The organism is Pseudonocardia sp. P1 (genome assembly GCF_000178675.2).
Taxonomy (GTDB): Bacteria; Actinomycetota; Actinomycetes; order Mycobacteriales; family Pseudonocardiaceae; genus Pseudonocardia.
Map to the genome: position 1 here is coordinate 2636664 of NZ_ADUJ02000001.1, position 114252 is coordinate 2750915.

Genomic DNA, 114252 nt, shown 5'->3' on the forward strand with positions numbered 1-114252 from the left:
GTGTTCTTCTCGTTCGTCAACGACGCCGGGTTCTGGCTGGTCAAGGAGTACTTCGGGCTGACGGTCGGGCAGAACGTCAAGACCTGGTCGGTCATGGAGACGGTGCTGTCGGTCGCCGGCCTGGTGCTCGTCCTGCTGCTGGACCTGGTCCTCTAGCCCCTCAGACGAGGACGTCGGCGCGGGCCCCCGGCAGGGGGTCCGCGCCGTTCGCGTTCCCCGCCACCTCGTCCGCCGCCCGGCGCAGCCTGCGCACCGCCTCGGCGAGCACCGGCTCGGGGTGCGTGAAGGGCAGCCGGAGCCGCTCGGTGAACGCGTGGCCCGCGCCGAACCGGGGGCCCGGTGCCAGCACCAGCCCGTGCCGTGGGGCCACCGCCGCCAGTGCGGTCGAGCGGGGCGCCCCGAGATCGCACCAGACCGCGAGCCCGCCGCCGGGCAGGTCGAACCGCCACTCCGGCAGGACGGCGGCCAGCTCGGCGGCGAGCCGGTCCCGGCGGGCCCGCAGCTGCCCGGTCCGCTCGGCCCGCACCACACCCAGCGCGTCCAGCACCTCCACCCCGACCAGCTGCTCCAGCACCGGCGGCGCGATCTGGGAGCGGGCGAGCCGGCGGCGCATCCGGGCGGCCTGCTCGCGGCCCGCCCGGATCCAGCCGAGCCGGAGCCCGCCCCAGGCGATCTTGCTGGTGCTGCCGACGGTGACGACGTCGTCGGGCCGCGGTGCGTGCGCGGCGCACGGCAGCGGGACGGCCGCGCCCGCCCCGCGCAGGTCCAGCTCGGCGAACGACTCGTCGACGATCGCGACCGTGCCGTGCCGGGCGAGGCGCTGCAGCAGGCGGGCCCGCGCGTCGTCGTCGAGGAGGCGGCCGGTCGGGTTCTGGAAGTCCGCCATCAGGTACGCGGCCCGCGCCGCCGTCTGCCGGGCGGCCCGCGGCAGCGCGGTCTCGGCCGGGTCCTCCCCGACGGCGACCGGCACCGGGCGGACACCGGCGTCGGCGAGCACGTCCAGCGCCGACGGGTACGTGGGGTGCTCGACGAGCACCCGGTCCCCGGGCCCGGCGATCTCGGCGACCGCCAGGTGCAGCGCGTGCAGCGCACCGCCGGTCACGACGATCGCGTCCGGGCCGGTCGGGACACCCCGCTCGGTGAACCGGGCGGCGATCCGCTCCCGCAGCCCGGCCAGGCCGTCGGGGCCGTAGCCGTGCCCGGCGAGCTCGGCCTCCAGCCGCTCGGTGGCCCGCCGCACCAGCGACGGCATCGCGGACGGCGCCGCCGGCGCGGCGTGCGCGAGGTCGATCACGCCACCACGGACCGGGCCGGGCGCCCAGACGCCGTCGACGCGCAGCTCGTCGTCGGGCAGCCGGACCCAGGTGCCCGATCCCTGCCGGGCCTCGGCCCAGCCGTCCTCGCGCAGGTCGCGGTACGCCCGGGTGACGGTCACCCGGCTCACGGCGAGCTGTCCGGCCAGCGCCCGCTCGGCGGGGAGCCGGGTGCCCGACGCGAGCCGCCCGTCCCCCACCAGCACCCGGATCGCGTCGGTCAGCGCCCGGTACGCCGGCCCGCGCCCACCGCGCACGTCACCGCAGAGCTCGGCCAGCCGGGCCGCGCCGATTCCGTCCATTTCCAGTCCACTTCCGCCGGATTGGCCTGATGACCGCGGGCCGGTCCGTCGTGGAGCATGCCATTTCGTGACGATCGACAGGAGGCGCAGCCGGTGGACGGTCGCCGGGATGCCCCGGCGCGGACGGCGGCTCACCCAGCTGGTGCTCGGGCTGTTGGCCTACGCGTTCTCGATGGCGCTGATGATGCGCGCCGGGCTCGGCTCGATGCCGTGGGACGTGCTGCACCAGGGCCTCGCGGTGCACACCGGGCTCCCGATCGGGGCGCTGACGGCGCTGGTGGCGGTCGTCGTCCTGCTGCTGTGGATCCCGCTGCGGGAGCGGCCGGGGATCGGGACGGTGGCGAACGTCGTCGTCATCGGGCTGTCGGTCGACGCCGCGCTCGCGGTGGTCCCCGCGGTGGAGGCGCTGCCCGGCCGGATCGGGCTCGCGGTGGCCGGGATCGTGCTCAACGCGGCGGCGACGGCGGCCTACATCGGGGTCGGGCTGGGCCCGGGCCCGCGGGACGGGCTGATGACCGGGCTCGCGGCCCGCACCGGCCGGTCGGTGCGGCTGGTGCGGACCGCGATCGAGGTGACGGTCGTGCTCACCGGCTGGCTGCTCGGCGGCACCTTCGGGGTGGTGACGGTGCTCTACGCGTTCGGGGTCGGGCCGCTGATCCAGTGGTTCCTGCCGCGGCTCACCGTCCGGACGCCCGGGGCCGCGACCTAACCGGTCACCTGCGTCAGCCAGGCCCCGTTCGAGAGGTCGGCCTTGGTGCCCTGCACGAGGACGGTCGGGGTGCCGAACCCGCCCCCGGGGGCGGCCTTCGGGTCGGCGGCGGCCGCGCGGGTGGCGTCGGCGATCGCCTGCGAGCTCTCCTGGCGGGTGACGCAGCCGCCGAAGTCGCCGGTCGCGCCGAGCTCGGTGCCCAGCGCGGTCAGCTGCTGCACGGTGAGCCCGGCGCCGCCCTCGCTCGGCTGGTCGGTGTAGAGCCGGGAGTGGTAGGCCGGGAAGATCCCGGCGTCGGCGGCACAGAGCGCCGCGTTTCCGGCCCGGGTGGAGTACCCGGGCGGGGTCGTGCGGTCGTCGAGGATGGCGACGTGGTGATAGTTGATCTTCGCCTTGCCCTCGTTGAGCGCTGCGGTGAGGTCGCCGCCGTAGTACCGCTCGAGCTCCTTGCAGTTCGGGCAGAGGTAGTCCTCGTAGATGTCCACGGTGACCGGCGCGGCCGGGTCCCCGGCCGTCACGACGACGCCGTCACGCGCGACCGCATAGGCGGGGACGGCCGACGAGTTGTAGTTCTGCCAGGCCACGTACACCCCGGCGAGCACGGCGACGGCGAGCACGACGCCCGCGATCACCAGCCCCCGGCCGGCACCGCCCGACTTCTTCGGCGTGATCCCGGCCGCCTGCAACCGGGCGTGCCCGGCCTGCCGCCGCTCCCGCTCTGTCCGTCCCATCCTGCGTCTCCTCCGTTGCTCCCCGGCACCCGCCGGGCCTGGTCACCGCTCGCGCCCACCGGCCGTGCCCGCCGCGGGCGCCGGCGTCTCCCCGATCCGGTCGACCGCGAACAGCGTGCGCGGCCGCACGACCAGCCACAGCGCGAGCGCCAGGAACCCGAGGTCGCGCAGCAGGGTCAGCGGGTACTGCTCCTCGCCGGGCGGCACCGGGCCGCCACCGCCGAAGCATCCACAGTCGATCGACAGTCCGCGCGCCCAGGCCTGCACCAGCCCGGCCACGAACCCGGCCAGCAGCACCGCACTGACGACGGCGACCAGCCGGGTACCGGCACCGGCGAGGAGCAGCGCGCCCAGCGCCAGCTCCAGGAGCGGCAGGACCGTCGCGACGACGGGCACGGCCGCGTCGGGCAGCACCTGGTAGGCGCCCACCGCGACGGCCGTCCCGACGGGGTCGACCAGCTTCGGCACGCCCGACACCAGCCAGACGGCCGCGAGCGCGAGCCGGACGACGGTGCCCACGAGGTCCGTCGGCCGGGCGGTGGTCACGGCCGGAGAGCCTAGCGAGGTCGCCCGCGGCGCCGGATCACACGTCCGTGTCGCGCATTCCCCCGGCCGTCAGAACTCCTCGCGGGCCGACTCCTGCTCCAGCAGCGCGTCCAGGTCCGTCAGCCGGTCCATCGTCGCGACCGCCCGCTTCGTCCGGTGGTTCGACGCGTGCAGCTCGCGGTGCCGGTGCACGAACTGCCAGTACCCGGCGGTGAAGGGGCACGCCTTCTCCCCCACGCGGACCTTCGGGTCGAACGCGCAGGCCTTGCAGAAGTCGGTCATGCGGTCGATGTAGGCGCCACCGGAGGCGTAGGGCTTGGTCGTCATCCGGCCGCCGTCGGCGTGCTGGCTCATGCCGATCACGTTCGGCGGCATGACCCACGCGAACCCGTCGACGAACGCCGTCGCGAACCAGTCGTTGACCTCGTCCGGGCGGTAGCCGCGCTGCATCGCGTGGTTGCCGAGGATCATCAGCCGGGGGATGTGGTGGGTCCAGCCGCGGTCCCGGACGTCGGACAGCGCCGAGGACAGGCACGACGCGGTGACGGCGCCGGCGTCGAGCCCGGCCCACCAGTCCGGCAGCGGGGTGCGGGCCCGCAGGTGGTTGCTGCGGGTGTAGCCGCGGCCGAACCGCCAGTAGAGCTGCCACACGAACTCGCGCCAGCCGAGCACCTGCCGGACGAAGCCCTCGACGCTCTCCAGCCGGGCCGTCCCGTCGTGGTACGCCTGCTCGGCCGCGCGGACGGCCTCCAGCGGGTGCAGCGCACCGAGGTTCAGCGGGACCGACAGCAACGAGTGCGCCATGGCCCAGTCCCGGGCCAGGACGGCGTCCTCGTACGGGCCGAACGTGTCGAGCCGGTGGTCCACGAAGTGCCGCAGGGCGCGGACGGCCTCGTCGTGCGTGACCGCGAAGCGGCGCGGGCCGTCCTCCCCGACCGTCGGCAGGCCTGCGGCGTCGAGGTCGGCGCGGACCTGCTCGTCGATCTCGTCCTCGGACGGCTGCCACGGCGGCTCCACACCGAGCGTCCCGGCGCCCTTGGGCGGGGACTCGCGGTTGTCGTGGTCGTAGTTCCACTTCCCGCCGACGGGCTCGGTGCCCTCCATCAGCACGTCGAAGCGTTCCCGCTGGGAGCGGTAGAAGTCCTCCATCCGGAACGTCTCGCGGTCGCCGGCCCAGTCGTCGAACTCGTCCTTCGGCAGCGCGAAGGTCGGCGTCGGCCGCACCTCCGCGACGAGGCCCTCCTTCCGGAAGCGGCGCACCATGTCCGACGCCGGGAACGACGTCGGCTGGTGCACCACGACCGGCCGGCCCACCGTCTCCAGCGCCTCCCGGTAGGTGCCGGTCCGCAGGTAGGTGGCCCGGTCGCCGAGTGCGTCGGCGAGGTGCCGCATCCCGGACAGCACCAGGTGCAGCTTCTGCCGGTGGTAGGGCTTGCGGCCGAGCGCCCGCGACGACTCGACGAGCACGATCTCGCGGTCCGCGAACTCGTCGGTGTCCCACACGTGCGGGCCGAGCTGGTCGGCGAAGAGCCAGAGCGGCGGACGGTCCCGGGAGGCCATGGCCCCAGTGTCGGGGCGGCGCGGACACCCCGCGCGGCGAGCCCGCGCACCTATCGTTGCACGTATGAACGATCCCGAGCTGGACGCCGAGCTCGCCGCCCACGACCACGACCACGCGCACCGGGACGTGTCCGGCGGCTGGCTGCGGGCGGCCACGTTCGGCGCGATGGACGGCCTGGTCACGACGATCGCGCTCGTCGCGGGCGTCGGCGGGGGCGGCGCCGGTCGGGACGTGATCGTGCTGACCGGGCTCGCCGGTGTGGTCGCCGGGGCCTTCTCGATGGCGCTCGGCGAGTTCGCCTCGGTCGGCACGCAGAACGACGCCGTCGACGCCGAGGCGGCCGTCGAGCGGCGCGAGATCGCGGAGCACCCGCGCGCCGAGCAGCACGAGCTGGCGGAGATGTACCGCGGGATGGGGCTGCCGGCGGGGACCGCCGACGCCGTCGCCCGGGAGGTGCACGCCGACCCGGACCTCGCGCTGCGGGTACACCTGAGCCAGGAGCTGGGTGTCAGCCTGGACGACCAGCCGTCCCCGTGGGTCGCCGCGGTGTCGTCGTTCGCCGCGTTCGTCGTCGGCGGGATCGTGCCGCTGGTGACGTTCCTGCTCGGGTACGGCTCGCTGGCGCTCGGGCTGGCCGTCGGTGGGCTGGGACTCCTGGGCGCCGGGGCGCTGACGTCCCGGTTCACCTCGAGGTCGTGGTGGGTGGCCGCGTTGCGGCAGCTCGCGTTCGGTGCGATCGCGGCGGGCGCGACCTACCTGGTCGGGATGCTCATCGGGGTGGGCGTCGCCTGAGCGGCGGCACCCGGCTCAGTCCTCGACGGCGATCACCCGGGCCGGGCACACGTGCTCGGCCTCCTTGACCGCGTCGCGGTCGCTCTCGCCGGGGTCGTCGGTGAGGAGCTCGACGATGCCGTCGTCGTCCTGGTCGAACACGTCGGGTGCGGTGACGACGCACTGGCCGGCACCGATGCAGAGTTCCTTGTCCACGGTCACGCGCATGCACCCAGGATGCCACCCGGCGCAGCGGGAAAACCGTGGGAACGACGGCGGCCCCGTCCCGGAGGTCCGGGACGGGGCCGCTGTGGCTGGTGGAGGTGCCGGGAATCGAACCCGGGTCCTCCGTCGGTTCACGAGGGCTTCTCCGTGCGCAGTCCGCTCTGTCTCTACTCGGATCCACCGGTCACGCGGACGAGCCGGTGTGACGATCCCAGCCGCTGTTGGATGTCCCCTGCGCTTCCGCGGCCGAACCGCAGGGTGAGTCCCCTAGCTGATGCCGGGTACCGGAGCGGGGACGCCTCCGGCCCGACAGCCCCTTACTGGATCAGGCAGCGAGCGCGAAGGCGCTCTGAGCCTGAACCGGGGCAGTGCGACTGTTGTCGGCACTTATTTTTTTGCGACGCATGGTTAACGAGATCATCGTCGCCTTCCTCGGCACGCTTCACCTCGATCGACGATCGGAGTCGAAACCGTTCACCCCCTGGTCAGGTCGTGATCCACCTGCTGTCCGCCCGGGTCTCCCCGCGCGGACACCCAGCATAACGCCCGGCGCCACCGGGATCATTCCGGTTCCGGGTGTGTCACGGCTGCGTCAGTCCGCCGAGACCTCGTAGGTGTGCCCGGCCGCCCGCAGGCGGTCGACGAGCACGTCCCCCATCGCCGTCGCCGGGGTCAGGGAGCCCGCCCGGTCCGGCAGCGCGGACCCGCCCAGCGCCAGCGCGAGCCCGCTCTCCCCGAGCATGACGGCGGTCGCGGCGTACCCCGGGTCGCCCGGCCCGGACACCCGGGCGCGGTAGCGGCGCCCCGACTCCGTCGTCGCGCGGACGTCCATCCGGAACCAGCCCGAGGCCCGGGTCCGCTCCGACGGCCCGCTCCCGGGGGCGGGCAGCACGCGGTCCAGCAGCGGGCGGACCGGTCCGATCGCGAACGCACCCACCAGCGCACCGAGCCCGCCGGTCACGACGCCCGCCGCGACGGCACCGGCGATCCCGCGGCCGCAGCCCTGGAGCTCGCCGTACCGCAGGCCGCGGCCGTAGGCGTGGCCGAGCAGCGCGTTGGAGCGGCGCACGATCCGGGTGTTGTAGGACGCCATGACGAACGGCGCGGTCCACGTGCCGTCGTCGAGCCGGCTCGGCGGGCCCGCGTCGGCGGGCTGCGACGGCGTCGGCTCGGTCGCCCGGTCCGGGCTCAGCGCGTGCGGGTCGGCCGCCAGCCGGCGCAGCGACCGGTCGGCGCGGACGGCGTCGATCTGGCCGCGCAGCGAGTCGACCGTCCCGCCGGAGACACCGCCCCGCATCGTCGCGACCGTCCGGACCTCGGTGAGGCCGCCGGCGTCGTCGGCCTCGGCGGCGGTGTGCGCGAGCCACACCCCGAGGTCGGACGGGACGGAGTCGTAGCCGCAGGAGTGCACGATCCGGGCGCCGGTGGACTCGGCGATGCCGTGGCACCGGTCGACGGCGTCCCGGACGAACAGCACCTCCCCGGTGAGGTCGGCGTAGTGCGTCCCGGCCCGGGCGCAGGACTCGACGAGCTGCCGGCCGTACTTCGCGTACGGCCCGACCGTCGTCAGGACGACGCGTGCGGCACCCGCGAGCCGGTCGGTGGCCGCCCGGTCCGACGCGTCGGCGACGATCAGCGGCCACTCCCGGGCCCGCTCCGGCAGTGCCGCCCGGGCCGCGGCGAGCTTCGCCTCGGACCGGCCGGCGAGCGCGATCCGGACGCCGGCCGGGGCGTGTTCGGCCAGGTAGCGAGCCGTCAGGGCGCCGACGAACCCGGTCGCGCCGTAGAGCGCGATGTCCACGGGCTCGTCGGGCGCGGCGCCGCCGGTCGGGTCGTGCTGCGGGTTCACCACGGGGTCTCCTCCTCGGTCCTGCGCGGGGTCAGGCCGGCAGCTCGTCACGGACGCCCAGCACCTCAGCGGGCGCGTCGTACAGCACCGAGCGCAGGAAGCCGTGCCCGAGACGCGGCTCCGCCGCCGCCCAGGCGTGGATCGCCTGCAGCTGCTCGGCGTAGGGGTACGGGATGTTCGGGAAGTCGGTGCCGAGCACGATGCGGCCCGGGTGGTCGGCCAGGCGGGCCGGCCAGTCCGCAGGCAGCGGCGCCATCCGCTCGCTGAACGCGGTGCCGACCATCGTGGTGTCCAGCACCAGGTTCGGGAACCGGTCCAGCAGCTCCAGTGCGCCCCGGAAGTCCGGCATGCCCGCGTGCGCGAGGACGATCCGCAGCGACGGGTGCGCCTCGAGCACCTCGGCGAAGATCCCGAGGCCGGTGTGGTCCCCGGGGATCGGCCCGTCCCCGCAGTGCACGACGGCCGGCACCCCGGCCTCGGCGAGCAGCCCCCACGCGTCGCGCAGCTGCGGGTCGCGCGGATCGAACGCACCGACCTGGACGTGCACCTTCACCATCCGCGCGCCGTCGTCGACGGCCCGGCCGAGGTAGTCGGCGACCGACGGCTCCGGGTACAGCGTCGCGGTGCGCACCGCACGCGGGTGGGCGTCGGCGAACTCGCCGGCCCAGCCGGTCAGCCACTCCCCCATCCCCGGCTTGTGCGGGTAGGTCAGCGGCGCGAACCGCAGGACGCCGAGCTGCTCCAGCAGCGCGTACCGCTCGGACTCGGGGAGCTTGTACTGCACCGGCCACGGGACGCCGTAGTGCGTCTCGGCCTGCTCGAAGTAGTCCCACACCTTGCGCAGCATGCGCTCGGGCAGGAAGTGCACGTGCACGTCGACCAGGCCGGGCAGTCCGAGCTCGGCGGTCCAGCGCGGGACGTCGGCGTCGTCGCGGGGTGGCGGGGGAAGATCCACGCCGCCCACCCTAGGCGCGACCCCGCCACCCGGCCGGGCCACCTGCGGCCCGTCCGGCCCTGGCGATCATCGTTCGCACGGGATCCTGTCGTTCGCACGGGATCCGATCCCGTGCGAGGCACCCGGACCCGTGCGACGCCGGTGGCACGGCCGGCTCAGCGCATCTCGCGGGCGCGTCCCTTCGCGGCGCGGCCGACGGCGCGGGCCATCTCCCGCTGCGCGTCCTTCTTGGCCAGGTCCCGGCGCTTGTCGTAGTCCTTCTTGCCGCGCGCCAGCGCGATCTCGCACTTGACCTTGCCGTCGTTGAAGTACAGCGACAGCGGCACGAGGGTCAGACCGCCCTCGCGGGTCTTGCCCATCAGCCGGTCGATCTCCTCGCGGTGCAGCAGCAGCTTGCGGGTGCGCCGCGGCTCGTGGTTGGTCCAGCTGCCGCGGACGTACTCGGGGATGTGCAGCCCGCGCAGGAAGATCTCGCCGTCGTCGATGGTGGCGAACGCGTCCGCCATCGAGGCCCGGCCGAGACGGAGGCTCTTCACCTCGGTCCCCTTCAGCGCGACCCCGGCCTCGAAGACGTCCAGGATCGAGTAGTCGTGCCGGGCCCGGCGGTTCTGCGCGATCACCTTCCGGCCCTGTTCCTTCACGCGTCCAGCCTACCCGCGGCGCGCCACCGGTATCCGTGGCGACGTCCGCCCCGGCCCGTCACGTGGTCAGACCTTCACGTAGGCGCGCAGCGTCACGTAGCCGGTGACACCGGCGACGACCGCGCCCGTCGGGACCAGCAGCACCGCCACGAGCGCGACGTCGGTGAGCCGGACCGGCGGGATCACCCCGGCCTGCCCGATGGCGGCCAGCAGGTCGTCGACGACGGCGAACTTCGCCGCGACCAGACCGGCCCCGGCCAGCGCGCCGCCGGCCGCGCCGGCGATCGCCGCCTCCACGAGGAACGGCAGCTGGGTGGTCCACCGGGTGGCTCCGACGAGCCGCATCACCCCGACCTCGGTGCGGCGGGTGAAGGCCGAGACCTGGACCGTGTTGGAGATCAGCAGCACCGCGGCGATCGCCTGCACGATCGCCAGCGCGAACGCCACGTTGCGGACGCCGTCGAGGAAGTCGAACAGCGTCCCGACGACGTCGCGCTGATCGATCACGCCCCGCACGCCGGGTCGGCCCTCCACCGCGGCGGTCGCTGCGGCGGCGCCGCCCTGCTGGTCGGTCAGCGACACCCGCAGCGTGGCGGGCAGCGACTGCGGCCGGGCGACGTCGGCGACCGACTGCCCGGCGAACAGCTCGCGGAACCGCTCGTAGGCCTGCTGCTGCGACTCGAAGGCCACCCCGCCGACGCCCGGCGCGGACTCCAGCGCCGCCCGCAGCGACGCGCAGGTCGGGCCGGAGCAGTCGGCGTCGGTGCCGGACACGTCCGGGGTCAGCGCGACCTGGATCTCGAGGCGGTCGGCGTAGAGCGCGGAGATGTCGTCGATGGTGCGCAGCACGAGCAGCCCGGCCCCGACCGACATCAGGGTCACGGCGGTGGTCAGCACCATCGCCAGCGTCATCGTCACGTTCCGGCGGAGGCCTCCGGAGACCTCGCGGGTGAGCAGAGCGGGCCGCATCTACCGGCCCGCCCCGTACACCGCGCGGGCCTCGTCGCGCAGGACGCGGCCGTCGGACAGCTCGATCACCCGGCGTCGCATCGCGTCGACGATGGTGTCGTCGTGCGTGGCCATCAGCACCGTCGTGCCGCCACGGTTGATCCGTTCCAGCACCTGCATGATCTCCCGGCTGGTCTCGGGGTCGAGGTTCCCGGTCGGCTCGTCGGCCAGCAGCAGCGGCGGCCGGTTCACCGACGCCCGCGCGATCGCGACCCGCTGCTGCTCCCCGCCGGAGAGCTCGTGCGGCATGCGCTCCGCCTTGCCCTGCAGGCCGACCATCTCCAGCAGCTCCGGCACCGCGACCGCGATGTCGGACCGCTTGCGGCCCAGTACCTCGAGGGCGAACGCCACGTTCCCGGCGACGCTGCGTCCGGGCAGCAGCCGGAAGTCCTGGAAGACGCAGCCGATCCGCTGGCGCAGACCCGGCACCTTCCGGCGGGGCAGCCGGGCGACGTCCCGGCCGTCCACCAGGATCGCACCGGAGGTGGGGACGTCCTCGCGCAGCAGCAGCCGCAGCAGCGTCGACTTGCCCGACCCGGACGGTCCGATGAGGAACACGAACTCGCCGCGATCGACCGTCGCGGAGATCCGGTCCAGCGCCGGACGTCCGGACGCCGGGTAGCGCATGGTCACGTCCCGCAGCTCGATCACGGAGCGGGACGGTACCGCCGCTCCGCGTATACGGGCCGTGACGACACGCGCGACGGGCGCACCGTCCGCCGGGCGGTAGCGCCGCGGCAGCGATCATGCCGGGAGCGGAGCGACACACGACGACGGGGTGACGATGAGCGGTGCCGGCGACGGCGGCGGGCGGGTCCCGGCCGCGTTCCTGCTCGGGCGTCCCGGGCGGTGGCCGGGCGGACGCACGGTGGACCGGGTCCTGCGGGCGTGCACCGGCACCGGCCTGCACCCGGCGGCGGACCAGGTGCGCGCGGTGACCGACGGCCTGTTCGCCGCCGATCCCCTCGCCGAGCGGTTCGCCGACGAGGTCCTCGACCGTCCCGGCGGGCGGGCGATGCTCGACGCCGCGCTCGGCCCCGGCGGGGTCGCCGCCGTCCCGGACGCGCCCGAGGCGATGCGCGCACTGTTCGCCGGGTTCGAGCGGACACCGGACTGGGTGCGTCCCGAGCTCGTCGAGCGGGGCGCCGCGGTGTGGCGGCGCTGGGGCACGATGCTGTTCGCCGTCGCCGGGAGCACCACCCTCGAGATGTACACCGAGGCGGCCGTCGCCACCCCCCTCTCGCTGGCAGGCGGGTACGCCGGGGACAACGCCCGGCGGCGTTTCTTCGAGACCGTCCGGTTCTGGATCGACGTCTCCGAGCCCGGTGCGCTGTTCACGCCCGGCTCGGCGGGCCGGTCGACGGCCCTGCGGGTCCGGGTCATGCACGTCGCGGTGCGGCGCCGGGTCGCGGGCCACCCCGAGTGGGACGAGGACCGGTGGGGCGTCCCGATCAGCCGGACCTGGCAGATGATGACGCTGCTCGGCGGCAGCGTCGCCCCCGCGCTCGCGCTGTGGCCGCTGGGCCATCTGACGAGCCCGGCCGAGATGCGCGCGCTGCTGCACTTCCAGCGCTACCTCGGGCACCTGCTCGGCGTGGAGCCGCGCTGGTACCCGGAGACGGTCGCCGACGCCGTCCGGTTGCTGCTGCTCGTGCTCGACGCCCGCTCCCGCGACTCCGGCGCGCACGGCGCCGAGCTGATCGAGTCGTTCCCCGCCGGGTTCGCACCGGCCCCGGGCCGGACGGGGGCCGACCGGCTGCGCGGCGTCTACACGCACGGTGTGCACGCGGGGTACGCCTGGCTGTGGACGGCGCGCCGGACCTGGCGGGCGCACCGCATGCCCTCGCCGCTGCTGTGGATCGCCGTCCCGCTGCTCCGGGCGCCGTTCGTCGCCGCCGCGGAGCTCGCGGGGCACCTGCTCCCACCGGTGCGGCGGGCGCTGGAGCGGCGCGGTGCGCGGCACCGGGAGCGCTGGTACGCGCGTTACGCCCGCGGTCACGTCGCGGCCTACGAGGCGACCTCCGGCCTGCGCCGCTGACGGGGACGGTCGCCCGGGTCAGCGCGGGTCGAGCGCGGCGACGAGCCGGTCCAGCACGGGTGCCGCTGCCCGGAGAGCCTCGGCGTCGCCCGCGGGGAGCCCGGCGAGGGCCCGCTCGATCCGGTCCGACCACGCCGCGTCCAGCAGCTCGCGGTGCCGGAGCGCCCGCGCCGTGGGGTGCAGCAGGGCACGCCGCCCGTCCGCCGGGTCCGGACGGCGTTCGACGAGATCGCGCCCGAGCAGCGACCGCACCGTGGTGCTGACGTTGCTGGCCTGCAGCCCGAGGGTCCGGGACACCGCGGAGACCGTGCTCCCCGGACGGGCGCAGACCGTGCGCAGGACCTCGTGCTCGGATCCGGTGATCGCGTCCAGCCCGACGGCCCGCTCCCCCACGCTGCGCAGCACCCGGGACAGGTCGTGCACCGCGGTGGCGAGCCCCGGCCAGTCACCGGTCACCGCTTGCGCGTCGACATCCGTCACATCCGCCAGTGTATCGCAGAATTCATATCTATATTCATAGGTACCTGACGGAAGGAGAGCCGATGCCCGGCCACACCGACGCCGTGACCTCCCCGGCACCCGAGCGGGGCCGGCACGTCCCGGACGGTGTCTGGATCTGCGTGCTCGCCCTGCTCACCGCCGTGGCCCCGCTGGCCACCGACATGTACCTGCCGGTCCTGCCGGACGTCGCGGCCGACCTCGGTGCGTCGGCGTCGGCCGCCCAGCTGACGCTGACGGCGTTCCTCGTCGGCCTCGCGTCCGGCCAGCTGGTCATCGGCCCGCTGTCCGACGGCTGGGGCCGGCGGCGGCTGGTGCTGGCGGGCACCGTCCTGCTGTTCCTGGCGAGCGTCGCCGCGGCGTTCGCGCCCTCGGTCCCGGTGCTCGTCGCCGCCCGGTTCCTGCAGGGCTTCGGCGGTGCGGCGGGCGTGGTGCTCAGCCGGGCGATGATCTCCGACCGGACCTCCGGCGACCGCACCGCACGGCTGTTCTCGCTGATGATGGCGATCAACGGCATCGCCCCGGTGGTGGCGCCGGTGCTCGGGAGCTCGCTCGGCGGCCCGATCGGCTGGCGCGGCATCTTCGGGGTGCTCGCCGCGCTGGCGCTGGTGATGCTGGCGTCCTCGGCGCTCGCCGTGCGCGAGACGCTGCCGGTCACGGCGCGCAGCGCAGGCGGGCTGCGGCGCACCCTCTCCGACGTCCGCGCCCTGCTGCGCCGCCGCCGCTACGTCGGCTACGTCCTCGCGTTCGCGACCGCCTTCGCGATGATGTTCGCCTACATCTCCGGCTCGCCGTTCGTGCTGCAGCAGACGCTCGGCCTCTCGACCACCCAGTACGCGATCGCCTTCGGGGTCAACGCGATGGGCCTGGTCACCGGCAGCATCGTCAGCGGACGGCTGTCGTCGCGGATCGCCCCGCGCCGCCAGCTGGTCACCGCCGTCGGCCTGCTCGTGGTGCTCTGCGCCGCCCTCACCGTGACGGTGCTGCTGGGCGCGGCCCGCTGGCCGGTCCTGGTGCTGCTGTTCGGGATCCTCACCACCCAGGGCTTCGTGCTGGGCAACAGCTCGGCACTGGCGTCCGGAGAGGTCCGCGACCGGGCGGGCACCGGGTCGGCGCTGCTCGGCGCCACCCAGTTCGGACTGGGCGCCCTGGTGTCCCCACTGGTCGGCTCCAGCGCGACGGTGATGGCGGTGGCCATGCTCGTCGCCGCAGCCCTGTCGGCCTCGGCGCTGGCGACGCTGACCCGCGGCGCCCCCGTCAGGGCGCGGTGACCTCGACCGGGAGTCCCGGCTCGGTGAAACCGAGCGTGACGGCGCCGGGTACGGCGGCGTTCGCGCTCTGCTCGCCGGACGCCGGGCCGGCCGGCTCCAGGCGCAGCTGCACCAGGCGTCCGCGGTCCGGCTGCGCCGCGTCGGGTGCCCCGAGCCACGCGGTGAACCGCGGGGTCGGCGAGACCAGCCCGGACAGCTCGTCGACCCGGGTCGCCGCCGCCGGGTCGGGAGCGGCGGCACGGGCGGCGGCCAGGTCGACGGTCCCGGTGTAGCGCACCGCGGGCACGCCCTCGACGTCCTCGGTGCCGGGCTGCGCGACGACGTCACGCAGGCCCGCGGTCGCGTGCAGCGCCCCGGTCACGGCACCGACCGGGAGCAGGCCGGTGGACAGCGCCTGCCAGCCCGGCGATCCGCCGAAGCGCACCCAGGCGTCGTCACCGAGGACCCGCACCTGCGCCCCGCGGGTGCCGAGATCGACGGTGAGGTCGGCCGCGAAGGGCTCGAAGCGAGCGGGCCCGGTGGCCCGCAACGGCCCGGTCGGCCCGTCCAGCCCGACGGTGGCCCGGGCCGAGCCGGCGTCGGCGAGCGCCCGCGCCGCCGCCGTCACGGTGTCCTGCGGGGACGGCGCGGGTGCCGCGGACGGTCCGGGCGCGGTGGGACCGCCACCGGTGCACGCGGTCAGTGCCAGTGACAGTGCCAGGACGAACCCGAGCAGGGCGGCGAGCGGCCGTCCACGGCCGCGCCGCGCGGTCACGCCCGTCACGCCTCGTCGGCCTGCTGGCGGCGCCAGCGGATCCCGGCCTCGATGAAGTCGTCGATCTCGCCGTCGAGCACCTGGGAGGGGTTGCCCTCCTCGTGCTCGGTGCGGAGGTCCTTCACCAGCTGGTACGGGTGCAGGACGTAGTTGCGCATCTGGTTGCCCCAGGACGAGCCGGAGTCCTTGAAGGAGTCCATGAGCTCGCGCTCCTCCTGCCGCCGCCGGTCCAGCAGCTTGGCCTGCAGCACGACCATCGCGGACGCCTTGTTCTGCAGCTGCGAGCGCTCGTTCTGGCAGGCCACCACGATCCCGGTGGGGATGTGGGTCAGCCGGACCGCCGAGTCCGTCGTGTTGACGCCCTGGCCGCCCGGCCCCGACGCGCGGAACACGTCGACGCGCAGGTCCTTCTCGTCGATCTCGACGTGGTCGGACGACTCCACGACGGGCGCCACCTCGACCCCGGCGAACGACGTCTGGCGGCGGCCCTGGTTGTCGAACGGCGAGATCCGCACGAGCCGGTGGGTGCCCGCCTCGACCGAGAGCGTGCCGAACGCGTACGGCGCGTGGACGGCGAAGGTGGCCGACTTGATGCCGGCCTCCTCGGCGTAGGACGTCTCGAAGACGTCGGTGCCGTAGCCGTGCCGCTCGGCCCAGCGCAGGTACATGCGCAGCAGCATCTCGGCGAAGTCGGCGGCGTCGATGCCCCCGGCCTCCGAGCGGATGGTCACCAGCGCCTCGCGCTCGTCGTACTCGCCGGACAGCAGGGTCCGGACCTCGAGCGACGCGATCTCGCTGCGCAGCCGGGCGCGGTCGGCGTCGGCGTCGGCGACGGCGGCCTGGTCGCCCTCGTCCTCGGCGAGCTCGTAGAGCACCGGGAGGTCGTCGAGCCTGCGGCGCAGGTCGTCGAGCCGGCGCAGGTCACCCTGCGCGTACGCGAGCCGGCTGGTGATCTTCTGGGCCGCCTCGACGTCGTCCCAGAGGTCCGGCCGGCCCGCCTGCTCGGAGAGCTCCTCGATCTCCTGGCGCAGCCGGGGCACGTCGGCGACGGCCTCGATGCTGGACAGCGTGGTGTCGAGGTCCTTCAGGTCGGCCTGGACGTCGGGGTTCACGTCGACCGAGGGTACGCGGGGTGTGACGCGCACCCGGCGGCTCCCCCGCCGACCCGCACCGGGGCCTCAGTCCACCGGGACGGCGTCGATCAGCTTGATCATCGCCCGGGTGTGCGCGACGGCGAAGTCGGCGACCGGACGTTCGTAGGGGTCGTCGGTCGCGCGGGCGGCGGCGCGCGCCTCGGCCAGGCGCTCGGTGTAGGCCTCCCGGGCCGACCGCAGGAGCTCGGTGCGCTGCTTCACCGTCAGCGACCCGGCGTGCAGCAGGCGCAGCACCATCGGGCTGCGCACCGCGTCGGCCTCGCCGCCGGACGCGAGCCAGCCCTTGAACGCCCGCTTGCCCGCCGCCGTGATGACGTACTGCTGGCTGGCCCGCGGCCCCTGCTTGCCCAGCCGGAGCAGGCCCTCCTCGGTGAGCACGGGGAGCTCCCGGTAGACCTGGCTGCGGGTGACCGAGAAGTACAGCCCGAAACGCTCGCCGGCGGCCGCGACGAGCTGCCCGCCGGTCATCGGGCCACCGTGGAGGAGGCCGAGCAGGGCGGCGGCGGTCGCGTTGACCGCTGTGACGGGGGCCATCGTGCGACGGTCCCACGCGCGGGCCCCGCGCGCGAGTCCACTCAGCACATCTGTGCAGGGCACGCGGCGTCCGGGGGATCCACTGTGCGCAGTTCGGACCCCCCGGGCCGCGCCGCCGGACGCCGCCTGCGCTCAGACCGTCAGCGTCGCGATCCGCTCGCGGTGGACGGCGACGTCGCCGTACTGCCCGGCGAGCCGCTTGGCGCGCTTGTAGAAGAAGTGCGCCTCGTGCTCCCAGGTGTAGCCGATGCCGCCGTGGTACTGGATCATCGCCGCGGTCGCCTGCAGCGCCACCTCGCTCGTCTTCGCCTTCGCGACGGAGACCGCGAGATCGGCCTCGGCGGGGTCCAGCACGCCCGCCGCGGCGCTGTCGGCCGCGTGTGCCGCGTAGAGCGACGCGTGCTCGGCCATCGTCACGCCGACGTGCAGGTCGGCCAGCGCGTGCTTGATCGCCTGGAACGACCCGACCGGCACGCCGAACTGCTCGCGGTCGCGGTCGTAGGCGACCGTGCGGGTCAGCGCCTCCCGGGCGATCCCGACGAGATCGGCGGCGACCAGCACGGTGGCCCGGTCGGTCAGCTGCTTCTGCAGCTCGACCGTCGCGCCGGGCAGCGCCTCGGCGGTCCCGCCGGACAACGACGCGAGCCGGGTGGTGCCGTCGTAGCTGCCCACCGGCGTCGCGGTCGCGCCGGTCAGCAGGGACAGGCCGGCCAGGTCCGGATCGGACGGCCCGACGACGACGTCGGCCTCGGCCCCGTACTCGACGGCGGGCAGCCCGCCGGCGACGTCCCCGCGGTGGGAGACGGCGCCGACCGCCTCGCCCGCCGCGAGCTTCGGTAGCCAGGCGCGGCGCTGCTCGTCGGACCCGGCGAGCCGGATCGCCTCGGCGGCGAGCACGGTGCCCCGCCACGGCCCCGGCGCGACGCCTGCGCCGAGCGCACGGGCGATGACCTGGGCCTCGACCAGGCCGAGCCCGAGCCCGTCGTGCTCCTCGCCGACGGTGACGGCGAGCCAGCCCTGCTCGCCGGCGGCCGCCCACAGCGACGCCGGGTTGCCGTCGGCCACGCCGCCCTCGACGACCTCCCGGACGGCGGCCAGGTCGAACCGCTCGGCCAGGTAGTCGCGGACGGCCTTGCCGAACTCCTGCTGGTCCTCGGTGAGTGCGAAGAACATGCCGGTGCCCCCTACCGCGGCAGGCCGAGCACGCGCTCGGCGGTGATGTTGCGCTGGACCTGGGACGAGCCGCCCCAGATGGTGACCGACCGGGACCACATCGCCTGGCCGTGCAGCGGCCGCAGGTCGGTGCCGTCCGGCAGGGTGTCGAGCGTCGCGTGCTCGCCGAGGATCCGGTCGTAGACCTCCCAGAGGTCCTGGAACGCCTCCGACCACTGCAACTTGGTCATCGACGCCTCGAACCCGAGGTCACGGCCCTGCTCGACCTGCGTGAGCACGTGCATCGAGTGGAGCTTCAGGCACTCCAGCTCGGTGAGGACGCGTGCGAGGTCGTCGCGGACGACCGGGTCCGTGTCGCGGCCGAGCGTGCGGGCGACGGCGGCGATCTCGTCGTACTGCCTGCGGAACTCGGTGTACTGCGAGATGCCCGACGCCCCGCGCTCGAACGACAGCAGCAGCATCGCCGTGCGCCAGCCGTCGCCGATCTCGCCGAGACAGTCGGCGGCCGCCACCCGGGCGTCGTCGAAGAACACCTCGCCGAACTCGCTGGCGCCGCTCATCTGGCGCAGCGGGCGGGCGGTCACGCCCGGCTGGTCCATGTCGATCAGCAGCATCGAGATGCCGCGGTGCTTCTCCGAGCCGGCCTCGGTGCGCACCATGGTGAAGATCTTGTCGCCGTGCACGGCGTTGGTCGTCCACACCTTCTGCCCGTTGACGACGAAGTCGTCGCCGTCGCGGACGCCCTTGGTGGACAGCGCCGCGAGGTCGGACCCGGCGCCGGGCTCGGAGAAGCCCTGGCACCACACGACCTCGTTGCGCAGCAGCGGGCCGATGATCTCCTTCTTCTGCGCGTCGGTGCCGATCGCCATGACGGTCGGCGCGAGGAAGGTCAGGCCCAGCGGGTTGACGGTGCGCGGTGCGTGGGCGCGGACCATCTCCTCGTCGTAGATGGCCTTCATGCCGGGCGTCCCGCCGCGGCCGCCGTACTCGGTGGGCCACTGGATGCCGGCGAAGCCCGCGTCGGCCTTGTCGCGTTCCCAGTCACGGCGCAGCCGGAAGCTCTCGTCGTCGTCGAGGGACTCCCAGAACCCGGACCGGGTCCATTCCTGCGGGATGTTCGCCGAGAGCCAGGAGCGCAGCTCCGAACGGAACTCCTCCTCGGCCGCGGTGAAGGTCAGGTCCATGCGTTGCACCCGTTCTGCGTGAGGTCGGCACTGTCCCTCTCCGCAGCCTTGCATACTGGCCGGTAACCTGCCTACCCGGCGTGGCGCGTGGCCGGACCGGTATGCAGGGAGTAGCATTCGGGTATGCGCAGCGAGCGAGTCACGGTGACGCTGCCGGCCGAGCTGGTAGCGGAAGCACGGGACGCGGTGTCCCGCGGATCGGCGGCGAGCCTGTCCGCCTATGTGGCGGAGGCCGTCCAGGCCAGACAGGACAGGGACCGTTCCCTGTCCGCACTGGCCGACCTCTACGGCGGCCCACCCCCGGCCGACGAGCTGGACGCGGCCCGGCGCTCCCTGCGCCCGGGCACGCCCGTGGCCGTCGGCGCACGATGATCGGCGGGCGGGTCCTCGACTCCTCGGCCCTGGCGGCGTTCGCCACCGGCCGCCCCGTCTACATGCGCGCCCTGGTCTGGGCCGCGGTGGAGGAGCACATCGTGCTCGCGGTGCCCAGCGCCGCCCTCGGCCGCGCCTGGTCGATGGTCGAGCCCGAGCACCACGCAGCACTCCAGGTGCTGCTCGGCCTGCCGAACACGGTCATCCAGGAACTGTCGCCCGAGGGCGCCCAGGAGGCCGGGCTGCTGCTCGCCTCGCAGGGTCTCGACGACATCGTCACCGGCCAGGTCGTCACGACCGCACGGCGCCGGGGCTGGCCCGCGGTGACCGGCGACCCGGGCACCCTGCGCAAGCTCGACCCGATGGTGCCGATCGAGGAACTTCCCTGATCAAGCCCCGTTCTCGTCACGCAGGCGGGAACGAAGGCGGGTCAGCTCGCCGTCGGTGAGACCGTGCGCCTGCAGCCAGGCGACGGGGCCGCCGTGGCGCTCGTCGAGCATCCGCAGGAACGTCTCCATCACCTCGGGCCGGGGCCGGTGCCGGTCCAGCTCGTCGGCCGGCGGCATCTCCTCACCACTGACGGAGGTCCAGCGCCGGAACAGGGCGTCGATCCGGGTCGCCGAGAGCACGTAGTCGGCCACCACGTCGGCGCGGGCGACCCCGACCGCCGAGGCGATCAGCGCGACCAGCACCCCGGTGCGGTCCTTGCCCGCCGCGCAGTGCACGACGGTCGCGCCGGCCTCCCGCTCGGCGACCCGGCGGACCCCCGACACCACGTTGGCCGCGCGGTCGCCCAGGTACGCGAGGTAGTTGGCGACCATCGGGTCGGCGTCGTCGCCGAGCTCGGGGAGCCCGCGGCCGGTCTCGGGGATGAAACTCAGCCGGTGCACCTCCACCCCCGCACCCGCGAGCGCGCCCGCCCCGAAGACGAGGAGCTCCTCGTCCTTGCGCAGGTCCAGTACCTGGACGACGCCGTACTCGCCGGTGAGGCGGGCGACGTCGGCCTCGCTGAGTCCTTCCAGGGACTCGGTCCGGAGCAGGACCCCGGACCGCACCCGGCCACCGCCGTCCAGCGGGAGCCCACCCACGTCCCGGGCATTGGCGAGGCCGTCGAAGGTCAACCAGCGGTCCGGCACGAGATCCGTCACGCCCGTCAGCCTAGGTCGCTCCGCCCGGTGACCGGACCGGCCGCGACGAGATTCACCGGGTGTGCACCGGAGGTCTGCGCAGGGCCGGGGGCAGGCGACGGGCGCCGTCGCCCTGGACCGAGGCCGCGTCGCCGGGGTTGACCAGCCGGCACGACGTCATGGACAGGCAGCCGCAGCCGATGCAGCCGTCGAGCCCGTCGCGCAGCGCCGTCAGGGCCTCGATCTGCTCATCGAGGCGACTGCGCCAGGCCCGGGACAACCGCGACCAGTCGTGCTTGGTGGGCGTCCGCTCGGCGGGCAGCGCGTCGAGCGCCGACCGCACCTCGTCGAGCCCGACGCCGATCGACCGGGCCGCCCGGACGAACGCCAGCCTGCGGAGCACGCTGCGCCGGTAGCGGCGCTGCCCGCCGGAGGTCCGGCTCGCCGAGATCAGGCCCTCGCGTTCGTAGTAGCGCAGCGCGGAGTGCGGGAACCCGCTCCGCTCGACGATCTCGCCGATCGTCAGGAGATCGCTCGACTCCATCCCCTCCGCCACCTCTCCGGCCCCGTCGCGGCGCCGCCGGACGTCCCGGCGGCCGTCCTCCGACACTGAAGCTCGCTTCAGTATCAGCCGTTCGTCGCGGGTCCGCCACCTGCGGCGACCGCCGTCCGCCGTTGTGGATCAGCCGTTGATCGGGTTGCCTCCCCGGCCCTTCAAGATCGATTTCTCGGTGAGCGGTGCCTGCCGCGCGCCGACCGACACCCCCGGGGCTGGACCCGTCCGGTGGGGCCCTCTACGGTGCTTCACAAGTCATCACGGCCCGATCACGAGCGGGCCAGGAGCCGGAATCCCCGACCGGCTCGCCCGGGACCCCCGACCCGGCCGCTCGTACCGGAGCCGTCCGTTGATCGCGAAAGGGCCATACCCTTGTCAGGACACCGCTCCCCCGGTGGCCGCCGCGTGTTCCCCCGACCCGTGGCGACCGCACCCGCAGCGAAGGCCGCTGCCCGAACCACCCGTCCGACGGCGCACGCCGTGGACGGCGCCCGCGGCAGTGCCGCGCGGCGCGCCGGAACCCGCACCGCGGCGGCCGGCGCGACCTTCGGCGTCCTCGCCTCCGGCGCATTCGCCGCCGTCGTCCCGACCACGCTGGACGGGACGAACACCGCGGCCGACGCCGAGGAGACCACCCAGCCGACCACACTGGCCGCCTTCGAGACCGGCATCCCGTCGTCGGCCCCCGCGGTCGACGGCAGCCCGTCGGGCTACTTCAGCCCGGTGTCCTTCGAGCACTCCGGTGCCGCCACGGGCGCCCTCCAGGCCGCGGCCCCCGCCGACGACGCCGACCTGGCCTCGCTGGGCAAGGCCCACGAGATCGCCGGGAAGATCGCCGAGGAGCACCGCAAGGCGGCCGAGGCCGAGGCGAAGAAGAAGGCCGAGCGCGCCGAGATCGAGAAGCTCATCTCGAAGGGCGGCCTCGACAGCTGGATCGCCGAGGCCCTCGACCACATGGGGATGTCCCAGTCGTACGCGACGGGGCTGAAGCAGATCATCCTCAAGGAGTCCAACGGCAACCCCGACGCCATCAACAACTGGGACTCGAACGCGCTGGCGGGCAACCCGTCCGAGGGCCTGATGCAGGTCATCCCCTCGACCTTCGAGGCGTACGTGCACCCCGACTTCGCCGACCGCTCGGTCACCGACCCGGTCGCGAACATCACCGCGGGCGTCCGCTACATGATCGACCGCTACGGCCTGGACACCCTCGACGCCGGGGGCCGGACCGGCTCGCACGGCGGCTACATCGGATACTGACTCCGGTCATCCACGACACGGCGACGGCGGTCGGCAGGTGAACCTGCCGGCCGCCGTCGTCGTGGTACAGCCGGGAAAGTAATATCGGCCTTTACTTTCCTGCCCGAGAGGAGCGCGTAGCTCGTGACGTCCCCCGGTGGAGCCGGTCCCGCCCGTACCGAGACGGCCACGCGGTCCCGCTTCCGGCCCGAACTGCAGGGCCTGCGGGCACTCGCGGTGGTGCTGGTGGTCGTCTACCACGTGTGGGTCGGCCGGGTCTCCGGTGGCGTCGACGTGTTCTTCCTGATCACGGGCTTCCTGATCGTCGGCGGGCTGTACCGGGCGGGCCTGCGCGGCGGGGTCGACGTCCTGGCCACCTGGAAACGCCAGCTCTCCCGGCTGCTGCCCGCGATCACCGTGGTACTCGCCGCGGGGATCGCGGCGGGCGCGTTCCTGCTGCCGGAGAGCCGGTGGATCCCGACGGTCCGCGAGACCGTCGCCTCGCTGCTGTTCGTCCAGAACTGGGAACTGGCCGCGAACGCGGTCGACTACGCGGCCCGCAACGACGCCGCGAGCATCGTCCAGCACTTCTGGTCGCTGTCGATCCAGGGGCAGTTCTACCTGGTCGCACCGCTGCTCGTGGCCGGCGTCGTGATCGCCTCGCAGCGGGACCGCGCGGACCTGCACACCCGGCTCACCGGCACGTTGCTGGTGGTCGGCGGCGCGTCGCTGGCGTACTCGGTGTACCTGACCGTGGTGAACCAGCCGCTCGCCTACTTCCACTCCCTGACCCGGGTGTGGGAGTTCGCGCTCGGCGGCCTGCTCGCGCTGTGGATCTCCCGGATCGAGGGGCGTCCCGAGCTCACCGCCGGGGCCCGGATGGCGCTGGGCTGGCTCGGCGTCCTGGCGCTCGTGTCGTGCGGGGTGCTGCTGCAGGTCGACCGGGCGTTCCCCGGCTGGGCCGCGCTCTGGCCCACGGTCGCGGCCGCGCTGGTGATCGTCGCCGGACGGTCGGGGCACCCGCTGGGCGCCGACCGCCTCCTGGCCGGCCCGCTGCTGCGCTCGATCGGGGACCTGTCGTTCCCGCTGTACCTGTGGCACTGGCCGATCCTGGTGCTGGCGCTGGTGTACACCGGCGACGAGCGGCTCTCGCTCGGTGCCGGGGCCGTCGTGATCGGTGTGTCGTTCGTGCTGGCCTGGCTCACGCACCGGTTCGTCGAGCGGCCGATCGCGGCCCTCGACGTCCGGCACTCGCTGCGCACCGGCCTGGCGCTGGCGCTGGTCGTGCTGGTCGGTGCGGCCGGCTGGTTCGGCGTCGCCACCGCGCGGGCGTCGGTGCAGGTGGAGGCGGGCTCGCCCACCCATCCCGGGGCGGCCGCACTCGCTCCGGGCTTCGAGTACGCCGGCCTGGCCGACACCGATCCCGCCACCGCCCCGGCCGCCGAGGTCGACCTCGCACCGTCGCTGGTCGGCGCCCCGGACGACTGGAGCTACCACCGCGGCACCTGGGACTGCGGCCCGCTCCAGCGCGACGGCGTCGAGATGCAGTTCTGCACGATCCCGCCGCCCGGTGACGCACCCCCCGAGCGCCGGATCGTGGTGATCGGCGACTCGCACATCCAGCAGTACGTGGCCTCGCTGATGCCGGTCGCCGCACAGCGGCACTGGGAGATCATCGGGATGTTCCGCGGGGCCTGCCCGTTCTCGACCGGCTCCGAGACCGACCCCGCGGACGAGGGCTGCACCGCCTTCAACGCCGCGGCCGCCGCGGAGACGGCGGAGCTGAGGCCGGACGCCCTGCTGACGCTGGCCACCCGCGACGTCCGCCCGGGGCTCACCGAGTCGACGCCGCACGGGTTCGTCGACGCCTGGTGGCGGATGCACGACGCCGGGGTGCCGGTCGTCGCGGTCCGGGACAACCCGCGCCCGCCGTTCTTCGTCCCGGAGTGCATCAGCACCCAGGGCCGGCACGCGGAGGGCTGCGCCCTCGACCGGCACGACGTCTACCCGACGCTGCCGCCCTACGCCGCGCTGCCGGACGTCCCGCCGAACGTGTCCTTCATCGACACCGCTCCCGCGATCTGCGAGCAGGACCGGTGTCCCGCCGAGATCGGCAACGTGCTGGTCTACATGGACGACAACCACCTGACGGCGACCTACGCCGAGACGATGGCCCCGGTGTTCGCCGACCACTTCGAGAGCAGGCTGGGCTGGTGACTCGCGGCTAGGACGGCCGTGCGCGGTGCCCGTCGACGGAGACGACGTCGCCGCGCTGCAACTGCGCGCCGCGCCGGTACTCGGGTTCGCCGTTCACGGTGACGAGGCCGGCCTCGAGCAGCTCGCGCGCGTGCCCGCCGTCCTCGGCCAGGTTCGCGAGCTTGAGGAACTGCCCGATGCGGATCGGCTCCTCACGGATCGGCACGTCCTGCGGGGTGGTCATGGGCCCATTCTGCGCGCCGTAGCATCCTGCGGCGTGGGTGACCACTACTTCAGCGCCACGCCGTCCGTCGCGAGCCGTCCCGGTTCGGTCCGGCTGCACACCGCCGGTGTCGATCTCGAACTGTCGACCGACACCGGCGTGTTCTCGCACGGCCGCATCGACCGGGGGACGAAGGTGCTGCTCGACGCGGCCCCCATGCCCGCGGTCCGCGGACCGCTGCTGGACGTCGGGTGCGGGTACGGCCCCGTCGCCCTCACGATCGCCGCACGGCGCCGCAGGCTTCCGGTGTGGGCCGTGGACCTCAACGAGCGCGCGCTGGGCCTCACACGGGCCAATGCGGGCGCCGCGGGGCTGGGGAACGTGACGGCCTGCGTGCCCGACGACGTCCCCGGCGACCTGTCGTTCGCCGGCATCTACTCGAACCCGCCGATCCGCTCGGGGAAGCCGGCCCTGCACGAGCTGCTGCTGCGGTGGCTGCCACGGCTGATGCCGGGCGGCCGCGCGTACCTCGTGGTCGCGAAGAACCTCGGCTCGGACTCGCTGCACCGGTGGCTGGAGGCCGAGCAGGGGTTCCCGACGACCCGGCTGGTCTCGGACAAGGGCTACCGGGTGCTGGAGGTCGCGCCGCGCGAGGCATGAGCGCCACGGCCGATCCGGCCCGCACACACGACGAAGGGCCCCGGGATCTCCCGGGGCCCTTCGCCTGCGTAGTAGCGGGGGCAGGATTCGAACCTGCGACCTCTGGGTTATGAGCCCAGCGAGCTACCGAGCTGCTCCACCCCGCGCCGTCCGGAACCTCGGCGGCTCCGTCTGTGTTGTAGGAACAACTCTACCCCGGCCCCCGAACGCCCCCGCAGGCACCCCCTCCGGGCCGGCGCACCCCGCCGAGATGCGGCTCAGCGCGAATCGTCGATCTCCGGAGAACGCTCGGCTGCATCTCGGCGAGGTCCGCCCGGGCACGACCGGGGCCGGACACGACGATGGCCCCCGGGATCTCCCGGGGGCCATCGTCTGCGTGGTAGCGGGGGCAGGATTCGAACCTGCGACCTCTGGGTTATGAGCCCAGCGAGCTACCGAGCTGCTCCACCCCGCGCCGTCCGGAACCTCAGCGGTTCCGTCTGTGTTGTGTCACCACAGTACCCCGGCGGTTCCGGCACCCCGCGAGGGGGGTGCCGGAACCGGACCGGTCAGCCGCCGGCGTTCTGGAACGCCGACACCGCGCGGTCGAGCTCGGCCAGTGCCTCGCCCTGCTTGGCGAAGTCACCGCTCTGCTGGGCCGCCTTGAGCTCGTTCAGCGCCGTGCGGATCTCCTGCGCCGCACCGGCCTGGGCCGCGTTCGGCGCTCCCGGGGTGGCGGGAGTACCGGGCGTCGCACCCTGTGCCGGCGTCTGCGGAGCCGGCTGGCCCGGTGTGGCCGCCGCACCACCGGCGCCCGCACCGGCACCGGCACCGAACACCTGGTCCAGTGCGGCGGACAGGCTGGCGTCGTAGCCGACCCGGCCGCCGTAACTCACCAGCACGCGGGCCAGCTGCGGGTAGGACGAGTCCTGCCCGGCCCGCTCGATGTAGACCGGCTCGACGTAGAGCAGGCCACCGGCCACCGGGAGGGTGAGCAGGTTGCCGTAGTCGATCGTGGTCTGGTTCTGCCGGAGCAGGTTCAGCTCCTGCGAGACCTCGGGCGACCCGAGGAACTGCGCCTGGACCTGCTGCGGGCCGAGCGTCTGTGTCTCGTTCGGCAGCTGGAGCACGGTGATCTGGCCGTAGGTGTCCGGATCCGAGCTGGCGGAGACGTAGGACGCCAGGAACTGCCGTCGCAGGCTCACCAGCGCGCTGGTGAGCTGGAACGACGCGCCGTCCTGACCGGGCAGCCCCGCGTAGAGGTAGTACGGCGGTTGCGCGTCCTGCGCGCCACCGTTGCCGCCGCCCTGCACGGTCGGGTCGGACGGGACGTCCCAGAACGAGACCGTCGAGAAGAACTCGCCAGGGTTGTCGACGTGGTAGCGGGTCAGCAGCTCACGCTGGACCTTGAACTGGTCCTCCGGGTACCGCAGGTGCGCCTGCAGGTCCGGGGTGATCGCCGACCGCGGCTCGACGGTGCCGGGGAACGCCTTCTGCCAGGTCTGCAGGACCGGGTCCTGCTCGTCGAAGGCGTAGAGCTTCACGGTGCCGTCGTAGGCGTCGACCGTGGCCTTCACCGAGTTCCGCAGGTAGCTGACCGTCTCGTTCGGCAGCTGCTGGCCGCCCGGGCCGATCCGCGAGTCGGACGTCGCGTCGCCCAGCTGGACGCGCTCGGCGTACGGGTAGTCCTGCAGCGTGGTGTATCCGTCGACGATCCACTGGATCCGGCCGTCGACGACGGCCGGGTACGGGTCGTTGTCCAGCTTCAGCCACGGCGCCACGGCCTGGACGCGGTCCCGCGGGTTCCGGACGTACATGATCTTCGACTGGTCGTTGATCGAGCTGTTGAACAGGATGTTCCGCTCGCCGTAGGCCAGTGCGAACACCGCCCGGTCGAAGATCCCGCCGATCGGGACGCCGCCCGCACCGGTGTAGGTGTACTGCGCCTCGTCGGAGTCGTACTCGCGCGGTGCGGTGCCCTGCTCGGCGCCGACGATCGAGTACTGGTTGTCGAGCAGCTCGCCGTAGTAGATGCGCGGCTGGTCGACCGGGATCCGGCCCTCGGTCTGGGTGTCGCTGACGCTGAACAGCGGCAGGCCGCCCTGGCCGCCCGTGTCCTCCAGGGCCGCGTTGACCTGGTTCGCCGGCGCCGAGACGAAGCCGTTGCCGTGCGTGTAGACGAGGTGCCGGTTGATCCAGTCCTGCTGGTTGCCGACCAGGGCGTTCGCGTCCATCTCGCGGGCCGCCACGACGTAGTCGCGGGTCTCGCCGCCGACCGTGTACCGGTCGATGTCGAGGTTCGGCGCGAAGCCGTAGAAGTTCCGGCGCTGCTGCAGCTGGGTGAACGTGCGGTTCAGCTTGCCCGGGTCGAGCAGCCGGATGTTCTCGACGGTGTCGGTGTCCTGGCGGACCTGCGCGGGCGTCGCCTCGGACTCCCCGGCGTAGGGCTGGATGTCGACCTTGTCCGGCCCGATGCCGAACGCGTTCCGGGTGGCCTCGATGTTCCGCTCGATCGACGGCGCCTCGCGCTCGTTGGCGTTCGGGGCGACGACGAACTGCTGCAGGACCAGCGGGAACGCGGTGCCGACCAGGATCGACGAGATCACCAGCATCACGACGGCGACCGCCGGGATCTGCAGGTTCTGCCGGAACGCGGCGACGAAGAACGCCAGCGCACAGATCACCGCGATGATCAGCAGGATCAGCTTCGCCGGGAGCACCGCGTTGAGGTCGGTGTACGTGGCCCCGAAGAACGTCTGGGAGTTGCGGTTCGACCAGAGCAGGTCGTACCGGTCGAACCAGTAGGCGACCGCCTTGAGCAGCACGAACACACCGGCGAGGACGGCCAGCTGGGCCCGTGCCGCGGTGGAGACGAACCCGGAGCGGCCGGACAGCCGGATGCCGCCGAACACGTAGTGCGTGACCAGCGCCAGCACGAAGCAGATCGCGACGGCGACGAACAGCCAGTTCAGCGCCATGCGCAGGAACGGCAGGGTGAAGGCGTAGAACGAGATGTCGTTGCCGAACTCGGGATCGGCCTGCCCGAACGGCGTCCCGTACAGGAACATCTGCACGGTCTGCCACTGCACGGGCGCCGCGAGGCCCGCCACGACGCCGATCACCACGGGCACGCCGACGGCGAACAGCCGCAGCCGCTGGATGATCGTCGTCCGGTAGCGGGCGACCGGGTCCTCCGGACCGGAGACCGGCACGAAGACCGGCCGGTACCGGTAGGCCAGCCACAGCGTCAGGGCGACGAGGCCGCCGACGACGAGACCGACGACGCCGAACAGGACGATCTGGGTGAACAGCCGGGTGAGCTGCACGCTCCGGAACCCGACCTCCCCGAACCACAGGTAGTCGACATAGAAGTTCAGCAGCCGCGAACCGCCGAGCAGAAGCACTACGAGGACGCCCGCGGCGACCAGCAGGATCCGGGTTCGGCGGGTCAACGACGGCGCTCCCACAGGGGGCCGCATGGACGACACGGGCACGCTCCACAGCTCGGTGACGACTCGGAAGACACGGCCGGCGGGGAGCGACGGCGCGGTTCTCCGCGTCCAACTCTACGGAGCGCGCGTGAGTTCCCGGTTGAGCCCCGGCGTGTCGGTCGTTTTCGTGCTGGAAACGACATATCGGGCAGACGGCCACGTCCCTCGCGGACGGCGTCGATGCAGGCCCGGGCCGGGGTCGCCCGCGCCGGACGGCGCTCCCGACCGTAGGGTGCCGCGCGTGGGCGTTCGATCTTCGACGTGGGTGACGGCACTGCTGGTGCTGCTGGGACTCACCGTCGTCGGCTCGGTGGTGCCCGCCCCCGTCGTGGCGCTCGGGCCCGGCCCGACCTTCGACACCCTCGGCGACGCCAACGGCACACCCGTCGTGTCCGCCCAGGGGCTGCCGACCTACCCCACCGAGGGCCACCTCAACATGACCACCGTCGGCGTCACCGACGGCATCTCGACGATGACCGCGCTCGGGATGTGGGCGTCGGGCACCTACCGGCTGGCCCCGCGGTCGTCGCTCTACCCGCCCGGCGAGAGCACCGAGCAGGTCACGGCACAGAATCAGCAGGAGTTCGACGGGTCGATCGCGAACGCCGAGGCCGCCGCGCTGACCCATCTCGGCCTGCCGACCCGGGTGACGGTCGGTGCGCTGACCGACGGGTCGCCGTCGTCCGGGGTGTTGGAGGCCGGCGACGAGATCCGCGCGGTGTCCGGGACGCCGATCCCGTCGGTGCAGGCGCTGCTCGACGCACTCGGTGCGGCCCGGCCCGGTGAGCCCGTGACCCTGTCGGTCGTGCGCGGGCGCGCGGCCCCGCGCGACGTGACGGTGACGCCGTCGGCCCATCCCGAGGACCCGGCCCGGGCCTTCCTCGGGATCACCCCGGCCACGTCGCCCGCGGAGGGCCAGCGGCTCTCGATCACCCTCGGCGACGTCGGGGGCCCCTCCGCCGGGCTGATGTTCAGCCTCGCCCTCGTCGACAAGCTGACCCCCGGCCCGCTCACCGGCGGCCGGTTCGTGGCCGGCACCGGCACCATCGACGCGGAGGGCCGGGTCGGCCCGATCAGCGGCATCCGGTTCAAGATGATCAAGGCGCAGGAGGTCGGTGCGCAGACCTTCCTGGTGCCGGCCGCGAACTGTGCGGAGGCGGCCGCCGAGGGGCCCGACGACCTGCAGCTCGTGAGGGTCGGGACCCTCGACGAAGCCGTCGGCGCGCTGGAGACCCTGAACGACGGCGGAACGCCGCAGGGCTGCTCCTAGTTCCCGTCTCCGCCCGTGGCGAACTCGCCCGCGACCAGCGGCATCGGGTCCGCCGACCCGCGTACGGTAGGGCGCATGAGTGACATCCCGTTCGGATTCGGCCCCGCCGACCGCGACCGCGACAAGGACGACGCGTCCGGCCCGGGCGACGGTACGGGCGGTCAGGACGGTGGCCGCGGCGGCGAGCCCGACGGCCCGCAGGATCCGTTCGGCTTCGGCTCGCACCCGCAGTCGTCCGACCCGGCGGGCGGACAGTCCGGGGGCCAGCAGAACCCGTTCGCGGCGTTCGGCATGCCCGGGATGCCGGGCATGCCCGGGATGCCGGGCGGGGCCGGCGGCCAGTTCGACATGAGCCAGCTCGGGCAGATGCTGTCCCAGCTCGGCCAGATGCTCAGTCACGCCGGCACCGGCTCCGGCGACGGCGGCCCGGTCAACTACGACCTCGCCGCCCAGCTGGCGACCCAGCAGCTCGCGCAGACGACGTCGTCGCTCACCGACGACCAGCGCCGCGCCGTCTCCGAGGCGGTCCGGCTCGCCGAGCTGTGGCTGGACCCGGCGACGTCGTTCCCGTCCGCGGGCGGCGAGGTGAAGGCGTGGACGCCCAGCGACTGGGTGCGCGCCGGGATGCCGACCTGGAAGCGGCTGTGCGACCCGGTCGCCAACCGGCTGTCGTCGGCGTGGGTCGAGGGGCTGCCCGACGAGGTGCGCAACGCGGCCGGTCCGATGCTCGGCATGCTCGGGCAGATGGGCGGCATGGCGTTCGGCAGCCAGCTCGGGCAGGGGCTGGCCCAGCTCGGCAAGGAGGTGCTGACCTCCACCGAGCTCGGCATCCCGGTCGGCCCGGAGCGCACGACGGCGCTGCTGCCCGAGGCGATCGCGCGGTTCACCGAGGGCCTCGACCGCCCGGCCGGCGAGGTCACGCTGTACCTGGCCGCCCGCGAGGCGGCACACCAGCGACTGTTCACCCACGTGCACTGGCTGCGGGAGCGGCTGCTCGGCGCGGTGGAGGACTACGCGCGCGGCATCACCGTCGACACCTCCCGGATCGAGGAGCTGGCCCGCGGCATCGACCCGTCGAACCCGGAGTCGATCCAGGAGGCCATGCAGTCCGGCATGTTCGAGCCGGAGGACACCCCGGAGCAGAAGGCCGCGCTGGCCCGCCTGGAGACGCTGCTCGCGCTCATCGAGGGCTGGGTGGACGCCGTCGTCGCCGAGGCGCTGGCCGACCGGCTGCCCGGCGCGGAGGCGATGCGCGAGACGATGCGCCGCCGGCGCGCGTCCGGCGGGCCCGCCGAGCAGGCGTTCGCCACGATCGTCGGGCTGGAGCTGCGGCCGCGGCGGCTGCGCGCCGCCGCCGAGCTGTGGAAGCTCCTCTCCGAGGAGCGGGGCACCGAGGGCCGGGACGCCGTGTGGGCGCACCCGGACCTGATCCCGTCCGCAGACGACCTGGACGACCCGGCCGCGTTCGTCCGTGGCACCTCCGGCGAGGGCGTCCCGGACGACCCGATCGCCGAGCTGGAGCGGCAGATGGCCGCCGACGCCGAGAAGGAGTCCGGCGCCCGGGGCGACGACACCGGCGCACCGGGCTCCGAGGACCCGGACGCCGACGGCCCCGGCGAGGGCCGTCGCGAGTCCTGACCCCGCCCGGCCGGCGGCTCCCGGTCAGCTCCCGGTCGCCGCGACCTGGTCGTCCGGGATCTCCGGGGCGGGCGCCTCGTCCTCGGTGGCGGGATCGCCGTCCACCCCGCTGATGCCCAGCGCCGCCGCCGCGTTCAGGCCCTCGAGGTAGCCGATGGCCCGCTCGGTGCGGGGATAGCGGTACACCCAGGACCAGAAGACGTCGTCGTGCGCGGCGGACAGCAGGTGCGCGAGCTCGTGCACCAGGACGTAGTCGACGACCCAGCCGGGCGCGTCCCGGAGCCGCTCGCTGACCCGGATCGTGCGGTCGTCCGGCGTGCACGACGCCCACCGGGTCCGCATCGTCGGCACCCAGCGGATCGACACCGGTTCCGCGCGACCCTCCAGCCAGCGCTTCGACAGCTCCCGGCCCCGGGTCATCAGCGCGTCGTCGCCGCTGCGGCCCGGCGACCGGCGCCGGGCCTCGCTGGCCTCTATACGCTTGACCATCTCGGCGACCCAGTCGCGTTCCTGCTCGGCCGTCATCCAGCCGGGGATGAACACGACGACGCGGTCGCCCTCGCGCCGCGCACTGACCATCCGCTTCCGGCGGGCACTGCGACGGACCTCGACCGGGGGGCTAGCCATGCCCCCAGGGTAGGCCGCCGGAGCCACCGGGGTGAGCCGCCGGTCGGGCGCGGCGCTCCCGCCGGTCACGGCGCCGCCGGTGGCTCCCGCGCACCACCGTTGCTCCTGCGAACCTCCGTGTGGATCCCGTCCGGGCGCTCGCCGGATGCGTCACCGTGACGCGATGACCGCACCGCCCGGATCACCCGGCCTGCCCGGGAGGCTCGTCCTCGCGCCGCACCTCGGGGCGGTCGCGACCGGCCCACGTACCCGACGGATCGGCTCCGGTGCCCGCGGCCGCGTCCTCGACGACCTCTCCCCCGCCGCCGTCGCCGCGCTCGACCGGCTCGCGGACGGTCCCTGCGCCACCGGCGACCTGCTGGCCGGTGCACCGCCGGGCCCGCACCGCAGCGCGCTGGCAGGGCTGCTCGGTGTGCTGTGGCGGGCCGGGCTCCTGGCCGACCCCGATGCCGCCGACCGTGTCCGGCGGCACCGCGGGACCACGCTGGTCGAGGTCCGCGGGGACTCGGCGACGGCGGTCGCCGTCGTCGCCGGGCTGGCCGCGACCGGGATCGGGCAGGTGCATCCACGGGTGACGGGCCCGGTCGGGCCGGATGACGCCGCAGCCGGGTTGCCCCGGGCCGATCTCGGCCGGGCGCGCGACGAGGCGCTGCACGACCTGCTCCGGACGGCGGGGGTGCGTACCGGGCCGCCGGGCCGGGTGCCGCCGGACCTCGTCGTGCTGGCGGGCGCGCCGGAGCCCGGGCCGGACGGCGCCGTCGAACACCTCGTCGTCACGCTCCGCGACGGCCACGGCGTCGTCGGGCCGCTGGTGCTGCCCGGCCGCGGGCCCTGCCTGCGCTGCGCGGGCGCGGCCGCAGGCGTCCCCGGTCCCGGCCCGCGGACGGCCGAGCCGCACGTCGTCGCCGCGACGGGGGCGCTGGCCGTCGGGCAGGTGCTGGCCGCGCTGGACGGTCCGCTGCTCGGCGGTGCGCCGCCGGCGTCGTGGGCCGCCGAGCTCGAGATCGACCCCGCCACGGCGGCGATCACCGCCCGTGCGCTCCATCGGCAGCCGGACTGCCCGTGCGGCGGCACCACCGCGGCGTGCGAACCCCCCGCCGTGGGGTGGACAATCATGGTGTGAGCGACATTCCCCGACGCACGGCCGCACGGACCGTCAAGCTCGCCGGCCTGCCGCTCGGCGTCGCCGGCCGGGCGGCCGCCGGCTTCGGGCGCCGGCTCACCGGTGGCGACCGCGACGAGATCTCCGCCCAGCTCGCCGCGAAGAGCGCCGAGCAGCTGTTCGCCGTCCTCGGTGAGCTCAAGGGCGGCGCGATGAAGTTCGGGCAGGCACTGTCCGTGTTCGAGGCCGCCATCCCGGACGAGTACGCCGAGCCGTACCGCGAGGCGCTGACGAAGCTGCAGGCCGCCGCCCCGCCGATGCCGATGGACGACGTCGACTACATGCTGACCCAGCAGTTCGGCCGGTCCTGGCGGTCCCGCTTCTCGGAGTTCGACGAGGACCCGGCCGCCTCGGCCAGCATCGGGCAGGTGCACCGCGCGGTCTGGAAGCGCGACGGCCGCGAGGTCGCCGTCAAGGTGCAGTACCCGGGCGCGGAGGAGGCACTCCGCTCGGACCTGCGCCAGCTCGGCCGGATGAGCCGCATCCTCCAGCCGCTGGTACCCGGGATGGAGATCAAGCCGCTCGTCGAGGAGCTCCGCAGCCGGATGGAGGAGGAGCTCGACTACCGCGACGAGGCGACCTACCAGCGGGAGTTCGCCGCGATCTACGAGGACGACCCCGAGGTGAAGATCCCCCGGGTCGTCGGCTCGGCACCGAAGGCCGTCATCACCGAGTGGGTGCAGGGCCGTCCGCTGGCGTCGGTCATCCGCGAGGGCTCGGTCGAGGAGCGTGACCACGCCGGCGGCCGGCTGGCCCGGTTCCACTACTCCGCGCCGGACCGGGCGCACCTGCTGCACGCCGACCCGCACCCGGGCAACTTCGGCATCCTCGACGACGGCAGGCTGCTCGTCCTCGACTTCGGCGCGGTCGCCCGGATGCCCGACGGCATGCCGCCCGAGCTGGTCGCGATGACCAAGTACGCCCTGGAGGGCCGGGACGGCGACCTGATGGCGCTGATGCGGTCGGCGGGTTTCGTCCGCAGCGGTGCCCGGATCGACCAGCAGCAGGTCCTCGACTACCTGGCGCCCTTCACCGAGCCGCTGGAGACGGAGGAGTTCCACTTCAGCCGCCGCTGGATCCAGCGTCAGGCCGAGCGGGTCGGCGACCTGCGCAGCCCGGACGCCGCCATCGGCCGGGCGCTCAACCTGCCGCCGCGGTTCCTCCTGGTCCACCGGGTGACGATGGGGACGCTGGGCATCCTCTGCCAGCTCGACACCCGGGTGCGGCTGCGCGAGATCGTCGCCGAGTGGCAGCCGGAGATGTTCCGGCCGGACGCCCCGACGGGCTGAACCGCCGGGGCGCACCTCACCCGCGCCGGCGCAGGCCGTCGAGGGTCCGTTCCAGGGCCGCCCGCGCGGCGGCCCGGTCGGCGGCGCTCGTGCCCGGCCCGGCCAGCCACATCGCGAGCTCGTTCATCGCCCCCGACAGCAGGCGGGCCAGCGGCTCCACCGGCTGCGGTTCCAGCTCGCCGAGCCCGACCAGCCCGGCCAGCGCCTCGGCGAGGTGCCGGCCGGACGTGCGCTCGTCGATCTCCCGCCAGGCGGGCCAGCCGAGCACGGCGGGCCCGTCGACCAGCATCACGCGCGCGGTGCCCGGCGCGGTGCTGGCATCGAGGAAGGCCCGGCACCCGGCGACGAGCCGGTCCCACGGGTCCTGCTCGGCCCGCGCCGCCTCCACCACGCGCTCGGCGACCCGGGCCTGCACCCGTTCCAGCACCGCCCCGAACAGGGCGGCCTTGCCGTCGAACTGGTGGTAGAGCGCGCCCTTGGTCACCCCGGCGCCCGCCACGACCGCCGGAAGCCCGACGGCGCCGTAGCCCTCCCGGGCGAACAGCCGCTCCGCCTCATCGAGCAGAGCGTCACGCGTCCGTGCACGCTGCTCGGCCCGCACCCCCACCACACACCTCCGGTTCACGGATCCTCGATTGACGTACCGAGGGTACGCCAGTACCTTTTCGCATACCGTGAGTATGTGAACTCGAGGAGAGGTCATGCTGACCAGCTGCTACCCGGTGCTCGCCACCGACGACGTCGCCACCGCCCGCGCGTTCTGGACCGGCCCGCTCGGCTTCGAGATCGTCTTCGACGCCGGGTGGTACGTCAGCCTGAGCCGGGAGGGCCACGAGCTCGCGCTCCTGCACCGCGACCACCCGACGATCCCCGCGGACTTCCGCGGACGCTCCGCGACCGGGGTGCTGGTGAACCTGGAGGTCGACGACGTCGACGCCGAATGGGATCGCCTCGCCGTCCGCGCCGGGCTGCCGGTCGCCCTGGAGCTGCGGGACGAGGACTTCGGGCAGCGCCACTTCATCCTGGCCGGGCCCGACGGGGTCCTGGTCGACGTGATCACCGAGATCCCGCCGTCGGCGGAGTTCGCCGCCGCCTTCACCGGAACGGCAACGGACTGACGCCGGTGCACACCCGCGGCTCCGGGGGCGCGGCCCCGGCCCGGCCCCGGCCCCGGCGCGCCGAGGTGAGCAGAGCAAAGGGGACTCCGGACCACCTGGTCAGAACCGGTGGGTGGACGTGGTGCAGACGCGGCGGTGCCCCGCCCGGACGGATCCGGACGGGGCACCTGTGATCGACGCGCGGCTCAGCCGGCGGTGCTGAAAGCGCGGCTCAGCCGGCGCGGTGGCGCGCCCGCTCGGCCCGGGCCGCGGCCCAGGACGCGAGCCGGGCCCAGCCACGGCCTGCGGTGAGCCGGCGGGCGAGCCGATGCTGTTCGGCCACCCGTTGCGCCTCCTGCTGATGGGATCTCGCCAGGGCTTCCTGGATGAGCGTCATCGCGTTCTCCTGGTTCACGAGATGGGTGGTGACATCGCGGTGGACGATCGGGTGCTGGATCGGTGCGCTCGGCACCGTGGTCAGGTCGTTCATGTCGGGTTCTCCTTCGTCGGTCAGGGGTGCGGGCTCGTGACCCGGTGTCAGTTGCCGGCGGCCAGGGCGTAGGCCCGGTCGCGCTCCAGGTCGGCCTTGCGGGGGCGGCCCCTCGGACGCTTGCGCGGGATCACCCGGCCGCGCTCGAAGATCTCGCCTCCCCAGACCCCCCACGGCTCGCCGCGGTCCAGGGCGCCGGTCAGGCAGGCGTTCCTCAGCGGGCAGCCGCCGCAGAGCGCCTTGGCCTGCTCCAGCTCGCCGGGCGTCTCGGCGAACCACAGGTCGGCGTCGCCGTTGCGGCACGGCAGTGCCGACCACTGCTCGGCGGGCGGGCCGGTCTCCACGGCCCGCAGCCGCGTCTCGTCGGAACCGGCGCAGCCGCCACCGGTCGCATTCCGGATCACTCCGCCGTCACACGGAGCGGACCTCACGTACACGATCGACCTCCTCGATCGAACTTCTTCTTCTCGTCGGGACCGGAGCTGTGCTCTCAGCGCGGTGCTCTCTCTCGGGACGGATGGACGGATGGACGGACAAAAAAATCGGGGCCGCAGAACCCGTGTGCGTGGGTTCCGCGGCCCCGATGGACTGGGCGCGAGCGCTGAGGGGGTCAGGTACCCCCTCGGCGCCCGGGAACGGACGCACCTGTGGACTTGTGGAACCACGCGATCGGGCCGGAGATCATCGGGACGGCGGTCCCACCGCTCTCCGGGGACACGTCTCCCCCGGCGCGGAACGAGGTCGCAGCGGTCAGCCGGACCCCCTGCGGACGACGGCGCACCCCGGAGCCGACCAGGTCGGCGAGGGCAGCGTGGGCGACCGCGTGCGGCACGACGGTCAGCGGCTCGCAGGCCACGGCGGTATCGATCGACGCGACGCCGGCCGTCATCTCGGTCGTGCCCATGTCGATCACCTCCTCCGTGGTCCCGCCGTGCGGTCTCCCGCGCGACGCATGCGTGAGCGGAGCGCTGCCCCACTCGGTGCCGATGACACTAGAAGCGCAGCGCAGACCGCTGCAACCGATTATTCGAAAGTCTCTCCGGAAGTTCACCCACGGCGGACCGAAGGTGGGTCCGGCGAGGGTCAGCGCTCCTCGTCGTGGTCGGCGAGCAGCCGCAGGACGTCGTCGCCGTACCGGTCGAGCTTGGCCGCACCGATGCCGGGGATCCCGACCAGCGCCGACGGTCCGGACGGCCGCTGCTCGGCGATCGCGGTGAGCGTCGCGTCGGTGAGGACGACGAAGGCCGGCACGTCCTGCTGCTTCGCCTCGCCCGCGCGCCACTGCTTGAGCCGGTCCAGCAGCTCCAGGTCCACGTCGGACGGGCAGTCGTCACAGCGCAGGAGCTTGGTCGCGGCGCTCCCGAACAGCGGGGACCCGCAGACCCGGCACTTCGGGCGGGCGGCGCCGGGCCGGCGCTCGCCGGCGACCCGGGACGCGGGGTGCGAGTCCGGGATCAGTCCGTAGAGGAACCGGGACCGGCGCCGTTTCGGGCCGCGCCCCGACGCCCGCGACAGCGACCAGGACATCGACAGCACCCGGCGGGCGCGCGTGACCCCGACGTAGAACAGCCGCCGCTCCTCCTCGACGGCGTGCTCGTCGTCGCCGGCGTGGCCGATCGGGAGCGTCCCGTCGGCGAGGCCGACGAGGAACACCGCGTCCCACTCCAGGCCCTTCGCCGCGTGCAGCGACGCGAGCGTCACCCCCTGCACCACCGGGGCCTGCGCCGAGTCGGCCCGGGTGTCGAGCTCGGCACACAGCCGGGTCAGGTCGGCCTGCGGCTCGATCGCGGCGAGCTCCTCGGCCACCCCGACCAGTGCGAGCAGCGACTCCCACTGGGCACGCAGGGTGGCGCCCTTCGGCGGCTCGTCGGTGAGCCCGGCGCGGGCGCCGAGCACGGCGCGTGTCACGTCGACGAGATCGGTACCCGGCCGCTGGTCGGGCGCGGCGCCGCGCAGCGCGATCATCGCCCGGCGGACCTCCGGGCGGGCGAAGAACCGTTCACCGCCGCGCACCTGGTACGGCACGCCCGCGTCGGAGAGCGCCTGCTCGTACGCCTCGGACTGGGCGTTGATCCGGAACAGCACCGCGATCTCGGACGGCTCCGTCCCGTCCTTGAGGAGCGTCAGGATCCGGCCGGCGACGGCGGCGGCCTCGGCCGGCTCGTCGTCGTGCTCGGAGAAGTCCGGATCGGGCCCGGGCGGGAGCTGCCCGACGAGCTGCAGCCGCGACCCGGCGGGCCGGTGCCGCGCGGCCCCGATCAGCTGGTTGGCGCAACCGACGATCTGCGGGGTGGACCGGTAGTCGCGCTGCAGCCGGACGACGGCCGCGCCGGGGAACCGGCGCGGGAACTCCAGCAGGTAGCGCGGCGAGGCGCCGGCGAAGGTGTAGATCGTCTGGTTCGCGTCGCCGACGACCGTGAGGTCGTCCCGCTCGCCGAGCCAGGCGTCGAGCAGCCGCTGCTGCAGCGGCGTGACGTCCTGGTACTCGTCGACGACGAAGCAGCGGTACCGCGAGCGGAACTCCTCGGCGACCCCGGCGTGCTCCTCGAGCGCGACGGCCGTGTGCAGCAGCAGGTCGTCGAAGTCGAGCACCTCGGCCGCGTTCTTGAGCTCCTCGTAGGCGGCGTAGACCTGGGCGACCTGGTCGGCGGGGCCGGGGGTGTCCCGCTTGCGGCGAGCGGCCTCGGCCGCGTAGTCGACCGGGGCGACCAGCGACGACTTCGCCCACTCGATCTCGGAGCTCAGGTCGCGCAGTGCGTCGGAGTCGGTGCCGACCCTGGCCCGGGCGGCGGCCTGGCCGACCAGCCGGAACTTGCCGTCGAGCAGCGGCCAGGGCGACCCGCCGATCACCTGCGGCCAGAAGTAGCGGAGCTGGCGCAGGGCCGCCGCGTGGAAGGTCCGTGCCTGCACCCCACCGGCGTCGAGCTGCCGGAGCCGGGTCCGGAGCTCGCCGGCCGCGCGCGCGGTGAAGGTGACGGCGAGGACCTGCCCGGCGACGACGTGGCCCTGCCCCACCAGGTGCGCGATCCGGCGGGTGATCGTGCGGGTCTTGCCGGTGCCGGCACCGGCCAGCACGCAGACCGGGCCCCGTGGCGCGGTGACGGCCTCGCGCTGCTCGGGATCCAGCCCGTCCGCCCCCGTGGGGCTCTCCGGTCCCGGTGCCGCCCCGGTCCGGGTCGCACGAGCGGGACGGGGAGCAGAGGTTCGGGACGGCACCCACCCATCCTGACACCCGCCACCGACGCTTCCGGGGCGACCACCGGCCACGACGTGTCGCGGCCCACGGAAGATCGGGGGATCCCCGATCGTTGTGCACGGTATGGCGGACCTGACGATGTACACGACCGGCTGGTGCGGCTTCTGCCGCCGGCTCAAGCTGCAGCTCGACGAGGCCGGGATCGGCTACCGCGAGATCGACATCGAGCGCGAGCCCGACGCGGTCGCGTTCGTCGAGAAGGCCAACGGCGGCAACCGCACCGTCCCCACCGTCGTCTTCCCCGACGAGTCGGTGGCGACCAACCCCAGCTTCGCGGAGGTCCAGCGGCGTCTCGCCGCCTGACCCCCTACGGAACTCCCACCACGGAGCGCGGCGGCCCGGGCGTGTGCCCGGGCCGCCGCCGTGTTCCTGGCCGGGGTCCGCTCAGCCGCCCGCGGCGGCCCAGGACTCCAGCATCGTGCGCGCGATCGAGACCGTCCCCGGGAGCATGACGACCGGGTCGGTCCGGTCCGGGGCGCCGGCATCGTCACGGGTGTCGTCACGGGAACCCCAGTCCCCGCGGGCCAGTGCCTCCCGCAGCCGGTCGCGGGTGATCCAGAGCGCGTCGGCGATCTCGCCGTCCTGCGGGCGCAGCGGCATGTCCGGGTCGCCGACCGCGTGGAAGCCGACCATCAGCGAACGCGGGAACGGCCAGGCCTGGCTGCCCAGGTACCGGACGTCGGTCACGTCGATGCCGACCTCCTCGCCGATCTCGCGGTGCACGCAGGCCTCCAGGGACTCGCCGGACTCGACGAACCCGGCGAGCACCGAGTAGCGCCCGACCGGCCACACCGGCTGGCGGGCGAGCAGCACGCGGTCGGCGCCGTCGTGCACCAGGCAGATGATCGCCGGATCGGTGCGGGGGTACTCCTCGTGCCCGTTCTCGCAGATCCGGGCCCAGCCTGCGGCGTGCGGACGCGTGCGGGTGCCGTCGACCGCGCAGAACCGGGCACGGTCGTGCCAGTTCAGGGTGGCCACGGCACCGGTGAGCAGCCCGGCCCCGAGCGGGTCGAGGAACGCGCCCGCGGCCCGCAGGTCCGCCCACTCCCCCGGGTCGTCCGCGGCGATCCAGGCCGGGCCGCCGCGCGCCGCCCAGTACGGGACGCCGTCGCGTTCGCCGAGCAGGACGGCCTCGGCCGGGGGCTCGGCGGCGAGGTCGGCACCCGCACGGGTGCGGACCTGCCCGTTCCGGCCGGCGGCGTCGTCCCAGGCGGCGGCGTCCGTCTCGCGGAACGACCGGCCCGGCCCGACCTCCCAGTCGACGGGCGTGCGCCCCGCCTCGTCGACCACGACGACGCGGGCCTTCGCCCAGGTCTCCTGCAGCCAGGCCGGATCGGCACGCCGGTTCTCGTCGCGGTCCAGCGCGTTGCGGGACAGGACCGGCTGTTCGGTCAGGTCGAAGTCACCGGGGCTCACGCGTCCTCCTCCGCCCGCCGGACCCCGCCGAGCGCGGTCAGCCGCGGTCCGACGACGTCCGCGTCACCGACGATCACGCCGGTGAACCGGGGCGGCGCGAACATCTCCGCCGCGACCTCGGCGACCTCGTCCACGGTGACCTCCTCCAGGCGTCGCGGACGGTCGCGGAGCCACTCGACGTCCAGTCCCGCCGCGTCGAGCGCGGACAGCGTCCCCGCCAGCGCGGACTGGCTGTCCAGCGACACGAGCAGCGAGCCGATCGCGTACCGGCGGGCCGAGGTGACCTCGTGCTCGGTCGGCGGGACGGCGACCATCCGGCCCAGCTCGTAGCGGGTCTCGAGCAGGGCGGCCGCGGTGACGTCCGAGGCGACGTCGGCGTCGAGGCCGAGCACCGCCCCGCCGGGGACGAACTCCTGCCCCGAGTGCGCCCCGTAGGTGTAGCCCTTGTCCTCGCGGATGTTCTCCATCCAGCGCGACGAGAAGTAGCCGCCGAACACCAGGTTCGCGATCTGGAAGGCGGTGTAGCGCTCGTCGGTGCGGTCCAGGCCGGGCGCGGTGAGCCGCAGCTGGGACTGGACCGACCCGGGCCGGTGCACGAGCTGGACGTCACCGACCGGCGGCACCGGCGGCTCGTCCAGCCGCCGTGCGGGGTGGTCGCCGGTCCAGCCGCCGAGCCGACGGGCGACCTCGTCGATCGCGGACTCGGGGTCGATGTCACCGACGAGCACCAGTCGCGCACCGTCGGGGACGACGACGTCGGTGTGCAGGGCGCGCACCCGCTCCGGGGTGATCCCGGCGACGGCCTCGGCGGTGGGCATCTCGGAGACGATCGGGTGGTCGCCGAAGCGGCGGCGCATCAGCGCCTCGCGGGCGACGGTGCGTGGCTGGGCGCGGGCGACCGCGATCCGCTCGACGAGCCGGGCACGTTCGCGGAGCACCTCGTCGTCGGCGTGGGTGGCGCCGGTGAGCACGTCGGCCAGCACGTCGAGCACGACGGGGAGGCCGGACGCCAGCGCGGACCCGCCGGCCTGCAGCCACTCGGGATCGACACCGACACCCAGCTCGGCACCGACGGCGGCGAGGTCGTCGTCGAGCCCGACCCGGTCCCGGCCCGCGGTGCCGGTCAGCAGCGTCTCGGCGAGGACCTCGGTGCCCGCCGTCCAGCCGGCGTCGGCGGTGGGCCCGGCGGAGGCGGCCGGGATCCGGAGCAGGGTCTCGACCATCGGCACGCCCGGCCGGCGGGCGGCGAGCACCGTCAGCCCGTTCGGCAGCGTCCGGGTGACCACCTCGGGCAGCGGCACCTGCTCGGTGTGGCCGAGATCGGGCAGCGCGCGCGGGCCGCGCTCGGTGCGGCCGATCTCCTCGGCGCTGCGGTGGGTGCGGGTGGCGCTCACGCGGCACTCCCCTCTTCCCGGTCGTCGCCGGCGGCGGGCTCGACGGTCAGCACCGCGCGGCCCGCGGAACGGAGCCGGGCCGCGGCGGCGGCGACGTCGGACGTGGTCAGGGCGGCCAGCCGGGCGGGCAGCTCGAGGGTCAGCTCGGCGCGGCCGTAGAGCAGCTCCCGGGCGCCGAGGCCGAGCATCCGGTACATCACCCGGTCGTCCTCCCGGTGCAGGGCCGCGGACCAGCGCGCGGACTGGCGCGCGAGCTCGTCGGTGCCGGGGCCCTGCTCGGCGAGCCGGTCCAGCTCCTCGTCGACCGCGGTGATCACCCGGTCCGCGGGGACGTCCGCCGGGTGCACGGCGGTGATGGTGAAGGTGTCGGGGTCGCGGGCGTCGAAGGGACCACCCATCAGTCCGTTCGACGCCGAGACGTCGGTGACCAGGCCCGTCCCGTCGGCGCCGCCGTGCACGAGGCGCCGCTGCAGCCGGGCCGCCTCGCCGTCGGTGAGGACGGAGGCGAGCATCGCGTGCGCGAGGTAGCCGTCGGGGTCGGCCGCCGGGTCGGGGACCCGGTGGCCGAGCGCGAGCGCGGGCAGCGGGGCGTGCGCGTCGATCACGCTCTGCCGGCGCTCGGTGCCGGGGGACGGCTCGGCGAACGACGGGCGGGACGGCACCGGCCGGGCCGGGATGTCGCCGAAGTGGCGCTCCACCAGGGCGAGGGTGCCGTCGACGCCGTGCCCGCCGAGGTCGCCGTGCACGGTGACCAGCGCGTTGCCGGGGGCGTAGAAGGTGTCGAAGAACGCGGCCGCGTCGTCCAGGCTCGCCTGCTCGAGCTCGGAGAAGTCGCCGTAGCCGTTGTGCGCGTTCGGGAAGGTGTCGTAGAGGACCGGCGGCAGCAGGATCCACGGGAACCCGCCGTAGGGGCGGTTGTGGACGTTGAGCCGGATCTCCTCCTTGACGACGTCGACCTGGTTGCGCAGGTTCTCCACCGTCAGCCGGGGGGCGCGGAGCCGGTCGGCCTCCAGGAACAGGGCGCGCTCCAGCGCCGCGCCCGGCAGCACCTGGAAGTAGTCGGTGTAGTCCTGGTGGGTCGATCCGTTGAAGATCCCGCCCGCGGCCTGGACCTGACGGAAGTGCTCCAGCTTGTCCAGGCTCTCGCTGCCCTGGAACATCAGGTGCTCGAACAGGTGCGCGAACCCGGTGCGGCCCTCGGGCTCGGAGCGGAAGCCGACGTCGACGTGCACCGAGACCCCGACCACCGGGGTGGCCGGGTCGGGGACGACGAGCACGCGCAGCCCGTTCGGCAGCGTCGCCCGATGCAGTGCGAGGGCGGGTCTCTCGGCGATCACGGACACGGGGGCGAGGCTATCCCCGCCCCCGGCCGGGTGCCCGGTCAGGCGGGGGGCAGCACCACGAACTGGCGCAGGCCCAGGTCCCGGTAGGTGACGGGGCCGCGCGGACCGGGCGTGTGGTCGACGTTGATCCCGGTCTCCGGCAGGCCGAGCAGCTTGTAGCCGTCGAGCAGCCGGGACGGCGCGTTCCAGAACACACCGGTGCCGGTGTAGCGGTCGATGAACCGCCGGGCGACCTCCTCGTCGGAGGCACAGATCGTCGCCGCCAGCCCGGAGGTCTCGCGGGCGGCGGTGTCGGCGGCGTCGTCCGGTCCGTCGACGGGGGCGACGGTCACGTGCGCCTCGGCGCCGGAGTCGAGCGCCCACTCGTGGCCCAGCCGGTGCGCGTGCGGCGGCTCGGACAGCGCGACGCCGCGGGCGTCCAGCGCGGCCCTGGCGACCGGGAGCAGCGTGTCGTAGACGGGCCGGTCGATGAGCAGCAGGTTCAGCCGGTTGCAGACGCCGAGCCGGTCCGTGGAGTCGGTGACCAGGCGCGTCACGTCCGCCTCGGACGCCGACGAGTCCAGGTACAGCACCCCGCCGCCGTCGGCGTGCGCGAGGATCCGGGTCCCCGCGGTCGCGCCGAGCAGCGACAGCTTGCGCGTCACCTCGCCCGACCCGCGGACGACGACCAGCGGCACCAGGTCCGGCAGCCCGACGAGCGCCTCGGCACCGGCGTGTCCGGGCAACGGGACGAGCTGCACGGCCGCCTCGGGGAGCCCGGCCTCGGCCAGCGCCGGCCGGAGGATCGTCTCGACGAGCGCGGTGGCGCTGCCGAGCGCGGCCGACCCGGTGCGCAGGACGGCGGCGCTGCGGGCCTTGAGCACCTGTGAGGCGACGTCGACGGTCACGTTCGGCCGGGCCTCGAACACCGCGCCGATGACGCCGACCGGGATCCGCCGCTCGAACACGCGCTCACCGGTCTCGAGGGTGCGGACCGGCCACTCGGCAGGCGGCTCCGGCGTCGCGGCGAGCACCTCCAGCTGGGTGGCGATCCCGGCGAGGCGCTCCTCGGTCAGCCGCAGCCGGTCCAGCAGCCCGGCGGCCATGCCGTTCGCCTCGGCCGCCTCGACGTCGGCTGCGTTGATCTCGAGCAGCTCGGGACCGCGGTCGCGGATCAGCGCGGCGGCCGCCCGGAGCGCGTCGTCGATCCTCCCCTCGCCGGCGGCACGGACGGCCGGGGCGGCGGCACGGGCGCGCTGCGCGGCCTCGCGGACGGCGGCGTGCTCCGGCGCCTCGGCGGTGGACTGCCCGGGATCGGTGACGGTGCTGCTCACGCGGTCAGGGTAGGCGTCGACCCCGCGACGCCGTCAGAGCGGCTCCGGGACCGCGTAGACGACGATGTTCGACTCGTAGCTCCCGGTCGCCGGGTCGAAGACCCCACCGCACGTGACGAGCACGAGTTGCGGGCTGCCGTCGCGCCGGAAGACGTCACGGGGCAGGTCGTGCTTGCCGTACTCCCGCCTGGCGGCGACCCGGAAGGTCGCGGCGCGGCCGTCGGCGCCCCGGACGACGACGGGTTCCCCCGCGGTGAGCTGCGGCAGCACCGCGAGCACGCCGACGCCCTGGGTCCGCGAGTCGACGTGCCCGGCGATCACCGAGCTGCCGGCGGCCCCGCCGGGGAGGACGCCGGGGGCCCACCAGCCGACCGTCCGGACCTCCTCCGGGACGACCATCCCGCCGTTCGGGCCGGTGCCGACGGCGTCGACCGGCGCGGTGACACCGCGGGCCGGGAGTTCCAGGGTCGCCGGGACGACCGGGGACGGCGGCTCGCCGGGACCGGGCCCGGTGGGCGGGTAGATCGGCGAGACCGTCCACGGCTGCTGCGGCGCGATCGCCGGCGGCCCGGCCCGGCGCGGGGTCTCGGCGGCCGGGACGCCCGGGCCGGGGAGCGGGCGGGCCGGGTCACCGGCGGGCGCAGCGGGATTCCCCGGTCCGGCGGGAACGTCCGGGGACAGGGCTGCGGCCGGCGCAGGAGGGGCGGGCCGGGCGGCGGCCGGGTCCGGGCCGGGCGGCACGGTGGGCGCGGCGGGAGTGCCCTGGGCAGCCGGCGCGGGTGGGACTGCAGGATCGGACGGGGTGGCCGGCGCGGGAGGGGGCGAGCCCGGCAGGTCCGCGACATCCGGTGCCCCGACGACGGGGTCGGGCCGGGCGAGCACCGGTAGCGCCTCCGAGGCGGGCACCGCCCGCACCCCGCCGGACATCGGTGCGGGCACCGACCCCAGGTCCTCGGCGACGATCCGCGGATCGTCGCCGAGGGCGAGTCCGGCACCGGCACCCAGCAGGGCGACGCCGGAGAGCAGCAGGGCCGCCGCTCCCCGGACACCGCCGCGCGGGTGCCGGTGCCGGGCGGTCACGCGCGGGAGCGGCGCAGCCGGATCAGACCGGCGCCGAGCAGCAGCAGACCGGCACCACCGAGGGCGGCCGGCAGCACCGCGTCGGACGCCGACGCGGCCTGGCCGCCGGTACCGGCGTCGACCGCCGGGGCGCCGCCCTGGCCCGCACCGTTGCCGGAGCCGTTGCCCGAGCCGTTGCCCGCGCCCTCCTGGCCGGAGCCGTCACCGGAGCCCGAGCCGCCCGCGCCGGCACCCGCGTCCGGTCCGGCGGCCTGGCCGTCCTGGCCCGCGCCGTCGCCGGCACCGTCACCGGAGCCACCGGCCGCGTCGCCGGAGCCGTCGGCACCCGGGGTCGCGGCACCGGCCGCGGCGGCGGCCTCGTCCAGCTTGGTCTTCAGCGCACCGAGGTTGGTCAGCTGCGCGCGGGCCTGGTCCAGCTGCTCCGGCGGCAGGCCGGGCACGTTCAGCAGGCCCTGGGCCTGGTCGTTGAGCTGGCCGACCTGCTCCTGGGCGGCCTGCAGCCAGCCCTGGTCGAACTGCTCGCCGGTGCGGGCCTTCAGGTCGTCGACCTGGGCCTGGATCTCCGGCGAGACCTGGTCGGGCAGCGAGACGCCGACCGAGGACGCCAGGCCACGCAGCTTGTCGTTGAGCTGCTGGCCCTCGCCCTGCACCTGCGGCGCGAGGTCCTTGACCTGCTGGCCGACGCCCTGCTCCAGGCCGACGCCACCCAGCGCGGCGAGGCCGAGCGCCTTCTGGTGCGCGTCCCCGAAGGCCTGGCGCGGGTCCCCGACGCCGGGAACCTGCGGCAGCTCGGTCGGGATGTTCGGGACCTGCGGCGTCTCGCCACCGCAGGCGGTCAGGCCGACGAGTGCGATCGCGGCGACGGACGCCCCGACGGTCCGGGTCATGCGCTTCGACGAAGTTGTCACGATCTTCCCCCGAGAGTAGCGGTCCACATGCGGTGGGCTACCAGCGATACTCCGAACGTTGCAACTCGAACCACTCCATCGGCAGTAATCGTCCGGCGAGCGGCTATCTGCGCCCGCCCAGCGGGGCGGGTGCGGACGGCGGCGGGACGACGGGACCGGTGTCGCCGTCCGGGGCGGAGTCCAGGTCCAGGACGACGGGTGCGTGGTCGCTCGGCGACCTACCCTTCCGTGCCTTCCGGTCCACCCACACCGCCGCCCGGCGGCCCGCGGGATCCTCCCCGGCGAGCACGAGGTCGATCCGCATGCCCTGGTCCTGGTGGAAGCGCCCGGCGCGGTAGTCCCAGTAGGTGAACACCCGCTCGTCCGGCCAGCGGTCGCGCAGCACGTCGTGCAGCCCGGCCCCGACGAGACCCGCGAGCGCCTCGCGCTCGGCCGGCGTGACGTGGGTGGCGCCGTCGAACTGCGAACGGTCCCAGACGTCGTCGTCGGTGGGGGCGATGTTCACGTCCCCGGCGACGACGGTCGTCGCCGGGTCGCCCGCCACGACCTGGTCGCGCAGGGCCGCCAGCCAGCGCAGCTTGTAGGCGTAGTGCGGGTCGGACGGTTCGCGCCCGTTCGGGACGTACACCGACGTCACCCGCAGGCCGCCGCAGGTGGCGGTGACCGCGCGGGCGTCGGGCACGTCGAGCCCGCCCTCGCTGAAGACGGGCTCGCCGGGCAGGCCCCGCACGACGTCGTCGAGGCCCACCCGGGACAGCACCGCGACGCCGTTCCACCGGCCCTGGCCGTGGTGCGCGACCGCGTAGCCGCGTGCGGCCAGCTCGTCGTCGAAGGTGGCGGCGAAGTCGTCGTCGGACAGCTTCGTCTCCTGCAGGCAGACGACGTCCGGATCCCGCTCGTCGAGCCACGGCAGCAGCCGCGGCAGCCGGGATTTCGCCGAGTTCACGTTCCAGGTGGCGAGGCGCACGGGACCGGACCCTACGAGAGGAACCGCTGCACCGAACGCCGGATGCCCGCGACGTCGAGCCCGTGCGCCGCGTCGTGGTCGGCCGGGTCGCCGTAGCGCCGCAGCTCGGCACGGGACACGCCGAGACCGAGCAGCCGGTGCCTCACCCCGTCCAGGGCGTCGGCGACGACCCGCGACGAGGTGCCCGCCAGGTAGGGCTCGACGAGCACGACGTCCGGCTCGGAGAGCGTCGCCCGCAGCGTCGCGCCGTCGAACGGCCGGACGGTCGGCGCGTAGAGCACCGTGACGTCGAGGTCCGCGACGGCGGCGAGGGTGCGGTCCGCGAGCGGGCCCACCGCGACGACCGTGCCGCGGCTCCCCCGCCGCAGCACCGTCATACCCGGGCCGGTGCTCAGCGCGGCCGCGTTCGACGCGCCGGAGAGCCGGACGTACACGCGGTCGTCGCCGGGCAGCGCGGCCCGCAGCTGCGCCTCGGCCTCGTCGGCGTGGCCGGGGACGTGCACCGTCCAGCCGTCGAGGGTGTCGAGCAGCGCGACGTCACGGGAGCCGAAGTGCGTCTCCCCCGCCCCCGCCATGTCGTACGACGCACCCGCCGAGACCAGCAGCGCGCCGGTGTCCTGGTGCCCGAGGTCGAGCTTCAGCTGCTCGTACGGCCGCTCGACGAGGAACGGCGCGAACGTGTGCACGATCGGCCGCATCCCGGTGAGCGCGAGCCCGCCGGCGGCCGACACGAGCAGCTGCTCGCGGATCCCGAGGTTGACCACGCGGCGCGCGAGCCGGTCCGGGAGGTCGACGTAGCCGGCCCCGATGTCGGCGAGCAGGGCCACGGCCCGCGGTTCGGCGTCGAGGAGCTCCGGGAGGAGCCCGTAGAAGCGTTCCCGCTGGTCGGCGGGCCGGTGCGCCACGGTGTGCAGAGCAAAGGCGGTCATGAGGGGGTCCCCTTCGGCTCGACGTGGGCGACGACGGCGAGCGGCCGGTCGTCGTGCGGCGTGCCGAACGCACGCTCCAGGTCGTCGTGGTCACGGCCGTCGGCGTCGGCGGTCACCCAGCCCTCGACGGCGAAGCGCGCGGCGATCCCGCCCGGCCACCCGTGCGACGCGGAGCGGTTGTCGATCACGACGGCGGTCAGCCCGGCGAGCCCCGCCCGCCCGGCGTACTGGATCGCCTCGGCGTTCGAGCCCTCGTCGAGCTCGGCGTCGCCGACGAGGACGACGGTCCGCGCCGCCCGGCCCTGCAACCGGAGCCCGAGCGCGGTGCCCACGGCCAGCCCGAGCCCGTGCCCGAGGGAGCCCGAGGAGATCTCCACACCCGGCACGAGCGTGCGGTCCGGGTGGTGGCCGAGGTCCGAGTCGTAGGTCGCGAACCCGTCCAGCGCGGCCGGGTCGAGGAACCCCCGCGCGGCCAGGACGGCGTAGAGCGCCATCGGCCCGTGCCCCTTGGAGAGCAGGAACCGGTCCCGGTCCGGGTCGTCCGGGTGCGCGGGGTCGACCCGCAGGACGCGGCCGTAGAGGACGCGGAGCACGTCCAGGGTCGAGGTGGCGGCGGGCTCGTGCTTCTCGTCGCCGGTCATCCGGGTCATCAGCCCCGTGATCCCGGCGGCGGTCCCGGAGGTTCCGGTGGTCGCTGTCGTCATGCGGACCACCGTGCGACCTGAAGCTCGGTTCAGGTCAAGGATTTCCGATCAGTCGTCCTCGGGCGGGGTCGCCTTGCGGACGTAGAGCAGCTGGTCCCCGCGCTCGAGCGCGTCGACCGCGGCGGAGTCGACCCGGTAGAGCTGGTCGCCGCGGACGACGCCGAGCACGATGTCGGGCAGGTGCCGCGGCGACCCGCCCACCTCGGCCGGTTCGACCTGGCGCTGGGTGATGGCGAACCCGGCGTCCGGGGTGAGCAGGTCCTCGACCACCTCGACGACGGCCGGGGACCGGGTCGCGACGCCGAGCAGCCGGCCCGCCGTCTCGTCGGAGACGATCACCGAGCTCGCCCCGGACTGCCGCAGCAGGTGCACGTTCTCCGCCTCGCGCACCGCCGCGACGATCGAGATCGAGCGGGACAGCTCGCGGGCGGTGAGCGTGACCAGCACCGCGGTGTCGTCCCGGTCCAGCGCGACGACCAGCGTCGTCGCCAGCTGCACCCCGGCGATCCGGAGCACCGCCGACCGGGTCGCGTTCCCGGACACGGTCACCAGCCCCAGCCCGGACGCGACGTCGAGCCGGGCCCGGTCGGTGTCGACGACGACGATCTTCTCGGGCTCGACGCCGTCGCCCAGCAGCGTCTCCACGGCAGCCCGGCCCTTGGTGCCGTAGCCGACGACGACGGTGTGCTCGCGCACGCGCGACCTCCAGCGCTGGATCCGGAACGACTGGCGCGAGCGCTCGGTGAGCAGCTCGACGGTCGTCCCGACGAGAACGATCAGGAACAGCACCCGCAGCGGGGTGACGACGGCGATGTTGATCGCCCGCGCGCTCGGGCTGACCGGGACGATGTCGCCGTAGCCGGTCGTCGACAGCGACACCGTCGCGTAGTACAGCGCGTCCATCAGCGAGATCTCGCCCGCGCCGTTGTTGTCGAGGTAGCCGTCGCGACCGAAGTAGACGATCAACGTCGTCGCGCCCAGCGCGAACAACGCGATCACCAGCCGGGTCACCAGGGAGCGGACCGGGCTCGACCGCGCGTCCGGCATCCGCAGCGCGCCCTCGGCGTGCGGATCGAGCGCGGCGAGGCGGGAGGAGCCGATCACGTGCGGCAGGCTAGCCCCGTGTCCCGCGGTACGGGCCCCGCGGGCCCTATCCTGACCGGGTGCCGGCCGACGAGGACTCCGATCGTGGCGCGCGTGTGCCGGGCGGGCGCACCTCCCTGCGCCCCCGGCTCACCGGGCGGTTCCGGTCCGCGACGACTCCCCCGTCGGACCCGGCCGAGGTGCTCGAGGCCGGTGTCGCCGTCGCGGCGGGGCTGCGCGAACCCGCCGGCTCACCGGCCGCGACCGACGCGCTGCGCCGGCTCGCCGGGCTGTGCGGCGCCCGCTCCGCCGGCCTGCTCCTCCCCGGACGTGCGCCCACCTGGTGCGGCCCCGACCGCGAGGCGGGCATCGCACTGGGGCACCGGGCGGGCGCCCGGCGGGCCACCGACGGCGAGCTGACCGCGACGGCGCTGGGCACCGATCCCGAGCCGCCGGTGCTCGTCCTCGGCGGGGTCACCACGGCCACCGCCCGGCGGATCTCCGCGTTCGTCGCCGACGCGCTCGAACGTGCCCGCCTCGACGACGGCGCCGCCGAGGCCGAGGCCGCCCGGCTGCGCGACCTGCGTGCCCAGATCTCACCGCACTTCGTCTACAACGCGCTCACCACGATCGCCTCGTTCGTGCGCTCGGACCCGGCACGTGCGCGGGACCTGCTGGAGACCTTCGCCGACTTCATCCGGCACTCGCTCGCCGCCCGCGGTGACTACACCCCGCTGGCCGGGGAGTTCCGCTCGGTGGAGGCCTACCTGACGCTCGCACGTGCGGTCCTCGGCGACCGGCTCCGGGTGCAGGTACGGGTGGCGCCGGAGGTGCTGCCGGTGCCGATCCCGGTGCTGGCGCTGCAACCGCTGGTGGAGAACGCCGTGCAGCACGGCGTCGAGCGGACCCAGGACGGCGGGCTGGTCCAGGTCAGCGGCGAGGCCGAGGGGGACGTCTGCGTGATCGCCGTCGAGGACGACGGGCCCGGGATGGCACCCGAGCACGCCCGTGCGGTGCTGGCCGGCACCGCGGATGGCGCCGGGCTGGCGCTGGTGAACGTCGACCGTCGCCTGCGGGCGGTGTACGGCCCCGAGCACGGCCTGGTCATCGAGACCGCCCCCGGCGCGGGAACCCGGATCGTCCTGCGCGTCCCGCGCTTCCAACCGGGGGTGGTCGTGTGACCGAGACGCCGCTGCGGGTGCTGGCCGTCGACGACGTCGCGCCCGCGCTCGACGAGATCTGCGCGCTGCTCGCCGACGCCCCCGATGTCGGCGAGGTCGCGCGGGCCGGCGACGCCGTCGAGGCGCTGCGCACCATCCCCACCGGCCGGTTCGACGCCGTCTTCCTCGACATCACGATGCCGGGGATGGACGGCCTGGAGCTGGGCGGCGTGCTGGCCGCGATGGCGTCCCCGCCGGAGATCGTGTTCGTCACCGCGTTCGAGGAGCACGCGGTCGCCGCCTACGGCCTCGGTGCCGTCGACTACCTGCTGAAGCCCGTGGGTGCCGACCGGCTCGCCGAGGCGCTGGCCCGGGTGCACCGGGCGCGCGCGGGCCGCACTGTCGCGGGGCCGCCTCCCGCCGAGGACCGGACGGGCGTCACCGGCGGCGGGCCGGCCGTCCCCCGGGTCGACGAGCTCGCGGTGCTGCCGGTGGAGCTGGCCGGGCGGACCCGGTACGTGCGTCGCGAGGACGTGCGGTTCGTCGAGGCGCACGGCGACTACGTCCGGCTGCACACCCCGTCCGGCTCGCACCTGGTCCGCATCCCGCTCTCCCGGCTGGAGGAGCACTGGGACGCCCACCACTTCGTCCGGGTGCACCGCAGCTTCCTGCTGCACCTGCCCGCGGTCCTCGAGCTGCGCAGCGACGCCGGCGGCGGGCTCCTCGCGCACACCGACGCCGGGGACGTCCCGGTCAGCCGCCGGCACGCCCGCGAGCTGCGCGACCAGCTGCTGGCGGCGGCGACCTCGGGGGCGCTGGACGTCCCGGGCCGGGAGCGGGGCCGGGGATGAGCCGCCCGCGCCGGGTCGCCGTGACCGCGCCGCCGGAGCCCGGCGCGCGGGCCGTCGCGGCGCGGCCGGCCCCGGAGCCGGTGCTCGATCCGGAGCTCGCCGCCCGCGCCCGGCGGGTGCGGCGGGCCCAGCTCCGCCGGGCCGGGGTGACGCTGCTGTGCGGGGCGGTGCTGCTGCTCGGGCTGCCGGTGCTGCTGCGGTACGCCCCCGGGCTGGCGCAGTGGCGCGGCGCCGGACTTCCACTGGGCTGGATCGCCGTGGCGTGGCTGCCCTACCCGCTGCTCGCGGTGCTCGCGTGGTGGCACCTGCGCCGGGCGGAGCGGGCCGAGCGGGCCCACTCGTCGTGACCGGGGCCGCCGTCGTCGCGCTGTTGCTGGTCACGGTCCTGATCGGGGCCCGTGGCGTGGCCGCCATGCGCACCACGTCGGACTTCCTGGTGGCGTCGCGGCAGACGTCGCCGATGCTGAACGCGGCGGCGGTCTCCGGCGAGTACCTGTCGGCGGCGTCGTTCCTCGGCGTCGCCGGCCTGGTGATCAAGGAGGGCACCGGGGCGCTCTGGTACCCGGTCGGGTTCACCGCGGGCTACCTGCTGATGCTGGCGCTGGTGGCGGCGCCGATGCGGCGCAGCGGCGCGCTGACCGTGCCCGGGTTCGCCGAGGCACGGCTGGGGTCGCGGTCGCTGCGCCGGTTCTGCGCGGTGGTCGTCGTCGTGATCGCGGTGCTCTACCTGGTGCCGCAGATCGTCGCGGCCGGCCAGCTCCTGACACTGGTGTCCGGTGTGGACTACTGGGTGGGCGTGGTCGTCTCCGGCCTGGCGGTCGGGATCACGCTGGCCCTGGGCGGGATGCGGGCGGCGACCTACGTGCAGGCGTTCCAGTTCGCCCTCAAGCTGCTCCTGTTCGCCGGACCCGCGATCTGGCTGCTGCTGCTCGCCGGGCCCCAGCTGCGCGACGAGCTGGCCGCCCCGCCGGAGTTCACGCACTTCACCCGGGAGACCCCGGTCGACTTCCGCCTCGACACCGATCTCGTGGTCACCGAGCCGGTCACCGTCGCCGTCGACGGGATCCCTGTCGAACTGACGCCGGGTACCCACCACGCACGCGCCGACCAGGTGTGGCTGTTCCCGGAGGGCGCCCCGGTCCCCGGGCTCGGTGGCGACCGGGCGTCGCTGCCGGTGCCCGGCGGGGAGGACTGGGCGCTGCCGCTGCTCGGCACGGGTGCGACCGCGCCGTTGCTGGCGACCTGGTCGGTGCTGGTCGCGACGGCACTCGGGACGATGGGGCTGCCGCACATCATCGTCCGGTTCCACACCAGCCCGGACGGGCGCGGCGCCCGCCGGACGGCCGCGATCACCGTCGCGCTGCTGGGCACGTTCTACCTGTTCACCATCGTCTACGGGCTGCTGGGGACCGTGCTCACCCCGGAGCTGTACCTCTCGCAGGGCACCGACACGGCGATCGTCACCCTGCCCGGGCGGGTGACCGGCGGTGGGACGGCCGCGGTGCTGACCTCGTTGCTCACCGCCGGTGCGTTCGCCGCGTTCCTGGCCACCTCCCTCGGACTGCTCCTCGCGCTGTCCGGCGCGCTGTCGCACGACCTGATGCCGTCCGGGCTGCGCCGGCTCCGGCTCACCGCCCTGGCCGCCTCGGCAGCTGTCGTCCCGGCCGCGCTGCTGATGGTCCGGGTCGACGTCAGCGCGGCCGTGACCTCGGCGTTCACCGTCGCGGCGTCGACGTTCTGCCCGCTGCTCGTGCTCGGCCTGTGGTGGAAGGGTTTGACCGCGCGCGGCGCGTACGCGGGAATGGTGGCGGGGCTGGTCTGCTCGGCCGGGGCGATGGGGCTGGGCGCCACCCTCGGACTGGGCGGAACGGCGGGCATCCTGCTCACCCAACCGGCCCTGTGGTCCGTCCCCCTGTCGTTCGTACTGATGATCGCGGTGTCGCTGGGCGATCACGTTCCGTCGTGGGCGGAAGATACGATGCTCCGGCTCCATCTGGCGGACCGCGAGTAGCGAGGGGGCCGATCCGGCCGATGTCAAGACCGTCGGTCGAATTCTGGTGCGCCCGGCCTGCCGATCGTCGGCCACTCGCCTCACTGTCCGAATCGAGACCGTGTGTGGGGTTCCGCACACGCCCGCGAGGAACTTTCCTGGGCGCACCCCGAGTCCGGTGCCCGGGAGATGCAAGGAGGCATACGTGAGTACCACCGAGTCCGAGAACAGTACGGGCGGTCCTCCGCCCGGGACGCCCGACTGGGGCGCCGTACAGGCGAGCGACGACTTCCAGCAGCTGCGTCGGCGTCTCCGCGGGTTCGTCTTCCCGGTCACCGCGGCGTTCCTGGCCTGGTACCTGCTCTACGTGCTGCTGGCGAGCTTCGCCGCCGACTTCATGGCGACGCCCGTGCTCGGCAACATCAACCTGGGGCTGATCCTGGGCCTGCTCCAGTTCGTGTCCACGTTCGCGATCACCGTCGCGTACGTCCGGTTCGCGGGGAACACCCTCGACCCGCTGTCGTCGAAGATCCGTGACGAGATCGAAGGGGGCACGAAGTGAACGCCGTGCTGGCCCAGGGGGTCGCGGGCGCGAGCCCGATCCTCAACATCTCGATCTTCCTCGTGTTCGTCATCGGCACGCTGGGGATCGTCTTCTACGTGAACAACCGGCACGCGAAGAAGACGGCGTCCGACTTCTTCACCGCGGGCGGCGGGTTCTCGGGGACCCAGAACGGCTTCGCGATCGCCGGTGACTACCTGTCGGCGGCCTCGTTCCTGGGCATCGCGGGTGCCATCGCGATCAACGGCTACGACGGGTTCCTCTACTCGATCGGCTTCCTGGTCGCCTGGCTGGTGGCGCTGCTGCTGGTCGCGGAGCTGCTGCGGAACACCGGCCGGTTCACGATGGGCGACGTGCTGGCGTTCCGGATGCGTCAGCGCCCGGTCCGCGCGGCCGCGGCCACCTCGACGCTGGCCGTGTCCTTCTTCTACCTGCTGGCGCAGATGGCCGGTGCCGGCGCGCTCGTCTCGCTGCTGCTCGGCATCTCGGGCGCGTTCGCACAGGGCGTCGTCATCGCGATCGTCGGCGTCGTGATGATCGCCTACGTGCTGATCGGCGGCATGCGCGGCACCACCTGGGTCCAGATGATCAAGGCGGTGCTGCTGATCGCCGGTGCGCTGGTCATGACGATCTGGGCGCTCGCGCTGTTCGGCTTCAACTTCTCCGCGCTGCTGCAGGGCGCCGCCGACGCCTCGGAGAAGGGCGTCGGACTGTTCGCCCCGGGCGAGCAGTACGGCACGTCGACCACGTCGAAGATCGACTTCATCTCGCTGGGCATCGCGCTGGTGCTCGGCACCGCGGGCCTGCCCCACGTGCTGATGCGCTTCTACACCGTGCCGACCGCCAAGGAGGCCCGGAAGTCGGTCGAGTGGGCGATCTGGCTGATCGGCCTCTTCTACCTGTTCACCCTGGTCATCGGCTACGCGGCCGGTGCGCTGGTGGGCCCGGAGACGATCCAGAACGCTCCCGGCAAGGTCAACTCGGCGGCGCCGCTGCTGGCCTTCGAGCTCGGCGGCCCGGTGCTGCTGGGCATCATCGCCGCAGTCGCGTTCGCGACGATCCTCGCGGTCGTCGCCGGCCTGACGATCACCGCGTCGGCGTCGTTCGCGCACGACGTCTACATCAACGTGATCAAGCGCGGGAACGTGGCCGACACCGAGGCCACCCAGGTCCGCGTCGCCCGCCGCACCGCGATCGTGATCGGTGTCGTGGCGATCGTCGGCGGCATCCTGGCCCGCAACCAGAACGTCGCGTTCCTCGTGGCGCTGGCGTTCGCGGTGGCGGCCTCGGCGAACCTGCCGACGATCCTCTACTCGCTGTTCTGGAAGCGGTTCAACACCACCGGCGCGCTGTTCTCGATCTACGGCGGTCTGGCGAGCACGCTGATCCTGATCATCTTCTCGCCGGTCGTCTCCGGGAAGCCGGCGACGGCGTCCAGCCCGTCGATCATCCAGGGCGCGGACTTCGCCTGGTTCCCGCTGGAGAACCCGGGCCTGGTGTCGATCCCGCTGTCGTTCCTGCTGGGTGTCATCGGCACCTACGTCGGCGAGAAGCGGGCCGACGGCAGCAAGTACGCCGAGATGGAGGTCCGGTCGCTGACCGGTGCCCACATCGCCAAGGCCGAGTCGCACTAGCGATCCGTCCGGGCCGCGAGCCCGTGTCCCGCAGCTGCGGGGCACGGGCTCGCGTCGTCTCCCGGGTCAGAGGCCGGCAGTCCCCACGGCGTCGACGGCGATGTCCACGCTCGGGCGCAGCGCCGCGGCCGCGGCCAGTGCCGCGTGCACCGGGTGGTCGGCGAATCCCTCGACCGGTCCGGGGCCCGTCCTGTGGTCCTGGGCGGCGGGGAGCGCGAGCTGCTCGTAGGCGGCCTGGAACCGCGGTCCCCAGCGCCGGGCGCCGAGCCGGGCCGTCATCGAGCAGTTGTCCACCATGTACGCGACGTCGCGGGCGTGCATGTAGGGCAGGAGCGAGTCGACCGCTTCGATGATCGACTCGTTGACGATCTCCGACCACGCATGTCCCCGGGCGGCGAGCTCGTCGACCTGGGCCAGCATCGTGCCCACGAACAGACCGGCGGTGAGCGGCTCGACCGCCCCGCCGGCGTCGCCCCGGGAGGCACGGACGGCGGAGCCGTGGTCCCACATCGGCGAGCCGCCGATCGGTGCCATCGGGTGCCGCCGCAGCCGCTGCTCGGCGAGCAGGACGCTGCGCAGCTCGGCGCCCTCGGCGACCTCGTCGTAGATCTCCGCGACCAGCTCGCGGGACGGTGCGTAGGCCGCGGCGAGTGCCCGGTCGAACAGCGCGGTGTCGGCGACGGCCTCGCGGACCGCGCCCAGCCCGCCGCGGGAGATCGTCGTCGCGATCGGGCCGGTCACGGCCTCGCAGGAGCGCCGGTAGGCGGCGACCGGTTCGTCGCCGCCGATCCGGAAGTGCCGGAACAGCGCCTCGACCAGGCCGTGCACCGCGCCCAGCAGGATGGCCCGTTCCCCGACCACGTCGGAGAGGTACTCGCTCTCCAGCGTCGTCGCGAAGGTGTACGGCGCACCGAGTGCGACCGACCAGGCCAGCGCCCGGTCCGTGGCGTGACCGTCCGGGTCGGCGTGCACGGCGATGCTGGCGTTGATCCCGGCACCGTCGACGGACGCGCCCTGCTCGTAGAGCCGGCGGACCGAGTCCCCCATCCCCTTCGGACAGACCGCGATCACGGGGTGCCCCGGCGGGAACCCACCACCGGTGGAACGCAGGTGCCCGAGCAGGAAGCCGTGCGAGAGCCCGATGGTCGCGCCCGGCTTCAGCGCGGCGAACAGCTCTTCGTGGTGGGCGGCGAGCGCAGCGTCGGCGATCAGGAGGATCACCAGGTCCGATGTCCCGGCGACGGCGATCCAGTCCCCGAGCGTGCCGTCGTCCTCGGTGAAACCGTGCGTCCGGGCGTCCGCGGCCGACGCCGAACCGGGCCGCAGGCCGACCGTCACGACGATGCCGGTACCGGCGAGCGAGTCGCGCAGGTTGCGGGCCTGGGCCCGGCCCTGAGGGCCCCAGCCGAGCACCCCGATCCGCTGCACCCCGTGCAGTGCCTCCGGCAGCAGGCCGAACAGGTGCCGCCCACCGCGGACGACCGTCTCGGGCTCACCGGGCATGTCCAGCGTCTCGGTCGCGAAGACCGACGAGTCGATGTGCATGGACGCTGTTGTAGGTTCCCGCCGTCCCTTCCGACCAGCGCAAGAGTCGTAGCGCAGCGTTGCAGGAGATGAAAGATGCAGCTCCGCGACCTCGAGTTGTTCGTGCATCTCGCGCGGACCCTGAACTTCGGGCGCACCAGCCTGGAGTGCCACGTCAGCCCGGCGACCCTGACCCGGACCGTGCAGCGGCTGGAGACCGAGGCCGGGACGCGGCTGCTCGACCGGGGACCACGCGGGACCGTCCTCACCGCCGACGGCCGTCGGTTCCTCGACTGGGCGGGTGGCGCGCTCGGCTCGTGGGCCGAGTTCCGGGCCGGGACCGACGGCGGTGCCGAACTCACCGGGGAGCTGCGGCTGTTCGCCACCGTCACCGCCTGTCAGTCGCTGCTCCCGGCACTGCTCGCCCCGTTCCGCGAGGAACATCCCCACGTCCGGCCGGTACTCCGCACCGGCGGGGCGGCTGCCGCACTGGCCCGGCTCGACGACGGCGAGGTGGACGCCGCCGTCGCCGGTGTGCCGGACCGGCTACCGCAGTCGCTCGTCGGCCGCACCCTGCACACCACCGACCTGGTCCTGGTCACGGCCCGCGGGAAGGAGGAGGGGGCCCTCGACGGACCGTTCGTCGTCCCGGACCGGGGCCTGGTGCGCGACGGCGCCGACCGCTGGTTCCGGTCACGCGGCGCCACCCCGGAGATCGTGGCCGAGCCGGACACCCACGAGGCGCTGCTCGCCCTCGTCGTCCTCGGGTACGGGACCGGTGTGGTCCCCCGCCTGGTGGTGCGGACGAGCGCGACGGCCGACCGGCTCGGCGTCGTCGAGGCCGGGCTGGGCGAGTTCCCGGTCGCGCTCTGCGTGCGTCGTGACGACATGCGGCGCCCGCTCGTCGCCGCCCTGTGGGACGCCGCGGGACGTGCCGCGACGGAGCTGCTCAGCCCGCCGGTACCCCCGCCACCAGCGCCCGCAGCCCGTCGGCGTCCAGCAGGTCCGCCGGCCGCAGGGTGACGCCGTCGCGGACGTAGTGGAACGCGGCCCGCACCCGCTCGGCCGGGATCTCCTGCAGCGCCGCCCAGGCCAGCCGGTACGCGGCCAGCTGCACCGCGACGGCGTGCTCCCGCTCCGGGGCGGCCGGCCCGCCGGTCTTCCAGTCGACGACGGTCCAGCCGCCGTCGGGATCGGCGAAGACGGCGTCCATCCGCCCACGCACGGCGACCCCGGCGAGGACGGTCTCGAACGACACCTCGACGTCGACCGGCTTGCGGTCCGCCCACTCCGACGCCTCGAACGCGGCCTGCAGCTCCGCCAGCTCCGCGGCGTCGGACTCCGAGGTGACGGACTCGTCGGCGGCGCCGGGCAGCTCGTCGATGTCGAGCAGCCGTTCCGCACCGAACCGCTGCTCCAGCCAGGCGTGGAACGCGGTCCCGCGTCGCGCGTGCGGGTTCGGCGGCAGCGGCACCGGGCGGCGCAGCCGCACGGCGAGCGCGTCCGGATCGTCGGCGAGCTCGATCAGCCGGCTCACCGACAGCCGCCCCGGCAGCGCGACGGTGGGGCGCTCCTTGGCGGCGGCCCGCTCGGCGAGCAGGACGTCGACGTCGGCGGCCCAGCCCTCCGGGTCACCCTCCGCGTCGGGTACGTCCGGGGCCGGTTCCGCCGGGCCGGGCTCGGGCAGCTCCAGCGCGAGCTGGTCGGTGGACGACCGCCGGGACCGCCGCGGCCGTCGCGGTGCCCGGGCCCGCAACTCCGCCCGGACCAGGTCGGCACCGGCCCGCACGTCGTCCGCCCGGTCGCCGAACGGGTCCGGCGGCCACTGCGCGGTGCGCTCCACGCCGAGCGCCGGGTTCCCGGTGTCGGCCTCCGGCGGCGGCGCCCACACCTCCAGCGCGCCGACCTCGGAGCCACCGGGCCCCTCCAGGATCTCGGCGAGCTCGGTGAGGAACACCGACGGGTCCTTCGGGCGCTCCCCGGTCGCCGGCCACCGGTGCCCGGAGACGAGCAGGGTGCGCTCGGCACGGGTGAGCGCGACGTAGAACAGCCGGCGCTCCTCGGCGAGGCGGCGCTCGTCGAGGGCGTCGTCGTGGTCGTCGAGGGCCTGCTCGACCTGCTTGCGGTCCGCGCCGGGCGGCGGGAGGTCGAGACCGGGGAGGTCGTCGGCGTCGCCGCGCAGCGGGACCGGCAGGTCGGACGGGTCCTTCAGCCAGCTGCCGGACATCTTGCGGCCCGGGAAGACCTGCGCCACCAGGTGCGGGACGGCGACGATCTCCCACTCCAGCCCCTTCGCCGCGTGCACGGTGAGGATCTGCACCCGGTCCGGGGAGACCTCGACCTCACCCGGGGTCAGGCCCTCCTCGGCCTGCTCCGCCGTGTCGAGGTAGTCGAGCAGCGCGGGCAGCGACGGCACGTCGGCACCGGCGGCGAAGTCGGCGACGACGTCGGCGAACGCGTCCAGGTGTGCCCGGCCGGTCGGGCCGGGGCGGGCCATCGTCTCGACGTCGAGCAGCAGGGTCCGCTCGACGTCGGCGACGAGGTCGGTCAGCGGGGCCGCGGCGCGGGCCCGCAGGTGGGACAGCTCGCGGCCGATCCGGCGGATCCGGTCGAACCCGGCCTGGGAGTAGCGGTCCGGCTCGCCCGGGTCGTCGAGGGCGTCGGCGAGCCCGGCCTGCTCGGCCTCGTCACCGGGGAGCGCCCCCAGGGCCAGCTCCTCGGGTCCGAGCGGGCCGGGGCGGGCCGGCCGGGACGGGACGAGCTCGCGGGCCCGCTGCCACAGCGCGGCGAGGTCGGCGATGCCGAGCCGCCAGCGGGGCCCGGTCAGCAGCCGTACCGCCGAGGGCCCGGCCAGCGGGTCGGTCACCACCCGCAGCGCTGACACCAGGTCACGGACCTCGGGGGTCGACAGCAGCCCGCCGAGCCCGACGACCTCGACCGGGACCCGACGGTCGCGCAGCGCGGCGGCGAGCGCGTCCATGTCGGAGCGGCGGCGGACCAGCACCGCGGCGGTGGGCGGCTCGCCCTCGTCGGCGCCGGCGTGCCAGCGGGACGCGATGCCGTCGGCCGCCCAGGCGATCTCGGCGGCGACGTCGGGCAACAACGCGGCCCGGACGTCGCCGGGACCGGCGCCGTCGAGCGGGCGGAGCTCACCGACGCGGACGGCGCCGGGCGCGGTGCGCAGCGGCTCGGACACCCGGTTCGCGAGCGCGAGCACCTCGGCCGGATTGCGGAAGCTGGTGAGCAGCCCGTGCACGGGAGCAGGGCCACCGGACGGCGTCGGGAAGTCGGTGCGGAACCGGGCCAGGTTCCCGGCGCTCGCGCCGCGCCAGCCGTAGATCGACTGGCAGGGGTCACCGACGGCGGTCACCGACCGGTGCTCGGGCTCCTCCGGCTCCGGGGCGAGTCCCGGCGGGACACCGAACAGCGCCCGCAGCAGCACCCGCTGGGCGTGCCCGGTGTCCTGGTACTCGTCGAGCAGCACGGCCCGGTACTGACCGCGCTCGATCCGCCCGACCTCCGGGTCGGCCTCGGCGATGCGCGCGGCGAGCGCCATCTGGTCGGAGAAGTCCATCGCCTGTTCGGCCTGCTTGCGGCGGGCGAACTCCTCGATCAGCGGCAGCAGCTCCAGCCGCATCCGCTGCCCGGCGATCCGGGCCTTGTACCCCGCCGACGGCTCCGCGCGCTGCCGCTTGCCCGGCGGGGCGTGCTCCAGCACCGGCAGCATCCGGGCGGTGAGCCGCTCGACGTCGGCCGGTTCGACGAGGTGCTCCCCCAGCTCACCGGCCAGCGAGAGCAGGTACCCGGTCACGGTCGCCGGGACCCGGTCGATCTCCAGGTCGGCCGCCCAGGTGGAGACGACCCGGTGCGCGAGCTGCCAGGTCGCGGTCGGGCCGAGCAGCCGGTTCGCCGGCTCGGCGGGCAGCCGCAGCGCGTGCTCGCCGACCAGCCGCCCGGCGTAGGCGTGGTAGGTGGAGACGGTGGGCTCGCCCGCGAGCAGCGCGGCCCTGCGGGCGCCGGTGGGGTCGAGGTCGTCGAGCAGGCGGGACCCGGCGAGCCGGCGGAGCCGGGACCGGACGCGGGTGCCGAGCTGCTGGGCCGCCTTGCGGGTGAAGGTGAGGCCGAGGACCTGCTCGGGCAGCACCCGTCCGGTCGCGACGAGCCAGACCACCCGGGCCGCCATCGTCTCCGTCTTGCCGGCGCCCGCCCCGGCGACGACGAGTGCCGGCCCGGCCGGGGCGGCGATCACCGCGGCCTGCTCCGCGGTCGGCGGGTGCAGGCCGAGCGCCGTGGCGAGCTCGACCGGGGTGGGGTCCATGGTGACGATTTCTACCCCGGACCCCCGACGGTCCTATCCGACGGGCTCGGAGACCCGGGCCCAGTCCACCTGCAGCCGGACCTCGTCCGGGGTGGTCGCGTCCGGCGCGGGGATCCACTTCTCGGCCGGGCCCTGGTCGAGCTGGATGCACAGGTGCATGGGCGTCGTAGGGATGGTGCGCCGGTCGGTGACCTCCCACTTCTTCTCGCCGTCGACGTACCAGGTGATCCGGTCCGGCAGCCACTCCAGCGCGAACGTGTGCCACTGCGTGAAGTCGCCCGGCGTCTCGGTGGAGACGATGTGGTTCTCCGCGCCGTAGTGGACGAACGCGGTCGCCGCGCTCCGGTCCCCGTAGGGGATCTCCATCATGTCCAGCTCGCCGTCGTCGGGGAACCGCTCGGAGTCCGGCCAGAGCAGGATCGCCGGGCTGTAGCCGGTGCCGGCGTCGGTGCGCGCCCGGAACTCCCAGCGCCCGTACAGCTGCCCGGAGTGCATGGCCATGCCGCCGGACACGCCGCCGCCCGCGGCCCGCGGGCGCGCGGTGACGGTGAGCAGCCCGTCGTCCAGGGAGAGCGCCGACGGCCGGCGCAGCCCGTTCCCGAACCCGCCCGGCGAGTTGTAGACGGTCCAGACGGACCGGTCGATGCGGGAACCGTCGAACTCGTCGCCGCCGACCGGACGCCACTGCTGCGGCGGTGGCGGGGGCGGCGGGGGCGGCAGCTGGTTGTCCAGTGCCGACGTGGCCGTGGCGCCGTCGCCACCGTCACCGTCCGGCGGGACGAGGATCGTCCACGTCAGCCCGGCGATCGCGACGGCGGCCAGGCCGAGTGCGACCGAGCCGTGCAGGACCCGGCGACCGATCCCGGATCCACCGGCCCCGGCGCGGGCGCGGCGACGCCCGGCAGGCTCCCGGCGGCGGGACGCGCGAGCGCCGGGTCGGGGAGCACCGGCGTCGAGCCGAGGCGCACGAGCGTCGGATCGGGGCGCACGGGCGTCGGCCCGGGTGTCCCACCCCGCGCGGGGCCGCGGCGCCGGCCCCGGGACGCCCCGCGGCGCACCGGCCTGCAGCTGCCGGGGCACGGGTGCGGGCCCGCGCGGACCGGCCGGGCCGCTCCGGCCCTCGCCGAGATGCAGCTCAGCGTTGCGCGGAGATCCACTATTCGCGCTGGTCCGCATCTCGGCGGGATCGGCCCTGCCGCGGAAAGAACGGCCGTCGCGCGGCACCACCGGGAGCTCACCCGGCCGGTAGCCGGGCGCACCCCTCCCCGTTCCGTCCACGCAGAGACAGACGCCCGGTGCGGCACCGGGGTTGCCCGCCCGGCTGTCGCGACCGTCACCCCGGGTGCGGGGACACCCGGCCGGACGACGATCAGGCGGGCGGCGTGCCGACGGTCGCAGGCGCTCCGTGACGCTGCAGCACCTCGGGGACGGCGACGGTGCCGTGCTCGTCCTGGAAGTTCTCCATGACCGCGAGCATCGCGCGGGCGGTCGCGCCGGTCCCGTTGAGGGTGTGGACGTTCTCGGTGGGGGCGCCGGGCTCGCGGCGGAACCGGACGTTCAGGCGTCGTGCCTGGTAGTCGGTGGTGTTCGAGCAGGACGTGATCTCGCGGTAGCGCTGCTGCACCGGGAACCAGGCCTCGATGTCGTACTTCTTCGCGGCCGGGTTGCCGAGATCTCCGACGGCGATGTTCTGCACCCGGTACGGCAGGCCCAGCTCCTGCACGATCGACTCCTCGTGCGCGAGCAGCTGCTCGTGGAACTCCTGGGACTGCTCGGGGCGGCAGTAGACGTACATCTCGACCTTGTCGAACTGGTGCACCCGGAACATGCCCTTGGTGTCCTTGCCCGCGGCGCCTGCCTCGCGCCGGAAGTTCGTCGAGAACGCGACGTAGCGGGCCGGGAGATCGTCGAGCTCGACGATCTCGTCCATGTGGATGCCCGCGAGCGCGACCTCGGACGTCCCCGTCAGGTACAGGCCGTCCTTCTCCAGCTGGTAGAGGTTCGACTCCTCGGTGGGGAGGAACCCGGTGCCGTACATCGCCTTCTCGTTCGCCAGGACCGGGCCGAGCACCGGGACGAAACCCTCGCCGGACAGCTTGTCGATGACGTAGCGGAACAGCGCCATCTCGAGCAGGGCGACGTCGCCGAACCGGTAGGCGAACCGGGAGCCGGACAGCCGCGCACCGCGGACCATGTCGACCCGGCCGGTCGACGACGCCAGGTCCAGGTGGTCGCGGGGCTCGAAGTCGAACGACGGCCGCTCGCCCCAGGTCCGGACGGTGACGGCGTCCTCCTCGGCCATGCCGTCGGCGGCCGTCGGGTCGGGCAGGTTCGGGATCCGGGCGAGGAGCTCGGCGCGCTCGGCGTCGGCGGTGGCGAGCTCGTCCTCGGCCTCGCGCAGCTCCTCCTTCTCCTTCTTGAACTGCTCGACCTGCTCCGGGGTCGGCTTGCCCTTCGGGCGCTGCTTCTGCGCGGCGCGCAGGCCACCGACACGGTCGGTCAGCTCGCGCCACCGGACGTCGACCGCGAGCAGCGCGTCGAAGTCCGCGGACGCACCGCGACGGGACAGCGCCGTGCGGAAGGTGTCCGGGTCCTGTCGGGCCGCCTTGAGGTCGATCACTTCTGCGTCCAGCCTCTCGCGTCGTACGCACTACGGGAGTCGTCATCGTAGAGCCGGGAATGATCGGGCACGCGCGGTGGTAGACCAGGGACATGAGCATCTCACTCGGCCGGTACGGCCTCTGGCGACACGAGACGGGCCTCTCGCCCGAGTTGGCGGCACGGATCGAGTCCCTCGGGTTCGGGACCGTGTGGATCGGCGGGTCCCCTCCCGGTGACCTCGCACTGGCGGAGTCGATGCTGGACGCGACGACCTCGCTGACCGTCGCGACCGGCATCGTCAACATGTGGTCGACCCCGGCCGACGAGGTCGCGCCGTCCTACCACCGGATCGCGGCGAAGCACCCGGACCGCTTCCTGCTCGGCGTGGGCGTCGGGCACCCGGAGGCCACCAGCGACTACACCCGCCCGTACGCCACCGTCGTCGAGTACCTGGACCGGCTCGACGAGCTGGACGTGCCCGTCGCCGGTCGCGCTCTCGCCGCACTCGGGCCGAAGGTGCTGGACCTCGCCCGGGACCGCTCCGCGGGCGCGCACCCCTACCTGACGACGCCCGACCACACCCGGACCGCGCGGGAGCGGCTCGGCGACGGCGTGCTGCTCGCCCCCGAGCACAAGGTCGTCCTGGACACCGACCCGGAGGCCGCCCGCGCGGTCGGACGGCCCCGGGTGCAGCAGCCCTACCTGGGCCTGCGGAATTACCGGAACAACCTGGCCCGTCTCGGCTGGGCGACCGAGGACATGGACGACGGCGGCAGCGACGCCCTGATCGACGCGCTCGTCGCGCACGGCACGCCGGAGCAGGTCGCGGCGCGGCTCGACGAGCACCTCGCCGCAGGGGCCGACCACGTCTGCGCGCAGGTCCTCACGGCGGACATGCAGGCCCCGGAGAAGGACCTGGAACGGCTCGCCGGCGCGCTCGGGATCGCCTGAGCCGCACGGCACACCGGGTGCCGGCGGTGGCTAGTCTCGGACCGGTGCGCGACGCCACCGATCCGCCGAGCCTGCTCGGCCCGCTGCGCCGACCGGCCCCGGTGATCGTCGCCGTCGCGACGGTCGTGTTCGCCGTGCTCGCCTGGCGCTACGCCGGCGAGGCCCAGGCCGGCCGGGTCGACAGCAGCGCCGACGCGGCGGTGGAGGCGCTGCCCGGTGTGCTCGCCCGGCTGACCGGGTTCGGCTCGCCCCCGTCGGTGGTGCTGTGGGCGCTGCTCCTCGCCGGGGCCGCCCTGCTGCTCCGCCGACGGCGGCTCGCCGTGCTGGCGATCGTCGGGCCCGGCCTGACCGGCGTCGCGACGACCGTGCTCAAGCCGCTGATCGGCCGCACGATCGGTGGCGAGGGCACCGCCGGATTCGCGTACCCGAGCGGGCACACCGGTGGCGCCGTGTCGATCGGCCTGCTCGTCGCGTTGCTGCTGGTCGCGCTGCTACCGGTCGCCCGGGCCGGTCCGGCGGTCGCGACGCTCGCGGCGGTCGCCCTGCTCGCCGGCGGCACCGTCGGCGCAGGGATGGTGCGGATCGGCGCGCACTACGCGACCGACACGATCGGCGGGTTCTGCATCGCGGTCGCGATCGGGCTCGGTGCGGGGCTGGTCATCGACCGGGTCGCGGACCATCGGGCACGGGACCGGCCGGTGCCCCGCACCGGCTGATCCGCGTCCCGCACCCGCACCCCGGCTGCTCACCCGTCCACGACGGTCCGCCCGGTCTCGACGGCCGGGCAGCTCGTCCGCACCGGGCACCGGTCGCAGTCGGGCCCGGCCCGCGCCACGAACACCGCACCGGCCGAGTCCTCGGCGCAGGTCATCAGCACGTCGCGCCAGTGCCCCATCTCCTCCGGCTGCAGCGGCGACTGCGCCGGTTCCTTGGCCTCCCCACTCGCCTTCCGGTCGGCCAGGAACAGCAGCCGGCCACCACCCGGACCGGTTCCGGCACCGACCAGCTCGGAGAACGCACCCAGCGACGCCGCGAGCTGGTAGACCGCCAGCTGGTGGTGCTCGGCCGTCGCCCGGCCCGACGTCGCCGTCTTGCCGGTCTTGACGTCGATCACCACCGGGCGGCCCTGGTCGTCGCGCTCGAGGCGGTCCACCCGGCCGCGCAGCCGCACCCGGCGAGCCGACCGCGCCGCGCCACCACCGGGACCGTCCGCGGGTTCGGGCGCGAGCAGATCGGGGTTGTCGTCGCCGGACGGCCCCGGGCCCTCCGGCGGGGGGTCGCCCTCCAGGTCGAGCTGCACCGGCTGCTCGACGGCGACGAGCTCCAGCCCCTCGGCCCGGCTGCGGCGCACCCAGTCGTCGAACGCGGTGAGCATGTCCCGCACCCGCGACAGCTCCCGGCGGCCGAACCACGGGGCCCCCGCGTCGAGCCGCCGCCAGGCCGAGCGCAGCGCCGACTCCAGCTCCGCGGCGTCGGCACCGGCGGCGCGCGCCTGGACCAGGGCGTGCACCAGCGATCCGGTCACCGCCGACAGCGCCCCGCTCTCGTCGCCACCGTGCCGGGAGAGCACCCAGCGCAGCGGGCACCCGGCGATGGTCTCGACGTCCGACGGGGAGATCGGCACCAGCTCGCCGTCGGCGCGCAGCGGGGCGTGGTCGGAGAGCTCGGCGAGGCCGTACCAGTCGTCGGGACGGGCGCCGGGCACCCCGTCGGCGGCGAGCCGGGCCAGCTGCGTCGCCGCCCGCCTCCGGCGCGCGGCCTGCGCCGGGTCGCCGTGGTCGGGGGCCGTGACGGCCCGCCGCAGCTCACCGACCAGCTCCGCCATGACCAGGGACCGTTCCGGACGGTGGACAGGCCGGGCCTCGGTGGCGTCGGCGGGACGGGGGTCGAGCTCGTCGAGGAAGCGCGACGGCTGCTCGTCCTCCCCCTGGACCGCGCTGACCAGCAGCGCCGACCGGGCGCGCGTGCACGCGACGTGGAACAGCCTGCGCTCCTCGGCGAGCAGCGGGGCCGACCGTGAGACCGCCGAGCCGGGTTCGGCGACCCCGGCGACGAGATCGACGAGCTGCTCGTGCCCGAGCAGGCTCCCCCGCAGGCGCAGGTCCGGCCACAGCCCCTCCTGCACACCGGGCACCGCGACGACCGTCCACTCCCGACCGCGCGAGCCGTGCGCGGAGAGCAGCTCGACGGCGCCGCCGCGCGGGGCCTGCGGGGCGAGCGTCTCGCCGGGCAGCTGCTGGTCGGCGAGGTACTCGAGGAACCCGCCGACGTCGGCGCCCGGCAGCCGGTCGGTGTACCGGGCGGCGGCGTCGAACAGGGCGAGCACGGCGTCGAGGTCCCGGTCGGCGGCCGCGCCACCGGGCCCGCCCCGGGCGCTCGCGTCGCTCCAGCGCTTCGCCAGCCCGGTCCGCCGCCACACCAGCCACAGCGTGTCCTCGACCGAGTCGCCGGACGCGATCGACCGCGCCGCGGTGTCGAGGAGCCTCCCCACGTCGCGCATCGGGGCCGCCTCGGCGGGCGAGAGCATCACCAGCGGGTCCGGACGCCCCCCGACGGCCTCGCGCAGCATCGCGACCAGCAGCGGATCGCTGCTCGCGACCGCGGGGTCGACCTCCCCCGGATCCGGATGGTCGTCGTCGGGGACGACGCGGACGTCGTGCCCGGCCGCGGCGTGCATCCGCAGCAGGCCGCGCCGCAGCCGTCGCATCCGCAGCGGGTCACCACCGCCGAGCGGCGAGGTGAGCAGTGACGTCGCCAGGTCGGCGTCGATCGCGGACGGGCGCGACGCCGCCCGTAGCACCAGCAGCAGCGGGACGACCGCGGGCTGGCGCGGGAGCGGCACCTCGTCCGGCGGGGCCGCGATCGGGACGCCGGCCGCCGCCAGGGCGCGCCGCAGAGCGGGCAGGGTGCGGCGGGCCGATCGGGACAGCACCGCCATCTCCGACCACGGGACGCCGTCGACGAGGTGCGCGCGGCGGAGCCGGTCGGCGATCCACCCGGCCTCCGCCGACGGGGAGCCGAACACGCGGACCTGCACCGCATCACCGGCGTCCTCCGCCCTCGGGCGGGCCTCCATTCCGCCCCCGCCCACCGGCCGACCGGCACCTGCTCCATCCCCGTCCACCGGCCGACCGGCACCTGCTCCGGTCCCGTCCGCCGCGCCACCGGCGCCTGCCCGGGACCCGTCCGCCGGTGCACCGTCGGCCTGCTCGTCGGGGCGGTCGTCGGTGCGGGCCCCGTCCGGGCGCTGGTCGCCGGCAGCGTGGCCGGGGCGGTTCCGTGCCGGCCCGGCGCCGGGCAGCTTCTCCGCGAGCCGCAGACCCGCCGCACGGACACCGGGCTGCCGGCGGTGGTCGACCGTGAGCACCTCGGTGGGGGCGTCGATCGCGTTCATGCCCTGCGGGTCCGCGCCACGGAACGTCAGCACCGCCTGGTCCGGGTCCCCGGCCAGGAGGGTGGACTCCGCGTCCGCCGCCAGTGTCGCGACCAGCTCCATCTGCTGCGGGTCGAGATCCTGCGCGTCGTCGACGAGGAGGTGGCGCACCCGCTCGCGCTCCTGGTCGCGCAGGCCCGGATCGGCGGCGAGCGCGTCCAGCGCCGCCGCGACCAGCTCCGCCGAGTCGAGCGCGGGAGCGGTCGCCTGCGGGGCACTGCGACCCGCGGCCCCGCGCAGCAGGGTGACCTCCTCGTAGGTGCGGAAGAACCGCGCCGCGGCCACCCACTCGTCGCGGCCGTGGGCCGTGCCGAGCCCGGCGAGCTCCGCGGGCCCGAGCCCCCGCTCGGCGGCCCGCAGGAGCAGCTCGCGCAGCTCCGCGGCGAACCCGGGCAGCCCGAGCGCCGGATCCAGCCGTTCCGGCCACGACGATCCCGGCACGCTGCCGTTCCAGCTCTCGATCTCACCGGCGAGCAGCTCGCGCACCACCACGTCCTGCTCGGCGGACGCCAGCAGCCGCGGGGGCGGGTCCTCGTGCCGGGCCGCGTGCAGCCGCAGCACCCCGAACGCGTACGAGTGCACCGTGCGGACCAGCAGCTCGCGCGTGGTGCGGACGCCGAAGTCGCCCGCGATCTCGTCGCCGCCCTGGGTGAGCAGCGCCGTCAGCCTGCCGCGCAGCTCCTCCGCGGCCCGCCGGCTGCCGACGAGCAGCAGCAGCGAACCGGGCGGGGCACCGGCCCGCACCCGGCGGACGACGGCGTCGAGCAGCAGGCTGGTCTTCCCGGTTCCCGGCCCGCCGAGCACGCGCAACGGCCCCCGCTCGTGCGCGAGGACCCGCGCGGCCGCGCCCGACCACGTCCGGTCCGGGGCGGGCGGTGGGGCCGCGCGCACCAGCCGCGGGGACGGCTGCTCGGCGGCTGCTCGGGTCATGCACCGATTCGACCACGTGCCCCCGACAGTGACGCGCCACCCCGGCAGGCGGGAGGATCGGGAATGTGGACGAGGAGACCGTGGAACGGGTCCGGGACGTCGTGACGTCGATCCCGCCGGGCCAGACCCTCAGCTACGGCGAGGTCGCCGAGCTGGCCGGGCTACGGTCGGCACGGCTGGTCGGGCGGATCCTCGCGGAGGACGGCCACGACCTCCCCTGGCACCGAGTGCTCCGGGCGGACGGCCGGTCGGCCCCGCACATCGCGGCCGAACAGGCGGCCCGGCTACGGGCGGAAGGGATCCTGATGGTGGACGGCCGCCTGCCCCCCGAACACCGCCGCCGCTGACCCGACCCCTTCCCACCGAGCGTCACGTAGATGCCCTCGGCAGGGCCATACCGTGACGCTCGATCGCGCCCTGGGGCCACCGGGGAGGGTGGTGCGTGGCAGTGTGCAGAGCAAAGGGGCCCAGACAGGGCACACTGCGCCGGCGCCGGGCTCCCGCGCTGTCGTCAGAATTGACGATGCCGACACCGTGTTGGCAACGCCTCGAATGTCCCTTTCGATGCGGATCACGTGACCTCACCAGCGCAGCCGCCCTTCCCTCCCGGACCGCCGTACCCGCCGCCGCACGGCTGGCCCGTCCAGCGACCGCAGCGGAACGGGCTCGGCACCGCCGCGCTCGTGCTCGGCATCCTCGGCGCCCTGTTCTCGCTGATCCCGATCATCGGCGTGATCGCCTGGCCGATGGTGGTCATCGGGCTGGTCCTCGGGGTCCTGGGCATCGTGCGCGCGAACGCGGGCAAGGCCGACAACCGCGGAGTCGCGATATCCGGGACGGTGCTGTCGGCGTTCGGTCTGGCGTTCTGCCTGCTCTACACGGTCGCGTTCGCCTCGGCCGTCTCCGACAGCAGCTCGTCCACGGCCTCCGCCACGGGCGGGTCCGCGCCGTCGGGCCCGGCGACCGCGGGCGTCGAGAACGCGGACCGCACCTACAGCGCCCCCGCACCCGCACGGCCCACCTCGGGAGCCCCCGGCGACACCCTCACCACCCGGGACGGGCTCGAGCTCACCACCACCCCGCTCCGTGACCGCAGCGACTTCATGGGCCCGGTCAGGTGCACCGACGTCACCTACCGGAACACCGGCTCCGGCACGGCCAGCTTCAACATCTGGGACTGGCAGCTCCAGGATCCTGACGGGGTGATCCGCCGGATCAGTATCGGCAGCGACAACGACCTGAGCTCCGGGCAGCTCGCACCGGGCGGGACGGTGAGCGGTCAGGTCTGCTTCGACGCGAAGGCCGACGCGACCGGTACCTGGACGGTCATCTACGAGGGCGGCCTGTTCAGCTCCGAGGACCTGACCTGGGCGGGCTGACCCCGCTCCGCCGAGCGTGACGTAGATGCCCTCGGCAGGGCCGTACCGTCACGCTCGATCGCGCCACGGGGGGTAGTGCGCGGGAGTGTGCAGAGCAAAGGAGTGCAGGTCAGGAGGGCAGGCGGCCGGAGACCCAGGTCGCGTCGCGGTCGTCGTCGTGACCGGTGCCCGCCTCCAGGCCGTGGCCCGCGAACACGTCCGCCAGCAGCGGCGCCTGCGCCGCGCTCGTCTCGATCAGCAGGGTCCCGCCGGGGGCCAGCCACCCCGGCGCCCCGGCGGCGATCCGCCGGGCCGGGTCGAGGCCGTCGCCACCTCCGTCGAGGGCGACCCGGGGTTCGTGGTCACGGGCCTCCGGCGGCATGCCCGCGATCGCCCCGGCCGGGACGTACGGGGTGTTCGCCACCAGCACCGCGACCCGCCCGCGCAGCGTCGCCGGCAGCGCGGCGAACAGGTCGCCGGTGTGCACGGTGCCGAGTCCGTCGAGGTTCGTCGCGGCGCACGCGGTGGCGACCGGGTCGACGTCGGCGGCGTGCAGCTCCACAGGGACCCGTCGGGCGATCGCGGCGCCGACGGCCCCGCAGCCGCAGCACAGGTCCACCACCACCGCGCCCGGTCCCAGGCCGGCGACGGCGGCGTGCACGAGGGCCTCGGTCCGGCGCCGCGGGACGAACACGCCCGGCGCCACCCGGACGCGGGCGCCGTCGAACGCGGCCCAGCCGAGGACGTGCTCCAGCGGTTCACCGGCGACGCGGCGCCGGACCAGGTCGTCCAGCTCGGTGCCGGCGGCGGCCTCGGCGAGCAACCGGGCCTCGTCCTCGGCGAACACGCATCCGGCGGCCCGCAGCCGCGCGACGAGATCGCTCACGGCGGCATTGTGCCGCGCGGCTCAGGCGGCCCGCGCGATCGTCGCGAGCCCTGCGGAGTACCGGGTCAGCACGGCGCGGACGACGTCGTCGTGCACGCCCAGCGGACCGCCGACGACATCGGCCCCCGACTCCAGCAGCCGGTTCTGGAAGACCCCGGGCGCGAGCAGCCAGGACGCGACCGCGACCCGCTCCTCCCCCGCCGCGTGCAGGCCCTCGACCAGCGCGGACACGGTCGGCGTCCCGGTCGCGGCGAACCCCGTCCGGACCCGCCGCCCGACCAGCGCCGACAGCATCCCGGCGGCCGCACGCACCTCGGCGACCGCGGACGGGTCGGACGATCCGGCCGCGGCGAGCACGACGGCGTCACCGTCGCGGTAGCCGGCGTCGCGCAGCCGGTGCAGCGCCGCCGAGGCGAGCAACGGGTCGGGGCCGAGCGCGGGCGTCGTCGGGAACCGGGCCGGGTCGGCACCGGCCTCCGCGAGCTGCGCGGGCAGGTCGACGCGCACGTGGTAGCCGGAGGCGAGGAACGCCGGGACGACCACCGCCCCGTCGTACCCGCGATCCTGCAGCGCGAGGACGGCGTCGACGACCTTCGGCCCCCGGACGTCGACGTAACAGATCTCCACCTGCGGCCCGTGCTCGGCGACGGCCGACGCCAGCGACCGGACGACGGCGTCGGCCGCGTCGGACCGCGACCCGTGCGCCACCAGCAGCAGCGGCGGCGTCGTGCCCGTGCGGCTCATCGCTCGTCCCCCGGCACGTCGGCGCAGTGCCCCTCGTGCCCGGGTTCCAGTGCCAGCCGGTAGCCGCGGCGGACGACGGTCTGGACCAGCCCGGGGACGCCGAGGGCGGCGCGCAGCCGGGCGATCGCGTTCTCCACGGCGTGCTCGTCACCGGCCCCGCCGGGCTGGGCTGCGAGCAGCTCCGCGCGGGACACGACCCGCCCGGGCCGCCGGGCCAGGACACGCAGGAGTGTCATCGGCGTCGGCGGGAGCGGGCACAGCCGCCCGTCGACGAGCACCGCGTGCCCGCGCAGCTCCAGCAGGTGCCCGGCGACCGGCAGCCGGCGCGCCCGGGCCGGGGCGACGGACTCGCAGGTCCGGACCATCGCGCCGAGGCGGGAGCGCTGTGGCTGCACGGTCGGCACGTCCAGCGCCTCCAGCGGCGCCGCCGTCACCGGGCCGACGCACAGCGTCAGCACCGGGCCGCGCAACGCGGTCAGCAGCTCGTCGCGCACGCCCCGCTCGGCGGCGCGGGCCAGGATCCCGGCCGCGGCGGGTGCGCTGGTGAAGGACAGGACGTCGATCCCACCGGCCAGGGTGGCGTCGATCAGCCGGTCCAGCGGGGCGATGTCGACGGGCGGCGCCCACCGGTACACCGGCACCGTGACGACCTCGGCCCCGGCGAGCTCGAGGGCCTCGACGACGTCCGGCAACGGCTCGCCGTGCAGCTGGACGGCGATCCGGCGGCCCTCGACACCACGTTCGAGGAGGTGCTCCAGCACCTCGGCGGTCGACTCGGACTCGGGTGACCAGGCGTCGACCAGGCCGGACGCGCGGATCGCCCCGCGCGCCTTCGGGCCGCGGGCCAGCATCTCCGACCGGCCGAGCGCGGTGAGGAGGTCTTCGCCGAGGCCCCAGCCGTCGGCGGCCTCGATCCAGCCGCGGTAGCCGATGCCGGTCGTCGCGACGGTGATGTCCGGCGGGGCCGCGACGAGCTCGCGGGTGCGCGTCTCCAGGTCGTGGTCGTCGGCGAGGGCGACGATGCGCAGGGCGGCGCCGTGCTGGATGCAGGCGCCGCGGCGCTCCAGCATCGTGGCGAGCTCCTCGGCCCGGCGGGCAGCGGTGATCCCGATCGTGAACCCCGCCAGCGGGGGCGCGGCCTCCGTGGCGTGGGCAGCCTCTCGGGCGGCGGGGCGGGTCACCGTTCCTCCGTTCCTCCGGCGCGCCGCCGATCGGGCTCGGACGGCGGGAAGCCCGGGGGCGTCGCGTGTGGTGGTGGTCGCGGCGGTGCGGGTCGGGTCCCTCACCGTAGCCCGACCTGCACCGATCCGCCCACGACGCGGACCGCGAACGCGGGGAGGCTCACACCGTCGTCGTCGAGACAGCGGCCGTCGCGCAGGGAGAACACCTGCTTGTGGATCGGCGACGCGACGGTCGGCTCGCCGCCGCGGTCCCCGACCAGCCCGCGGGACATGACCCCCGCCCCGGTGAAGGGGTCGATGTTGCCGACCGCGTGGACGGTGTCGCCGGACCGGCGGAACAGCGCGACCTGGACGTCGCCGACGAGCGCGGCGGCGCCCCGGTCGGGCCACAGCCGGTCCAGCGGGCAGACCGTCAGCCAGGCGGTGGGCTGCTCGGTGAGGTCGGCGGGCGTGGTGGTGGGGGACGCGTCGAGTGCGGTCATCGCGGGGACACCTCCGGGAGTCCGATGAGCACGGGTTCGTCCGGCCGGCCGGGCGCGGGCACGTTCTGGCCCCGCTCCTCCACGAACCGGATCGTCGGGTCGGGCGCCTCCGGTGCGTTCACGAAGGAGACGAAGCGGGACAGCTTCTCCGGGTCGGCGAGGACGCCGGCCCACTCGTCGGCGTAGGAGTCGACGTGGCGCTCCATGGCGGCGTCGAGGTCCGCGCAGATGCCGAGCGAGTCGTCGACGATCACCGAGCGCAGGTGGTCGAGCCCGCCCTCCATCGACTCGATCCACGGCGCGGTGCGCTGCAGCCGGTCGGCGGTGCGGACGTAGAACATGAGGAACCGGTCGATGGTCCGGATCAGGGTCTCGGAGTCGACGTCGGAGACCAGGAGCTCGGCGTGCCGCGGGGTGAAGCCGCCGTTGCCGCCGACGTAGAGGTTCCAGCCCTGCTCGGTCGCGATCACGCCGAAGTCCTTGGACCGGGCCTCCGCGCACTCCCGGGCGCATCCGGAGACGCCGGACTTGAGCTTGTGCGGCGAGCGCAGGCCCCGGTAGCGGAGCTCCAGCTCGACGGCCATCCCGACCGAGTCCTGCACGCCGTAGCGGCACCAGGTCGTCCCGACGCACGACTTCACGGTGCGCAGCGACTTGCCGTACGCGTGCCCGGACTCGAACCCGGCGTCGACCAGCCGCGTCCAGATCGCCGGGAGGTCCTCCACCCGGGCCCCGAACATGTCGATCCGCTGCCCGCCGGTGATCTTGGTGTAGAGCCCGAAGTCGCGGGCCACCTCGCCGATGACGATCAGGCCCTCCGCCGTCACCTCTCCGCCCGCGATCCGCGGGACCACCGAGTAGGTGCCGTTGCGCTGCAGGTTCGCCAGGAAGTGGTCGTTGGTGTCCTGCAAGGAGGCGCGCTCGGCGTCGAGGACGTGCCCGTTGTAGAGCGTCGCCAGGATCGACGCGACGACCGGCTTGCAGATGTCGCAGCCGCTGCCGCGGCCGTGCGACTCCACCAGGGCGGAGAACGAGGTGATCCCGGCCCCGGCGACGATCTGGAACAGCTCGGCGCGGGAGTGGTCGAAGTGCTCGCACAGGGCCTTCGAGACCTCGACGCCCTCCTGCTCCAGGATCCGCTTCAGGGTGGGGACGCAGGACCCGCACGTCGTGCCGGCCCGGGTGCACGCCTTCAGCGCCGGGACGTCGTGCGCGCCGTCGTGGATGGCGGTGCAGAGGTCGCCCTTGGTGACGGCGTTGCACGAGCAGATCTGCGCGGAGTCCGGCAGCGCGGACGCGTCCGGCTCGGCACCGCCCTTCGAGATCAGCGTGACCGGGTCGTCCGGGAGCTGCGCGCCGACCAGCGGGCGCAGCACGCCGTAGCGGGACGCGTCACCGACGAGGACCCCGCCCAGCAGCGTCGACGCGTCGTCGGACACCACGAGCTTCGAGTACGTCCCCGCGACCGGGTCGTTGACGACGATCTCCAGCGCGCCCTCGGTGGACGCGTGCGCGTCACCGAAGCTGGCGACGTCGACACCCAGCAGCTTGAGCTGGGTGGACATGTCGAGCTCCTCGGGCGTCATCCGCGCCGGACCGCCGAGCAGCCGGTCCGCGACGACCTCGGCCATCGCGTAGCCGGGGGCGACGAGCCCGTAGGTGCGCCCCTCGAGCGCGGCGCACTCGCCGATCGCCCACACGGCGTCGTCGGAGGTGCGGCAGCGGTCGTCGACCAGGACACCGCCGCGCTCCCCGACCGGCAGGCCGCTGTCCCGCGCGAGCTGGTCGGCGGCGCGGATGCCCGCCGAGAAGACGACGACGTCGGCGTCCAGCTCGACACCGTCGGACAGCGTCGCGACCAGCCGGTCGCGGTCCCGGGCGACGCCGGTCAGCGAGACTCCGGCGCGGACCGCGATGCCCTGCGACTCGACGAGCGACCGCAGCAGCGCGCCGCCGCCGTCGTCGACCTGGACGGGCATCAGCCGCGGCGCGATCTCGACGACCTGCGGCGACAGGCCCAGCAGCCGCATCGCCCGCGCGGCCTCCAGACCGAGCAGCCCACCCCCGACGACGACGGCCGAGCGCCGCCCGGGCGCGGTCGTCGCGACCGCGGCAGCGGCGGCCCCGGAGATCGCGTCGAGGTCGTCGAGCGTGCGGTAGACGAAGCATCCGGGCAGGTCACGGCCGTCGACCGGCGGGACGAACGGGTACGAGCCGGTGGCGAGCACCAGCGCGTCGTAGTCGAACGTGCGGCCCGACGCGGTGGTGACGCGGCAGGCGTCGCGGTCGATCCGGGAGACGGCGTCGCCGAGGTGGTAGGTGACGAGCGGGTCGCCGCGCAGCCCGTCGTCGTCGAGGCGCAGTTCCTCCTCGGACCTCCCGTCGACGTAGGAGGAGAGCGCGACCCGGTCGTACGCCCGGCGGGTCTCCTCGCCGAGGACGGTGACCTCCCAGGTGCCCGCGGTGTCCCGGTCGCGCATCGCCGACACCAGGCGGTGCCCGACCATGCCGTTCCCGACGACCACCAGACGGCTCATGCTCTTCTCCCTCGTTCCCTCGTCGCGCTGGCCACCGACGGTAGGAACAGGGAGTTACGTGGAGACGGCCCGCGATTGCACGGGAGTTACGAGGTGCTCATTCCACGCGGACGGCGACCGTGAGCGCCCCGCACCGCCCGGCGGCGCCCCGGCCGCGCCGCACCTGTTGCCGTGCGATGAACCCCCCGACCCGCGAACGCTCACCGGATCGGCAGGTGCTCGCCCGATCGCGTGAGCGTCGACGGACTCCGCGAGCGTCTCTGGGGCCGGGGCCGGGTGCGGGTGCGGGTGCGGGTGCGGGTGCGGGTGCGGGTGCGGGTGCGGGTGCGGGTGCGGTGAGCGTGGGGGGGGTGTCAGGGGCGGGTGGCGGGATCGAAGGCCGTGCGGTCGTGGCCCTCGACCACGGCGGCCACGCGGGGCGCCCAGCGCTCGTGCGCCGACTGGCGGGTGATCCCGGCGGCCCGGCCGATCGTGTCCCAGCTGACCCCGGTGTGCCGGAGCGCGACCAGGTGCGGCAGCGGGTCGAGCCCGGCAGCCAGCCCGATCCGGAAGGCGACGAGCCGCCACGCGGTCTCCCGCTGCACGGGCACGTCGGTGCCCTGCTCGGCCTCCCACTCCGGGGTGCCGGGCAGCGGCGGGACGCCGGCGATCGCGTCGGCGTGCCGGTCGAGCTCGGCGACGGCGGCCGCGGTGACGGCGTTCGCCGCCGGGGTGACGTCGACGGTGAGGACGTGGTCCGGGATCGTGGTCATGCTGTCAGGTTAACCCTGACAGTGAGGACGGCAACGGGTTTCCGTGTACGGGCGTCCCGGACACCCGTACACAGAACCGGCCCGGCGTCCGCGCCGCGGGCATGCGGCGCGGCCGTCGGGCCGGTTCGGTGCGGTGTGGGAGGTCAGACCCGGGCGAGCTCCGCACCACCGGGGACGGACGCCTGCTTCGGCCGCAGGTAGACCGCCCAGGTGACGCCGATGCACACCACGTAGAAGGCGAGGAAGGCCCAGAACGCCGGGGTGCCCGACTGCACGGACAGGAACGACTGCCGGAAGGCCAGGTTGATGAACAGACCACCGAGCGCACCGACCGCACCGGCGATGCCGATCACCGCGCCGGACAGCCGGCGCGCGGTGCCGAGCTCGGTCTCCCGGTCGGCGCCCTCGGCGATCGCGATCCGGGCCCGTCCCGTGAAGATCGCCGGGATCATCTTGTAGGTCGAGCCGTTGCCGATGCCGGACAGCGTGAACAGCAGGATGAAGCCGGCCGTGAAGAACCCGAGCGACTGCGCACCGGACGCGGCGATGATGATCGCCGTCGCCACCGCCATGCCGGCGAAGTTCCACAGCGTGACGGTCGCGCCGCCGAACCGGTCGGCCAGCTTGCCGCCGTAGGGACGGATCAGGGAGCCGATGAGCGGGCCGATGAAGGTGACCATCGCGGCCTGCAGCGGCGTCCGGTCGAACTGGTTCTGCAGCACCAGCCCGAACGCGAAGGAGTAGCCGATGAAGGACCCGAAGGTGCCGATGTAGAGGAACGACATGATCCAGGTCTGCCGGTCCCGGCAGGCCTCGACGAACGCGCCGGTGTCGTTCGACATCGCCGCGATGTTGTCCATCCGCACCCAGGCGAGCGCCGCGGAGACGACGACCAGCGGGATGTAGATCGCGATCAGCACCCGGGGCTGGCCCGCGCCCAGCAGCGCGATCACCAGCAGGCCGAGCAGCTGGATCACCGGGACGCCGAGGTTCCCGCCGCCGGCGTTCAGCCCGAGCGCCCAGCCCTTGCTCTTCTCCGGGAAGAAGGCGTTGATGTTGGCCATCGACGAGGCGAAGTTGCCGCCACCGACACCGGCGAACGCGGCCACGACCAGCAGCGTCGTGTACGAGACCCCGGGCTGGACGACGACCATCGCCAGGATCAGCGGGACGATCAGCAGGGCCGCCGAGAACACCGTCCAGTTGCGACCGCCGAACCGCGCGACCGCGAACGTGTAGGGCAGCCGCAGGATCGACCCGACCAGGGTCGGCACCGCGACCAGGAAGAACTTCTGTGCCGCGTCGATGCCGTACTCCGGGCCCATGAACAGGACCAGGACCGACCACATCGTCCACACCGAGAACCCGATGTGCTCGGAGAAGATCGACTGCCAGAGGTTGCGGCTCGCGATCGCCTTGCCGGTGCGCTCCCAGAAGCCCTCGTCCTCGGGGTCCCAGTGCTCGATCCAGCGGCCGCCGATGCGGCGCGGGGATGCTGAGGTGGTCACGGATCGGTCTCCTGATCGCCGGCGTCTCACGTCGGCGATGACGCTAGGGAGCCCCAGTTTCCGTCGAATGGCCCCGCGTGACGTCCCCGAAACGCTTATCTCACATCCACTTGCCGGAACCCGTGAGAAGTGGCGGCCCGGACGCCTCGCCGGGTCGCCGGTCAGAGCCGGCGGCTGACCAGCCCGGCGACGCGCTCGATGCCGGCCAGCGACTCGGTCGTCGCGTCGGGGTGCTGGGCGTGCAGCGCGAGCCGGTAGAGCACCGCGCGCAGCAGCGACTGCGGCCACTCGGGCAGCTCCGACCAGCGCTCGAGGAGATCGTCGTCGGCACCGCCCCAGGCGACGGCGTCCACGACGACGACGGCCGCCGCCCACTCCGCGGGCCGCCAGAACGGCACGAGATCGAGGACGGCCGGTCGGCCGGTCGGGTCGAACAGCATCGCGCCGAAGAGCTCGCCGTGGACGACCTGCGGGGTGAGCCGGATCGTGCGCCGGTGCGCCGCCAGCTCCTCGAACAGCGCGCCGCCCGTCTCGGGGTGCAGGTCCAGCTTGCGCTCGCCGAACGCGGCGGCGGCGGAACGGGACAGCAGGTCGTCGCGGTCGTCGAGCAGCCGCGGGCGCAGCACCGTGGAGGTCGCGGCGTGCAGCCGCAGCGACGCGGCGACGACCTCGTCGTGCCGCGGCTCCGGCGCGCCGGGCACGTAGCGCGACGCCGCCCACCCGCCGACGACCCAGCGCCCGTCGGACGACCGGACCGGACGGGCCAGCCGGACGCCGTCGACCTCGAGGTTCTCCAGGACCGTCGCCGACCAGGCGGCGACGACGTGGTCCGAGACCGGACGCAACAGCACGTCACCGCACTGCCAGGCCCGCTGCCCCGCCCACACCACGGGGCGCGGGGAGGTGTCTCGGACGCCGAACGCGACGCGGACGTGCTCGGGCAGGGCGCTCGCGGCCGGCGCGGTGGCGAGCGTGCGGGCTGCGGTCACGGCGGCGACGGTACCCCCGGAACCGGGGACTCCCTATCGCGCCACGCCAGGGACGGGTGCTCCCGGTTCCACGATCGGGTGGCCGCGGCCGTCGGACCGGCCGCGATCACGCGGCGTCGTCACGGCGATCCGAGCCCGACGACGATCCCGGGGAGTCCTCGGAGGACGAGCCGCCACGGCCGGAGTCGCTCCCGCCCGGGTCGCCGCGGCCGGAACCACCACGGTCCGAGCCGCCCCGATCCGAGCCGCTCCGGTCCGAGCCGCTCCGCCCGGAACCGTCCCGGTCCGACCCGGACCGGTCCCCGCTCCGAGAGCCGTCGTCGGAACCACCCCGCTCCGAGGCGCCGGCCGACCGGCTCCGCCCGGATCCGTCACCCGAGCCACCGCCGGAACCCTCCGCGCTCCGGCCACCCCCGGAGTCCGAGCCACCCGAACGCGAGCCCGAGCCGCCCGACTCCGTGGACCCGCCCCCCGACGACCGCCCGCTGCGCTCCGCCATCTGCTCCGCCGCCTGCCGGTCGGCCTCGGCAAGCACGGGCGCCGCCGCCTCCTTCCCCATCGCCGCCTCGACGTAGGACCCCGCGACCGCGCTGGCGATCCCGCGGGAGCCCGAGCCCGACCCGGACCCGGACCCGGACCCGGAGCCACCGGACCGCGACCCGGTCCCCGACCCGTCGGACCGCGGTTCCGGGACTCGGAGCTCCGCGGCACGGGACGTCGTGGACTCCGCCCGGTCCGGCGCACGCGATCCGGACCGGCCGCGCCGGGAGTCGCCGTCCCGGTCCGCCCGCGCCCGGTCCCCGGCGGACGGGCCGTCACCGGAGCGCCGCCGGTCCGCGTCTCCCCCGCCACCGGACCGGCGCCGCTCCCCGCCACCGGTGAGCCCGTCGACGGCCGACCCGAGTCCCTCCGCGGTGTCCCCGACGCCGCGGGCGGCCGCGCCGGCCCCCGCACCGATCTTCCGCACGGGTCCGTCCGCCTCCCCGGGCCGTGCGCCCGAGCCGGGACCCTGCCGCCGGTCGTCCCCACCGGATCGGGACGCCGTGCCGCCCCGGCCGGGACGACGGTCGTCGTCACTCTTCCCGCCGGTCAGCGACGCCACGCCGTCGGCGGCGTCGGAGACCGCGCCGCCCAGCGTCTCCCCCGGGCCGGCCTTCGCCGCCGCGGCACGCGGGGCGGCGCCGCGGTCACCGCCGGGCCTGCTGCCCGCGCCGCGACCGGACGCGCCCGCCGGGCCCTCCGCCCGTCGCGCTGTCTCGTCGACAGGACCGCGCGGGTCCGGCGGGCCGCTGGTGCCGACGTCGTCGCGCTCCCGGTCCCCGCCGGTCTCCCGGCCGCCCGCGAGGACCTGGGGCGCCTGCCGTGGGCCGGACGGCTCGGGCACCGACGGCTCCGCACCGCGGGCCAGCGCCAGCACGTCGCCGGACACCGCATCGGTGCGCGACCGGTCCTCGGGCAGCGGGGCGGTCCGGGCGCGCTCGACGCTGTCGTCGATCCCCTCCAGCTCCTCGGCGCACGCGTCGCGGCGGCGGGCCCGCAGGTCCCGCTGCTCCTCCAGCGAGGTGGCGGCGGCGACCTGGCCGGTCGTGCGGCGCGCCGGCGGCGGCAGCTCCGCGACGATCCGGTCCAGCTCGGCGAGCTGCCGGTCGGCCGCGGCCAGCGCGGCGACGGCGTCCGGCCTGGACGCGTAGGCGTCCAGCTGGGACTGCAGCGCGGCCCGCTGCTGGCGCAGGGTGTCGCGCTGCCGGCGGAGCTGCCCGACCGCGGCGGGGTCGTTCCCGGTGGCGTGCGGGGAACGCGCCCACGTCCGCTCGGTGCTCGCCAGTGTGCCGAGCTGTTCGTCGAGGGACGTCAGCGTGACCCGGGCCCGGCTCGCCCACTCGTCGGCGGTCCGCTCCTGGGCGGCCGGCGCGCCGTCGTCGGAACGCGGCGTCGTCGTGAGTGCGTACCCGCCCAGCAGGACGGCGGTCGCGCCGATGAGCGCGAGGGTGCGGCGGTGCCGCAGCGGGGTCCGCGGTGCGCACAGCCGCGCCGGCACCGGGGCGGCGCCGGGAGCCGCGCCCGTCCGCCGGGCCCGCCCACCCTCCGGGGACCCGCCCGCCGGGCGTGCCGGACGGACCGGGGCGGGTGCCGGACCGGGCTCGCGCAGCCACGGCAGCGTCTCGGTGGCCCGGTCGTCGCCGGTGGCCTGCGCGGCCGCGCGGCGGACCCGGCGGGCCGCCAGCCGGTGGGCGGCGGAGCAGTAGAGCCGTTGCGGTCGTCCGTGGACGGACCCGATCGTCTCCACACAACCGTCCAGGGCGCACGTGCGCACCGGTTCGTCCACGAAGTCCTCCCGCCACCCGTGCCGCCGGCCACCGGCGCGCACCGGCGTGTCGCGGCGATCCGTCGCCATGTTTCGCGGGACGACCTGGTTACGGGGGTCGATCCTGCGATCGTCACCCGTCCGGGTCGGCAACCGCGGTCGGCGACGGCGGGCGCACGCACCGTTCCGCTGCGTGGACGACGACGGCCGCCGCCCCGGGATCGGGACGGCGGCCGTGGGCTCGTGCGGGAGGGGTCAGTAGGTCGGCTGCGAGGGGTCGATCTGCTTGACCCAGGACAGCACGCCGCCGCCGACGTGGACGGCGTCGGCGAAGCCTGCCTTGTGCAGCGCCGCGAGGGCCTCGGCGGAGCGGCCGCCGGACTTGCAGTGCAGCACCACCGGCCGGTCCTGGGAGATCTCGGACAGCGCCTCGCCGGACAGGATCCGGTCCTTGGGGATCAGCGTCGCGCCCGGGATGTTCACGATCTCGTACTCGTGCGGCTCGCGGACGTCGATGAGCTGGAAGTCCTTGCCCGCGTCGATCATCTGCTTGAGCTCGCCGACGGTGATCGTGTTGCCGGCCGCCGCGTCCTGCGCGTCCTGGGTGACGGTGCCGCAGAACGCCTCGTAGTCGATCAGCTCGGTGATCTTCGGCGTCTCCGGGTCCTTGCGGATCTTCACCTGGCGCCAGGTGGTCTCCAGCGCGTCGTAGATCACCAGGCGGCCGAGCAGCGGCTCGCCGATACCGGTGATCAGCTTGACGGCCTCGTTGACCATGATCGAGCCGATCGACGCGCAGAGCACGCCCAGCACGCCGCCCTCGGCGCAGGACGGGACCATCCCGGGCGGCGGGGGCTCCGGGTAGAGGTCGCGGTAGTTGAGGCCCTGCCCGTCGGGGGCGTCCTCCCAGAACACCGACGCCTGGCCCTCGAACCGGAAGATCGAGCCCCAGACGTAGGGCTTGCCCAGCAGCACCGCGGCGTCGTTCACCAGGTAGCGGGTGGCGAAGTTGTCCGTGCCGTCCAGGATCAGGTCGTAGTCCCGGAAGACGTCGAGGACGTTCTCACTGGTCAGCCGCTCGTTGTGCAGCCGGACCTCGACGTAGGGGTTGACCTCGCGGATCGAGTCACGGGCCGACTCGGCCTTCGGCCGGTCGATGTCCGACTGGCCGTGGATGACCTGGCGCTGCAGGTTGGACTCGTCGACGACGTCGAACTCGACGATGCCGAGCGTCCCGACACCCGCGGCGGCCAGGTACAGCAGGGCGGGCGAGCCGAGCCCGCCGGCACCGACGACCAGGACCTTGGCGTTCTTCAGCCGCTTCTGACCATCCATCCCGACATCCGGGATGATGAGGTGGCGGCTGTACCGCTCGACCTCTTCCTTGGTGAGCTCGGTAGCCGGCTCCACCAGCGGCGGTAGCGCCATCTCGTCCACTCCTCGCGTTGTCGCGTGCGGTCTCGCTGCGTCTCAACGCACCGGGTCGCCACCATCTTCCCCGATGCCGGTGCGGCCGCCGTCCCACAGCCCGGCGACGGCGCGGGCCACCGCCTCGGGACGCTCGATCTGGGCGACGTGCCCGGTCTCCGGGAGCACCAGCAGGCCCGCGTCCAGCGCCGACGCCGTCCGCCGGGCGAGCTTCGGGGTGACGACGCGGTCGGCGCCGCCCCACACCACCAGCGTGGGCACCCGCACCCGGGACGCCCGCTGCCACGCCGTCCGGCCCGCCCACACCGCGAGCAGCCCGCGGGTGGCGCCGTCGGACGCCTCGGCCGCCCACGGCAGCGTCGCCCGGTGCTCGTGCTCGGCGATCAGTTCCTCGAGCCGTCGCTCCGAGCCGCGCTGCGGGTCGGCGAAGCAGACCTTCACGATCCGCTCGGCCCGGCTGCGCAGCGGCTCGGCGGCGAGCGCGCGCCGGGCGCCGCGGCCGAGGACCGGCACCATGGCGAGCGCCATCCGCGGGTCGGACAGCCGCCGCGGGTCCGGGCGCAGGTCCGGCATCGCGGGCGACACCAGCGTCAGGGTCCGGACCAGCTCCGGACGGCGGGCCGCGACCGTCATGCAGATCAGGCCACCGAGCGAGTTCCCGACGAGGTGCACCGGCCGGCCGCGACCGGCCAGCCAGCAGAGCAGCGCGTCGGCCATGCCGTCCGGGGTGAAGTCGCGCGACGCCGTCGGCTCGGACAGCCCGAAGCCCGGCAGGTCCACCGACAGTCCGGTGGCGCGGGTGCCGAGCAGCCCGGCGAGATCGGTCCAGTTGGTCGCCGACCCGGCGAGGCCGTGGACGTAGACCGCCTCGGTGCCGGGATCGCCCGGGGTCTCCCGGACGTGCAGCGACACCCCGCCCGCGGTGACCGTCCGGCCGGGCCACGGTGCCTGGTCGGACCGCAGTGATGCGAGGGTCGTGGGGTCGGCCAGGCGCGGCTCCGCACCCGTCGCCGCCCCGGACCGGGGCGCGGTGACGGGCGGATGAACGGGGAGCGTCGTACCGGCGGCCATCCGACAAGGATGACGTGCCGGTGATCCCCATCGCCGTCCCGGGTGACCCCGATCTCGTCCGAGGGTCGATCTCGTCACTCCGTGCGTTCGTGCATCCACGGAGCGCAACGGCTGCGGCGCCCGCGCGTTGTACCGGGGGGACACCGACCACGGGAGGACGCATGGGGCGGATCGCGGGATCGGCCGCCGCCCGGATCGCCGGGTTCGGTGCCGCGTCGGTGCTCGTGTTCACCGGGGCCTGGACGGCGGGCGGCGCGCTGGAGGCGCTGGGCCCGGCGGGCGACCCGGACGGCGCAGCCGGCTCGCCGGTGCTCCCCGCCCGGCAGGCCACCGACACCGGGAGCGCGCCGGGCGGCGTCCTCAGCACCGGCGCCGGGTACAGCCTGTCCCCGGTGCGTCAGGTCTACCCGTACCGGCAGCCCACCGAGGTGGCCTTCACCGTCACCGGCTCCGACGGGGCACCGGTGACCCGGTTCGACGACCCCGGCGACGGCGAGCCGGTCATGGACGTGGCCGTGCTGCGCCGCGACGTCGCCGGCTACACCCGGCTGCGCGCCACCCAGGGCCCCGACGGCGTCTGGCGGGCCCCGGTGACCTTCCCCGGGGAGGGCGTCTGGCGGCTCTACGCGGGGTTCACCCCGACCGGCGGCCCACGCCTGGACCTGGGCACCGACCTGCACGTCCCCGGCCCGTACGGCGCGTTCCAGTTCCCCGACGAGAACCGTGCCGGGCTCTGCGGCGGCAGCGACCAGCAGGTCCGGCTCGACGGCGTGCTGGTCCCGGGCGGCGACTCGCGCCTGTTCGCCACCGTCGGGCGGGACGGCGCCCCGGTCACCGATCTCGAACCGCTCGACGACGGCGGGTTCGGCCGGGTCACCGCCGTCCGGCAGGGCGACCTGGCCCGGTTCCCGGTGCGCCCGGAGGTGACCGGCGCGTCGCCGGCCGACCGGGCCGGGCCCGGGATCGCGTTCACCGCGTCGGTCCCCGCCCCGGGCAGCTACCGGCTCTTCCTCGACTACCGCTCCGGCGGCGCGCTGCGCTCCTGCGAGTTCACCCTGCCGACGGCGCCGGGGAGCTGAGCCGGTGCGCCGACCCGTGCCGGTCCCCGCCGCCGTCGCGGCCGTGGCGGCACTGCTGCTCCCGCTCGCCGGGCCGGTGGTGCCCCCGTCCGCGCACCCGGGCGTCCTCGTGGGGGCCGTCCTGCTGGGGGCCGCCGTCGTGTGCGGCGCCGGGCGGCACGGGCACCGGTCCGCCGCCCGTGCACTGCGGCAGGGCTCCGTCACCGCCGACGCCGGCGTCTCGCTGGCGACCCTGCCGGCACTCACCTGGTCGGGCTTTGCTCTGCTCACCCCGGCGCTCGGGGGGCCGGGCGCGCCCATCGGGATCCGGGATCTCGGAGCGCTCCTGACCGGACCGTCCCTGCTGCCGGGGATCGCGGCCGTGCTGACGGTGGTCGCCCTGGCCGTCCGGGTCACCGGACGGAGCGACGACGACGGGCCGGGCGAGGACGCGCTCGGCGCGGCCGCCGACCGGTGGTGCGTGCGGCTGGTCCCGGTCACGGCGCTGCTCGCGCTGGCCGTCGCCGGGTTCCGTGCGGGCACCGGCCGGCCCTGGGACGACGCCGCGACGGCCGCGGTGGCCGTCCTGCTCGCCGGCTGCCCGCTGGTGCTGCTCGCCGCGGTCCCGGCGGCCGTACGGGCCGCGGACCGGGCCTGCGGGACGGCCGTGCGGCTCCCGCTGCCGGCGGCGGGCCGGCCCGATCCGGTCGGCTGGACCGCCCCGCACCGCGGTCCGCGCCCCGCCGACCGGGTCGACACGGTCGCTCTCGCGGGGCCGGAGGTGCTGACCGGTGCCGTCCCCGCGCCGCTCGTCGTGCACCCGGCGCGCGGGGAGGACACGGCCACCGTGCTGCGCCTGGCCGGGTCGGTCGCCACCGGGATCGCGGCCGGTTCGGACCTCGGGCCCCTCGGCCGCGCGCTCGCCGCACAGGCCCCGGACGCGCTCCCGGACGTCGCCGAGGCCGACGAGCGGCCGGGGCTGGGCATGTCCGGGCTGGTCGCCGAGCTGCTCCCGGCGCCGGACGACGGGAGCGCGCCCCCGGGAGCCGGGATCGGGACGCTCGAGCGCAGCTCCCCGACCGTCGTCGCGCACGCGGTGCTCCTCGGCGCGCCCGCCTGGCTGCTCGAGCACGGCATCGGGCTGCCCGCCGACCTGGCCGTGCAACGCGAGCGGGCCGAGGCCGAGGGACACGCGATCGTCGCGGTCGCCTGGGACGGCACCGCCCGGGCCGTCCTGGAGCTGACCCGGTCCCCGCACGACGGCGCCGGCCCCGGCCTGGACGCGCTGCGGGCGGCCGGGACGGAGCCGGTCCTGCTCACCCCCGACGACGACGGCCCCGCCCGCGCGCTCGCCGCCGCCGCCGGCCTGGACCCGGCCGACCCCGACGCCGTCCGGCCGGGCCTGGATCCGGGCGGGCGCGCGGCCGCCGTCGCCGGGCTGCGGGTGCGGGGCCGCACGGTCGCGGTGGCAGCCGATCCCGGGACCGACCCGGCGGCGCTGGACCGGGCCGATCTGGCCGTCGAGCTGCACCCGCGGGCCCCGGGGCCGGCCGCACCGGACCCGGTCCCGGCGCCCGCCGGCGGATCGGCGAGGATCGTCGCCCGGGGCGGCCCCGCCGAGGTGGCCACGGCCCTCGAGCTGGCCCGCCGGGCGCGGGCGCACGCCCGCTCCGGGATCGTCGCGGGGGTCGTCGTGGGTGCGGCGGCGGTCGTCGCCGCGGTGGCCGGAGCACCCGCGGTGCCGGTCGCCGCGGTGCCGGTGCTCGGGGCGGCCGCGGTCCGCGTCCGCCGGATCCGCCCCGGCCGGTGATCGGGTCTCCCATTGAGACCACACCGGTGTTCACGGAACGTTCGTCAACCCGGTTACCTGCGGGTAGGGTGACCCCACACCGGGTGAAAGGTAGGGGGCCGATGACCGGAACCGCCACGCCTCGGGGCGCTCGCCTGTCCCGTGGAGCGCGGCGCGCCCAGCTGTTGCTGGCCGCCCGCGACGTCTTCGCCGACCAGGGCTATCACGCCGCCGCCATGGACGACATCGCCGAGCGGGCGGGTGTCAGCAAGCCGGTTCTCTACCAGCACTTCCCCGGGAAGCTGGAGCTGTACCAGGCGCTGCTGACGACCTACGCCGAGGAGCTCGTCGAGCGGGTCTCGGGGGCGATCGAGCGCACCGACGACAACAAGGAACGCGTGCAGGCCGCGGTCGCGGCGTACTTCGACTTCGTCGCCGGGGAGGGCCGGGCCTACCGGCTGGTGTTCGAGTCGGACCTGCGTGGCGACGCGGAGGCCGCGGCCCTCGTCGAGAGCGCGCTGGACCGCTGCATCGACGCGGTCGCGGGCGCCGTCACCACCGACGCCGGGCTCGACCACGACCGCGCCCGGCTGCTCGCCGTCGGACTGGTCGGGCTCAGCCAGGTCGGTGCCCAGTACTGGCTGGACTCCGACCAGCGGGTCCCCCGGGACGAGGCCGTCGCGCTGATGACCTCGCTCGCCTGGCGGGGCATCGCCGGCTTCCCGAAGCAGTCCGGCGAGCAGTAGCCACCCGGCCCGGTCAGGCCGCCCGCGTCGCGGCGGCCTGCCGGACCAGGGCGGCGATCCGGGCCGTCACCCCGCCGACCCGCTCGACGGGAAGCATGTGCCCGGCGTCCGGGAACACGGTCAGGCCCGCCCGCGGCAGCCGGTCCCGGATGCGCCGCGAGAACCGAGGCGGGGTCAGCCGGTCCCGCGAGCCCGCCAGGATCTCGACCGGGAGCGCGGCGAACGCCTCCAGTGCCTCGTCGCGCTCGTGCTCGGTGAGGGTCGGGGTGAAGCCGGAGACGGTCGTCGGGCGGCAGGCCGCGATCGCCTCGCAGGTCGCCCGCACCGCGAGCCGGTCCGGACGCCTGCCCAGCAGCAACGGCTGCAGGCCGGCCCGCAGCAGCGCGGGGTGGGTGCTCAGCGAGCGCCGGCCCGTCCACAGCGGACTGACCGTGACCTTGTCCTTCCCCGCCAGGAACAGTTCGGCGCGACGCCCGGTCAACCCGAGCGTGGCCGCGCCCCCGAGCCCGCCGCTGGCCGTGGCGACCAGCGCGACGCCCGCGACCCGCGACGCCACCAGGTCCGGATACCGCTGGGCCAGCGCCATCGCGGTCATCCCGCCCATCGAGTGCCCGGCCAGCACGAGCGGCCCGGACGGCGCCACCTGCCCGATCACCTCGGCCATGTCGTCGGCGAGGTGGTCGAGGGTCTTGAGCTCGTCCGGGGTGTCGTCGGACCGGCCGTGGCCGCGATGGTCGTAGCGCACGACGCGCGGTGCCGCAGCCCCGCCGGACGCCACCAGCGCGTCGGCCACCGGCGCCCAGCAGCGCTCGTCGAGGGTCCAGCCGTGCGCCAGCAGCACGGTGACCGGCGCCGACGCCGGACCCGACTCGCACACGTGCAGCCCGGTCCCGTCCCGGGTCACGACCCGCCTGCTCATCGATCACTCCCTCAGATCAGGTGTGCGCGCTTCCACAGCGCCTCGGTCGGCCCGCCGACGACCTTCTGCTCCCGCAGGAACGGGACCAGCTTGCGCGCCGACCAGCGCAGCATCTCGTGGTGGTGCGGGTTGGCCATGGCCGCCTTCCGGCCGACCGCCGGGTCGATCCCGACACTGCGGTACACGTCGGGGTGGATCAGGTTGCGCGCCACGACGTAGGCGATCCGTGCCGTGAGGTACCGCGCCCAGGCACGCTCGGCGTAGTTGGTCCTCGGCATGATCCGCTGCAGCTCCTCGCGGGCGTAGCGGACGTGCCGGGCCTCCTCCGTCACGTGGATCTTGTTGATCATGCGGGAGAGCGGCTGGACGCGCTCGTCGCGCATCCCCTCGCGCTGCATCTGGTCGAGGATCTCCTCGACGTAGAGGGTCCCGGCGAACATGGCGGGCCCGGTACCGATCGTCTTCATCAGACGGCCCTGCTCGTGGGTGAGCCGCCGGGGTGCGTAGTCCGGCACGCCGTAGCGCTCGGTCGCCTTCGCGAACATCATCGAGTGCCGGCACTCGTCGGCGATCTCGACCAGGGCGTACTGGATGTGCGCGCGGCGGGGGTCGCGGTCGTAGGCGTAGCGCAGCAGCATCTGCATGAGGATCATCTCGAACCACAGCCCGATCCGGGCGACGCTGCAGAACTCGTGGATCGACAGGGTGATCCGCTGCTCCTCGGTCAGCCCGTCCCAGAGCGGGGTCCCGTAGAGCGACACGCGCTCCGGGACGATCCCGTACTTGCCCTCCACGAGCGGGGCGTCCCAGTCGATGTCGATCGACGGCTCGTAGGACTTGTCGACGGAGCTGCGCAGCAGCCGTCGCGCGGTGTCCTCCCGGTCGGCCGGGTTCGCCTTGCTCCCCGTGCGACCATTCCGGCCGAGGACGTGTGCTGTTCCGGACACCGCAGCCTCCTTGCTGTTACCGCCGGTAACGGTTACCAGTGGTAACGTGCCCCACGTGGAGAGGGATGTCAAGCCGGACGCACGCGTCCGACGCCGGGAGGAACGCCGGGCCGAGATGGTCGACGCGGCCGTCGGAGCCATCCGCGAGCACGGACCCGGGGTCTCGGTCGCGCAGATCGCCGCCGCGGCGGGGATCACCAAACCCGTCCTGTACCGGCACTTCGCCGACCGGGCCGACCTGCAGCGCGCCGTGGGCGAGCACGCGGCGGAGATGCTCATGGAGCGCATCTCCCCCGTCCTCGCCATCGACGCGGAGCCGATCGAGCACGTCGCCGCGGTGATCGACGCCTTCCTCGGCATGATCGAGGACGAGCCGCACCTGTACCGGTTCGTGGTGTCCAACCCCGCCGAGCCGACGGCCGGTGCCGAGGTCGCCGAGGACGTCCGCGGCCGGATCGGCGCGGTCCTCACCACGCTGTTCGGGGAGCGGTTGCGCGCCGAGGGCCGCGACTCGGGCGGCGCCGAGGTCTGGGCCCACGGCCTGATCGGCATGGTCCAGTCGGCGGGCGACTGGTGGCTCGACCGGCGCACGATGAGCCGGGAGGCGCTCACCAACTACCTGTCCGCGATCATCTGGGGCGGGATCGCCGGGGTCTCCGGGATCGACTCGCCGACGGCGAACGCCGACATCCTGCGGCTCGTCCCGGACCCGCACACCCCGACCGGCACCGACACCGGGAGCACCCCGTGAGCGACGACGACGAGGGCTACCGCGGGCCGGCCGAGCTGGTCGTCGACGGGGAGACGCTGGCCGTCGAGGTCCTGCTCGACGCGCGGCACGAACCGTTCGACGGCCGCATGCACTGGTCGGGCCGGGTGCTCGCGCACCCACGGCTGACCGAGCTACTGGGCACCGGCGGCGGCCGGGCCGAGGTGCGGACGCCGGGGCACTCCGCGGTCGGCGCGCTCTCCGAGCCGGACCCCTGGGACCGGTTCCGGATCACCGGGACCGGCCCGCCGCCGTTCCCCCTGGACGATCCACCCCCGCCCGCGAGCGACTGAGCGGGACCCCGCCACACACGCCGACGGGCCCGGTCCCTCGCGGAACCGGGCCCGTCGACCACGCCCCGGAGGACGTGTCACACGTCGTCAGCCGCCGAGGCCGAACCCGACCTTGCGCTCCTCCGACGGGCCGATCTCCACGTACGAGATCCGCGCGACCGGAACGACGAACCGGTTGCCCTGGTCGTCGGTGAGGTCCAGCAGGCCGTCGTCGGACTTCATCGCCCCGCTCACCAGCTGGGCGACCTCGTCCGGGGTGCGGTCGCTGGACACCACGAGCTCCCGCGGCGTCTCCGCGATGCCGATCTTGACCTTCACCGGTAGGACCTCCCGATCCGTCACCTCGTGCTCTTGCGGACGCCAGGCTAGTCGAAACCGCTCAGGACAGCCCGAGCCTGCTCATCCGCTTCCCGTGCGCCGACTGCACGGTCTTGATCAGGCCGGCGACGCCGCCCTTCTCGCCGGAGCCCAGGACGATGAATTCGGCCAGCTCGTCGCGCTCGGCGACCACCCGCTGGGCGTGCGTGACGGCCTCGCCGAGCAGCCGCCTGCCCCACAGTGCCAGCCGGTCGCGCTGGTGCGGGTTCGCCTCGCAGGCCGCCTGCACCTCCCGCTCGGCGAAGGCCGAGTGCCCGGTGTCGGCGAGCACCCGCCGGACGAGCTCACCCGTGGCGGGGTCCACCCAGCCCGCGACCTCGCGGTAGAAGTCGGCACCCAGGCCGTCCCCGAGATAGGCCTTGACCAGCGACTCCAGCCAGCTCCGCGGCGCGGTCGACGCGTGGTAGCTGTCGATCAACGCGACGAACGGCGCCATCGCGTCCGCGACACCGATCCCGGCCCCGCCGAGGTGCTCCTCGATCAGCCGGAAGTGACCGATCTCCGCGGCGGCCATCGTGGAGAGCTGGGCCCGGCCGGCGAGGGTCGGTGCCGCCCGCGCGTCCTCGGCCAGCCGGTCGAACGCGGAGAGCTCGCCGTAGGCCAGGACGCCGAGCAGCTCGACGGTCGCCGCGGCCGGCCCGTCGGCATCGGAGGTCATGGCGCCACCCTAACCGGACGAGCCGGGCCGTCCGGGCGACGTCACGGACGGTGGCGCGAGGCATCTCACGACCCGCTGCGGGCCCGGCGTGTCGTGCGCGACGGAACCGCCGGGTACCATGCGGGGAGCGCGTCTCCGGTATGCGGCGGACGTGCCCACCGCGCGGGATCCGGGTAACGGGGCGGGCGGGCCGCGGGACACGGCTGACCACCAGCTGCTGCGGCCGGCCACATCTCACCGGGACCCGCACCCGAACTGGTGCGCGCAGCGCCTCGGCGGCTCTCCCGCCCGGTCCCACACGGACCCGGTGCCGGTCGACGAGCCACGCCACGGCTCCTGTGCGCGGAGAGAGGCGATCACCCTGTCCGTTTCCGCAGACAGCCCCGACACCACCCCCGACGGCGACACGGCCGACCCCGGCTTCCTCGCCACCGGCATCACCGCCACCGAGGCGCCCGAGGGCGTCACCAACCCCGGCGGCGAGAAGCTCCCCCCGACCTTCGCCGAGCTCGGCGTCCGCCCCGAGATCGTCTCCGCCCTCGCGGAGAACGACATCGTCCGGACCTTCGCGATCCAGGAGCTGACCCTCCCGCTCGCGCTGGACGGCGAGGACGTCATCGGCCAGGCCCGCACCGGCACCGGCAAGACGCTCGGTTTCGGCGTCCCGATGCTCCAGCGGATCACCCCGCCCGGTGAGCAGCCGGCCGCCACCGCCGAGGGCGAGGCCGCCGACCGCACCAAGGACGTGCCGCAGGCGCTCGTCGTCGTCCCGACCCGCGAGCTGTGCGTGCAGGTCGCCCGGGACATCGCCGCGGCGGGCAAGAACCTCGGCGTCCGCGTCGTCGCGATCTACGGCGGCCGCGCCTACGAGCCGCAGCTCGAGGCCCTCCGCAAGGGCGTCGACGTCATCGTCGGCACCCCGGGCCGGCTGCTCGACCTCGCCGAGCAGCGCCACCTGGTGCTCGGCCGGGTCAAGGCGCTGGTCCTCGACGAGGCCGACGAGATGCTGGACCTCGGGTTCCTGCCCGACGTCGAGCGGATCCTGCGCATGCTCCCCGAGCAGCGCCACACCATGCTGTTCTCGGCCACCATGCCGGGCCCGATCGTGCAGCTGTCCCGGGCGTTCCTCACCCGGCCGACGCACATCCGCGCGGAGGAGGCCGACCAGGGCTCCATCCACGAGCGCACCAAGCAGCTCGTCTACCGCGCGCACGCGATGGACAAGGTCGAGCTGGTCACCCGGGTGCTGCAGGCCAAGGACCGCGGCCTGTCGATGATCTTCACCCGGACCAAGCGGACCGCCCAGCGGGTCGCCGACGACCTCGCCGAGCGCGGGTTCGCCGCGGCCGCGGTGCACGGTGACCTCGGCCAGGGCGCCCGCGAGCAGGCGCTGCGCGCGTTCCGGGCGGAGAAGGTCGACGTCCTGGTCGCGACGGACGTCGCCGCGCGCGGCATCGACGTCACCGGCGTCACCCACGTCGTCAACTACCAGTGCCCGGAGGACTCGAAGACCTACGTGCACCGGATCGGCCGCACCGGCCGCGCCGGGCGCGAGGGCGTCGCCGTCACCCTGGTCGACTGGGACGAGATCCCCCGCTGGAAGCTCATCTCGGAGGACCTGAACCTGGGGATGCCGGAGCCGGTCGAGACCTACTCGACCTCCGACCACCTGTTCACCGACCTGGACATCCCGACCGACTCGACCGGGCGGCTCCCGCTGTCCGCGCGCACCCGGGCCGGGCTCGACGCCGAGTACATCGACGCCGAGGGCGACCACGGGTCGAAGAAGCAGCGTGGCGGGCGTCCGGCACGCGACGGCGCCGGCGACGACGGCGGACGCCGTCCGCGCAAGCGCCGTGCCCGGACCCGGACCCGCGGCGGGGTGGCGGTCGACGCCTCCTCCGAGCAGGGCCAGGGCGACGGGGCCGCCCCGCAGAACGGGCCCGGCTCCGACGGTGGGGCGGAGGCCGGCGGCGACGGCAAGCCGCGCCGTCGTCGTCGCCGTGGCGGCGCCCGGCGCCGCTCGGACTCCGGCGACGGATCCACCGGCGACTCCGACGCCGCCGCCAGCTGACGGTCCCCCGCACGCGTGCTGCGCCCGCGGGACCCGCGACCCGGACGTCTGCCCTGGTCGCGGACACCGGCCGAACGACGCCACCGCGGCGACCTCCTGGTCGCCGCGGTGCTCGTCCTGCTGCTCGGCGGCGGAGCCGTGCTCTACGGCGTGCAGAGTCCCGCCGCGAACACCGAGTCCGTCCCGGCCACGGCCGCGCCGGCGCCACCCCCGCCCGCGGGGGCGGTGCCCGCGTCCTTCACCGAGCTGTGGCGGGCCGCCAGCCCGGGGACACCGGTCCCGCTCGTCGCCGGTGACGGCGTCGTCGTGGCCGAGGGGTCCCGGATCTCCGGCCGCGACGCCACCACCGGACAGGAACGGTGGAGCTACACCCGCGACCTGCCGCTGTGCACCACCGGCCTGGCCGACGGCCGGGTGCTGGCGCTCTACCGCAACGACGAGTACTGCTCCGAGCTCAGCACCCTCGGTCCGGACACCGGCCTGCGCGGGCCGACCCGCACCCTCGACACCCGCCCCGGTACCCGCCTGATCGGCCAGGACCCGGTGCTCGCCACCGGGCAGGACTACGCCGAGACGTTCCGCTCCGACCTCGTCCGGACCGCCGAGTACGGCACGGTCCGCGCGCAGGAGGAGCCCGGCGACCAGCCACGGGCCGGCTGCACGTACCTCTCCTTCGCGGCGGCCCGCGACCGGGCCGGCGTGCTCGAGCGCTGCCCCGGCCAGGCCACCGAACGACTGTCGGTGATCCGGCCCAGCGGGACCGACGGCGACCGGCCCGTCTTCGACTCGTCGGCCGAGATCGGGACCGACGGCGCGCAGCTGGTCGCGGTCTCCCCCGAGCGGTCCGCGGTGCTGCTGCCGGGCGTCCCGCGGCTGGCGCTCTACGACCGCGGCGGCCGCAAGACCGGCGAGTTCCCGGTCGCCACCGGCCCCCGGATCACCGCGCCCGCCGACGGCGTGGCCCGCACCTCCTCCGACGACGCGCGGCGCTACTGGTGGACCGGCAGTGCCACCGTCGCGCTCGACACCGGCACCCTGCAGCCGCTCTGGTCGGTGCCCGGCACGCTCGGCCCCGGTACCCGCTACGGCGACCGGCTGCTCGTCCCGGTCCCCGGCGGCCTCGCCGACGTCGATCCCGGCACCGGCTCGGCCGGGCGCACGGTGCCCGTCGACCGCGCGGGCTGGACCGGCCCCGTGCAGGTCACGGCGCAGGGCGGGCTGCTCGCCGAGCTGCGCGGCGATCAGGTCGTCCTCCTGGGTCCGTCCGCCTCCTTGCCTTAGTGTCCGAGACACTAGTACCTTCGACACTATGACGCAGCGGTCCGGGCTGGCTCTCGCCGTCCTCTCCCTGCTCACCGAGGAGCCGATGCACCCGTACCGGATGCAGCAGCTCATCCGGGAGCGGGGCAAGGACGACGTGGTCAACGTCGGGCAGCGGTCACAGCTCTACAAGACGATCGACCGTCTCGCGCGTGACGGCCTGATCACCGAGCACGCGACCGAGCGGGAGACCGCCCGCCCGGAACGCACCCTCTACACGGTCACCGACGCCGGTCGCGAGAACGCGGCGGACTGGACCCGGGAGATGCTGGCCGCGCCGCGGCCGGAGTTCCCCGAGTTCGTCGTCGGGCTCGCGCACCTCGCCCAGCTCCGCCCGGCCGACGCGGCCCGCGCACTGGACACCCGTCTCGACGGGCTGCGCCGGCGCCTCGCGGCCTCGCGGGCGAGCCACGAGGCGGTCGAGGGGTTCCTTCCCCGCGTCGTCGTCGTGGAGCTGGAGTACGCCATCACGATGCTGGAGGCGGAGACGGCCTGGGTCGCCGCTCTCGTCGACGACGTGCGCGGCGGACGCCTGACCTGGGACCGCGAGGAGCTGCGCCGGTTCGCGCAGCGCCTCGGACAGTCCGGCGACGCCTGAGGTCCCCGACCACCACGGCCCCACCACGGCCCGTCGCACCCGCGACCGGCCGCGACCACACCTGTCCTCGTCCGGAGGTCCGTCATGTCCTTCCGAGTCATCGTCGCCGGAGCCGGTACCGGCGGCCTCTGCCTGGCGCAGGGTCTGCGCCGGGCCGGAATCGACGTCGTCGTGCTGGAGCGCGACGACGGTCCGCGGGCCGCCGGGCTGCGCGGCTACCGGGTCGGGATCTCCCCGAACGGGGCCCGCGCGCTGCGTGCCTGCCTCGCCCCGGAGCTGTACGCGGTGTTCGAGGCGAGCACCGGCGAGCCCTACGCACGGCTGCTGATGTGCACCGAGCGGTACCGCCGGCTCCTGGCGGTCCCGTTCGCCGAGATGCCCGGCGGCGGGAGCGACGAGCACAACGTCAGCCGGGCCACGCTGCGCCAGGTGCTGCTCACCGGCATCACCGACGCGGTGGCCTGGGGCAGGCCGGTCACCGGCTACGAGCTGCGTCCCGACGGGCGGGTCACCGTGCACGCCGGCGGCGGCGAGCCGGTCACCGGCGACCTGCTGGTCGGGGCGGACGGGGCCGGTTCGCCCGTCCGGCGGCGGTTCCTCCCCGGCGCCGGGCACACGTCCACCGGGCTGGTCGCGATCGGCGGGAAGGCCCCGCTCGACGCGGCCGCCACCGCCCTGCTCCCGGACGGCGACGTCCCCGGGATGGCGCTGATGTTCGACCGCCACGGCGGGATGGGCATCAGCCACGTGATGCGGATGCGGTGGGACGACGACCACGTCCCCCGGCCCGGGATCGCTCCGGCGCACGCCGCGGCGCTGCACGGGTGGGAGGGCCTGGCCGGCGACCCGACGACCGACTTCGTGTCGTGGGGCGTGACCGTCTCGCACACCCGGTTCCCCGGCGGGATGACCTCCTCCACGGACGGCTTTGCTCTGCTCACCCATGCGCGCCGGGTCACCGACGACTGGGATCCGCGCTGGCACGAGCTGCTGGAACGTTCGGACCCGGCGTCGGCGATCACGATCGACATCCGTACCTCGGACCCGCTGCCGGAGTGGGAACCCGGCCCCGTCACGCTGCTCGGCGACGCCGCGCACACCATGACCCCGGGCCGCGGCGCCGGGGCCAACACCGCGCTGCGCGACGCCCGCGAGCTGTGCGAGCGCCTCGTCCGGGTCCGTGACGGCGAGCTGGGGCTCCGCGAGGCCGTCGGCGGGTACGAGTCATTGATGCGGCGCTACTCGGCGCTCGCCGTCCGGGAGTCGCTGGAGTTCATGAACGACGGGGCCGCCTCGCGCGGACCGGTCGCGCGGGCCCTCGGGACGGCCGGTACGCGGGCCGGGATGCGGCTGGTCGACCGGGTCCCGGTGCTGCGCAGGCGGATGATCCGCGACATGCAGCGGGTGCGGGACTCCGAGCTCGTCTGAGCGCCCGTCCGGCCGGGCTACAGGAACCAGCCGGCACCCAGCACCAGCGCCGCGAGCCCGACGACGCCGAGCGCGACGAGGGACCCGGTCCGGTCCCGGCGCCGGTCCGCGACGATCTGCCCGACGACGGCGGCGACGGCCGCGCCGGCGTGTCCGGCGAGCGCACCGGAGCCCGGGCCGGGCACACCGTTGCTCCCGGCGACCCACTCCACGATGCCGAGCCCGACAGCCAGCACGACGAGGCCACCGGCGAGCACGCCGGAGACCCCGCGCAGGACCCGTCCGGCGGCGGTGGTCGTCCGTCCGGCGGCGCGGGGGGTGCGCCGACGGTCGTCGCGGTCGCCGCCCGGTGCCCGCGACGCGGGATGGCCGTCGTCGCCACGGCGGCGCGCACGGTCGCCCCCGGCCGGTCCGGCCGGCCCGCGCCGCGATCCGCCGCCACCGGCCCGGCCCGGCGCCTGGTCCGTGTCCCGGCGCCGGCCTCCCGGGCCGGCCGGCCCACGACGGGCGCCGTCGCCGGCGAACGCATCGGGACCTCCGGCACCGGGCCCGGCCGGGGCGCGCCGCACCGGTGGGCGGTGCCCCTGGGGGACACCGGAGGGCCGGGTCGGCGGCTCCGGCGGCCCGGAGCCGCCGTGCCGGGCGCCGCCGGGGACCGGTCCGTCGCCCGGGGCCGGCCGGTGCCGGGGTGGGGCGGGCGGTGCGGGACGACCGCCCCGGTCCGGCGGCCGGTGGCCGGGAAGCCGGTCGCCGGGACCGCGCGGTCCGGGCCGGTCGGGGTGGCGCGGGTCGGTGCTCACGGGACGAGGAGGTCCCACGGGCGGGGCTCGGGTGCCGCGGCGCGACCCTCGGGGCAGTGCCGTCGCACCGGGCAGGTGCCGCACTGCACACCGGTACGCACCGGGAACAGCTCCGCCGGGTCGCCGCCCCCGGCGAGCGCGCCGGTCGCCGCGGCGGCGGCGCCCGCGGTCTCCTCCGCGGCCCGGACGTGGCCGTCGAGGGACGCGTCGTCGTGCTCCCAGGCCGCGACGGTGCCGGTGGGGACGTGGTGCAGCTCCACCCGCCGGCAGCGGCGGCGGAACACCTGGGCGGTGGCGACGGCGTACAACGCGAGCTGGCGGGAGTCCCGGGCGTCGTCGTCGGTGGGGACCCGGCGCCCGGTCTTGAAGTCGACGACGACCGCGCCCTCGCCGCCGTCGTCGACGCGGTCGATCCGGCCCTCGACGAGCAGCCCGCCCGCGGCCGCGCTCACCCACCGCTCGACGGCGAGCGGCTCGGTCGCGCCGACCGGGCCCTCCGCGGCCGTGGCCAGCCATTCCTCGGCGCGACGCCGGTACCGGGCGGCCTGCTCGCGGTCGGCGAACCCCTCGTCGGACCAGTGTCGCCGGACCAGTCCGGCGGCCTCGGCCGGGGTCCGCCGGTGCGGGGGCAGCGCGGCCAGCGACCGCAGCGCCAGGTGCACGACGGCGCCGAGCGTGGTGTGCGCGAAGGCGCCGCCGCGGGCCGGGGCAGGGCGGTCGACGTGCAGCATCCGGTACCGCCGCGGGCAGGCGTCCCACGCGTCGAGCCGGGCGGGGGTCACCCGGTGCAGTGCCTGGACGCCGAAGTCGGGATCCAGCAGGTCGAGGCCGAGCTGACCGTCCGGGCACCCGGTGGTGGCAGGGGTGGTCCGGGCCATCCGTCCACGGTACAGCGACCCCGGTCACCCCCCGCGGGTCGCCCGGACGGATCAGCCGTGCACGACCGGCACGCCGGAGGCGCGGGCGACGACGGCGTCGTAGACCTCGGCCGCGGTGGTCTCCTCGGCGAGCGGGGTGGTCTTGTTGGTGCCGTGGTAGTCGCTGGACCCGGTGGCCAGCAGGCCGTGCTCGGCGGCGAGGCCCCGCAGCAGCTCCCGGTCGGCGGGCAGGTGGTTCGGATGGTCCACCTCGACGCCGCCGAGCCCGTACCCGACCAGGTCGACCAGCACCGACGGCTCGATCACGGTGCCGCGCCTGCGAGCCAGCGGGTGCGCGAACACGGCGATCCCGCCGGCCGCGACGATCATCTCGACGGCCGTCTCGACCGCGGTGTCGGCCCGCGGCACGTAGTAGGGGCTGTCGTTGTGCAGCAGTTCGGCGAACGCCTCGTCGACCGAACCGACGACGCCGGCGGCGACGAGTGCCCGGGCCAGGTGCGGCCGTCCGGCGCTGCCGCCCTCGGGCAGGTGGGCGAAGACGGTGTCGACGTCGACCGGGTACCCGTCGGCCGCCATCCGGCCGATCATGGTGTGCAGCCGCTGCACCCGTTCCTCCCGCAGCCGGTCCTGCTCGGCGACGATCGCGTCGTGCCGCGGGTCGAACAGGTAGCCGAGCAGGTGCACCGAGCAGCGCGGTTCGCCCGGGCGGCCGGTGGGGCTGAGGCAGGAGAACTCGGCACCGCGTACCAGGGACAGACCGGCCGGCAGGGCGGCGACCGCGTCGTCCCAGCCGTGGGTCGTGTCGTGGTCGGTGATCGCGACGACGTCGAGCCCGGCCGCGCCGGCCGCGCGGACCAGCTCGGCCGGGGTGTCGGTGCCGTCGGAGGCGGTGGAGTGGGCGTGCAGATCGATCACGGGCACGGGCCGACCCTAGCGCCGCGCGGGTGCACGCGGCCCGTCCCTCCGGACGGGCGTCTCAGCGCCGCCAGCGCGGCTTGGCGAGCATGCCCGTCGCGCGGGTCTTGCCCTTCTCGCCGAACACCAGCTCGGAGAGCGCCTCGTAGATCTCCTCGGGCCGGGGCATGTAGTCGATCTTGTTGAGGGCCTGGATCTGACCTGCCGACTCGACCACCATCGTCCCGTAGCCGAGCAGACGACCGGACAGCGACCGGCGGAAGGTCAGGTCCGTGACCTTGCCGAGCGGCATCATGCCGACGTTGTGGACGATGATCCCCTGGGCGATCATCACGCGTTTGTCGGTGATCACGATGCGCTCGATCCACCAGAGGATCGTGAGCGCCGTGAACCGCAGTACGGCGACCAGCACCAGGTAGAACGCCAGGTTGTCGATCAGGATGTCGACCGACGTACCGAGCTGCCTGCCGTCGGTGAACTGCTCGATCGCGACGACGATCAGGATGAACAGGCCCGTCTGCAGGATGTGCCGGGCCATGACGGCCCAGTGCTGGCGCACACGGATGACGCGCCGCTCCGTGGGGAGCAGGTACTCGTCGATCTCCCGGGGCGCGAGCACGGGATCAGATCAACGACGTGACGAAGGTCGAGACCGACTGGGCGGCGTCGTAGAGGATGTTGCCGACGTTCTGCACCGATCCCGCCGCCGCTTGCGGCGCGGTCACGACCAGGAAGATACCCAGCGCCACAGCGGCGAAGATCAGAATCTTGCGCACGTTACTCGTCACCCGTTCCGGCCCGTTGGGAACAACCTCGTCATTGGTACCCGAGCCCCGCGGACCCGGGGTACCGGCACCCGAGCAGCGTACCGTCGTTACGGATGACCGACAGTAGCCGACACGTCGCCTGCGTGGGTGGAATCGTCTTTGACCCGGACGGCCGATTGCTGCTGGTACGCAGGGCGAACGAGCCGGGGCGTGGCCGGTGGTCGGTTCCGGGCGGCCGGGTCGAGCCCGGTGAGGACGACCACACCGCCGTCGTCCGGGAACTGGCCGAGGAGACCGGCCTGACGGTACGTCCCGGCAGGCTCGTCGGTGTGGTGCACCGCGGGCCCTACCGGATCGCGGACTACGCGTGCGCCCTCACCTCGGGATCCGCGACGGAACCGCGGCCCGGGGACGACGCCGACGACGCCCGGTTCGTGGACCGCGCCGCCTACGCCGCGCTGCCCGTCGTCGACGGCCTCACCGAGGCCCTGACGGGCTGGGGCTGCCTCCCGCGGAGCTGAGGCGACCCGCCCGCCCGCACCTGGCCCCACGACGGGTGCCGGCCCGGCCGCCGGAGCCCCGGCCGCGGGTCGGGACCCGGCCCCGACACTGCACCGGGTGATCCGGGCGGCGCCCCGGGGTGGCGTGTGGGGGACACACGTCGGCCCCGCGACCGGGATCCGGTGCGGGGCCGAGGCGCGCGTCTCAGACCTGGGGGGTCGGACGGCCGGGCTGCTCCCCGCCGCGGGTCTCCCCGTACTTCTCCTTCGGCACCATCACCTTGCGCCGGAAGGTGCAGACGACGGTGCCGTCCTGCTTGTAGCCGCGGGTCTCGACGTACACGACGCCGCGGTCGTCCTTGGACTTCGACTCGGTCTTGTCCAGGACCTCGGTCTCGCCGTAGATCGTGTCCCCGTGGAAGGTCGGCTTCGTGTGCTTGAGCGACTCGACCTCGAGGTTCGCGATCGCCTTGCCGGACACGTCGGGAACCGACATGCCGAGCAGCAGCGAGTAGATGTAGTTGCCGACCACGACGTTCTTGCCGAAGTCCGTGGTCTCCCCTGCGTAGTGCGCATCCATGTGTAGCGGGTGGTGGTTCATCGTGAGGAGGCAGAAGAGGTGGTCGTCGTACTCGGTGACCGTCTTACCGGGCCAGTGCTTGTAGACGGCACCGACCTCGAACTCCTCGTAGTAGCGCCCGAACTGCACCGTTCACGCTCCCATCACGCCGACGACTCGTTGCGCGGGTAATCTATCCGGTGGCCCGCGAGCGACACGGCGGTCCGGCTCACACGTGCCCGGTCGGGGATCTCACATCTCCGACACGTTCCGGTGCGTGTGCGCGATGACAGGGACGGACCCGTCGGATCCAGGGAGGTGAGAGCGGTGTCGTCAGAGTCCCGGACACCGGCGAGCAGTACGTGCCGCCTCCCGCTCCCCTCTGCCCGGAGCACGCACCCGGGCTGAGCCCCGGCGGGAGGCGAGTCGTGAGCCAGGCGGCCGCCGGTGCGGCCGCACGACCTCGGTCCCCGCCCGGAGGTTCCTCCCGTGATGCCCTCGCTCTCCCAGCTCCGCCCCGCCATCCGGTCCGCCGGCCGCAGCCGTCGCGCCGAGCGGGCCGCCGCCCGCGCCGCCGCGAACAGCCCGGCCGACCGGCTGCGCGTCCCGCTGTCGGCCTACGTCGTCGACTGCGCCGTCTACGTCGACGGGGAACGCCTGCCGGGCCGCTGGACCCACGACGAGGCCATCGCCGAGGTCCGCGAGCGCGGTGACGGCTTCGTCTGGATCGGCCTGCACGAGCCGGACGCCGAGCAGATCTCCGGTGTCGCCGAGACCTACGGGCTGCACGAGCTCGCCGTCGAGGACGCGGTGCACGCGCACAATCGGCCCAAGCTCGAGCGCTACGACGACACACTGTTCATGGTGCTCAAGACGGTCCGCTACGTCGGCCACGCCGACCCGACGACGGCCAACGAGATCGTCGAGACCGGCGAGGTCATGACGTTCCTCGGCCGGGACTTCGTCGTCACGGTCCGGCACGGCAGGCACACCGGCCTCCGCGAGGTGCGCCGCCGTCTCGAGGAGGACCCCGACCAGCTGCGGCTGGGGCCCGCCGCGGTGCTGCACGGGATCGCCGACCACGTGGTCGACTCCTACATCGAGGTCGTCCGGCAGATCGAGGGCGATCTGGACGCCGTCGAGGCCGAGGTGTTCTCACCCCGCTCGACGATGAACCCCGAGCAGATCTACGTGATGAAGCGCGAGATCCTCGACCTGCGCCGCAGCGTGATGCCGCTGGTCGGGCCGATGCGCAAGCTGTCGGAGGGCTACAGCGCGCTGGTGCCGCACGAGGTGCGGTCCTACTTCCGCGACGTCGACGACCACCTCGGCGGCGTCGCCGAGCAGGTCGCCGGGTTCAACGAACTGCTGACCACGCTGGTCGACGCGGTGCTGGCGAAGATCAGCATGCGGCAGAACAACGACATGCGGAAGATCACCGCCTACGCCGGTCTCATCTCGGTCCCGACCATGATCGCCGGGGTCTACGGGATGAACTTCGACTACATGCCCGAGCTGCACTGGAACTTCGGGTACCCGCTGGTGCTGCTGGTCATCGCGACCATCTGCACGCTGCTGTACCGGAACTTCCGCCGCAACGGCTGGCTGTAGCGGACCGTCCGGGGCCGCAGGGTCCCGCGGTCGGCGGACGTCCGTCAGCGGACCGTCCGGGTGCCGGTGGGCGGGGTCGGCGGTTCGTCGTCGGGGCCGTCGGACCTGGTGTCGCCGGACCCGGTGTCGCCGGAGCCGGTGTCGCCGGACCCGGTGTCGGCGTCGCCGGGACCGGATGTGCCGTCGGCGCGGCCGGTCGGATCGTCGTCAGCGGGGGCAGCACGGTCCGCGGAGCCGGTGCCGGAGCCGGAGCCAGTGCCGGTGCCAGTGCCAGTGCCAGTGCCGGTGCCGGTGCCGGAGGGATCGCGGTCGTCCGAGCGGGCCGCCGCATCCGCCTCGTCCGGGCCGTCCTGCCGGGAGCCCGTGCCGTCCCCGGCCGGCTCCGCAGGAGCGGGTGTCCCGCGCCAGCGTCCGGCCAGGGACGCGCCGCGCCCGCGGGGCCGGTCCGGCGCGTCGTCGTCCGGGTCGCGGGGGCCGGCCCCGGAGGGACCGTCCGGGCGAGGTGCGGGGTCCGCCCCGTCCTCGGCGGCGTCACCCTCGCCCCCGGTGTCCTCGACGACCTCGTCCGGCAGCTCGTCGGCGTAGCCCGGGTCCTCCGGGCCGCCCTCGTCGACCGGGCCGGTGTCCTGCGCGGTGTCCCGGCCGGGAGCGCCGACCGGCCGCCAGCCGGCCGCGGCCAGTGCCGACGACCGGGCCTTCCGCTCCCCCACGACGTCCGGCTCCTCGGGGCGCCGCCCGAGGAAGGTGTGCACGAGGTGCTGCTGCACCCCGCCCATCGTCTGGACGCGGACGTCGCCGAACCCGGCCCGCTCCATCCGCAGCTTCATCTGCTCCGGCCCACCGGCGGAGGCGACCCGCTTCAGCCGGTAGCGCAGCAGGTCGGAGACGCCCCAGCGGGCGGCCGCGAGGGGCAGCAGGTAGCCCCAGCCCGCCGTCGCCCAGCGGGCCCGGCCGCGGGTGCCGCCGACGGCGTAGTCGTGCACGGCGAGCGGGGCGCCCGGCGCGAGCAGCGACAGCAGCCTGCGGAGGCCGTGCTCGGCGTCGGGCAGGTTGGAGACCAGGTAGGAGGCGAGGATGCCGTCGAACGGGCCCTCGATCCCGGCCTCGGCGAGCGTCTCCAGCTTGGCGTGCACGAACGACACCCGCGGGGACCAGTTCTTCCGGCGCGCGACGGCGAGCATCTCGGTGGACGCGTCGACCGCGACGACCTCGGCGCCCTTCACCGTGGTCAGCAACGCCTCGGTCGAGACGCCGGTCCCGCACCCGATGTCGAGCAGGCGCAGGCCGTACCCCTCGCCCAGACCCATCCGCGACGCCGAGACCCTCAGGTGCGTGCGGTAGCCGGGGATCATCCCGACGAACGCGTCGTACCCGGCCGCGCCGCGCCCGTAGGCCCGGTGCACGGTGGAAGGGCGGATCTCGTCGCTCTGCCACGCCTCGCCGTTCACGGAGCCGATCCTGCCCGCCGCGCCGCGTGACGGGAACCTCGACGCGCCCGGGGACACACCCCGCACGCGATCGTGCCGCCCGTCCGGACGTCCCCGGCTGCGCCGCACCACCCGTGCGGCGCAGCCGGGGCGCTCAGCAGCAGCGGCCCTGCGGGTTGCGCTCCTGGTGGTCGGTCCGGGCCCGCCAGTACTCCCGCTCGGTCATCGGCGGGTGGTCGTGCCCGGCCCGGCGGTGGTGGTCGAGGTAGCGGTCGTAGAGGTCCGCCCCGATCACCCCCCGCCACCAGCGGTGCAGGCCGCGCAGCCGGTCGAGCACCGGGCTCAGTGCCCCGACCGGGCCGGCGTGCCGACGGTCCCCGCCCACTGCTTCTCCAGCTCCTTCTCCGCCGGGGTCGCGATCATCCCGGCCGGTGCGTAGATCCGGGCCGGGACGGCCGGGTCCTCGTTGTCCGGGCGCCCGCCTGCCTGCACCGACTTCCAGGTCGCCAGCACGGCGGTCACGATCACGACGATCGCCAGCGAGACGAACAGGATCGACAGCGTCCCCTGGATGAAGGTGTTGCGGACGACGGCCGCCATCGCCTCCGGGGTGCCCGCGGTGCCGAAGCTCGTCTCGCCGGACGCGATCGCGTCCCGGAACGCGAGGTGCTGCGCCCAGTACCCGATCTTCGGGTTCGACGAGAAGATCTTGTACATCGACGCCGTGACCGTGATGACGGCCGCGAACGCCAACGGTACGGCGATGATCCACAGGTAGCGGGCCCGTCCGCCCCGGGCGGCCAGCGCCAGGCAGACCGCGAGCGCGATCGCCGCCAGCAACTGGTTGGCGATGCCGAACAGCGGGAACAGCGTGTTGATCCCGCCGAGCGGGTCGGTGACGCCCATGACCAGGATCGCGCCCCAGCCACCGACCATCAGCGCGGTGCAGATCCATGCCCCGGCCCGCCACGAGGTGTCCTTGAACTTCGGGACGACGGTGCCGATCGCGTCCTGCAGCATGAAGCGCGCCACCCGAGTGCCCGCGTCGACCGCGGTCAGGATGAACAGCGCCTCGAACATGATCGCGAAGTGGTACCAGAAGCTCATCATGGCGGGACCGCCGATGAACTGCTGCATGATGTTCGCGAGACCGACCGCCAGCGTCGGCGCACCGCCGGTCCGGGAGACGATCGACTCCTCCCCCACCAGCGCCGCGGTCGTCGCGAGCTGGTCCGGGGTGACGTTGACGTTCATCAGCCCGAGCGAGTTGACGAACGCGGCCGCGCCCTCGACGGTGCCCTCGGTCAGGTTGGCGGGCACGTTCATCGCGAAGTAGAGCCCGCGGTCGATGGACAGGGCCGCGACCAGCGCCATGATGGCGACGAACGACTCCATGAGCATGCCGCCGTAGCCGATGAACCGGGTCTGCCGCTCCTTCTCCACCAGCTTCGGCGTGGTGCCCGAGGAGATCAGCGCGTGGAACCCGGACAGGGCGCCGCAGGCGATGGTCACGAACAGGAACGGGAACAGCGAGCCGGAGACGACCGGGCCGTCGTCGCGTCCGGCGAACTCGCTGAACGCGGGCGCGTTCAGCTCCGGCCGCACGACGATGATCGCGACGGCGAGCAGCACGATCGTGCCGATCTTCATGAACGTCGACAGGTAGTCGCGCGGGGCGAGCAGCAGCCACACCGGGAGCACCGCGGCGATGAACCCGTAGACGATGATGCCCCAGGCGATCGTCACCGGCTCCAGGGTGAAGACGGACGCGCCCCACTCGGTCTCCGCGACCCAGCCGCCCGCGATGATCGCAGCCATCAGCAGGACGAAGCCGATCCAGGAGACCTCGGAGACCTTCCCGGGCCGCAGGAAGCGCAGGTAGACGCCCATGAACAGCGCGATCGGGATGGTCATCGCGACCGAGAAGACGCCCCAGGGGCTCTCGCCGAGCGCGTTCACCACGACCAGCGCCAGCACCGCGACCAGGATGATCATGATCGCGAGCGTCGCGACGAGCGCAGCGGCGCCGCCGACCCGGCCGAGCTCCTCGCGGGCCATCTGCCCCAGCGAGCGGCCGCCCCGGCGCATCGAGAAGAACAGGACCAGGTAGTCCTGCACCGCCCCGGCGAGGATGACCCCGACGATGATCCAGATCGTGCCGGGCAGGTATCCCATCTGCGCCGCGAGCACCGGGCCGACCAGCGGGCCCGCACCGGCGATGGCGGCGAAGTGGTGGCCGTAGAGGACGCGGCGGTCGGTCGGGAGGAAGTCCTGCCCGTTCTCCTTGTACTCCGCGGGTGTCGCTCGTCGGTCGTCCGGCTTGAGGAGCTTGTCCTCGATGTAGGTGGAGTAGAAGCGGTAGGCGATCAGGTAGGTCGCCACCGCGGCGAACACGAACCAGATGGCGTTGACCGTCTCGCCACGGACCAGGGCCACCATCACCCAGCCCAGGCCGCCCAGCAGCGCGATCGTCGCCCAGATCGCGATCTTGAACGGGGTCCACTTCCGCCGCTCCGCGAGCAGCACGTCCTCGTCGACCGCGGCCGGGGGCAGGTCGTGCCCCGCCGCGCCCGCTCGTGACACCTGTGTCATCGAGTGTCCCTTTCCGGTATGTCCGACGCGCGCACTTTAGGGAGCTTCGCCGGGAAAGGGAACGGGTGCGGGGCCCCGACGCACGAGACCGCCGCCACCCTGCCGGGTGACGGCGGCCGGGACGGGTCCGGGCGGGGTCAGAAACCCCCGCCGGGACCGCCCATCGCGAGCTTGGCGAGCATCTCCCGGGCCTGCTCGGCGTTGCGGGGCTCGCAGAGGACGTCGTAGCGGCCCGCGACCATCTGGCTGGACGACTGGAAGTCCCGGCGGCCCTTGCTGGCGCCGTAGCCGGCGGCGGCGAAGGCCATGCCGAACACGGCACCGGAGACCAGGCCGACCACGATCGGGAGGAAACTCCCGTCCGGGGAGAACAGGCTGAGCAGCAGACCGACGAACAGACCGAACCAGGCACCGGACGCCGCGCCCGAAGCGAGCACCCGGCCCCAGGTCAGGCGGCCGATGACCCGCTCCACCAGCATCAGGTCGACGCCGACGATCGTGACGTCCCGGACCGGGAAGTCGGAGTCGGCGAGGTGGTCGACGGCGCGCTGCGCCTCCTCGTAGGTGGCGTAGGAGCCGACCGGCCACCCGGTCGGCGGGGTGGGCAGCTGCGGCAGGCCCGGTGCCGGGCGTGCCTGGCCGCCGAAGGGGTTGGTCATGGTGCACTCCTTCTCGACGCTCGCAACCCCCTCAACGCACGAGGACTGCTCGATGTGCCCGGGAGGATAACGACGTCCGGTACGTCACCGATCGGGTCGCCGCCCCCGGCGGATCCGGGGCCCCGTCGTGACGACGCGGAGCGGGTGCGTTCCGCGGAACGCACCCGGGCACACGACGACCGACGACACCGGCGAGGCCGCATTGCCCGACGCACTGACGATCACCGGCTCGCGCGGGGTCCGGTCGGAACCGGACGCATGACCGGTGGCCCTGTTCGAGGAGTTCGTGGCGCCGTTCGCCCGGGCCGGGACGACCGTCCACGTCGGCGGCGCGGTCGGCATCGACACCGCGGCGCTCGACCGGCTCGCGCGGTGCACGGACGCCGCGATCGTCGTCGTGCCGTGCACGGTCGCCGACCAGCCGGACGTCGCGGCCGCGGCCGTCCGCCGGTGGCAGGACGCGCACCGGCTGGCCGCCGTGGTCGAGCTCGGTGCCGCGCGGCTCGGATCGGACGCCTATCACGCCCGGAACCGGTGGATGGTGGACCGCAGCCGGCTCGTCGTCGGCTTCCCGCTGGGCGACGAGCCGACCGGTGGGACCCGGTACACGCTCGACTACGCCGCAGCTCTCGGCGTCCCGCGGCTGGTCGTACCGGTGTGAGCGGCGGAGCGGGGCGCCGGCGTCCGGCCGGTCGTGCCGGCCGGACGCCTCAGCCCACGGGCAGGCCGCTCAGCGCAGCTTGTAGTCGCGCAGCAGACCCCGGGAGATGATCGTCTTCTGGATCTCCGAGGTGCCCTCGCCGATGAGCAGGAACGGGGCCTCACGCATGAGGCGCTCGATCTCGTACTCCTTGGAGTACCCGTAGCCGCCGTGGATGCGGAACGACTCCTCGGTGACCTCCTTGCAGTACTCCGAGGCGAGCATCTTGGCCATGCCGGCCTCGACGTCGTTGCGCTCGCCGCGGTCCTTCAGGCGCGCGGCGTTGACCATCATCAGGTGCGCGGCCTCGACCTTGGTCGCCATCTCGGCGAGCTTGAAGCTGATCGCCTGGTGCTGGGCGATCGGCTTGCCGAAGGTGGAGCGCTGCTGGGCGTACTCGACGCCGAGCTCGAAGGCCCGGATCGCGATGCCGCAGGCACGGGCGGCGACGTTGACCCGGCCGACCTCGACGCCGTCCATCATGTGCGAGAAGCCCTTGCCGCGCTCCCCGCCGAGGATCTGGTCGCCGGACACCCGGTGGCCCTTGAACACCATCTCGGTGGTGTCCACGCCCTTGTAGCCCATCTTGTCGATCTTGCCGGGGATGACGAGGCCGGGAGCGACCTCGCCGTAGCCGGTGGGCTTCTCGACCAGGAACGTCGTGAGGTTCTGGTGGGCCTTCTCCGCGCCCTCGTCGGTCTTGACCAGCACCGCGGTCAGGTTCGACGTGCCACCGTTGGTCAGCCACATCTTGGCGCCGTCGATGACATAGTCACCACTGCCGTCGCTCGACTCGACCGCCTTGGTCTTGATGGCCGCGACGTCCGAGCCGAGGTCGGGCTCGGACATCGAGAAGGAGCCGCGGGTCTCGCCCGTGGCCATCTTCGGCAGGTAGCGCTCCTTCTGCGCCTGCGTGCCGTGCTGGCGCAGCATGTAGGCCACGATGAAGTGGGTGTTGATCACACCGGAGACGCTCATCCAGCCGCGCGCGATCTCCTCGACGACGAGCGCGTAGGTCAGCAGCGACTCGCCGAGACCGCCGTACTCCTCCGGGATCATGAGGCCGAACAGCCCCATCTCCTTCATCCCGTCGACGATGTCCTGCGGGTAGGCGTCCTCGTGCTCCAGCGCCGTGGCGTGCGGGATGATCTCCTTGTCCACGAAGCTGCGGACGGTGGAGAGGATCTCCTCCTGGATGTCGGTGAGACCGGCGGTCCGTGCGAGCCGGGCCATGGGTGTTCCTCCTGAACGTCTCTGGTCAGTACCGGGCGGGGCTCACGCCTCCGGCGGCGTCCACTTCTCGGTGCGGGTCATGCCCGCGGCGCGGCCCTTGCCGGAGATGACCAGCGCCATCTTCCGGCTGGCCTCGTCGATCATCTCGTCGCCGATCATCGCGGCGCCCTTCTTCCCGCCCGCCTCGGACGTGAAGTACTCGTAGGCGTCGAGGATGTTCTCGGCGTGGTCGTAGTCGCTCTGCGCCGGCGAGAAGGTCTCGTTCGCCGCGTCGATCTGACCGGGGTGCAGCACCCACTTGCCGTCGAATCCGAGCGCGGCCGAGCGGCCGGCGACGCGCGTGAAGCCGTCGACGTCCTTGATCTGCAGGAAGGGGCCGTCGATGGCCTGCTTGTCGTGCGCGCGCGCCGCCATCAGGATCGACATGAGGATGTGGTGGTAGGCGTCGCCGACGTCGTAACCGGGCGGCTGCTCACCGACCACGAGGGACTTCATGTTGATCGAGGCCATGAAGTCGGCCGGGCCGAAGATGATCGTCTCGACCCGCGGCGACGCGGTGGCGATCGCGTTGACGTTGGTCAGGCCCAGCGCGTTCTCGATCTGCGCCTCGATGCCGATCTTCCCGACCTCGTAGCCCAGGGTCTTCTCGATCTGGGTCAGCAGCAGGTCCAGCGCGACGACCTGCTCCGGGGTCTGCACCTTCGGCAGCATGATCGCGTCGAGGTTCGCCCCGGCGCCCTCGACCACCTCGGTCACGTCGCGGTAGGTCCACTCGGTCGTCCAGTCGTTGACCCGGACCACGCGGAGCTTCTCACCCCAGCCGCCCTCGTTGAGGGCCTCCACGATCGTCTTCCGCGCCCCGGGCTTGGCCAGCGGGGCGCACGCGTCCTCGAGGTCCAGGAACACCTGGTCGGAGTTCAGGCCGCGCGCCTTGTCGATGAACTTCTGGCTCGAACCGGGCACGGCCAGGCAGGACCGGCGCGGGCGGAGGGTAGTGCTCACAGGCGGGCTCCTCGTCGAGATCGTCCTCGTCCGCGCCACGGTGCTCGGCGCGGACCTCGCGTCGGACTGTGACTCTGGCACGAGCGCCCGCCGTCCGCCCCGTCCAGGTGATTGGTTTCTCACCCGCCGGTGGTCAGGGTGGGGTTACTCGCCGGTCACCCCTGCTCGGGAGGTGGGGTCAGGGATCCGCCGGCCACCGCGACGACGGTGCCCCCGACCCAGGTCCCGGCGACCCGGCCGCCCTCGGTGCGGACCCCCGCGTACAGCGTCGACGGCCTGCCCATCTCGACGCCCTGGGTGACGACGAAGGGATGGTCGCCGTCGTCCCCCACCAGCCCGCGGTCGGCGAGGAACACCCCGAGCGCGACGGCGGCGGACCCGGTGGCCGGGTCCTCGGGGACGCCGATGCCGTTGCCGAACATCCGGGCGTGCACCCGCTCGGCGGTGGCGTCGACCGCGGCGACGAGCAGCCCGGTCGCGCTGCCGGTCGCGTCGGCGAGCGCGGCGGGGTCGGGCCGGCAACGGGCGACGGCGTCCGGCTGCACCAGCAGGATCGCGAACTCGACCCCCGCACCGGCGACGCCGGGGACGGCGGCCCCGTCGACGTCGTCGGGGCCGAGGCCTACCGCGGCGGCGAGCCGGACGGCGTTCAGCTCCTCCCCGACGAACGGCTCCCCGCCCTCGACGCGGGCGCCCGTCCCGTCGACCCGGACCGGGAGAAGGCCCGCGCCGCACTCCTGGATCCGCTCGCCGTGGCCGATGACGCCGTCGCGGGCCAGCACCCAGGCGGTGCCGACGCTGGGGTGACCGGCGAAGGGCAGCTCCCGGCCCGGGGTGAAGATCCGGACCCGGTAGTCGGCGCTCCCGTCGCCGTCCCCGGTCGGGGGCAGCGGGAACGTGGTCTCGGAGAGGTTGAACTCGGTCGCGATCGCCTGCATCCGCGCCGTCGAGAGGGCCTCGGCGCCGTGCACGACGGCGAGCGGGTTCCCCGCGTAGGCGCGGTCGGTGAAGACGTCGACGACGTCGTAGCGGAGGGTCTCGGCGCTGCGCTCGCTCACGTGGCCGCAGCCTAATCGTCCGGCGGGTGTGTGCCACCCGGCCCCGGCCCGGCGCCGGCTCTAGGCTCGCCCCATGGCCTCGGCACGGGTGTTCGTCGCGCGGATGGCCGGGCTGGCCGTGTTCGGGCCGGACGGCGAGCGGATCGGGAAGGTCCGCGACGTCGTCGTGTCGCTGCGGGTCGACAGCCACCCGCCGCGGGTGCTCGGGCTGGTCGTGGACCTGTCGGCGCGGCGGAGCATCTTCGTCCCGATGCTGCGGGTCTCCGACGTGGCGCCGACCGCGGTCACGCTGGCCAGCGGGTCGGTGAACCTGCGCGGGTTCGACCAGCGGCCGAACGAGACGCTCGTCGTCG

109 protein-coding genes, 2 tRNA genes and 1 other RNA gene (2 of these 112 running past the window's edge) are annotated in these 114252 nt (G+C 74.6%); 40 read left to right on the forward strand and 72 right to left on the reverse strand.

Going from position 1 to position 114252, the window contains the following annotated elements; translation table 11 throughout:
* A protein-coding gene (locus PP1_RS11680) for a GntT/GntP/DsdX family permease (protein WP_010231827.1) crosses the window boundary here: on the forward strand, positions 1-156 show its 3' end. 1329 nt of this gene lie to the left of the window's left edge; only the last 156 of its 1485 coding nucleotides appear in the window; the start codon falls outside the window, past its left edge; its stop codon occupies positions 154-156.
* A 4-nt stretch (positions 157-160) separates the two neighbouring features.
* Here the strand turns inward: PP1_RS11680 and yczR are convergent, their stop codons facing one another.
* Entirely contained in the window at positions 161-1615 is a 1455-nt protein-coding gene (gene yczR / locus PP1_RS11685; protein ID WP_075313989.1) for a MocR-like transcription factor YczR, read from the reverse strand.
* Positions 1616-1682: 67 nt separating this feature from the next.
* Here yczR and yczE point away from each other — a divergent pair, with 67 nt between their 5' ends.
* Positions 1683-2324, forward strand: coding sequence for a membrane protein YczE (yczE, locus tag PP1_RS11690; RefSeq protein ID WP_010241375.1), 642 nt, complete (start codon positions 1683-1685; stop codon positions 2322-2324).
* Here the strand turns inward: yczE and PP1_RS11695 are convergent.
* The 3 genes from PP1_RS11695 to PP1_RS11705 all read right to left on the reverse strand — a co-directional run bounded on the left by PP1_RS11695 (position 2321) and on the right by PP1_RS11705 (position 5161).
* Positions 2321-3055, reverse strand: coding sequence for a thioredoxin domain-containing protein (locus PP1_RS11695; protein WP_010241377.1), 735 nt, complete (start codon positions 3053-3055; stop codon positions 2321-2323). The two genes, yczE and PP1_RS11695, sit on opposite strands and share 4 nt — an antisense overlap.
* Positions 3056-3097: 42 nt before the next feature.
* A complete protein-coding gene (locus PP1_RS11700; RefSeq protein WP_010241379.1) occupies positions 3098-3601 on the reverse strand; it encodes a MauE/DoxX family redox-associated membrane protein in 504 nt (167 codons plus the stop codon).
* A 69-nt stretch (positions 3602-3670) separates the two neighbouring features.
* Positions 3671-5161, reverse strand: a complete 1491-nt coding sequence (locus tag PP1_RS11705; RefSeq protein WP_010241381.1) for a cryptochrome/photolyase family protein — start codon at positions 5159-5161, stop codon at positions 3671-3673.
* A 64-nt stretch (positions 5162-5225) separates the two neighbouring features.
* On the opposite strand from PP1_RS11705, the gene PP1_RS11710 reads away from it, so the two are divergent.
* Complete coding sequence (locus PP1_RS11710; protein ID WP_010241383.1) at positions 5226-5954, forward strand: VIT1/CCC1 transporter family protein; 729 nt, start codon at positions 5226-5228, stop codon at positions 5952-5954.
* Positions 5955-5969: 15 nt separating this feature from the next.
* Here the strand turns inward: PP1_RS11710 and PP1_RS11715 are convergent, their stop codons facing one another.
* From PP1_RS11715 to ftsE, 7 genes are all read right to left on the reverse strand, one after another.
* Entirely contained in the window at positions 5970-6161 is a 192-nt protein-coding gene (locus PP1_RS11715) for a ferredoxin (RefSeq protein WP_010241385.1), read from the reverse strand.
* Positions 6162-6248: 87 nt separating this feature from the next.
* Positions 6249-6640, reverse strand: a transfer-messenger RNA (tmRNA) gene (ssrA, locus tag PP1_RS11720).
* A 110-nt stretch (positions 6641-6750) separates the two neighbouring features.
* On the reverse strand, positions 6751-8010 hold the full coding sequence (locus PP1_RS11725) for a saccharopine dehydrogenase family protein (RefSeq protein ID WP_249265934.1): 1260 nt from the start codon (positions 8008-8010) through the stop codon (positions 6751-6753).
* A gap of 28 nt (positions 8011-8038) precedes the next feature.
* The gene (locus PP1_RS11730; RefSeq protein ID WP_010237292.1) at positions 8039-8971 is read right to left on the reverse strand and encodes an amidohydrolase family protein; all 933 of its coding nucleotides are present in this window, start codon (positions 8969-8971) and stop codon (positions 8039-8041) included.
* Positions 8972-9117: 146 nt separating this feature from the next.
* On the reverse strand, positions 9118-9603 hold the full coding sequence (gene smpB / locus PP1_RS11735; protein ID WP_010237295.1) for an SsrA-binding protein SmpB: 486 nt from the start codon (positions 9601-9603) through the stop codon (positions 9118-9120).
* A gap of 66 nt (positions 9604-9669) precedes the next feature.
* Positions 9670-10572 carry a permease-like cell division protein FtsX gene (gene ftsX, locus PP1_RS11740; protein WP_010237298.1) on the reverse strand — a complete coding sequence of 301 codons (903 nt, stop codon included), beginning with the start codon at positions 10570-10572 and terminating at the stop codon, positions 9670-9672.
* Positions 10573-11262, reverse strand: a complete 690-nt coding sequence (gene ftsE / locus PP1_RS11745; protein ID WP_010237300.1) for a cell division ATP-binding protein FtsE — start codon at positions 11260-11262, stop codon at positions 10573-10575.
* A gap of 133 nt (positions 11263-11395) precedes the next feature.
* Here ftsE and PP1_RS11750 point away from each other — a divergent pair, with 133 nt between their 5' ends.
* Complete coding sequence (locus PP1_RS11750) at positions 11396-12649, forward strand: oxygenase MpaB family protein (RefSeq protein WP_086000712.1); 1254 nt, start codon at positions 11396-11398, stop codon at positions 12647-12649.
* 18 nt (positions 12650-12667) lie between these two features.
* Here the strand turns inward: PP1_RS11750 and PP1_RS11755 are convergent, their stop codons facing one another.
* Complete coding sequence (locus PP1_RS11755) at positions 12668-13129, reverse strand: MarR family winged helix-turn-helix transcriptional regulator (RefSeq protein WP_202796432.1); 462 nt, start codon at positions 13127-13129, stop codon at positions 12668-12670.
* Between the two features lie 62 nt (positions 13130-13191).
* Between PP1_RS11755 and PP1_RS11760 the strand changes: the two genes are divergently transcribed.
* Complete coding sequence (locus PP1_RS11760) at positions 13192-14418, forward strand: multidrug effflux MFS transporter (protein ID WP_010237307.1); 1227 nt, start codon at positions 13192-13194, stop codon at positions 14416-14418.
* Here PP1_RS11760 and PP1_RS11765 read toward each other — a convergent pair.
* From PP1_RS11765 to PP1_RS11785, 5 genes are all read right to left on the reverse strand, one after another.
* Positions 14405-15181, reverse strand: coding sequence for a hypothetical protein (locus PP1_RS11765; protein WP_075313988.1), 777 nt, complete (start codon positions 15179-15181; stop codon positions 14405-14407). The genes PP1_RS11760 and PP1_RS11765 overlap by 14 nt on opposite strands.
* A complete protein-coding gene (prfB, locus tag PP1_RS11770; protein WP_010225097.1) occupies positions 15178-16284 on the reverse strand; it encodes a peptide chain release factor 2 in 1107 nt (368 codons plus the stop codon). The genes PP1_RS11765 and prfB overlap by 4 nt, the downstream gene beginning before the upstream one ends.
* 66 nt (positions 16285-16350) lie before the next feature.
* A complete protein-coding gene (locus tag PP1_RS11775) occupies positions 16351-16860 on the reverse strand; it encodes a PadR family transcriptional regulator (protein ID WP_010225095.1) in 510 nt (169 codons plus the stop codon).
* A gap of 132 nt (positions 16861-16992) precedes the next feature.
* Entirely contained in the window at positions 16993-18033 is a 1041-nt protein-coding gene (locus tag PP1_RS11780) for an acyl-CoA dehydrogenase family protein (RefSeq protein ID WP_010225093.1), read from the reverse strand.
* A gap of 11 nt (positions 18034-18044) precedes the next feature.
* Positions 18045-19217, reverse strand: coding sequence for an acyl-CoA dehydrogenase family protein (locus PP1_RS11785; RefSeq protein WP_010225091.1), 1173 nt, complete (start codon positions 19215-19217; stop codon positions 18045-18047).
* A 123-nt stretch (positions 19218-19340) separates the two neighbouring features.
* On the opposite strand from PP1_RS11785, the gene PP1_RS11790 reads away from it, so the two are divergent.
* Complete coding sequence (locus PP1_RS11790; protein WP_010225088.1) at positions 19341-19589, forward strand: hypothetical protein; 249 nt, start codon at positions 19341-19343, stop codon at positions 19587-19589.
* On the forward strand, positions 19586-19978 hold the full coding sequence (locus PP1_RS11795) for a hypothetical protein (RefSeq protein WP_010225087.1): 393 nt from the start codon (positions 19586-19588) through the stop codon (positions 19976-19978). The genes PP1_RS11790 and PP1_RS11795 overlap by 4 nt, the downstream gene beginning before the upstream one ends.
* Here PP1_RS11795 and PP1_RS11800 read toward each other — a convergent pair whose 3' ends face one another.
* Positions 19979-20737, reverse strand: coding sequence for a tyrosine-protein phosphatase (locus PP1_RS11800; RefSeq protein ID WP_010225086.1), 759 nt, complete (start codon positions 20735-20737; stop codon positions 19979-19981).
* A gap of 52 nt (positions 20738-20789) precedes the next feature.
* The gene (gene soxR, locus PP1_RS11805; RefSeq protein WP_029239221.1) at positions 20790-21260 is read right to left on the reverse strand and encodes a redox-sensitive transcriptional activator SoxR; all 471 of its coding nucleotides are present in this window, start codon (positions 21258-21260) and stop codon (positions 20790-20792) included.
* 492 nt (positions 21261-21752) lie between these two features.
* On the opposite strand from soxR, the gene PP1_RS11810 reads away from it, so the two are divergent.
* The gene (locus tag PP1_RS11810; RefSeq protein ID WP_010225076.1) at positions 21753-22532 is read left to right on the forward strand and encodes a transglycosylase SLT domain-containing protein; all 780 of its coding nucleotides are present in this window, start codon (positions 21753-21755) and stop codon (positions 22530-22532) included.
* 123 nt (positions 22533-22655) lie between these two features.
* Positions 22656-24728 (forward strand): acyltransferase family protein, encoded by a 2073-nt coding sequence (locus tag PP1_RS11815; protein ID WP_010225074.1) that lies wholly within the window; start codon positions 22656-22658, stop codon positions 24726-24728.
* Positions 24729-24735: 7 nt separating this feature from the next.
* Here the strand turns inward: PP1_RS11815 and PP1_RS11820 are convergent, their stop codons facing one another.
* Positions 24736-24951 carry an RNA-binding S4 domain-containing protein gene (locus tag PP1_RS11820; RefSeq protein WP_010225072.1) on the reverse strand — a complete coding sequence of 72 codons (216 nt, stop codon included), beginning with the start codon at positions 24949-24951 and terminating at the stop codon, positions 24736-24738.
* A gap of 33 nt (positions 24952-24984) precedes the next feature.
* Between PP1_RS11820 and PP1_RS11825 the strand changes: the two genes are divergently transcribed.
* Positions 24985-25590 (forward strand): class I SAM-dependent methyltransferase, encoded by a 606-nt coding sequence (locus tag PP1_RS11825; protein ID WP_010225070.1) that lies wholly within the window; start codon positions 24985-24987, stop codon positions 25588-25590.
* Positions 25591-25662: 72 nt separating this feature from the next.
* On the opposite strand, the gene PP1_RS11830 is transcribed toward PP1_RS11825, so the two are convergent.
* The 3 genes from PP1_RS11830 to PP1_RS11840 all read right to left on the reverse strand — a co-directional run bounded on the left by PP1_RS11830 (position 25663) and on the right by PP1_RS11840 (position 29048).
* A tRNA-Met gene (locus tag PP1_RS11830) sits at positions 25663-25736 on the reverse strand.
* Positions 25737-25967: 231 nt separating this feature from the next.
* Positions 25968-26044 (reverse strand) — tRNA-Met (locus PP1_RS11835).
* 94 nt (positions 26045-26138) lie between these two features.
* Entirely contained in the window at positions 26139-29048 is a 2910-nt protein-coding gene (locus PP1_RS11840; protein WP_033198767.1) for a UPF0182 family protein, read from the reverse strand.
* Between the two features lie 277 nt (positions 29049-29325).
* On the opposite strand from PP1_RS11840, the gene PP1_RS11845 reads away from it, so the two are divergent.
* Together PP1_RS11845 and PP1_RS11850 are read left to right on the forward strand one after the other, a co-directional pair.
* Positions 29326-30330, forward strand: coding sequence for a YlbL family protein (locus tag PP1_RS11845; protein WP_010225067.1), 1005 nt, complete (start codon positions 29326-29328; stop codon positions 30328-30330).
* 75 nt (positions 30331-30405) lie between these two features.
* Positions 30406-31968, forward strand: a complete 1563-nt coding sequence (locus PP1_RS11850; protein WP_010225065.1) for a zinc-dependent metalloprotease — start codon at positions 30406-30408, stop codon at positions 31966-31968.
* 24 nt (positions 31969-31992) lie between these two features.
* Here PP1_RS11850 and PP1_RS11855 read toward each other — a convergent pair whose 3' ends face one another.
* On the reverse strand, positions 31993-32595 hold the full coding sequence (locus PP1_RS11855; RefSeq protein ID WP_050802207.1) for a M48 family metallopeptidase: 603 nt from the start codon (positions 32593-32595) through the stop codon (positions 31993-31995).
* 163 nt (positions 32596-32758) lie between these two features.
* On the opposite strand from PP1_RS11855, the gene PP1_RS11860 reads away from it, so the two are divergent.
* Positions 32759-33718: a hypothetical protein gene (locus tag PP1_RS11860; protein ID WP_075313985.1), complete on the forward strand. Its 960-nt coding sequence runs from the start codon at positions 32759-32761 to the stop codon at positions 33716-33718.
* Positions 33715-35046 (forward strand): ABC1 kinase family protein, encoded by a 1332-nt coding sequence (locus PP1_RS11865; protein WP_010229474.1) that lies wholly within the window; start codon positions 33715-33717, stop codon positions 35044-35046. Before PP1_RS11860 ends, PP1_RS11865 begins: the two co-directional genes overlap by 4 nt.
* Before the next feature lie 16 nt (positions 35047-35062).
* On the opposite strand, the gene PP1_RS11870 is transcribed toward PP1_RS11865, so the two are convergent.
* On the reverse strand, positions 35063-35671 hold the full coding sequence (locus tag PP1_RS11870; RefSeq protein ID WP_249265933.1) for a TetR/AcrR family transcriptional regulator: 609 nt from the start codon (positions 35669-35671) through the stop codon (positions 35063-35065).
* Between the two features lie 76 nt (positions 35672-35747).
* Between PP1_RS11870 and PP1_RS11875 the strand changes: the two genes are divergently transcribed.
* On the forward strand, positions 35748-36164 hold the full coding sequence (locus PP1_RS11875) for a VOC family protein (RefSeq protein WP_010229470.1): 417 nt from the start codon (positions 35748-35750) through the stop codon (positions 36162-36164).
* Between the two features lie 211 nt (positions 36165-36375).
* Here PP1_RS11875 and PP1_RS11880 read toward each other — a convergent pair whose 3' ends face one another.
* The 4 genes from PP1_RS11880 to PP1_RS11895 form a co-directional block, all read right to left on the reverse strand.
* A complete protein-coding gene (locus PP1_RS11880) occupies positions 36376-36633 on the reverse strand; it encodes a hypothetical protein (protein ID WP_010229467.1) in 258 nt (85 codons plus the stop codon).
* A 47-nt stretch (positions 36634-36680) separates the two neighbouring features.
* Positions 36681-36986 carry a WhiB family transcriptional regulator gene (locus PP1_RS11885; RefSeq protein WP_050802353.1) on the reverse strand — a complete coding sequence of 102 codons (306 nt, stop codon included), beginning with the start codon at positions 36984-36986 and terminating at the stop codon, positions 36681-36683.
* 257 nt (positions 36987-37243) lie between these two features.
* Positions 37244-37537 carry a hypothetical protein gene (locus tag PP1_RS11890; RefSeq protein ID WP_139323776.1) on the reverse strand — a complete coding sequence of 98 codons (294 nt, stop codon included), beginning with the start codon at positions 37535-37537 and terminating at the stop codon, positions 37244-37246.
* Between the two features lie 179 nt (positions 37538-37716).
* On the reverse strand, positions 37717-39759 hold the full coding sequence (locus PP1_RS11895) for an ATP-dependent DNA helicase UvrD2 (protein WP_050802352.1): 2043 nt from the start codon (positions 39757-39759) through the stop codon (positions 37717-37719).
* A gap of 193 nt (positions 39760-39952) precedes the next feature.
* Between PP1_RS11895 and PP1_RS11900 the strand changes: the two genes are divergently transcribed.
* Positions 39953-40192, forward strand: a complete 240-nt coding sequence (locus tag PP1_RS11900) for a glutaredoxin domain-containing protein (RefSeq protein ID WP_010229460.1) — start codon at positions 39953-39955, stop codon at positions 40190-40192.
* A gap of 81 nt (positions 40193-40273) precedes the next feature.
* On the opposite strand, the gene nudC is transcribed toward PP1_RS11900, so the two are convergent.
* From nudC to PP1_RS11950, 10 genes are all read right to left on the reverse strand, one after another.
* Positions 40274-41305 carry an NAD(+) diphosphatase gene (nudC, locus tag PP1_RS11905; protein WP_010229458.1) on the reverse strand — a complete coding sequence of 344 codons (1032 nt, stop codon included), beginning with the start codon at positions 41303-41305 and terminating at the stop codon, positions 40274-40276.
* On the reverse strand, positions 41302-42699 hold the full coding sequence (locus PP1_RS11910; RefSeq protein ID WP_010229456.1) for a M16 family metallopeptidase: 1398 nt from the start codon (positions 42697-42699) through the stop codon (positions 41302-41304). The genes nudC and PP1_RS11910 overlap by 4 nt, the downstream gene beginning before the upstream one ends.
* Positions 42696-44042 (reverse strand): M16 family metallopeptidase, encoded by a 1347-nt coding sequence (locus PP1_RS11915; protein ID WP_010229453.1) that lies wholly within the window; start codon positions 44040-44042, stop codon positions 42696-42698. Before PP1_RS11915 ends, PP1_RS11910 begins: the two co-directional genes overlap by 4 nt.
* Before the next feature lie 38 nt (positions 44043-44080).
* Entirely contained in the window at positions 44081-45355 is a 1275-nt protein-coding gene (locus PP1_RS11920; RefSeq protein ID WP_010229451.1) for an aldehyde dehydrogenase family protein, read from the reverse strand.
* A 33-nt stretch (positions 45356-45388) separates the two neighbouring features.
* On the reverse strand, positions 45389-46435 hold the full coding sequence (locus PP1_RS11925) for a class F sortase (protein ID WP_075313984.1): 1047 nt from the start codon (positions 46433-46435) through the stop codon (positions 45389-45391).
* Complete coding sequence (locus PP1_RS11930) at positions 46432-47322, reverse strand: DUF4142 domain-containing protein (RefSeq protein ID WP_075313983.1); 891 nt, start codon at positions 47320-47322, stop codon at positions 46432-46434. The genes PP1_RS11925 and PP1_RS11930 overlap by 4 nt, the downstream gene beginning before the upstream one ends.
* Positions 47323-47446: 124 nt before the next feature.
* On the reverse strand, positions 47447-48310 hold the full coding sequence (locus PP1_RS11935) for an exodeoxyribonuclease III (RefSeq protein WP_010226523.1): 864 nt from the start codon (positions 48308-48310) through the stop codon (positions 47447-47449).
* Positions 48311-48321: 11 nt separating this feature from the next.
* The gene (locus tag PP1_RS11940) at positions 48322-49239 is read right to left on the reverse strand and encodes a transketolase family protein (RefSeq protein ID WP_050802247.1); all 918 of its coding nucleotides are present in this window, start codon (positions 49237-49239) and stop codon (positions 48322-48324) included.
* Positions 49236-49943 carry a transketolase gene (locus PP1_RS11945; RefSeq protein WP_050802249.1) on the reverse strand — a complete coding sequence of 236 codons (708 nt, stop codon included), beginning with the start codon at positions 49941-49943 and terminating at the stop codon, positions 49236-49238. The genes PP1_RS11940 and PP1_RS11945 overlap by 4 nt, the downstream gene beginning before the upstream one ends.
* Positions 49944-49991: 48 nt before the next feature.
* The gene (locus PP1_RS11950; RefSeq protein WP_082399547.1) at positions 49992-50990 is read right to left on the reverse strand and encodes a potassium channel family protein; all 999 of its coding nucleotides are present in this window, start codon (positions 50988-50990) and stop codon (positions 49992-49994) included.
* Positions 50991-51106: 116 nt separating this feature from the next.
* Here PP1_RS11950 and PP1_RS11955 point away from each other — a divergent pair, with 116 nt between their 5' ends.
* The 6 genes from PP1_RS11955 (at position 51107) to PP1_RS11980 (ending at position 57223) form a co-directional block, all read left to right on the forward strand.
* Complete coding sequence (locus PP1_RS11955) at positions 51107-52207, forward strand: sensor histidine kinase (RefSeq protein WP_249265932.1); 1101 nt, start codon at positions 51107-51109, stop codon at positions 52205-52207.
* Positions 52204-53037 (forward strand): LytR/AlgR family response regulator transcription factor, encoded by an 834-nt coding sequence (locus tag PP1_RS11960; protein ID WP_060573867.1) that lies wholly within the window; start codon positions 52204-52206, stop codon positions 53035-53037. The genes PP1_RS11955 and PP1_RS11960 overlap by 4 nt, the downstream gene beginning before the upstream one ends.
* Positions 53034-53384: a hypothetical protein gene (locus tag PP1_RS11965; protein ID WP_060573868.1), complete on the forward strand. Its 351-nt coding sequence runs from the start codon at positions 53034-53036 to the stop codon at positions 53382-53384. Before PP1_RS11960 ends, PP1_RS11965 begins: the two co-directional genes overlap by 4 nt.
* Positions 53381-55048: a sodium/solute symporter gene (locus PP1_RS11970; RefSeq protein ID WP_010242278.1), complete on the forward strand. Its 1668-nt coding sequence runs from the start codon at positions 53381-53383 to the stop codon at positions 55046-55048. The genes PP1_RS11965 and PP1_RS11970 overlap by 4 nt, the downstream gene beginning before the upstream one ends.
* Positions 55049-55232: 184 nt before the next feature.
* Entirely contained in the window at positions 55233-55589 is a 357-nt protein-coding gene (locus PP1_RS11975; protein ID WP_010242274.1) for a DUF485 domain-containing protein, read from the forward strand.
* Positions 55586-57223: a solute symporter family protein gene (locus PP1_RS11980; protein WP_010242272.1), complete on the forward strand. Its 1638-nt coding sequence runs from the start codon at positions 55586-55588 to the stop codon at positions 57221-57223. Before PP1_RS11975 ends, PP1_RS11980 begins: the two co-directional genes overlap by 4 nt.
* Before the next feature lie 66 nt (positions 57224-57289).
* Here PP1_RS11980 and PP1_RS11985 read toward each other — a convergent pair whose 3' ends face one another.
* Positions 57290-58768 (reverse strand): ketol-acid reductoisomerase, encoded by a 1479-nt coding sequence (locus tag PP1_RS11985; protein ID WP_010242269.1) that lies wholly within the window; start codon positions 58766-58768, stop codon positions 57290-57292.
* A 75-nt stretch (positions 58769-58843) separates the two neighbouring features.
* Between PP1_RS11985 and PP1_RS11990 the strand changes: the two genes are divergently transcribed.
* A complete protein-coding gene (locus PP1_RS11990) occupies positions 58844-59770 on the forward strand; it encodes a LysR substrate-binding domain-containing protein (protein WP_010242267.1) in 927 nt (308 codons plus the stop codon).
* Here the strand turns inward: PP1_RS11990 and PP1_RS11995 are convergent.
* The 3 genes from PP1_RS11995 to serS form a co-directional block, all read right to left on the reverse strand.
* Entirely contained in the window at positions 59697-63065 is a 3369-nt protein-coding gene (locus tag PP1_RS11995; RefSeq protein WP_075313982.1) for an ATP-dependent helicase, read from the reverse strand. The two genes, PP1_RS11990 and PP1_RS11995, sit on opposite strands and share 74 nt — an antisense overlap.
* Before the next feature lie 33 nt (positions 63066-63098).
* Positions 63099-64145, reverse strand: coding sequence for a glycoside hydrolase family 16 protein (locus PP1_RS12000; RefSeq protein WP_075313981.1), 1047 nt, complete (start codon positions 64143-64145; stop codon positions 63099-63101).
* 289 nt (positions 64146-64434) lie between these two features.
* Positions 64435-65685 carry a serine--tRNA ligase gene (gene serS, locus PP1_RS12005; protein ID WP_010233013.1) on the reverse strand — a complete coding sequence of 417 codons (1251 nt, stop codon included), beginning with the start codon at positions 65683-65685 and terminating at the stop codon, positions 64435-64437.
* Positions 65686-65777: 92 nt separating this feature from the next.
* Here serS and PP1_RS12010 point away from each other — a divergent pair, with 92 nt between their 5' ends.
* Both PP1_RS12010 and PP1_RS12015 read left to right on the forward strand, forming a co-directional pair.
* Entirely contained in the window at positions 65778-66617 is an 840-nt protein-coding gene (locus tag PP1_RS12010) for an LLM class F420-dependent oxidoreductase (RefSeq protein ID WP_010233012.1), read from the forward strand.
* Positions 66618-66661: 44 nt separating this feature from the next.
* Positions 66662-67333: a phosphatase PAP2 family protein gene (locus PP1_RS12015; RefSeq protein WP_010233010.1), complete on the forward strand. Its 672-nt coding sequence runs from the start codon at positions 66662-66664 to the stop codon at positions 67331-67333.
* A 29-nt stretch (positions 67334-67362) separates the two neighbouring features.
* Here the strand turns inward: PP1_RS12015 and PP1_RS12020 are convergent, their stop codons facing one another.
* Positions 67363-70980, reverse strand: a complete 3618-nt coding sequence (locus PP1_RS12020) for an ATP-dependent helicase (protein ID WP_075313980.1) — start codon at positions 70978-70980, stop codon at positions 67363-67365.
* A gap of 65 nt (positions 70981-71045) precedes the next feature.
* On the opposite strand from PP1_RS12020, the gene PP1_RS12025 reads away from it, so the two are divergent.
* A complete protein-coding gene (locus PP1_RS12025) occupies positions 71046-71327 on the forward strand; it encodes an MGMT family protein (protein ID WP_010228934.1) in 282 nt (93 codons plus the stop codon).
* Between the two features lie 228 nt (positions 71328-71555).
* Entirely contained in the window at positions 71556-72359 is an 804-nt protein-coding gene (locus PP1_RS12030) for a DUF4190 domain-containing protein (protein WP_010228938.1), read from the forward strand.
* Positions 72360-72468: 109 nt separating this feature from the next.
* Here the strand turns inward: PP1_RS12030 and PP1_RS12035 are convergent, their stop codons facing one another.
* From PP1_RS12035 to PP1_RS12085, 11 genes are all read right to left on the reverse strand, one after another.
* Positions 72469-73224, reverse strand: coding sequence for a putative protein N(5)-glutamine methyltransferase (locus tag PP1_RS12035; protein WP_010228940.1), 756 nt, complete (start codon positions 73222-73224; stop codon positions 72469-72471).
* 21 nt (positions 73225-73245) lie between these two features.
* Positions 73246-73968, reverse strand: a complete 723-nt coding sequence (locus tag PP1_RS12040; protein WP_010228941.1) for a sirohydrochlorin chelatase — start codon at positions 73966-73968, stop codon at positions 73246-73248.
* Positions 73965-75149 (reverse strand): uroporphyrinogen-III synthase, encoded by a 1185-nt coding sequence (locus PP1_RS12045; protein WP_075313979.1) that lies wholly within the window; start codon positions 75147-75149, stop codon positions 73965-73967. Before PP1_RS12045 ends, PP1_RS12040 begins: the two co-directional genes overlap by 4 nt.
* 101 nt (positions 75150-75250) lie before the next feature.
* Positions 75251-75631 carry a nitrite reductase small subunit NirD gene (gene nirD / locus PP1_RS12050; RefSeq protein WP_010229285.1) on the reverse strand — a complete coding sequence of 127 codons (381 nt, stop codon included), beginning with the start codon at positions 75629-75631 and terminating at the stop codon, positions 75251-75253.
* Entirely contained in the window at positions 75628-78168 is a 2541-nt protein-coding gene (gene nirB, locus PP1_RS12055; RefSeq protein ID WP_029239492.1) for a nitrite reductase large subunit NirB, read from the reverse strand. The genes nirD and nirB overlap by 4 nt, the downstream gene beginning before the upstream one ends.
* Before the next feature lie 353 nt (positions 78169-78521).
* A complete protein-coding gene (locus PP1_RS12060) occupies positions 78522-78920 on the reverse strand; it encodes a hypothetical protein (RefSeq protein WP_010229277.1) in 399 nt (132 codons plus the stop codon).
* A gap of 143 nt (positions 78921-79063) precedes the next feature.
* Entirely contained in the window at positions 79064-80428 is a 1365-nt protein-coding gene (locus PP1_RS12065; RefSeq protein WP_010229275.1) for a nitrate/nitrite transporter, read from the reverse strand.
* Positions 80429-80589: 161 nt separating this feature from the next.
* Positions 80590-81417 (reverse strand): TIGR02569 family protein, encoded by an 828-nt coding sequence (locus PP1_RS12070; protein ID WP_010229271.1) that lies wholly within the window; start codon positions 81415-81417, stop codon positions 80590-80592.
* A gap of 106 nt (positions 81418-81523) precedes the next feature.
* Positions 81524-83743, reverse strand: coding sequence for a hypothetical protein (locus tag PP1_RS12075; protein WP_139323775.1), 2220 nt, complete (start codon positions 83741-83743; stop codon positions 81524-81526).
* A 234-nt stretch (positions 83744-83977) separates the two neighbouring features.
* Entirely contained in the window at positions 83978-85150 is a 1173-nt protein-coding gene (gene moeZ, locus PP1_RS12080) for an adenylyltransferase/sulfurtransferase MoeZ (protein ID WP_010228544.1), read from the reverse strand.
* Between the two features lie 42 nt (positions 85151-85192).
* On the reverse strand, positions 85193-86221 hold the full coding sequence (locus tag PP1_RS12085; RefSeq protein ID WP_010228545.1) for an alpha/beta fold hydrolase: 1029 nt from the start codon (positions 86219-86221) through the stop codon (positions 85193-85195).
* A 161-nt stretch (positions 86222-86382) separates the two neighbouring features.
* Here PP1_RS12085 and PP1_RS12090 point away from each other — a divergent pair, with 161 nt between their 5' ends.
* The 3 genes from PP1_RS12090 to PP1_RS12100 all read left to right on the forward strand — a co-directional run bounded on the left by PP1_RS12090 (position 86383) and on the right by PP1_RS12100 (position 89814).
* Positions 86383-87300: a hypothetical protein gene (locus tag PP1_RS12090; protein ID WP_010228546.1), complete on the forward strand. Its 918-nt coding sequence runs from the start codon at positions 86383-86385 to the stop codon at positions 87298-87300.
* Between the two features lie 4 nt (positions 87301-87304).
* Positions 87305-89089, forward strand: a complete 1785-nt coding sequence (locus tag PP1_RS12095; RefSeq protein ID WP_139323774.1) for an HAD family hydrolase — start codon at positions 87305-87307, stop codon at positions 89087-89089.
* A 101-nt stretch (positions 89090-89190) separates the two neighbouring features.
* Entirely contained in the window at positions 89191-89814 is a 624-nt protein-coding gene (locus PP1_RS12100; protein ID WP_029239644.1) for a TetR/AcrR family transcriptional regulator, read from the forward strand.
* 13 nt (positions 89815-89827) lie between these two features.
* On the opposite strand, the gene PP1_RS12105 is transcribed toward PP1_RS12100, so the two are convergent.
* Positions 89828-90733, reverse strand: a complete 906-nt coding sequence (locus PP1_RS12105; RefSeq protein ID WP_033199836.1) for an alpha/beta fold hydrolase — start codon at positions 90731-90733, stop codon at positions 89828-89830.
* A gap of 11 nt (positions 90734-90744) precedes the next feature.
* Positions 90745-91680 carry an AurF N-oxygenase family protein gene (locus PP1_RS12110; RefSeq protein ID WP_010232411.1) on the reverse strand — a complete coding sequence of 312 codons (936 nt, stop codon included), beginning with the start codon at positions 91678-91680 and terminating at the stop codon, positions 90745-90747.
* Between the two features lie 55 nt (positions 91681-91735).
* Between PP1_RS12110 and PP1_RS12115 the strand changes: the two genes are divergently transcribed.
* Together PP1_RS12115 and PP1_RS12120 are read left to right on the forward strand one after the other, a co-directional pair.
* A complete protein-coding gene (locus PP1_RS12115) occupies positions 91736-92431 on the forward strand; it encodes a TetR/AcrR family transcriptional regulator (protein ID WP_010232413.1) in 696 nt (231 codons plus the stop codon).
* Positions 92428-92742, forward strand: coding sequence for a DUF4873 domain-containing protein (locus PP1_RS12120; protein WP_010232414.1), 315 nt, complete (start codon positions 92428-92430; stop codon positions 92740-92742). Before PP1_RS12115 ends, PP1_RS12120 begins: the two co-directional genes overlap by 4 nt.
* An 87-nt stretch (positions 92743-92829) precedes the next feature.
* On the opposite strand, the gene PP1_RS12125 is transcribed toward PP1_RS12120, so the two are convergent.
* Both PP1_RS12125 and PP1_RS12130 read right to left on the reverse strand, forming a co-directional pair.
* The gene (locus PP1_RS12125) at positions 92830-93060 is read right to left on the reverse strand and encodes a DUF3107 domain-containing protein (protein WP_010232415.1); all 231 of its coding nucleotides are present in this window, start codon (positions 93058-93060) and stop codon (positions 92830-92832) included.
* A gap of 61 nt (positions 93061-93121) precedes the next feature.
* Complete coding sequence (locus PP1_RS12130) at positions 93122-93778, reverse strand: ferritin-like fold-containing protein (RefSeq protein ID WP_010232416.1); 657 nt, start codon at positions 93776-93778, stop codon at positions 93122-93124.
* A gap of 307 nt (positions 93779-94085) precedes the next feature.
* Here PP1_RS12130 and PP1_RS12135 point away from each other — a divergent pair, with 307 nt between their 5' ends.
* From PP1_RS12135 to PP1_RS12150, 4 genes are all read left to right on the forward strand, one after another.
* Positions 94086-95852 (forward strand): DEAD/DEAH box helicase, encoded by a 1767-nt coding sequence (locus PP1_RS12135; RefSeq protein WP_443217596.1) that lies wholly within the window; start codon positions 94086-94088, stop codon positions 95850-95852.
* 15 nt (positions 95853-95867) lie between these two features.
* Positions 95868-97133: an Rv3212 family protein gene (locus PP1_RS12140; protein WP_060573886.1), complete on the forward strand. Its 1266-nt coding sequence runs from the start codon at positions 95868-95870 to the stop codon at positions 97131-97133.
* A 28-nt stretch (positions 97134-97161) separates the two neighbouring features.
* Positions 97162-97770, forward strand: a complete 609-nt coding sequence (locus PP1_RS12145; protein ID WP_010226615.1) for a PadR family transcriptional regulator — start codon at positions 97162-97164, stop codon at positions 97768-97770.
* 84 nt (positions 97771-97854) lie between these two features.
* Complete coding sequence (locus PP1_RS12150) at positions 97855-99198, forward strand: FAD-dependent oxidoreductase (protein ID WP_010226614.1); 1344 nt, start codon at positions 97855-97857, stop codon at positions 99196-99198.
* A gap of 17 nt (positions 99199-99215) precedes the next feature.
* On the opposite strand, the gene PP1_RS12155 is transcribed toward PP1_RS12150, so the two are convergent.
* Genes PP1_RS12155 through PP1_RS12175 form a run of 5 tightly spaced genes read right to left on the reverse strand, consistent with a single transcriptional unit; the run spans position 99216 to position 102567 of the window.
* A complete protein-coding gene (locus tag PP1_RS12155) occupies positions 99216-99998 on the reverse strand; it encodes a hypothetical protein (protein WP_075313976.1) in 783 nt (260 codons plus the stop codon).
* On the reverse strand, positions 99995-100876 hold the full coding sequence (locus PP1_RS12160) for a RecB family exonuclease (RefSeq protein WP_075313975.1): 882 nt from the start codon (positions 100874-100876) through the stop codon (positions 99995-99997). The genes PP1_RS12155 and PP1_RS12160 overlap by 4 nt, the downstream gene beginning before the upstream one ends.
* 51 nt (positions 100877-100927) lie before the next feature.
* The gene (locus tag PP1_RS12165; protein WP_010229716.1) at positions 100928-101797 is read right to left on the reverse strand and encodes a PHP domain-containing protein; all 870 of its coding nucleotides are present in this window, start codon (positions 101795-101797) and stop codon (positions 100928-100930) included.
* 55 nt (positions 101798-101852) lie between these two features.
* Positions 101853-102410, reverse strand: coding sequence for a PH domain-containing protein (locus PP1_RS12170; RefSeq protein ID WP_010229718.1), 558 nt, complete (start codon positions 102408-102410; stop codon positions 101853-101855).
* Between the two features lie 4 nt (positions 102411-102414).
* On the reverse strand, positions 102415-102567 hold the full coding sequence (locus PP1_RS12175; protein WP_010229720.1) for a hypothetical protein: 153 nt from the start codon (positions 102565-102567) through the stop codon (positions 102415-102417).
* Positions 102568-102671: 104 nt separating this feature from the next.
* Between PP1_RS12175 and PP1_RS12180 the strand changes: the two genes are divergently transcribed.
* The gene (locus tag PP1_RS12180) at positions 102672-103079 is read left to right on the forward strand and encodes an NUDIX hydrolase (protein WP_029239516.1); all 408 of its coding nucleotides are present in this window, start codon (positions 102672-102674) and stop codon (positions 103077-103079) included.
* Positions 103080-103263: 184 nt separating this feature from the next.
* Here the strand turns inward: PP1_RS12180 and PP1_RS12185 are convergent, their stop codons facing one another.
* A complete protein-coding gene (locus tag PP1_RS12185) occupies positions 103264-103767 on the reverse strand; it encodes a MaoC family dehydratase (RefSeq protein WP_010229726.1) in 504 nt (167 codons plus the stop codon).
* 342 nt (positions 103768-104109) lie between these two features.
* On the opposite strand from PP1_RS12185, the gene corA reads away from it, so the two are divergent.
* On the forward strand, positions 104110-105228 hold the full coding sequence (corA, locus tag PP1_RS12190) for a magnesium/cobalt transporter CorA (RefSeq protein ID WP_029239517.1): 1119 nt from the start codon (positions 104110-104112) through the stop codon (positions 105226-105228).
* A 44-nt stretch (positions 105229-105272) separates the two neighbouring features.
* On the opposite strand, the gene PP1_RS12195 is transcribed toward corA, so the two are convergent.
* From PP1_RS12195 to PP1_RS12210, 4 genes are all read right to left on the reverse strand, one after another.
* Positions 105273-106676 carry a class I SAM-dependent methyltransferase gene (locus PP1_RS12195; RefSeq protein ID WP_075313974.1) on the reverse strand — a complete coding sequence of 468 codons (1404 nt, stop codon included), beginning with the start codon at positions 106674-106676 and terminating at the stop codon, positions 105273-105275.
* A gap of 133 nt (positions 106677-106809) precedes the next feature.
* Positions 106810-107040, reverse strand: coding sequence for a YbdD/YjiX family protein (locus PP1_RS12200; RefSeq protein ID WP_010229733.1), 231 nt, complete (start codon positions 107038-107040; stop codon positions 106810-106812).
* Positions 106998-109247, reverse strand: coding sequence for a carbon starvation CstA family protein (locus PP1_RS12205; RefSeq protein ID WP_010229736.1), 2250 nt, complete (start codon positions 109245-109247; stop codon positions 106998-107000). The genes PP1_RS12200 and PP1_RS12205 overlap by 43 nt, the downstream gene beginning before the upstream one ends.
* Before the next feature lie 137 nt (positions 109248-109384).
* Positions 109385-109906, reverse strand: a complete 522-nt coding sequence (locus PP1_RS12210) for a general stress protein (protein WP_010229739.1) — start codon at positions 109904-109906, stop codon at positions 109385-109387.
* A gap of 265 nt (positions 109907-110171) precedes the next feature.
* Here PP1_RS12210 and PP1_RS12215 point away from each other — a divergent pair, with 265 nt between their 5' ends.
* Positions 110172-110567, forward strand: coding sequence for a hypothetical protein (locus tag PP1_RS12215; protein ID WP_010229744.1), 396 nt, complete (start codon positions 110172-110174; stop codon positions 110565-110567).
* 69 nt (positions 110568-110636) lie between these two features.
* Here PP1_RS12215 and PP1_RS12220 read toward each other — a convergent pair whose 3' ends face one another.
* The 3 genes from PP1_RS12220 to PP1_RS12230 form a co-directional block, all read right to left on the reverse strand.
* The gene (locus PP1_RS12220) at positions 110637-111839 is read right to left on the reverse strand and encodes an acyl-CoA dehydrogenase family protein (RefSeq protein WP_010229746.1); all 1203 of its coding nucleotides are present in this window, start codon (positions 111837-111839) and stop codon (positions 110637-110639) included.
* Between the two features lie 42 nt (positions 111840-111881).
* A complete protein-coding gene (locus PP1_RS12225; protein ID WP_010229749.1) occupies positions 111882-112841 on the reverse strand; it encodes an HpcH/HpaI aldolase/citrate lyase family protein in 960 nt (319 codons plus the stop codon).
* 155 nt (positions 112842-112996) lie between these two features.
* Positions 112997-113899, reverse strand: a complete 903-nt coding sequence (locus tag PP1_RS12230; RefSeq protein WP_010229751.1) for a PhzF family phenazine biosynthesis protein — start codon at positions 113897-113899, stop codon at positions 112997-112999.
* Positions 113900-113972: 73 nt separating this feature from the next.
* On the opposite strand from PP1_RS12230, the gene PP1_RS12235 reads away from it, so the two are divergent.
* On the forward strand, positions 113973-114252 hold the 5' end (the start) of the coding sequence (locus PP1_RS12235; RefSeq protein WP_010229754.1) for a magnesium transporter MgtE N-terminal domain-containing protein. It continues 1022 nt past the right edge of the window; the window shows 280 of its 1302 coding nt (coding positions 1-280); its start codon is at positions 113973-113975; its stop codon lies off the right edge, out of view.

Excerpts from the sequence above, each read along its gene's own strand:
- yczR (WP_075313989.1), bottom strand. The coding sequence starts at position 1,615 with ATGGACGGAATCGGCGCGGCCCGGCTGGCCGAGCTCTGCGGTGACGTG.
- PP1_RS11695 (WP_010241377.1), bottom strand. The coding sequence starts at position 3,055 with ATGGGACGGACAGAGCGGGAGCGGCGGCAGGCCGGGCACGCCCGGTTG.
- PP1_RS11705 (WP_010241381.1), bottom strand. The coding sequence starts at position 5,161 with ATGGCCTCCCGGGACCGTCCGCCGCTCTGGCTCTTCGCCGACCAGCTC.
- PP1_RS11710 (WP_010241383.1), top strand. The coding sequence starts at position 5,226 with ATGAACGATCCCGAGCTGGACGCCGAGCTCGCCGCCCACGACCACGAC.
- PP1_RS11715 (WP_010241385.1), bottom strand. The coding sequence starts at position 6,161 with ATGCGCGTGACCGTGGACAAGGAACTCTGCATCGGTGCCGGCCAGTGC.
- ftsX (WP_010237298.1), bottom strand. The coding sequence starts at position 10,572 with ATGCGGCCCGCTCTGCTCACCCGCGAGGTCTCCGGAGGCCTCCGCCGG.
- PP1_RS11750 (WP_086000712.1), top strand. The coding sequence starts at position 11,396 with ATGAGCGGTGCCGGCGACGGCGGCGGGCGGGTCCCGGCCGCGTTCCTG.
- PP1_RS11760 (WP_010237307.1), top strand. The coding sequence starts at position 13,192 with ATGCCCGGCCACACCGACGCCGTGACCTCCCCGGCACCCGAGCGGGGC.
- PP1_RS11775 (WP_010225095.1), bottom strand. The coding sequence starts at position 16,860 with ATGGCCCCCGTCACAGCGGTCAACGCGACCGCCGCCGCCCTGCTCGGC.
- PP1_RS11780 (WP_010225093.1), bottom strand. The coding sequence starts at position 18,033 with ATGTTCTTCGCACTCACCGAGGACCAGCAGGAGTTCGGCAAGGCCGTC.
- PP1_RS11785 (WP_010225091.1), bottom strand. The coding sequence starts at position 19,217 with ATGGACCTGACCTTCACCGCGGCCGAGGAGGAGTTCCGTTCGGAGCTG.
- PP1_RS11790 (WP_010225088.1), top strand. The coding sequence starts at position 19,341 with ATGCGCAGCGAGCGAGTCACGGTGACGCTGCCGGCCGAGCTGGTAGCG.
- PP1_RS11795 (WP_010225087.1), top strand. The coding sequence starts at position 19,586 with ATGATCGGCGGGCGGGTCCTCGACTCCTCGGCCCTGGCGGCGTTCGCC.
- soxR (WP_029239221.1), bottom strand. The coding sequence starts at position 21,260 with ATGGAGTCGAGCGATCTCCTGACGATCGGCGAGATCGTCGAGCGGAGC.
- PP1_RS11820 (WP_010225072.1), bottom strand. The coding sequence starts at position 24,951 with ATGACCACCCCGCAGGACGTGCCGATCCGTGAGGAGCCGATCCGCATC.
- PP1_RS11840 (WP_033198767.1), bottom strand. The coding sequence starts at position 29,048 with ATGCGGCCCCCTGTGGGAGCGCCGTCGTTGACCCGCCGAACCCGGATC.
- PP1_RS11850 (WP_010225065.1), top strand. The coding sequence starts at position 30,406 with ATGAGTGACATCCCGTTCGGATTCGGCCCCGCCGACCGCGACCGCGAC.
- PP1_RS11855 (WP_050802207.1), bottom strand. The coding sequence starts at position 32,595 with ATGGCTAGCCCCCCGGTCGAGGTCCGTCGCAGTGCCCGCCGGAAGCGG.
- PP1_RS11860 (WP_075313985.1), top strand. The coding sequence starts at position 32,759 with ATGACCGCACCGCCCGGATCACCCGGCCTGCCCGGGAGGCTCGTCCTC.
- PP1_RS11875 (WP_010229470.1), top strand. The coding sequence starts at position 35,748 with ATGCTGACCAGCTGCTACCCGGTGCTCGCCACCGACGACGTCGCCACC.
- PP1_RS11880 (WP_010229467.1), bottom strand. The coding sequence starts at position 36,633 with ATGAACGACCTGACCACGGTGCCGAGCGCACCGATCCAGCACCCGATC.
- PP1_RS11890 (WP_139323776.1), bottom strand. The coding sequence starts at position 37,537 with ATGGGCACGACCGAGATGACGGCCGGCGTCGCGTCGATCGATACCGCC.
- PP1_RS11900 (WP_010229460.1), top strand. The coding sequence starts at position 39,953 with ATGGCGGACCTGACGATGTACACGACCGGCTGGTGCGGCTTCTGCCGC.
- PP1_RS11930 (WP_075313983.1), bottom strand. The coding sequence starts at position 47,322 with ATGACCCGGACCGTCGGGGCGTCCGTCGCCGCGATCGCACTCGTCGGC.
- PP1_RS11940 (WP_050802247.1), bottom strand. The coding sequence starts at position 49,239 with ATGACCGCCTTTGCTCTGCACACCGTGGCGCACCGGCCCGCCGACCAG.
- PP1_RS11945 (WP_050802249.1), bottom strand. The coding sequence starts at position 49,943 with ATGACGACAGCGACCACCGGAACCTCCGGGACCGCCGCCGGGATCACG.
- PP1_RS11950 (WP_082399547.1), bottom strand. The coding sequence starts at position 50,990 with ATGCCGGACGCGCGGTCGAGCCCGGTCCGCTCCCTGGTGACCCGGCTG.
- PP1_RS11965 (WP_060573868.1), top strand. The coding sequence starts at position 53,034 with ATGAGCCGCCCGCGCCGGGTCGCCGTGACCGCGCCGCCGGAGCCCGGC.
- PP1_RS11985 (WP_010242269.1), bottom strand. The coding sequence starts at position 58,768 with ATGCACATCGACTCGTCGGTCTTCGCGACCGAGACGCTGGACATGCCC.
- PP1_RS11990 (WP_010242267.1), top strand. The coding sequence starts at position 58,844 with ATGCAGCTCCGCGACCTCGAGTTGTTCGTGCATCTCGCGCGGACCCTG.
- PP1_RS11995 (WP_075313982.1), bottom strand. The coding sequence starts at position 63,065 with ATGGACCCCACCCCGGTCGAGCTCGCCACGGCGCTCGGCCTGCACCCG.
- PP1_RS12010 (WP_010233012.1), top strand. The coding sequence starts at position 65,778 with ATGAGCATCTCACTCGGCCGGTACGGCCTCTGGCGACACGAGACGGGC.
- PP1_RS12020 (WP_075313980.1), bottom strand. The coding sequence starts at position 70,980 with ATGACCCGAGCAGCCGCCGAGCAGCCGTCCCCGCGGCTGGTGCGCGCG.
- PP1_RS12040 (WP_010228941.1), bottom strand. The coding sequence starts at position 73,968 with ATGAGCCGCACGGGCACGACGCCGCCGCTGCTGCTGGTGGCGCACGGG.
- nirD (WP_010229285.1), bottom strand. The coding sequence starts at position 75,631 with ATGACCGCACTCGACGCGTCCCCCACCACCACGCCCGCCGACCTCACC.
- nirB (WP_029239492.1), bottom strand. The coding sequence starts at position 78,168 with ATGAGCCGTCTGGTGGTCGTCGGGAACGGCATGGTCGGGCACCGCCTG.
- PP1_RS12060 (WP_010229277.1), bottom strand. The coding sequence starts at position 78,920 with ATGACCACGATCCCGGACCACGTCCTCACCGTCGACGTCACCCCGGCG.
- moeZ (WP_010228544.1), bottom strand. The coding sequence starts at position 85,150 with ATGGCGCTACCGCCGCTGGTGGAGCCGGCTACCGAGCTCACCAAGGAA.
- PP1_RS12085 (WP_010228545.1), bottom strand. The coding sequence starts at position 86,221 with ATGGCCGCCGGTACGACGCTCCCCGTTCATCCGCCCGTCACCGCGCCC.
- PP1_RS12090 (WP_010228546.1), top strand. The coding sequence starts at position 86,383 with ATGGGGCGGATCGCGGGATCGGCCGCCGCCCGGATCGCCGGGTTCGGT.
- PP1_RS12100 (WP_029239644.1), top strand. The coding sequence starts at position 89,191 with ATGACCGGAACCGCCACGCCTCGGGGCGCTCGCCTGTCCCGTGGAGCG.
- PP1_RS12105 (WP_033199836.1), bottom strand. The coding sequence starts at position 90,733 with ATGAGCAGGCGGGTCGTGACCCGGGACGGGACCGGGCTGCACGTGTGC.
- PP1_RS12130 (WP_010232416.1), bottom strand. The coding sequence starts at position 93,778 with ATGACCTCCGATGCCGACGGGCCGGCCGCGGCGACCGTCGAGCTGCTC.
- PP1_RS12145 (WP_010226615.1), top strand. The coding sequence starts at position 97,162 with ATGACGCAGCGGTCCGGGCTGGCTCTCGCCGTCCTCTCCCTGCTCACC.
- PP1_RS12150 (WP_010226614.1), top strand. The coding sequence starts at position 97,855 with ATGTCCTTCCGAGTCATCGTCGCCGGAGCCGGTACCGGCGGCCTCTGC.
- PP1_RS12160 (WP_075313975.1), bottom strand. The coding sequence starts at position 100,876 with ATGGCCCGGACCACCCCTGCCACCACCGGGTGCCCGGACGGTCAGCTC.
- PP1_RS12180 (WP_029239516.1), top strand. The coding sequence starts at position 102,672 with ATGACCGACAGTAGCCGACACGTCGCCTGCGTGGGTGGAATCGTCTTT.
- corA (WP_029239517.1), top strand. The coding sequence starts at position 104,110 with ATGCCCTCGCTCTCCCAGCTCCGCCCCGCCATCCGGTCCGCCGGCCGC.
- PP1_RS12205 (WP_010229736.1), bottom strand. The coding sequence starts at position 109,247 with ATGACACAGGTGTCACGAGCGGGCGCGGCGGGGCACGACCTGCCCCCG.
- PP1_RS12210 (WP_010229739.1), bottom strand. The coding sequence starts at position 109,906 with ATGACCAACCCCTTCGGCGGCCAGGCACGCCCGGCACCGGGCCTGCCG.
- PP1_RS12220 (WP_010229746.1), bottom strand. The coding sequence starts at position 111,839 with ATGGCCCGGCTCGCACGGACCGCCGGTCTCACCGACATCCAGGAGGAG.